An 81869-nucleotide genomic window follows, 5' to 3' on the forward strand; every position below is an offset into this window, starting at 1 on the left:
TGTATACGCGTTACGCACCCGTGCGCCGGTCGTCATCTGGTGCAAGCACCAATGTTACCCCTCGACTTGCATGTGTTAGGCCTGCCGCTAGCGTTCATCCTGAGCCAGGATCAAACTCTTCATCGTTAATTTTTGTGTGTCTATCATATTTAATACAATAAACAACTTTTAACAACTAATAGGAATTTCTAGTACTCAAAATGGTCTATTCTCTTTGTTTGATTCCTACCGTTTCCAGTAGCAATCTTACGCTGTCAATTCAATATGTTTATGAACTTTTTTCTTCTTCTCTAATCTCGTTTCCTCGTTTAGCGGGTGCAAATATAAAACCCTTTTTTTGTTCCCACAATACTTTTTGATTTTTTTTCGGAAAAAAATTTAAACCTTTCCATCTTCCAAAATCTTGCGTATCCATAGGAACTTTTTGCCTCGGAGCCAATGCCCGTTTTGGCGGCTGCAAACATACAACCTTTTTTGTTCTTTAAAAGCTTTTTTTTTAACTTTTTTAATTTTGGTTTCCGACCTTTAATGAACGTCGCCCCACTGCCGATCCTTTACGATCCTGGCCGCTGAGCGCGTGCAAAGATACTCCCCATTTTTACATATCCTAACCTTTTTTTGATATTATTTCCATATTCCTTTTTATACGCTGGAAAACAATACTTTACAAGTGCGCTTTTTTTATGCTTTTTTTCGCCATTGCCTAAAATAATTGCCGAAAGCGCACCAAAATAACCCGCACCCTATTATTAAGGATACTTTTTTATGAAGTACTCTAGTTGCTTTATTTTTAAAAAATCGATCTTAAGATTTATATAACTCTTGTCTTAGAAATAGGGAATAATAAAATTCTTTAGATTTATAAAAAGAAATTCCAAACGATACCAAAGCGAATAGTAAAATCTCTATATGGATAGTTTGGAGCGGAATAAAAATCATACCCTGTGAATGATGAATTAAAATGCTCGGCTTTTAAAAAGATTCTAGTTTGTCGAACTTTTGCATTTATAAAGAAGTCTAAACGGGGAAACTCTCCATATTCTCTTTCGGTTTGTGCATAAAATTCTGCTAATAACGGATTATACGCATTCATATAATACTTTGTGAAATAATTAAGGGTTACTCCTGTTTGTAGAAACATGGCCTTTTTAAATAAATGGCTGGAAAAATACAGGGTACTACGTAATGTAAATTCTGGCACATTTAAGGTACTGTCTTTGTCTTTTACATTTTGATATAATATAGTGTTGTTTAAAGCAAACTTACCCACTTTTATCTCTTTATCTAACTTAACTCTTAAATAGTTTATCGTATTATTATTTTGAAACGCTTGTACCTGGTTACTTGTTGTGTCTTTTTTAAAATAAACATAATCGCTAATTGTAGAATAATCAACCGAAATGTTTGCTATTTTTTTAGATTTTAATTGAAAGGCGAGTTGCTCTGTTTCTATATTATTAAAGTTGTTTCTCCAATTGTAATTCTTATAATCGCTTTGATATAATAATGTATTATAGTTTGGCGCTTTTGAACTGTGGTTTATTGATGCTATTACCGATATATCATCATTAAGTTTAAAAGTTGCTTTTCCTTTTAAGAAATTGCCATCGAAATCGCCAGAAACATTTACGCCTATTTCCCCTTGCAAATCAAAACCTTTATATTGTTTATGATATTTACCGCTCGCTGAGTATATGTCTCCTTTTAATCTATTGGTAATTGTGTCCCCTCTTAATATCACGACTTTATCATAACCATAATTGTAATTGTTGCTAGTTATATTTAATTGTAAATCACCAACAATATTATTACTATAATTTAATTGTACTTGATTATAAAAATTCTCTAATGTAGCTCTGTCTTTAATTCTACTTTTAAATGAATCTCCAAAAAAGCTATTTGAACTCGATTGGTCATATTGATAGTATTTATCTTCAAACGATATAACATGACCTACACTTAGTTTGTTTTTTGATAACGAATCTTTTTTTCGGATAATTTTATAAGTATGTTCTAAATGAAAACGTTTGCCTCTTAATATGCTTTCAGCATTTTCAAAAACAGGCACAAATATTGAACGATCTAGAAACTCTTCATCGGCTTCTTCAAATTTTACAAGATCTTCATCTTTAAGTCCGCCATTTTCTTCGTTTAGTAAATCTTGTGTTACCATATGCCCTCTAACACTGTAACGATTATTCTTTGTTTTATAGTTTGCTGTAAACCTGAAATTACCTGTACTTGTTAGTATGTGTTGATATTTACCTAGTGATCGTAGTCCTTTATATGCTATTGAAAAATTGAATTGTGGAGATGTATTTACAGTAAAGAATGAGTCTGCCAGTTGTCCTTGCTCGAAAGCAGTCTTAAAAAACAACTCTGTAAGTGGTGTTGGTACGTTATAATAATTAATATTTTCAATCTCCATATAATTGAAATGCCTTGCGCGGGCACCAAAACTTGGCATTGTACTTGTACTCTCAAAATTATGAGTTAAGCTGTTATATGTTTGCCCCAGGTTTGAAAATGGTATCAAACCAAAATCATCTCTTCTCAGATAGTTAAATTTATATTCTTTTTGGATGGTTAAAGTGGTATCTACAAAAGTAGTATCGTTCTCATGAGAAATTATTAAATAGTCTTGTATTTTTGCCTTTGGCTTTTTAGAATCTTTAGGAGTGCTTCTTTTTGCCTGACCTCTGTTAATTGTATCCTGCTTTTTAAGAGCCCTTTCTGACTGTCTAATTTTCGAATTAGCAGGTTTTTCCTGTGCGCCTAATTGATTAAAAAAGCAAATTAAAAAAAGGAAAAAAAATAGTTTCTTCATAATAATATATAAACGCTGCAAATGTAAATACAAAATATGATAACGCTAGGATATCAAAAAATTATTTAAATGAAAGTGTTTATTTTATATAAAACATAAATTTAAAAAGCCTAAAATAGTAAATCTACTTTAGGCTTTTTGTTTGTTAATAACTAAGTTTTAGTCTAACCAAACCATAAACCGTATACTCTTATAGCTGGGTTTTCTATACTGGTAAATGTACCAGCACTGTTAGAAAAATTAAATAAAGTAGATGAAAAACCTCCCTCGTTTGTATAAATTAAACCTTCACTGCTATTAAAAAAGTCTATTAACGGCATTACTAATGGCTCAAAAAAGGCTGTATTACCTGCAAGTATCGGGTCGACTCCCGGTCCTGAGATTGGTCCAGTATAATTTAAAAATAATTTTCTATCATTAATAGTTCCTCTTTCAAAACAATAGAAAGCTCTAAATCTCACCTGATCTGCGGTTCTTTCTAATTGCATAAATAAGAATGTATCGCAATTATCACTATTAAAATCAATGACCAGTTGATATTCTCGTACAGTCCAAGCTCCAAAACCTCCTGTATCAAAATTATTGCTTATTTCTTGCAACATGGCATCATGCCCTATACTTGTTAACGGGTTGCTACCCAACCTAGGTCTGTACAAAAAGCCTGTTGGTCCTAATTGTGCTAGACTTTCTATGTCTCTACTTATAAATGCAGGTTCATTACCAAATAGTATTGATGCTGTAGTGTCGTTTACTGTAGAAATGTAGCTTGATGAAGTTTCATCATAAATAAATTCCGTGTATGTTTCACCTTCAAACTCTAGAGCTGGACTAATAATAAGTCCATCTTCTTTAAATGCTATTCCAAAGTTAAACTCTGTAACCGATCCATCATCTAAAGTTATTCTTGGGGACGCATAAAGGTTTTCTGGATTGTAATTTAAATTAAAGTTAGACGTTCCACTCGCATTTTCTATTCTTAATAGTTGAAAAACTGAAGTCGTAGGGGTTGACAATAAATTTTGACGTTGTGCTAAAGACGCCTCGGCTTTAACCACACTTTCTGTTGTAAAATCAGTAAAGCCCGTTGGCTCCAGAATTAAAGTTGCTGTATCTCTGTTTCTAATATCTCTAAATGTAATAACTCCGTTATCATTTGTAAAATATTGAAAAACTGATGACCCTCTAAATCCTGCTAGCCTTGCACCAGAAGTTTCACTTAATTTTTGAATATGATTTCTGGTTGTAAAAACCAATTCTGTAGTTGTACCAGAACGAACTTCATAAGACGATGACTGAATAGCCGTTTCAGAATTAAAATCTGAAGTCATTTGCACCGTACCATTTGCATTAAACTTCATATAAAAAGTAAAACCTCCAAATTCATCATTTTTGGAAAAATATACGCCTTTATACCCTTGGTCTTGAGATAAAAGTAAACTTTGTAATTCACTATTTCTTTGTGCTATTCTTTCTGCTGGAGTTTCTGAAAAAAGTGTTTGATCATCATCATTACTACATGAAAATAGACCAACAAACATTAAACAGATAACCCAATAATTTATATATATCTTTTTCATGTTTTTTAATTTACTAGTTCTTGTGTTGCTGCATCTGTTAAGGCTTGTAACTCATATATATCAATTCCAAAATTGGTTTGATAATACTCTACTACCATAGCCTCTTTTAACCTTATTATTGCTCTAGCTTCAGCGCTAACAATACTACTTACTATAGCATCAAAATCTTCTTTAGAGTTTGTTAGCATCTCGGAAACCATTTCTACAAAATCTTCACCCTCCTGACTTGATGCATATGCTGTTATATAGCCTAACTCTCTGGCTTCAGCATCACTTCTATTAAACCAATTGGAGTTATAGTTTTCAGGATTTATCTGTCCGTAAGCTATATCAATAGGTATATTTTGATTTAAAATATGCCCATATTCATGTTGCACAGTTTTTAACGGTTGTTTGATACTATTAATATCTGTAAAATCTAAAAAATCAATATTAAAAAGTGTAATCTTAGTTCCTGCTTCTGCAATACCTAACGTGATAGTTGGGCTATTTGGATTAAAATTAAACCCTCCTACTAATGTAAATTGCCGTGGTGCAATTTTTTTTATAAAATCTGCACCACCAAGTGTTGTATATGGTTCTATCCATGCTTTTTGCAATGCTTCTGCCACAGGCTTTACACTAGATTCTAATGGTGGATGTAAAATCCTGTCAATATCTGTATCGTTAATATCCCATTTATATAATACTTCTATGTTATATGGTGACACAAAATTACTTCTTAACCAATCGTCTAAATCATTTAATATGGGAGTACTAGTATCTATTTGACTTTCGCCTACACTATCAGATCCATCGCTACATGCTGTAAAGCTTATTGTAGTTATAGAAAGTAGTGCTATAATAAAATATTTTTTCATTGTATTAAAATTTATAATAATCATTATTTCTACCTTGGGTTTTGTTGAATACCAAATGACTGTGCTGCTTCTGGCACTTGTATCGCTCTCCTATTATCATCTTTTGGTAAAAGAAAACTATTACCAAAAAAATCTAAATGCTCAATAGCTATATTGTGTCTTTTAATATCAAACCATCTTAATCCTTCATTATAAAATATTGTTCTTTTTATATCTAGAATAGCACTTACCAATGGATATGATTCACTTGAAATGGTATAAAATGGTGTATACAATGTTGGATTTATACCTTGATAAATAGCCGCTATATCCGCTGCGGTAAATTGATCTGTTGATGGATCATAACCATCTGTTTTTACAGCTAAGGACATATTTATATCTGCTGCTGCATCATCTAACTGTCCTAACATAGCATGTGCCTCAGCTCTATTTAATAAAGCTTCATCTGTAGAAAAAAGGACAAAGGTTACAAAGGGGATCCCAATGCCTGCTGCCTGGTTGGTCACTCTAAAATATTCTTGGTATTTAGGTATAAAATTATTGTCACTTCCCCCTCTAAAGAAAATGCTATAAGACCAACTTTTACCTGTTATATTACCTCTAAATAAATCACTCATTACCCCTGGACTTAACTGATATCTAGCTCTTGCTTCTATTCTATTGTATAATGAATTTCCTGAAACCAATAATAGGTTTGCAGGTTCAAAAGTTGAAGATGTATATAACGCTACTTGTTGATTAAAAGTTAAATTGCTTGAACTTGCAATATTTCTTAATACAGCAATTTCATCACTACCTAATGCTATATTACTATGGTCTATTACTTTTTGCCATTCACCTATGGTTAAATAGAATCGTGAGGCAAATGCATTAGCGGCCTTTTTAGTAAAGTGAAAAGCAGGAATTTCATAGTTATCTTTGATTAATGGCAACCCTTCTTCAATATCTTTTTGTATGTTATCAAATACATTTGCGACATTACCTCTTTCATAATCGCCCAACAATACTGTTTCAGGTTCCGTAATATAAGGGATTCCTAAATCTGTACTTGACGTAGTAGGGTTATAAGCTTTAGAAAAAATACTTACTAACATAAAATGTGCATAGGCTCTACACATTAAAGCTTCTCCTTTTAAAGGATTTAATTCAGTACTTCCTCCTAATTCTTCTATAGAAACTAATGCTTGATTTGCTTGTGCAATGGCTTCATAGGCATCATTCCAATAGTTTGTTGGTGTATCTTCATCAATATCATTTAAATCTCTCCAAAAATACATTTCTTCATTCACCCTAAACTCTACTGTGGCACTAGAACCTTTATCGCCAGCATTATCAGACATTGGCTCTAAAAATGACACATAAGCTCCTTCTGGGTAGGCTCCAACTAATAATTCTTTTATTTTTTCAGCAGAGTCTATAGTTGTTCTGTTATCTGGTGTTTCATCTAAAATATCGTTACATGATGATACTATTAAAAGAACGACAACAGCTTTTATTATATTAAATTTCATATTTCTCATAGTATATATTATTAAAATCCAACATTTAAAGAGAATGCAAATAGTCTAGATATTGGATAAGCGACACCACCAGATCTGAAAAACTCAGGGTCTTGACCACCGAGTTTAGAATCGGAGTAAATTAAAAATGGGTTTGTACTTTGTAAACTCAATCTAAAAGAAGACAATCCTATTTTATCTAAAGTCAATTTATCAAAGCTATAACCTAATGTTATATTTTTCATTCTAACGAAGCCTCCATCAGCCACTCTTGCAGTTGAATAATTATAGGCATTGTATGCTTGTTCTAAATCGGTATCTCCGAAAGATTGCAATACTGCTTTTGAAGGGATTGTTGGTATATTGGTAATATTTTCATCTCCAGGCGCTAACCATCTATTTACAAACTCTCTTGGAAAAACATCTAAATCTGTATATTCTGATCTGTAAGCTGGATTCAATCTAATTTTATTACCTGCCGAAAAAGAGACAAAGAAACTAAAGTCCCAATTTTTATATTTAAACGAATTTGCCAAACCTCCTGAAATATTAGGTTCTGTACCACCTTCATACACTAAATAATCCAATACATCATCTGTATCTTGAAAATCAATTAAAGCATATGGGTCACTTGGATCAAAATCAGGATCATCTGTTAAAAATTGTGGTAACCCCCATTCATTAAGTCCTTCAAATTTAAAAGAAAACAACGATCCTTTTGGAAAGCCAACAGCATTTCCTCTACCGGTACCAGTAATTAAATCAAATACGTTTGCTTGTTGCTTTAGAGAAGTTACTTCTTGATCAAAATGAGAGATATTAAACCCTGTTTTCCAACTAAAATTATCGGTATCAACATTCACAGTATTTAACTGAAATTCAACACCGTTTGTAGTCATTTCTGAGTTGTTACCTAGTTTAAGAGACTCTCCCCCTATACCTGTTGTTCTAATGATATCTATTAAATCTTGACCTTTTCTAAAATAAGCGTCAAAATTCATCATAATCCTATTATTAAAAAATCCAACATCAAGCCCTAAATTTAACTCTAGTGTTTTTTCCCAGGTTAATTCACTATTTTGTAAATCTTCAATATCAATAAAATTCTCACGATCATCGTTATTAAGCCTATCAGTAATTTGATTTCTAAATACCGCTAAATTATTGGTGGCATTATCTGCTAGTAAAGCTACAAGTCCGTAACTTGGCCTGAAAGCCATACTGGAAATAACGTTTGAATTTCTAATAAAATCTTCTTTATCTATATTCCATTTAGCACCAATAGTATACGTTGGTAACCATCTAGTATCTGATGATTTACCAGCTCTATTTGAACCTTCATAATTACCTGTTACGTTTAACACGTATTTTTTATCAAAATCATAAGTAACATTAGCAAAGAATGATACTTCACGCTGTCTTGTTTCCTGAAAAGAGAAATAATCATTTCCTTCTAAAATAGCTTTCTTTAATATATCAGGATCTGTAAACACGGTACCTCCTCTTGAGAATTGATATCCATAACCTGTGTTAGAACTTTGGCTTCTGTCTGTATATCTATACTCTTGACCTCCATAAATTCTAATACCATGTATCTCGTCTTTAAAACGCTTGGTATAATCGAGTGTGTTTCTAAAAGTATACGTTACAAGCGTATTTTTTGTTGTTGTTAAAATGCCTCCAACTGGCAATACGACTCTTGGTCTGGAATTTGGAGCATCTGGATCTGTAAACAAAAAGGTATTTTCATCTTGTACAATGGTTGTTTCATCTGCTCTATAAGCGGCAGCTACATTAGAGTTTTCTGTAGCTGATTGCTCTCCATTTGAAGTTACATACCTGGCAGAACCTAAAAAATTATAGTTTAAGTTATCATTAATTTCGTATTCTGCCTGACCTTGAAACTTTATATCCGATACATTGAGCTCTAAACCATTATTATCAATTTCATTTATAATATTAAAAGGTGCCCAATTATAACGTGAAAATTCTAAATCACCATCATTATCTCTAGGTCTTAATGCTCTACTAGTATTTAAGGCATAACTAAACGGGTTAATATCAAAATCTCTGGTAAAGGAACCAAAAAATGTATCTTCTTCTCTAGCCAGTGTACCAGGGGCTAGTTGATTTCTTATAGACCCTTGCAATTGCGTTGTAACTTTTAATTTATCATTAAAAAGATAATACGTATTTCTTAAGTTACCTGTAATTCTTCTAACCCTATCAGCTATGGTCCAACCACCATCAGTATAATAGCCTAAAGATGCATAAGATGTAGAATTCTCTCCACCTCCTGAATAGCTCAAAGTATGTGTTTGTGTTGGTGTAGTTCTAAATAATGTTTTAAACCAATCTGTATTAGCCAATTCAAATTGCTGTAAAAATCTTGCTCTCGCCTCAGGTGTATTTTGCAATTCATATTGTCCTGTGCTTTCGTCAAAATTATTAATGGCTCTGTACATTATATTGTATATACCTCCAAATCGACCTTGAAATGATGTTGGTAAATCTAAAAAGCCTTTTGCTTCCAATTCTCTATATACAGAAACCGTTTCCTGAGAGTTCAATAAATCGTAGTTCTCGTACCTTGGAATATCTCTTACTGCAAATTCTGCAGCATAATTAAATGTTGGTTTTTGATTCTTTTTTCCTGATTTTGTTGTAATAACTACCACACCATTTAAAGCTCTAGCTCCATATAATGCCGTTGCCGAAGCATCTCTTAAAATTTCGAAACTTTGAATATCTGTAGCATTTAATCCGGCTACAGCAGAACTTAATAAGGTACTAGGGTCTCCAGACACTAAATCGGAAACAGATAAGTTTACTATTTCTTCTTGAATAACGCCATCTATGATCCAAATTGGCTTTGTATCTCCTAAAATAGACGAAGAACCACGAATAGTAATTCTTGGAGCTGCACCAAATGTTCCGGTAACATTCTGAACACTTACACCCGCAGCTCTACCTTCTAGTGCTCTAGATATGTCTGCCACTCCATCAAGCTTGATTTCTTCAGCTTTTATAGTTTGCGAAGCTCCTGTAAACAACTCTCTTCTTACATTTTGATACCCCGTAATTATCACTTCGTCTAAATCTTCTAAATCTTCCTCCATAACTATATCGATAACATTGCTGCTACCCACAGTTACAAATTGTGTTTTCATACCAATAAAACTGACTTTTAGAATATCTCCTTCACTCGCATTAATCGCATAAATACCATTAAAGTCTGTTTGTGCACCTTTAGATGACCCTTCAATTATTATGTTAACACCTGGTAAAGGCAAGCCATCTGTTCCAGTAATTGTTCCTGAGATTTGCTGCTGCAAACTAGACTGCGGATTTACTTCTTTTTTATTTAAAATTACTTGACGCTCATTTATTGAATAACTGAGTCTTTTTTTATTTAAAACTCTATCTAAAACTTTATAAATAGATTTATTTTTAATTTGAATACTACCTATAGCTTTTTTTAATTCGGGTAATACTTCGTCATTGTAAATAAACACGAATTCGCTTTGGTTTTCTATAGATTCAATCATACTCATTAATGTAGCTTCTTTAATTTCTATTCTCAATTTTTTACTTTGAGAATATGAGTTTGAAAAAGAGTAGAGTAAGAATAGTACTAAAAAGACGGTAAGACTCTTCATTACAAATAGAGTTTTATTTCTAAAATCCAAGAGGGAATCATAGAAACGTTGGTTATTTTTCATAAATTTGAATTAGTTTTTAATTAAACATTAGCTGCCCATATAGCAGTTTATTTTAGTCAGAGGATGTTGGCGCATTCTCTGATTTTTTTTACTTCAATACATACTTTTTATCATTTATTATTTCGAATTTAAATTCTGTTGTGGTTGTTAAATTTTCGAGTGTTTGTTCTATCTTATCATTTAAATCTAGTTTTCCGCTTACGTTTACGTTTTTTGCATCAACCCCATTCTCAAAAATTATTTTAACATTATAAAAACGTTCTATTTTCCTAACAATATTTATTATAGACTCGCTTTCAAAATATAAAAGTCCTGAAGTCCATGATGTGTAATTATCTGTATTAACTTCCTTAACGTTTATACTTTCTTTATTTTTATTCCATGAAGCTAATTGCCCTGGTTTTAGAATTGTTTTTTGCGTACTAAATATTTTTTTCTCTGCAACAACTACTTTTCCTTCTGTTAAAACTGTTAAAATATCCGAGTCTATAGGATATGCAGACACATTAAACTTTGTGCCAAGTACTTCTATTGAAATTTGCTCTTCAATAGTTTTTACAACAAATGGTTTCTCTTTATTTGCAGATACCTCAAAAAATGCCTCTCCCGAAAGAAAAACCGTTCTCTCATTAGATGTAAATTTTTTAGGAAATATAAACTTAGTTCCTGCATTAAGATGTACCACTGAACCATCTGATAATATAATTTTACTTCGTTTACCAAAAGGTACAATTAATTTATTAAAAAGTAATATTTTTCCTTCTTTATCTATATCTCCGCTTATTGTGTCTTTTTCATTTAGAACAACACTCCCCTGCTTGGTATATTCAATTAAAGATTTTTTTTCATTAATTAACAACGGCTCTGCTGATCCAAGAATTAATTGAGTATTCGCGTTTACTACAGAATCTAAAGATGTTGTACTAATTGGATCAAAATTGAAATCATTAGCCTTTTTAAAACCTTTATTAACAATAATATTTACTCCTATTAATACAAGTACTAAAACTGCTGCATATTTATATGTTCTTTTAACTAGATTAAATACTTTATTTGGCTTGTTTTTGCTATCAACCTTAACTAAAAGCTTAGTGATTATTTCTTTCTTTTCTATTTCAGATAATTTTATCTCTTCGGGCTTTATGCTTCTTAAAATTTCTTTTAAGGCGTTAATTACTTCTTTTTCTCCTGGGTTTTTAAGAATATAATCTTGCCAAAAACTAGTTGTTTCTGGTGTTGGATCATATACCCAATTTAAAAAAGAATCGTCTTCTATATATTTAGAATATCGTTCCATAATCTTGCTTTTATTTTTTAGAGGGTATCAAGTTTTATTTTTGTGGACACTTTTTATCATCTTTTTTTGAGAAAATTTTAACGATTACTCAAAAACGTAGTAATTATGGGGTGGTTTTTATTAAAAATATTAGAAAATAATTTATGCTTTACCCTAAAACATGCTAGAAATACAATACTAAATGTTAAGGATTATAAGTATAGGAAGAAAATACACTTCTCATTGTAAGTCATATCGAAAAAGCATATCAGGACCAAATGGATTAAGGCATTGAAAACAATAAAATATAGAAATGAGGACAACTTCAACTGAAAATCTGTGATTTCCTCTTAAAAAACTTTCATTTAATTGCCATTAAAAGAGAAAGAACACCTAAATATGTTATACTACTTAAGGTAAGGCTTTTTCGTAGTTTTTTTATAGCCCTATAAACCTGTTTGCGGACTGAGTTATGATTAATATCTGTAATTTCTGAAATCTCGATATAACTGAAGCCTTTGGTAAACCTTAAATATAGAATTTCCTGTTGCTTAGGCGTTAGTTCTTTAATTATTTTTGCAACAAGTTCTTTTTGATGCTTTTCAACTTCTATATCAATGGTTTTGGTTTCAATATTATAATCTGTAAAAAAGGACATACTTTCATCCTCAGGTAAACTACTCTTCTTTCTCTCTTTTTTCAACTCACGAAACATAGTGTGTTTAAGTGCTTTGAACAAATAAAACTTAATATTTCTAGGCATAGAAAGTTGTTTCCTGTGCTCATAGATATCTAAAAAAACATCTTGAATACAATCTTTCACAAAGTTCTTGTTTGAATTTAATTTCATACCATATGAAAACAATGCATCTACATTTGAATTATATATAAATGTAAAAGCAGCTTTGTCTCCTTTTACAAATTCAATCCAAACCCCTTCAAACTCATTTTGTATTTTCTCTTTTACAGCGCTCATTGATTACACAATAAATGGACATATTTTAGATTAGTCTAATCCACATATTTATCGATAAAAAATATTCGTTTTTATTAGCTAAGCTTATCTCTTCTGAAGATTTTTCAGAACTTAACTTTAAACAATTTAACAAAAAATATTTAAAATAAAGAAAGCCAGCTACAACTGCTGGCTTTCTTTTAAATATTTAGTCATCATAAAAGATGAGCTTAGAATATTTATTTTGAGTTAGTCGGTTGCAAACATCTTAATATTATATTAAAAAAACAAAAAAACTCATAAAAAAAGCAAGAAACCACCTCCATCTCTTACTTTTTAAACTATCAAATTCTTAAAATATTTACACATTTAATGAATTATTATTAAAATAAAACCTTAAAAAAGAGTATTTAATAATACGTGCTATTAAATTCATATAAAAACGAATAAATTTATTAGGCATGCATAATAATTAATACGTAAAATTATAAATTTGACAATATTTTCATTTAAATGCTATTAATAAATCATTCCGATTACTCTTTAGAATGTGGTACAGATGAAGCTGGACGTGGATGTTTGGCTGGTCCTGTTACTGCTGCTGCAGTTATTTTACCTAAAGCCTTTGAAAACTCGATATTAAACGACTCAAAACAACTTAGTGAGAGCAAAAGGGATATTTTGAAACCAATTATAGAAGCTCAAGCTTTAACTTTTGGGGTAGCACATGTATTTCAAGAAGAAATTGATAGCATTAATATTTTAAATGCTTCCATTTTAGCTATGCATAAATCTATAGATCTGTTAGCTAAAAAGCCACAATTTATAATTGTTGATGGTAATAAATTTAAACCTTACAATGATGTCCCTTATGAAACTATTATAAAAGGCGATGGAAAATATTTAAGTATTGCAGCTGCATCTGTCTTAGCAAAAACACATCGTGACATATACATGAATACTATTCATGAAGAATATCCAATGTATAATTGGAAACAAAATAAAGGCTACCCTACTAAGGAACATAGAGCTGCAATAAAAAAATACGGGATTACTAAATATCATAGAAAATCGTTTAGGCTTCTGCCCGAACAATTAAAATTAGACATTTTATAAACTTATTTGTCCTATTTATACGTAATATTAATAATAGTGATTTAAACTTTTTCCATTGAAGTGAAAAAGTTTAAATCACTTCAATGAAAAATATGTAGGTTTGTAAAAATTAATTCATTTTATGAGAGCTTTTTGCTATCCCCTACTTCTTATATTATTTTTTAGCTGTTCAAATACTAAAAAAAGTCATTTAGAACTTATTACCTTTATACCGAAAAACACTTCAATAGTTTTAAAAACATCGAATATTGAGGGCTTAAAAAGTAGTGTTAACAACAGTGATTTTCTGCAAAAGATTTCTGAAACAAACTCCTATAAAAATTTAGAAAACACATTAAACAATCTACCCTATTTAAAGTCTACTAGTGATATATTAATTTGCTTTTCAAAAGACTTAAAAGATAGTTTACAATATTCAATAATAACGAAACATCATCAACAATTATTTAAAACAGATTCATTGACAAACTATGTTGAAGAAGTACTTTCATATAAAAACAAAACAATAACAAAATCCTCTTTAAATAATAACACATTCTATAGTACTATTATAGATAGTATCTTTTTTGTTTCTTCATCAAAAAGTATTGTCGATGCCACTTTTAGTAATTCTACAGTAGATACAGAATTAGAAAAAATATACAACATAACCAGTAACGAAAAAACGGTCTCAGCTATTATAAAACCTAATAATACATTTTTAAAATCATTTTTTATTGAAGATTCTATTTCTTTAAAAACATTCACGAATTATATAGCTGCTGATATTGGCATAAATCAAGATGATCTTATTTTTAATGGCATTACAAAAGCCACAGATTCATCTAAAAGTTTAATCAATGTTTTTAAAAGCACCATTCCACAAGAAAATCAAACGCATACTATTACACCTTCTAATAGTGATGGCTTTATGAGTTTTACTTTTAATGACTATAAAATATTTGAAACCAATTTAGCTAAGTTTAATAATAACGATTCCATAACTAACAAGACGACACTTTTTAATGACATTATTGAAGTTGGAGTTATTTATCAAGGTAAAAATCATGCTATCGCATTAAACTCTATCGACGTTATTGCTACCAAAGATGCGCTTTTAAGTGAACAAAATAACATAGATTCTTATAGAGGGGTTGATATTTTTAGTTTTAGTCATCCGCTTCTATTCTCCAAGACATTTACCCCCTTAATATCATTCAATAACGTTAAAAAATACTGTATTCTAGATAATTTTTTCGTGTTTTCTGGCAGTACTGATATACTGCAAAACATTATTGCTAATTATCAAAACAAAACAACGCTGAATAAGAAAACCTATTTTCAAAATATTAAAAAGCATTTAAGCGATGCATCATCATTAATGCATGTAGTAAACCCTGCTTCCTTAAATACTATTTTAAACAAAAGCTTTGAAGAAGACTTAAACTATAAGTTGAATAATTATAACGTATCGGCAATACAATTTATTTACGAAACCAATTTCGCGCATGTAAATGGTATTATAAAAAAGAGTAAATCCAGAGCATCATTAAATTCTATATCTGAAGAGCTAAATATTAAATTAAATACAGATTTATTAACCAACCCCCAATTTGTAAAAAATCATATTACCAAACAGAAAGAGATCGTTGTACAAGACATAAACAATAACCTCCATTTAATTTCTAACAAGGGAAAAATTCTTTGGAAAAAACAAATACAAGGTGCCATATTAGGTCCTATTGAACAAATTGATATTTATAAAAACGGCCGATTGCAACTCGTTTTTGCAACTTCGAATATGGTTTATGTTATTGATAGAAATGGCAATGATGTTGCGCCATTTCCTATGAAGTTCAACAAGGGTATCACGCAACCTTTATCCGTTTTTGATTATGATAAAAATAAAAATTATAGGTTGCTTATAACTCAAGGTAAAAATGTTTTGATGTATAATGTAAAGGGACAAACTGTAAACGGATTTACATTTACATCTGCAAACAATACTATAATTTGCCAGCCTAAGCATTTTAGAATTGGCACTAAAGATTATATTTCATTTAAAACTCAAAATAAACTCTATATTTTAGATAGAACCGGAAAAACCAGAATTACACCAAAAACATCCAGCTCATTCTCCAATCAGCCTATTTACTTATACAATAACAACTTTACAACCACAACCTCAGACGGAAATTTAATAACTATAGACACCAGAGGAAATGCGTCTATTAAAAGTTTAAATTTATCAGAAAAACATCACTTAGAAACAACAAGTAAGACCCTTGTAGTGTTAGATGAAAATAAATTATCTATAAAAAGTAAGACTATAGAACTCGATTATGGTGATTATTCTACTCCTCGTCTATTCTACATTAACGATAAAATTTATGTAGCAATTACAGATAAACAGGCACATAAAATTTACCTCTATGATAGTCAGGCAAAATTATTACCTAACTTTCCTGTATATGGAAACTCTTCAATAACATTAGATAATATTGATAAAGATAGAAATCTTGAATTTGTGAGTAAAGGTGAAAATAGTTCTATCATTTTATATCAGATTAATTAGTTTGTAGTTAAATTCTTAAAGTATTTAGTTATTAATTCATATATAAGCATAAATTCTGTAAAACTTTTGTATATGAAAAACTAATTTTTATCTTTAAGGCAGCTATTAATCAATTATTTACAATAAAAATCTCAAGAAATTTTACACTATTTCTTAAATGGATATTATGTGACAAATGAATATTTAAGAATTAACTGACAATAAGAATTCAGTCCATTGGGTGTACCCCAATTTAATGAATTTAAAATATAACGATAACCAAATCTAAAGTCCCCAGATCTTGAACGTCAAAGCATTTGCTTTGGCGTTCTTTTTTTGTGCTTATTTCTAATTATTTTAATAGTATTGCATACTCAATAGACGATATATGATTTCACGAAAAAATGCTTCAATCTCAAAATTCATTATTCATAAAGTTGGAAATAAGTTTAACGATACTAAAAATGCTTTTTCTGAGAATACAGTCGATTTTGATGAAGCCAGTTATGATTTAATGCTTCCTTTTTTACTCCGTCCTTTTGGTAGTGTGGTACAAAGTTATAGATTTAATCATCATGCCAGTATTTCTTTAAACGAGATTAACAGCTACTGTACACAACTATTTAAAGATGAAGATACTTTTATAGATGTTTCAAAACATATCGTAACCCATTTATTCGAACAATCTACTTCTGCCAATATAAAAACTGGAGATGTTCTAGTGGTTATGTTTGAAGGTATCGAATATCAAGATATGACTACCCATGCTATTGGTATTTTTAAGATAGAAAGCAAGGTTAATTTCTTCCAAACCTATTTAGAGAATAAGACTTACGATGTGTTGGTACAAAAAGGAATAAGCTCTAAAAAAGTAGATAAAGGTTGCTTAATTTTAAATCAAAGTGATACTGAAGGTCATATTATTTTGAGTGTAGATAATAATAGTTATGATGCACAATATTGGATCAATCAGTTTTTAAATATTAAATATGCAGATGATGCTAATAACCACACCCAACAATATATTGAGCTCTGTAAAGAATTCTCAACAGAAGTTTTAAAAACCAGTTATGGCGCACAAGAACATAATAGTTTTTTAGCAAAGACGATTGATTTCTTTAAAGAAAACGACGTTGTAAATGTAGAACGTTTTAAAGAAGACATTTTTGAAGGTGAAAAGCAAATAAGACAATTTGAAGATTATAAAAAGGAATACGAAGGTGAACAAAACTTAGTTATAAGAAACCAATTTGATGTTGCAGAGCGTGTTGTTAATAAAGAAAAGAAAAAGATTAAAACCGATATTAAACTAGATACCAACATACAGATAAAACTAGATATTGATGCTCCGGATGCTTCGGCAGAATATTTAGAACGCGGTTATGATGATGAGAAAAAAATGCATTACTATAAGGTGTTTTTTAATGCTGAGGATTAACCGGATTGTTATTTAAAATTAGTCGGATAAAAAGGAGCGGCAGTTTTAAAATGCAATTCATATATTTAAAGTATAAGTTCGACACTCTAAATAATATTATCTCTAAATTAGAAAAATGACCGTCTTCCCAGTTACAGCTTCTACCATTTCAGCACAAGCATTAGGAGTATTTGCAAAAGAAAAATACAAACTGAATAAAGATTACGAATGTAAACTATTTAGAACTGGAATGAATCACACCTATTTTCTTTCAGATAATGAAACAAAATATGTTCTGAGAGTTTATAGTCATAATTGGAGGTCAAAATCAGAAATTTTTGAAGAAATTAAACTTTTAACATTACTAAAAGAAAATAGCTTAAGTGTTTCTTTTCCAATTCAAGATAAAAACGGACAATTCATTCAAGAAATAAACGCACCCGAAGGCATTCGCTATGTCGTACTTTTTTCATTTGCACAAGGCAATAAAATTAGATTTATGCACCAAGAGACCTGTTTCTCAATTGGAGCACTTATGGCAAAAATTCATAACCTTACCTTAAGCAAAACTATAGACAGAATATATTATAATAAAAAATCACTTTTGGAGCTACCCTATGAACACTTAAAACAATACTTTTCCGAAACATTGCCTGAAATGGAATTTATTAAAAAAATTGGTGAATCTTTTCAAAAAACTGATTTCAGTAATATTCAAAACGGAGTTGTTCATATGGATATTTGGTATGATAATATGAGTGTGGCCAATAAAAAAGAAATTACAATATTTGACTTTGACTTTTGTGGAAATGGCCCACAAGTTTTAGATATTGGTTATTTCTGTAAACAACTGTTTCATATTGAAACCGATAAAAAAGAATACCAACTAAAAGTACAGGCTTTTTTGAATGGTTACCAAAGTATTAAACAATTATCTAAAAAAGAATTGAGATTGATACCTAAAGCTGGAATTGCTGTTTTTATTTTTTATCTTGGTATTCAGTCTCAAAGATTTGATTGGTCAAATATATTTCTATCGGAAAACTATTTAAAAATGTATGTTGGGAGGTTAAAATCTTGGATTGACTACCACAATATTTAAAAAAGCATTACCCTTACGCAACCATTCAGATTTTTCTTCATCTATTAGACACTATTAATATAATGTGGCTCATTATGAAGAAATCTCTTTTATTTGCCATACTTTTATTACTCACCTTTTTTTCATGTAAAAGTGATGACGATTTTAATAATACCTGTAATGTTTCAAACCCGATTGAAAACTTAGAGTGGTTAAGGGAAGCAATTGAAGAGTTAAAACAGTCCAGTTTAGCTCAAACTGGAGAAGTATATGTTTCTCAGACATATTATAAATATAGTACTATATTTATTTTTGGTAATTGCTGTGCAGTTTGTAATAGTGTCATTTCAGTTCATAATTGTGAAGGAAAGATATTAGGCTATATAGGTGACGATACTTTTAAACGTAGTCTGTTAGATAAATCAGTTATAATATGGAAACCAGAAAACTTTATTTGTAACTAAAAAAACTCTGCTTCAAAAAGGTTTGCAAAATGTTTTAGGAGTTTTTCTTTTACCTCATCCATAGAAACTTCTTTCACACCAAGTTCTATATTTAAAGAGGTTACCGCTTTACCACGAATACCGCAAGGTATTATATTGTCAAAGTACCCTAAGTTGGCATTAACATTTAGTGCAAAACCATGCATGGTTACCCAGCGACTTGCACGAACGCCCATAGCACAAATTTTACGTGCAAAAGGTGTCCCTACATCCAACCAGACACCTGTTTCTCCATCGCTACGTTCAGCTTTTAAGCCATATTCAGCAAGAGTTAGAATAATCATTTCTTCTAAAAACCGAAGGTATTTATGTATGTCTGTAAAGAAGTTTTCTAAGTCCAAAATAGGGTAGCCTACTACTTGTCCCGGACCATGATAGGTAATATCCCCACCACGGTTAATTTTATAAAACGTAGCGCCTTTTTCGGTAAGCTGTTCTTCATTTAAAAGTAAATTAGACAAATCGCCACTTTTACCCAAAGTATATACATGCGGGTGCTCCACAAACAAAAAATAATTCTTAGTTTGTAAACCTACTGCTTCCCGCCTGTTTTTAATTTTGGTATCTACAATGGCCTTAAACAACGTTTCCTGGTAATCCCAGATTTGTTTGTAATCTTTAAAACCTAAATCTTGTAGTGCAATTTGTTTATTCAAAATACTAATCCTCTAATACAACATCCACATTTAAAGCTTCCGGGTTTGATAAATATTCCATAAAACCAAACTCTACAGTAAAGCTTTTTCTATCGGCACTAAACAAGGCCTTTTCGTTTGAAACCGATTTGATTGGTTTAGGGAAATGATAGTTTAATTTATACATGGAAGATCCAAACATAACTGCCATCTCCCCCAAACTATCCGTTACCCTTTTATAAGCTTCTTTATCAACTATTTTAGCAACTCGCTTAAATGTTTTTCCATTAAAATCATACTCTAACGTCGTACTCTTATCCAATCCAGGAGATGAAAATGGATTAGCAGGACTATTAGATTGCCCTCCTTTTTTTCCTTTTTCCAGATCACTAAAACTATTCATTGCCTTAAACATATCCTGAAGTTCGCTTACTTCTTTAAAATCTGTAAACATATCAAACTTCATTTCTGAAGTTTTTGGATTCATAATCATATGCATGCTAAATGGCTCTAAATTCTTTAATTTTGTTTGTTCTTCTTCTGATAATTTAGAAATACTATCACGTTTTGCATCAAATAATTCTTTAAAACTAAAGGTTGAATCTATTGCTTCTTCCTGAGTTTCTCCCATTTTATCTCCTGTCATTTGCATGAGTTGAGTACCGTCAAAAGAAAATTCCATTCTACCAGAGCCATCATCATTTATATAAATGTTTTCAGAAAATTGGCAACTGGTAAAACTAATAGAAATAATAAGTACGATAAGTGAGTATAATCTGTTCATTTGATTAAGTTTTGGGTTTTAATTCAAGAAACAAAGATACGCTTTTATCTATTCGGATTGTTAATAATAACTAATGCAGCAATAACACCGGGCACCCAACCGCAAAGCCATAATAAAAAGACAATAAAAATGGAACCACACCCCTTATCAATAACAGCTAAGGGTGGACAAATAATAGACAGTAAAACTCTCCAGAAACTCATACTTTGATTTATTTTAATACTGAGATAACTCAGTTATAGATTGATGATTTAATTATTTGACGCTATCGTTTTTATTTTGTTACAGTTTACGTTAGATATCATTAATAAAAACGCTTTTATCCTGTGCTTCACAGAAAGATTGTAACTAGTAGTTTACAAACAAAGATAACTCCAAAAAAATCGTAAATCAATCATCGTAAATCGTAAATCAAATGATTATCTTTGTGCCTTTAAAATTCACACCGCATTTAGAATATGTCGCAATTATCAGAGCAAGAGCTTGTAAGAAGAGAAAAGTTAGCAAAATTACGTGCATTAGGTATTAATCCATACCCTGCAGATTTATATCCTGTAAACCACACCTCAAAACAGGTAAAAGACCAATTTGAAATTGGTAAACAAGTTGTTATTGCTGGTAGATTAATGATGATAAAAGTACAGGGAAAAGCAAGCTTTGCACAGCTACAAGATGCCGAAGGGAAAATACAGGTATATTTTAATCGTGATGAAATTTGCCCTGGAGAAGACAAAGAAAAATACAACGAAGTTTTTAAAAAACTTATAGATTTTGGTGATTTTATTGGTATTGAAGGCGAATTATTCACAACACAAGTGGGGGAAAAAACAGTTAAAGTCAAAGATTTTACTTTACTGAGTAAAGCTTTAAAACCACTACCATTACCAAAGGAAAAAGATGGTGTAGTTTATGATGCTTTCACAGATCCCGAGCAACGTTACAGACAGCGTTATGCTGATTTGGTAGTGAATTCACATGTAAAAGACGTTTTTGTAAAGCGTACCAAATTGTTTAATGCCATGCGTCAGTTTTTTAATGACTCTGGTTACTTTGAAGTTGAAACCCCCGTATTACAGCCAATACCTGGAGGTGCAGCTGCGCGCCCTTTTATAACGCACCATAACGCTTTAGATATTCCATTATACATGCGAATTGCCAATGAATTATATTTAAAAAGATTAATTGTTGGTGGTTTTGATGGTGTCTATGAGTTTTCTAAAAACTTTAGAAACGAGGGCATGGACAGAACGCATAATCCTGAGTTTACAGCTATGGAAATTTATGTAGCTTATAAAGACTACAACTGGATGATGGATTTTTGTGAGCGTTTATTAGAGCATTGTGCTATTGCCGTGAATGGAACGACTAAAGTCACTTTTGGTGATCATGAAATAGACTTCAAAGCACCGTATGCCCGTGTAACAATGGCTGATTCTATCAAACATTTTACAGGGTTTGACATTACCGGAAAAACTGAAGATGACATTAGACAAGCAGCTAAAGACTTAGGTATTGAAGTAGATAATACTATGGGTAAAGGTAAGTTGATTGACGAAATTTTTGGCGAAAAATGTGAAGGCAACTACATACAACCTACGTATATAACAGACTATCCAAAAGAGATGAGCCCGTTATGTAAAGAACACAGAGAAAACCCTGATTTAACTGAACGTTTTGAGTTAATGGTTTGTGGTAAAGAAATTGCTAACGCCTATTCTGAGCTTAATGATCCTATTGACCAACGCGAACGCTTTGAACACCAACTTAAACTAGCAGCCAAAGGGGACGATGAAGCTACAGAATTTATAGATCATGACTTTTTACGTGCTTTAGAATATGGTATGCCGCCAACATCTGGTATGGGTATTGGTATGGATAGGTTGATTATGTTTTTAACTAATAATCAATCAATACAAGAGGTTTTATTCTTCCCGCAAATGAGACCCGAAAAGAAAGCACCTGCTATTAGCGAAGAAGGAAAAGCACTTTTAGATTTGCTAAAAAAAGCAGAACGTTTTGCTCTTAACGACCTTAAATCACAATCAGGTTTATCTAATAAAAAATGGGATAAAACTATTAAAGAATTAACTAAAAATAGTTTAGCCAAGGTTGAAAAAACTGATGATGGTCTCTTTGTTGAAATGGTTTAATTATTATACCTAATTTATATAAAACAAAAAGCCAGTAATTTTTACATTACTGGCTTTTAACTAACTAATCAACTAACAACTTAAACTAACTAACAACTTAAACTAACTAAAATTTTAACTCACCCTGTATAAGGACAGAAATTTTCAGGCAGGTATTTTTTTGTATCAAAATTTACTTCAACGTCTTCTTCAATTTCAATAAGCACAATAGAATTCCAATCTAAATCGCCTTTTCCCTTTAGAGGATTAAAGTTTTTTGGCAGGAAAATTTTTGTATTAAAACTAAGATCTGCCTCCTCTTCAACTTCGTAAATCTCTATAACACTCCAATCTATGTCATGCAACCCTTTTAAAGGGTTGAAATTTTCTGGCAAATATGCTTTAGTATCAAAACCAATTTCTACTTCCTCATCCATTTTATAAACTTCAATACTACTAACATCTAAATAATGTTCTTCGCATGTTAGTTGCTTTAAACCATCTGTGTTTCCATTGGTAATAGCCGCTGCATTTAACGCAAACAACGAGCTAAAAATAAAGGCTAGTTTTATCATAATTTTTATATATTTTTACATTGCAAAATTGGTGTGTTTTTCGATGATAATTGCTTTGATTTAGAAACTTTTAACACTAATAACTATAGCTTTAACTTTTTTTATGAAAAAGAAGAATAATATGTTAATTTTTTAAGGATTCTAACAGCTAAAAACAACCCTTTAGTTAATTAAACCAAACAATTATCTCTTAGTCTAACCTTAAAATTTTTATAACCTGTTACTATTAAAAATTGTAGCTATATTTATTACTTAAAACAAACCTTTACTTACACTAAATATGATTAAAAAACTTGTAATCTGCATCACCATTATTACGCTTTTTTCTTTTACAATAGCTAACAACTTCAGAGAATTAGTACTAGAAAAACTTCAGAATTATGTAGGTGACTATCCTGAAAAAGTATATGTTCAAACAGACAAACCCTACTATGCTACAGGAGAAGATATTTGGTATACGGCCTATTTAGTTAATGGTATTGATCATAAAAGATCGGATAAAAGTCGTGTTATTTATGTAGAATTAATTAATGACAAAGATAGTATTGTTTCTAAAAAGCAACTGTACACAAATGATATTAGTGTTCCAGGTGACTTCAAAATAAAAAAAGAATGGACTCCGGGAAATTATATGCTTAGAGCGTATACTAATTATATGCGAAATAAAGATGCCGATTACTTTTTTCAGAAACAGATTCCTATTTGGAATTTAGTAGTAAATGATAGTTTAAACGACACGTTAACTGTAGCTGGCTTAGATAAAAACCAAACCCCTTTATTAGAAAAAGAGTTAGTTGAAAAACCAGAAATTAACTTTTATCCGGAGAGTGGTTATTTAATTAACGGGTTAGCTTCTAAAGTAGGAATTAAAGTTAAAGACAAGCAAAATAGACATATAATTGTTAAAGGCGCTATTAAAGATTCTGATGGTATTACAATTTGCCCATTTGAAACTTTTGAATTCGGTTTAGGCTATGCAACCATTACACCTGAAGCGAACAAAAGTTATTATGCCAGCGTAATTATTAACAATCAGGAAATACAATACCCATTACCAAAGGCGCTTCCACAAGGATATCATTTAAGCATTGTAAATAATGGTCATCAAATTATTCTAAAAGCCACTGCCAATGTAGATTTAGGTTTAAAAAACTCCTTTTTGGTAGCACATCAAAGAGGTAAACTCTTTTTTGAAAAACTGGAAACTGAAAATAAAAACACCTATACTATAAAATTAAATACTAGCAGTTTACAAGATGGTGTGGCTAATTTTACTTTATTTGATAATAGCGGAAAACCTGTTTGCGAACGTTTGGTATATATAAACAACCCAGTAAATGACATAAATATTAATGTTAGCAAAAATAAAACAGTATATAAAACCAGAGATAAGGTTACTATACAAATTGATTTAGCTGATAAAAATGGCAATCAGGCTCTTGGAAATTTATCAATGTCAGTAATTGACTTAGATGCTGTTGGACAAAACTCTAAGAGTGAAAATATTAAAACATATCTTTTATTGAATTCCGATTTAAGAGGAAAGATTGAAAATCCCGGTTATTTCTTTGAAAAAGAAAACGACCCAAAAAGACATTATTTATTAGATTTGGTTATGCTTACTCATGGCTGGAGACGTTTTACCTGGAATACTATTTTGTATAACGCTACAGCAGAAAAAGAACACTTTAAACCAGAAACAGGAATTTATATTTCAGGGCGTACTATGGCTTTAAAAGGAGCCAAGCAGTCGTTTTCTGCTGCTACCAGACTTACTTTTATGGGAAGCGATCCTTATCAGGACAAAAAACAATCTAATGCTAACGGGATATTCAAATATGGTCCTTTTGTTTTTAATGATTCCATTCCTACACTTATTGAAGCACGTGTTAAAGATTTTAAATCGGATGACAATAGAAAAAACCGATTTGTTAATATCCTTCTAAATGATGATTTTAATAATAGCCCAAAAGTTTCACGAAATACACTTTTAAAACCAAATGTAAATGACAAGCGTAAAATAACCAATTTTATAAAGCAATCTCAATCCATTACAAAAATAGAAGCTGAATTTGAAGAATCCGCAAGAGTGCTTGATGAAGTCATTATTACAGCACAACGAAAATCGGAACGAGAAAAAAGAAATGCACTATTAAATGAGAGAACCGATTATGGCTTCCCTTCAAACAGAATAGATTTAAATGATTACCCTAATAGTGAATCACTGACTATTTTTGACTTATTAGCTATGGTTCCCGGAGTAACTGTTAATAATGATTCGATCTCTATAAGAAATGGAGGAACTCCTCGTATTTTTTTAGATGGGATACCTGTTCAAATAGTCGATATTTCCCATATAAATGGTAGTGAGATTGAATTTATAGATGTATTAAAAGGAGCAGATGCTGCCTTTTTTAGCAATAGTGGAAATGGTGTTATTGCAATACATTCCAGAACAGGAGCTGGCATTAGAAATATAAACGTTAAACGTAAACCAGGAATTATAGATTTTAAAGCTGTAGGGTTTTATACAGCACGTGAGTTTTATGCTCCAGATCATTTAAACGGTTTTGATGAGGCTATTAAGCAAGATATTAGAACCACTTTACATTGGGAGCCCAAAATAAAACTTACCAGAGATGCTAGTAAGTCTGAAATTTCTTTCTTTACGAGTGATACTCGAAGCAATTATGCTATTAAAATTGAAGGAGTAACTGAAACCGGAATTCCCGTATACCATTTAACAACACTTGAAGTAGATTAAGGTAATAATTTTGCCATTTGACTGTGATAGGCTTTAAAATGATTTAAATTAGTATGTCTCCCGCCTTCAATTTTTATAAACGTTGCTAACGCTTTAGGAGCGGCACTAAAAAGCCTTTTACCAGATTTAAAAGAGATGACAAAATCGTCGGTTCCATGAAATATTGAAATTGGACATTTCACATTGGAGATATACTTAAAACTAGGAAACTTGTATTTTAACATCCCTTTTGTCGGATATATAGGAAACCTATGGTTCGCAACATCTTCAATACTATGGTAAGGAGCTTCTAAGATAAGTTGTTGAGGGCTGTTTTCTGAAGCTAAAAAGGTAGCTATACCTGTTCCAATAGAACGCCCATACAGTATAATATCCGATTCATCATAATGCGCTTTCAAATAATCATAACAATATTGAGCATCATTATAAAACGCTTCTTCGTTTAATACGCCAGTGCTTTTCCCATAACCCCTGTAATCCATAATTAAAACCTCATAACCCTTTTCTATAAAATACCCTGAAATTTTCTCCAAACGAGGTAAATTGCTTCCATTTCCATGGAAGTATAAAATAACTCCTTTAGGGGTTTTTACTTTAAAATGAACAGCATTAATAATCGCGTCTTTTTCAGTTTTAAAAAATAATTCTTCAAAGGGATATGAAAATGTATACGTGTAATCTTGGGGCAACTCCATTTTATAAAACAGCATTTTTTCCTGTGTAAAATATATTAAGGCTCCAACCAGAATATATAAGCTTATTAAAAAAATACCTACTTTTTTAAACCTTCGTATTACTTTTCCTTGACGTATGTTTAACATGTATACTTGTAGTTGATAAATCTATTTCTTCGGGAACTCTATTTAGAATTTCATGAATCATTTTATGATACGATTCAAAGTTATTTAAATTTTTATGTCCGCCACCAATTACTGAATGCAATTTAGTTAACTTCGGGTTTACAAGAGACAATCTAACGCTTGTTTTATAAGGAATAAGCTTATCGTTCGTGCCATGTATAATATGTATTGGGCATTGCACATATTTCAACCATTTATAAGTTGGCAATGGATATTTTAATAAAATAGACAAAGGCATAAAAGGCGCATAACGTGCTGTTACTTTAGTTAAACTGTAATAAGGCGCATCCATAATAAGCATTTTAGGTTGGTTCATCGAAGCTAATTTGGCTGCAAACCCAGAGCCTAAAGACCTCCCGTAAAGTATAATTCTATCTTCGGTTGTGAGCTCTTTTATCTTATCATAAACTTTTTGTAAATCGCGTTTAATAGCTTTTTGTGAGCGTCTCCCTGTGCTTTTTCCAAAACCTCGATAATCGACCATTAAAACATTATAACCATGCCTTGTAAAATCGACGGCAAACTTCCCCCACCCTTTAATACTTTTAGAATTTCCCTTTAAATATAATACAACCCCCTTACTTTCTCCTTTAGGGAAAAAACGAACGCTATTAATTATTGCACCATCTCTTGTTTCTAAATTATACTCCTTAAATGCCTGATTTTCATAATTGAATTGAAAATCTTCAGGAAGCTTTTCAGGTTTAAACAGCATATAGTCTTGTAGGTAATACAAAGCAATACTTATTACAATATAGGCGACGAAAACAAGTATGGTAATGTATAACCAATTAGGCATAGAAGTGGTTTAAGCTTTTTTGATTGAAGTGAAAAATAGTAATTTTATTCCCAAATGAAGGCTTTTTTGAGCTACATAGCATCGCTACGGAGTAATAAAAAGACAAAATGTGGGGATAAAAGGGCATTTTGTAGCCAATTATAAAAAGTTTAAATCACTTCATTGTTAAAAAGCGTTATTATACTAAGATACAATAAATGGAGCTAATTATTCCGAGTCGTCTTTTTCTACGTAATCCTTAATAGATATGTTATCAATTATAACATCATTTAAAACGGTTTCTCCATCCTTAATATAAACTAACGCATGTGTATTATTTGGTAGAGAATCTCGCTGTCTATTCCTCACAGCCACTTCAGCATCATACGCTTTTGTTTCTTCCATATAATAACGATTAAAAGGAAGTTCTATACTTAATTCATTTGAGTAATTTGAATACCATCTTACTTTAGCCTTAATATAATCGTTACTATTATTTGATATTAAAGCTCTATTAATAGTATCAATTTTAGCAAAACCTAGACTGTCTTCAACTAAATAAACGTAAATAACTTCATTTCGTTGCCATAAAGAATCATTTGTTTTATACGTATTTATCTCATAATTAAGGTTTATATATTTACCCTTAAATGGATCTGTAGGATCAACAGGTTGTGTTTTAAACTTATATACCGTTCCTTTTTCTAAAATTGTCTCCTGGTTAAAAATCATTTGAAAAGGAATAAACAACTGTATTAGCACTACAATTATAAATATTATGAATATATGTATTGTTTTCATTTTTGTTTTTTTAGTCTGTATATTTATTAATTAACCCAAAATCGAATGGCGTCCAATAACAACTTTTTAAACCGCTGGTTTTAAATGCGGAATTAACCCAGGTATTGCATGTTTTAAAGCATGAATAACTTCCATTTGCTCTATAAAATTCATCATTATCTGAATACCCTTTACCTTTTAAAATTATTTTTTCACCGCTACCATCTAGTTTAAAAGAGTCCGACAAGTAATGATTCAAAGTTTCCAACTGTACTTTAGTAACATTTACAGCAACCCAATTGGGGTACTTCCTAAAATACTTTGTTAAATGAATTAAAGAGTTGCCTTTAAGAAACAAAGCATCAAAAGCGTTCTTAAAAGTTAAATCGCCCCATGTAGGTGTATTTAAGTAAAAATTTTCGTCTCCCCAACCAAAAGACAAATATTGTGCTTCATCTTCAACATCTAATCCAAGAATTAATCCTTCATCTATTTGATGCACCGGAATAATAACATCCAGATGAACACCATTTGTATTAAGATATATCGTATTTACAGCATGTACATTATCAACGGTTTTATTTACTGTAACGAAAGTTAATAGCAAGGATACAATGATATAACCTGCAGGGATCATTGATAAATACAAAATAGATCTGATTATTTTCTTTAAGGGTTTCATAGTTTTCTTTTTAAGGTCTTTTGTTTTTTCAACATGACATAATTGGTTAAAAAGAAGCCTATTCCGACACCAACAAATAATAACCCTCTTAGTACAAAGCTCATATTTGTGTCAAAAAAACGACAAGCAATTAGTATTGTAACAATTAATAAACCATAATTTAAAACTCCAAAATGAAACGTATCTGCTCCAATTTTCACGGCCATAATTCCTAATGTTAAAATAAGGAGATTTATTAGCACTACAGAGGTTTCCATAGTAACTAAGCTAATCATAAAAAAACCTATGAAAAATAGAAAGGCATATTGAAAAAGGTTAAAATCTCGAATCCATTTTTTTGAATACGAATAAACCACTACGACAAGCGTTAAACAAAAAAGCACTACTGCTATATAAAATGCTTGCGAATTAAAATTCAATCTATTTATATAAATATCTTCCCATAACCATTTAAAACTAGTCAACATTAACATATAAATAGTTCCTAATGAACCTAAAACCAAATAACCATTTCGTCTTAATTTTTGATTATTAAAAAATGGTATCTTACCTATGTTATATAGTAATCCGAATAAAAGCACATAAATTAAAAAACCAAAATTACCATCACCTCTTACAAAAGCGCCCGTTACAATTACAATACTTAAGGGCAGAAGCCAATTTAAAACTGAAGTTATATTATGTGACTTTTTTTGTTTTAATAGTTTATAATAATGTGGTAATAGTGATGCCAATACTATTAAATACAACCAGGGCGTTCTATTTCCTGAGAAATACCCGAAACTACATGCATAGCTTGTTATAAAAATAATTTGTAAAAGGACTAATGCATTCGATCTTAGAAGGTAAATCAATGGCAAGCACAACAAAATCCATGTTAGTAAGTAATCACTTAAATCTCCTGGAATATTGTAAATCTGACTCACTAAAGCCATGCTTGCACCAACTGCGAAAAACAGAAATACGCCTGAGGCCTCTTTCCATGTAGCACTTTTATTCTTTAGAATGGAATACCCTACAACGATTTGTCCAATCACTAAAGGGACAAAAGCAAAAATTGTTTTTACTGTTCTTGAAAAATCATCCCAATTATGAGCTAATATTAATATCATCCCAAGCCCTACCAATGTAGAACCTAATACAGCAAAAACAGTAAACAGCCTATTTGGTGAATCATGCTGTTTTGACCGATAATAGGACACTATTTTCGAGGCTGTGTCTTCGGTTATAACTTGTTCTGCAACAAGCTCGTTTATATCTTTTTGAATTTTTGAATTCATTTTTTTTAATTTAAAAATATTAAAAATACATCTTGAAAAGGGTCTTGGTTAACTACAGTATAATAAAACAAAGCGCCTAACCACCCATGAAATATTCCCATTGCATATATGTTTTTTACTTTTAAATATACATAACCATAAAATAATGCCAAAATGAATGTTCCTATCATGAGCCACATGGATGGAAAATGTACTACAGAAAACAAAACAGCCGTTATAACTATAATTAAACTTTTACTTAGTTTTTTACTATTTAGATCGTTTAAATTCCCAGCAACTAAACCAATAATTAAAAACTGTTGAACACTCCCCCAAATAGGATATGTAATTAAAAGTGGCAAAATATGCCATGTTAGGTTGATTGTATTTTGAAAATACCCTATACCAATAATCAACATAAGCGAAACCATGCTAAAAGGTATCATTAATTTTAATGCCTTCTTAAAATTATCGGTTCTAAAACCCCAATATTTTATAACGCCTTTTTCTATTTTATATCTAAAAAAGATATATAAAAACCATGATATACTTGCAATAACAACAAAAGGCAATCTCCAATTGAGATAATCCATAAAAATAAATTTTCCCAGTGCTGTTATAACAACACCCAAGATCTCAAATAATCCCGTTTTATTAGAAACTGGTCTTTTTAATTTGGTTTCAGAAAATTCTATTAAATCTTTAGTGATATTATGTTTCATTTTTCAGTTTTCTTCTAGTTAATGAACTCGTTTAAACTTTTTGTTTTTAACCGAAAATGAGATGAAATTTATTCAGATGAGGTACTTTTTGCAAAGCATAGCAGAGCTACGTATAAGAAAAGTAACAAAATATGGGTAAATTTCAGCCATTTTTTAGGAAATAGAAAAAGTTTAAACGTATTCTATACTTAAAAACCAAAGTGCTACTATAAAAGACAATATAACTATCGCTAAACCTAACAATAAATACGATTTACAATAGTTTATAGCCACTTTGTTTCTTAGTCTATTACAAAAAACATATAACAGAAGAACCAAGTCTATAGTAAGCATGCTAAATAAAGTAACATTGGAAGCTATGATAAAACTATTAGAAGTTGCCATAGTACTTTGACCTCCTAAAGCTAAGCTTAGTATAACTATTCCAAAAACCAATCCAAGTAGTAACACTAAAGACAGCAAGAAACGACTTGAATTAAGTTTTATTTTTAATATGCTTTGAAATTCTTTTTTTAAAGTATTAATCATTTTCAAAAGGTTTTTAAAACCCCGCAGCGAAACTGCGAGGCTTTGGGTTATCTAACTAACCAACCATCAAAACAACCCTTTATAATTTCTGTTTTGACCAACTAACATATTTAATCTATTTTTCTTCTTCAGTACTTCGGTTAATAAACTGCACATCTCTTGTATTTTTCTGCACTGCAATAGCAGAAAATAGACTTAACAAAAACGACATGCCGTAAAACCCTTTTTCACTTAAAAGCAAATCAGCATTCCATAGCCCTATAACTAGTAGCACAATAGAAGTCACCGTTGTAAACCAACTAATACCATAATAAATTTCTGTAACCGGAATGTCTTCTAATTTATCTCGCACGGCTTTTTGTACAGATATAACTGAGAACAATCCAAAAAGAAGAATTGTAAAATAATAGCCCTTTTCATTTAATAACATCTCTGCATTCCATAAACCAATGCAATATGATGTGATCCCAATTAACAAGGCAGACCAAGATGCTCCTATAAAAGCTGGTGTTGGTTTTTGATCGTAAATCTTCTTCTCTTTTTTGGTTTTTGTTTCTTTTGATTTTTCTTCAACTGAAACTGATGTTTGATAATTCATAATTATTGTTTTAATGATTTGATTACAGGACAAAATTGCAACACTTGCCTAGTACATGAAATACAATGTTTAAATAAAACTGACGATATAATTTCATTAAATGAATCATATTTTACTATATTTATTAATACTTAAACAAAAAAACTGACGATTTAATGAGTAATTTAAATGATATTATATCTACTTTTTCTTCTGAAGACCAACATCGATTTACAACCTATTTATACAAAAAGAATAAACGTAGTGATGCCAAAAACATTCAATTATTCAATTATTTACTAAATGACAATTTAGATTCTAACGAGATTTGTTTAAAACTCTACGGAAGCCTTAAAAAAGATGCCTATCACGCTTTAAGAAAACGCTTATATCAATCCATCATTGATTTTGTTGCAAACAACAGCATTCAAGAAGAAAATTCTATAGATATGCAAATTATTAAGTACATCTTGGCTTCAAGATCATTTCTGTATCATAAGCAATATAAAGTTGCATACAAAGTTTTAGACAAAGCCGAAGTATTAGCCTCAGAACATTACTTATTCCCACTACTTAACGAAATTTATCATACTAAAATTCAATACGCATACACAAACCCTTCTATTTCAATTAATGAACTTATCTCGAAATTTAAGGCAAATCAAAAAAATCATCAACTAGAAGACCAGCTTAACATGGTCTATGCAAAAATTAAATACACATTAAATAATATTTCTTACAAAGGAGACGTTGTCGATTTTCAAACGGTTTTAAATCAAACCTTGCAAGAACACAATATTAGCATTAACGAGTCTATGTCTTTTAAGTCTTTATACCAATTAGCAACAATTGCTAGTATTTCGGCTTTTGTAACTAAAGATTATTTACAAATAGAACCTTTTTTAATAAACACCTACAATATTATAATCACTCATAAAAACAAAGAAAAACAACTCTTCTATAACATTGAAATTATATACCAGATAGCTAACACCTTATTTAGAAACAAGAAATTTAATGAGTCTTTTCACTATTTGGAATCCATGCACAAACACATGCTTTTAAAACAGAAAAAATACTATACCACTTATAAGTTAAAATATAATTTACTGATAGCACTCAACCATAACTATTCAAACAAACAGGACATAGCAATAGAAACATTAGAGCCTTTAATAACCACTAAGCACCCCGATACAGAATCGTTATTAGACATCTATTTGAGTCTTATTATGTTTTATTTTCAAAAAAATGATTTAAAAAAAACGCATACCCTCTTTTCTAAATTTTATCATACAGACCATTGGTACACTGAAAAAGCTGGAAAAGAATGGGTCATAAAAAAGAATTTAATAGAAATTTTACTTCATATAGACCTTAAAAATATTGATTTAGTAGAATCTCGACTTCTTAGTTTTAAAAGGAATTATTATGATTATTTAAAAAGTATTAATCAACAACGTGTTATTACATATTTAGGTTTTGTTGAATCTTATTATAAAACACCGGAAGCTGTTACTTCAACCAAATTTAAAAACGCTGTATCACAATCTTTCGATTGGGTTGACATCCATAAAGAGGACATTTTTGTAATAAGTTTTTATAGCTGGCTGAAAGGTAAAATGAATAATAAAGACCTATACACAACTACTTTAGACTTAATAAAACAGTCTCAGCAAGAATTAACAAATGCATAACAATTCATTTTTTAAACTTTAACTATTTTTATATAATGCTAAAAAGGGGGTTTTTTATTGTTTTTTGTATTTATAATCATTTTGTTGTCGCCCAACGAAAAGATAGCTTATCAATAAAAAATGGCATTGACAATCCCAGCCTTTTAACGACACACCATTTTGGTATTTTTAGTTCCAGAATTAACACGAACTTTAAACTCACTCCTCCAAAAAAACCAGTACTCACTATAAGTTCTACAAGTGGAAACTCTTTCCACCCTTTAGTTGAAGGATACTTTCCAAAAGATCCAAAAGTCCGAGAAGCACAAAGCAAACTTATTTGGTATGATAGGAATTTCAATTTCATTGATCAAGAGATAACTCCTGCCGATTATTTAAGCATTGTTATAGACGCTGTTATTAAAGAATTTAGACTAAGCATAAATATTCCATTAAATAAAAAACACGAATTAGGAGTTACGCTACGATCTTATTTAATAACGAAAGGTAAATACCCGTTTTCACCATTTACCGGCGATGAAAGTATTGAATGGTTTCATAGTAATATCAACGGAGGAGAAGACCCATTCGGAAGGCGTTATTACGGTTTAAACCAAGTTAACTTTAGATATTTTGACAGGAATGGAAACACACTTGAGTTAAATAATAATGATTTTTTTATAGGAGGTATCGAATTAAGTCATTTTTATTATCCAACGTTTTCAACGAGTAAAAATATATTTATTAATTTTGGAAGCCATTTTGGTATTAATACCTCCAAATTTAATTCATCTCTAGACTTTAGTCTTTCCGCTAATGTTATTAAAAGAATTCCGTTTAAAAATAACTACGAGTTTAATATAGGCATTGGAGCAAATGTTTTACGTAAAAACCTCATCGACTTTAAGAAAGTTATCGATTTAGGTAATAATCCTTTTTTGGCAACTGCTGAGGGAAATATCGAAATAACCAAATACACAAAAAAGGGTAATTATAATTCATTAGGCATAAACTACCAACTCCAATCTCGTTATAATAAAAAAGAAGAAAGAAATTACTATAGACTTTTAGGAAACTGGGAAGAAATAAACGGTGGCTGGCATCATGGCGTTGCAACTTTATATAAAGCACAGTCTAATTGGTCTTTTATATATACTTACGGTAGGTCTAACTATAAACTATCTTTATTTTTCAAGGAAGACTTTTTAGTAAATAATGCTCCAGATTTTCAAACTGGTGTTTCTTTAAAAATCCCTGTGTTTAAATAATTAACTTCATTATACCTTTTGTCATTCCTCCTGCTTGTGCTGAACTTGTTTCAGTAAAGCAGAAAGCCACTTGAATATTAGGAATATTAAGTCACTGTTTGACTATTTACTCAAATATATGTCGCTTCATACCTTTTGTTGCATGTATGCATAATACTTTATAGGTTTAATTAAGATGCAAAGTCAATATTGGTTGGCTGTTTATGTTTTTAAGTATTTTTTAACCAGTGTGAATTCCTACTGTAGTTTATCTTGAGTGAAGACGAAAGGTAGGAATGACAAAGAGACATTAATTATTGTTAATATTAGGTTAAAATCAAAACACTTTTTAAACCTTTTAATAAAGGTGTAGTCTAATTTGCAAATAATATAAAAGATATAAAAATGAGAAAATTAATAGTAATTGCTATAGCATTAATATCTATTCAGGCTATAGCGCAAACTGAAAGAAGAGACCGACCTGAAAGAGCACAAAAAATGAGTAATCTTTCTGCCGAAGAAATGGCTACTTTAAGAACAAAAAAAATGACTTTGTTTTTAGACTTAAATGAATCACAACAAAAAGAGATTCATAAAATAAATCTGGAAAATGCGACTTTACACAAAACAATGATGGAAGAACGTAAGACCAGAAAATCAAATGGAACTGCTCAAAGACCTACTAAAGAAGAACGCCTTAAATTGGAAAATGCCAAATTAGACCGTAAAATTGCCATGAAAGCAAAAATGAAAAAGATATTAGACAAAGAACAATATGCCAGATGGGAAAAAGCACAATTAAAAATGGCTAGCAAAAGAAAAGATAAAAAGCGTGGTATGAATAGAAAAAAATAAATTCAGTTTGTTGATTGATTTTAATTTGATTACTTAAAAGGGCATTTCAAAAATTTGAAATGCCCTTTTTCATTTGTTTTTTTTAGTAAGATAAAAACCTTTTGACTTCTCAAAAGGTTTTTGCAACCGAATTCACGGCAGCTATAGTAAAATCCAGATCTTCATAAGTTAAAGCATCCGCAATAAACCATGTTTCGAAAGCACTTGGCGCTATATAAATACCTTCATTTAACATACCATGAAAGAACGCCTTAAATGTATCGTTATTTCCTTTTGCAGACGTTTCAAAATCTACAACTTCCGAATCATCAAAATGAACCGAAATCATAGAACCAACTCTGTTTATAGTATGAACCACATTGTTATCATTTAAAACTTTAGAAATTCCTTTATGTAAATACGCCGTTTTTTCAGCTAAACGATTAAAAATTTCGGAATCATTATTTAATTCATTTAACATCGCTAAACCAGCAGCCATAGCTAAAGGATTACCACTTAAAGTCCCTGCTTGATAAACTGGACCTAATGGCGCTAAATGATTCATGATCTCATTTCTGGCAGCAAATGCTCCAACAGGTAAACCACCTCCAATTACTTTTCCGAAGCAAACAATATCTGCATCAATACCAAACAATTCTTGTGCACCACCTTTTGCTAAACGGAATCCCGTCATAACCTCATCAAAAATCAGTAATACATTATGTGTATCGCACAAACCTCTTAAAGCCTTTAAAAAACCTTCTTTAGGCGGAATACACCCCATATTTCCAGCAACGGGCTCTATAATAATACAAGCCACCTCATCTTCATTCGCTTCAATTAATTGTTTTACATTTTCAATATCATTGTAACGAGCCAATAATGTATCTTTAGCGGTTGCTTTTGTAACTCCGGGGCTATTAGGTGTTCCAAAAGTAATAGCACCGCTACCTGCCTGTATTAAAAACGAGTCACTATGTCCGTGGTAACAGCCCGCAAATTTTATAATTTTATCTTTTCCTGTAAAGCCGCGTGCTAAACGTACCGCACTCATACATGCTTCTGTACCAGAATTTACAAATCGGATTTTATCAATATTAGGCACCATTGAAACTGCTAACTCTGCTATTTGAGTTTCAATTTCTGTTGGCATCCCAAACGATGTTCCTTTTTTTGCCTTTTCTACTACAGCATTTACAACAGGGGCATACGCATGACCTAAAATCATCGGACCCCAAGAATTAATATAATCTATTAATCGGTTATTATCTTCATCATACAGATAAGCTCCTTTTGCTTCTTTTACAAAAATAGGGGTACCTCCAACTGCTTTGAATGCTCTTACCGGCGAATTTACACCTCCTGGTATAACCTTTTCTGCTTCTGCAAATAGCGAGCTACTTCTTTTATAGTTCATAAATTTATGATTGATTACTTATGGTTTTACAACTAACACCTGTCCTATACTTAAGGTTGTATCGCTTAACCCGTTTAATTTTTGAAGGTCATTAACTGTAACATTATACTTCCTTGAAATAGAATATAGCGTATCTCCTTTAGTAACAGTGTATGTAATAGCTTCAGATTCTGAAGTCGTTGGCATTTCAAATGCCTCATGGGAATCACCCAATACGTCCTTATCTAATTTGTACAATTCGTAACGTTCAATAATACTAATTAATTTCTGAGGATATTTTTTATCGGTAGCATAACCTGCCGCTCTTAATTCTCTGGCCCAGCCTTTATAATCTCCTTTTTTTAATTTGAAAAGCTTCGCATAGCGCTTTCTATCTTTCAAGAAGAGCGAATGGTCTCTAAATGAATACTTAGCATCTTTGTATTTTCTAAAACATTCTTGTGCTCTATCATCATCATGATAAATTTTGGCTCCAGTCCAACCATGGCATTTAATGCCAAAATGATTATTGGCTTTTACAGAAAGACGTCCTTTACCAGAACCCGATTCGAGAATCCCTTGAGCTAATGTGATACTTGCTGGGATACCATACAAATCCATTTCATGCTGAGCTATTTCTTGATAAACATCAATGTATTTCTCTGTAGCATTCGCATAGACTTTAGTTGAAGTTTCAGACGTTTTTTTTATTTCTTCTTTATTATCACCTATTACTACGGTAGTTGTATTAGGCTTTTTTGCAACTATTGCTTTTTTAGAACGGCAACTAAAAAGGAAACATCCTAAACATAATATTAACGCTATTTTACTTATTCTTCTATTCAATTATTGGTAAATTTTTATTTTTTAATACTCTATTCATTCCTTTAATACCTTGTAAGCCCCCAGTATGAATTGCTAAAACCTTTGAACCCTTTTTAAAATAACCCTTATTGATTAAATCAAAAATCCCAAATATCATTTTACCTGTATAAACAGGGTCTAAGGGTATTTTATTTAGTTCTTTAAACTCATTGATAAACGCCACCAACTCATCATTTATTTTTGCATACCCGCCAAAATGATAATCGGTTATCAAGTCCCAATTCGTTTTAGTTACAAATTTACTAATATCTTGTTGTAAAAAATCACCTTTTAAGGCTGGAAAACCTAAAACTTGTTGACTGAGTTTTGAACAATTTATAAGTCCAGAAATTGTTCCACCTGTTCCAACGGCACAACATATATAATCAAAAGCCTCGTCTGTTTCTGTTAATATTTCTTCGCAACCCTTAACGGCTAAGGCATTTGTACCTCCCTCTGGTATTAAGTAAAAATCATTAAACGTGTCTTTTAATTTAGCTAAAAAAGCCTCAGATGTTTTATTTCTATATGCCTCTCTGGAAACAAACTTAAACTCCATCCCATTTTGCTTGGCAAAGCTTAAGGTTTCATTTTCTAAGATTTTATGTTCTAACTCCTCACCTCTAATAACACCAATCGTTTTAAAACCCAATAAATTCCCAGCTGAAGCCACAGCTGCTATATGATTAGAAAAAGCACCTCCAAAAGTAAGAAGCGTATTAAATCTTTCTTTTTTTGCTTCTAGAAGGTTGTATTTAAGCTTTCTATATTTATTTCCAGATACAACAGGATGTATCTCATCTTCCCTTTTTATAAACAGCTCGATTTCCTTACTATTAGGTAAATTTATTGGTTGGTTTATACTACGTCCTAGCTTAAACATCATTAACGCGAATATACTTTAAAAACCCCCAAAATGGTCTGTGTTTTAAATAATCTAGATTAAATTCATTAGCATAAGCTTCACGCTCAAAAGAAATATTCCTATAAGCTAAATCCCAATTTTTATATTGAAATAATCGTATTAAAAATTCAATAGCATACACCAAATAAAAAGGAATCACGAACAACTCTGATTGTTGTTTTAAATGAATGCTTTCATGATTAATTAAAACAGTATGTTTTTCTAAATGCTTCGATTTTAAAAACACAAAAGGAAAAATGGTTAAACCCGTGTACCCATTCGGCACTAAATATTTCGAAATTAAAATCATACTTTACAAGAATCAAAAATCAATCCAAATTACATTATCTTTGTTTTAATACAATAAAATGAAAAAAATAATTCCCATAGAGGAAGGTGATTACTACTTAACACCAGAAGGTTACCGCTGTTTTACAGAGCAATATCACTTAAGAAGAGGCTATTGTTGCGAAAGCGGATGCAGACATTGCCCTTACGGATATGATAGAAACAAAGGGTAGCAAATATTTCTACAGCCTTATATGTCAAAGGCTTGGTACGATTATTGATGCTATTACAAATAAAAAACACTTAAAATCAATGATTTTAAGGCTCATTGTTTAATGTAGAACTAAAACAAAAAGGCTATGAAAAAACTATTAAATTTTTTACCACTTTTAGCACTGCTTATTGTGATTACTTCTTGCAGTTCTGTACGCGTTGCTGCAGATTATGATAAGAATGCTAATTTTGGGGAGTACAAAACTTTTGCATTTTTTAAAACAGGTATTGACAAAGCTGAAATTAGCGATTTAGACAAACGAAGAATTCTTCGTGCTATTGAAGCTGAAATGCTAACCAAAGGCTTTACAAAATCTGAAAACCCTGATTTATTAGTAAGCCTTTTTACAAAATCTCAGCAACGTGTAGATGTTTACAATAACTCTTGGGGTTATGGTGGCTGGGGTTGGGGTGGCTTTGGTCCTTGGGGAGCAGGTTTTGGTCCTGGTTGGGGCTGGGGTTGGAATCAACCTAGTGTTTCTACTAGCACACAAGGTGTTTTATACATTGATCTTATCGATTCCAATAAAAAAGAACTGGTTTGGCAAGGTATGGGAACTGGCTATTTAAGCAGAAATATGGAGAAAAAAGAAGCTCGTATTAAAGAGTTTGTAACAGAAATTATGACGAAGTATCCTCCGGTAGTTCAATAATAAAAATAAAGTTGTCATTTTGAGCACAGTCGAAAAATCTCATAATCATTGATGTACAGATGTTTAATTTTTAAGAGATTCTTCGCTTTGCTCTGAATGACATTCTTGAAATAACTTTATTTTTTTATTACATCACTATATCATTCGGCCAAACGTATGGCTCCGGAATATCAGTATCATCAATAAGTTGTCTAATATCAATCTCAATACCTCTACTCATGTCCGTAATAGGAACATCGTTAGGGCCTCCTTCAAAAGGGTTCTCGGTATTCTCTCCAATAGCCTCCATAGTATGAAACACCCACGAAATTAAAGCACTAAAAGGCACAGAAAACCATACAAAATGCCTTGCTATAGTTTCTTGCACTACATGCATTAATGATGTTTGTTCTTCATGTTTGTTTAACACCCCCAAGATTTTCTCACCAAAACTCTCAAACCCCTCCATAATCCCATAAGGAATTAATAAAATAAAAATCCAAACAAACAGATAATTAAGTGTCGCAAATTGCCTTGGATAAGGAAAGTTCTTGATACGCTCACTTTTTCCTTGTAGCGAGTAAAACTCTACCAGCATATTCATCATTTCCATATGCCTAAAGTCTTCTATCAAACCTTCTTTCATTAACTCTTTTAAACGTCGTGATTGGATTCCTAATAATTGAGATGCCTGATTTCCTTTTGCAAAAACCTCTTTATAATCTGCTTCTGTAAGATATGGTCTTATAGCACCTTCCTGATCTTCTACGTCTTCACAAACTCTATATTTTGAAGCTCGGAATTCCCGATTAGACCGCTTGGCTTTAAGATGCATTTCCCACGGTTTATCTTCTCGTAATTGGTAACGTAAAGCTGTTAACCAGGCGACATGCCTGTGCACTAACTCTCGTTTAATTGCTAGCATTTTGGCTTCTGTCCTATCTTCTACAGTATGATCATTATTAATAAAATCCTTTACCATGATTGTCCAGGAGCGTGATGCATTAACAATGCCTCCCCATATTTTTCGAGCTTCCCACAGTCTGTCATAAGATGCATTATTTTTAAAACTCACAACAAACGCAACCGCAGTACCCAATACTCCAAGTGGTAGCCAAGGTACATGTAGCCACTTTAACCCTATTACATCAAATAAAAAAACAGGTATTAAAGCTAAAAATATAAATAAAAAAATGTGTCTTCGAGTCCATTTTAAAACTCCTAACACTGGAAATATGCGTCTTGTGTACATAATTTTTCAGGTTTAATAAAGATATAAAAATACTAAAATATGCTTCTAATCAGAATTATTAAAAACACAAAAAAACCAACGATTATTTAAAGATTTTGTATTTTTACTCAGCAAAACCTTATTCTAATTCAATTATGTCTAACGCTATTGAAACTAACAACATCTTAAATCGTTTACCAAAACACTTAATGCAGTTTATAAAACCGCAAAATTATGACGATTATTCTGCTATAGATCAAGCTGTTTGGCGTTATGTCATGCGCAAAAATGTTAATTTTTTAAGCACTGTAGCACACAAATCCTATCTAGAAGGATTAAATCAAACAGGTATTTCCATTGATAGTATTCCGAATATGTATGGTATGAACAGGATTTTAAAAGACATTGGTTGGGCAGCAGTTGCTGTTGATGGCTTTATACCTCCAAACGCATTCATGGAATTTCAGGCATACAACGTATTGGTTATTGCTAGTGATATTAGACAGTTAGAACACATAGAATACACACCTGCTCCTGATATTATACACGAAGGTGCCGGACACGCTCCTATTATTGCCAATCCAGAATATGCGGAATACTTAAGACGCTTTGGAGAAATTGGCTGTAAAGCTATTTCATCAGCTAAAGACTATGAATTATACGAAGCTGTTAGGCATTTGTCTATTATAAAAGAGGCTCCAAATTCAAGTGAAAGTGATATTGCTACTGCAGAAAAAAAGGTAGAAACCTTACAACAAAATATGGGGGAGCCAAGTGAAATGGCACTTATTAGAAATTTACATTGGTGGACGGTTGAATATGGCTTAATTGGAACTCTAGAAAATCCAAAAATATATGGTGCTGGGCTATTATCTTCCATTGGTGAAAGTGCTTGGTGTATGACTGATGAAGTAGAAAAGCTGCCTTATGATATTAATGCCACCTATAAAGATTTTGATATAACCAAACCTCAACCTCAACTTTTTGTAACGCCAGACTTTGCCAATCTAAGTCTTATTTTAGAAGAATTCGCAAATACTATGTCATTACGTAAAGGGGGGCTTTCTGGGGTTAATAAATTAATAGAATCCAATGCTTTAGGTACTATTGAACTAAGTACTGGATTGCAAATTTCTGGAATATTCACCAATGTTATTGAAAGCAATGGACGTCCAATTTATATTCAAACTAATGGAGAAACAGCTCTAGCTTATCGAGAAAAAGAATTGGTTGGGCATGGCACCAATACCCACAAGAACGGCTTTGGATCTCCTATAGGTAAACTAAAAGGTATTAACTTAGCTATTGAAGACATGAGTCCGCGCGACTTAAGTGCTTATGATATTTATGAAGAACAAAACATCACTTTAGAGTTTGAAGGCGGAATAAAAGTATCTGGTGAAATTATTACTGGTAAGCGCAACCTTCAAGGAAAAATAATACTCATTAGCATAAAAAATTGTACCGTTACGCATAATGAAACAGTATTGTTTCAACCAGAATGGGGTATTTATGATATGGCCATAGGAAAAGAAATTGTTTCTGCATTCTCTGGAATTGCCGATTTAAATAGTTTTGATTTAATTACACATGTTCCTTCCACCAAAACAATTCAAATAAAAAAATCAGACCAACAAATACAATTAGAGGCACTATATCAACAAGTTAGAGATTACAGAGATAATAAAAATAAAACAATTTCCAGAACTAAGGTGCTGGAACAATTAATCGAAAAATATCCTAGCGATTGGTTATTACCTGTAGAACTCTACGAATTAGCAGCCATAGGTAACGAATCTAACCTTTGTGAAAGTATTTTAAATCATTTAGAAACCATAAAACAAAACAGACCAAAAGTTGGTCATTTAATTGATGATGGCTTAGAGATTGTTAGGCAAACAGTGAATGTTTAACTCAAGGTTACCGAAACCGTTTCAAGGTCTTTTTTGTAAATTTACTCAACACTAATTTACCACTTATTTTGGCACGTTCGATTAGTAAAGTATCCCAATGGTCGGTACCTTTCCAAAAAACGGTTTTCATTTCTGCTAAAGCTTCAGGATTATAGGACGCTAGTTTTGTAGCCAAGCTTTCGACAGCTTCGTCAAGTTCTTCTGCTGTTTCAAAAATATCTGCATACAACCCTTTTTCTTTTGCAAATTCTGCTGAGAAAAAAGTTTCAGCATCTATGGTCATTTGAGACATCGCGGGTAATCCTATTTTTCTAGTAACTACTGGTTCTATTACAAAAGGTCCAATACCAATACTTAACTCACTTAGCCTAATAGATGCATATTTTGTAGCCAAACAATAATCTGCTGCTGCTGCTAAACCAACACCCCCACCTACTGTTTTACCTTGAATACGACCAATAATTAATTTTGGGCATTTGCGAATAGCATTTATCACATTTGCAAACCCTGAGAAAAAAAGCGTCCCTGTTTCTGGATTTTCTATAGATATGACTTCATTAAAACTGGCTCCAGCACAAAAGGTTCTATTGCCTCCACTTTTTAACACAATAACATTTATGTCATTATTGCTTCCAGCTTCTGTAATAGTTTTAGCTAATAATGCTAAAACATCACTAGGCATAGAATTTCTATTAGGATGGAAAAACTCTATATATCCAACACGTTTATCTACTCTTAACTTTACGTATGATTCGTCCATATTTAATTGTTATTAAAACAAAAATACAATTCGCAATTTTCTTTTATTTTATAAAAATGTGAAAAAGTACTTATTAATGTTAATTTTTATTTCTCTTAAGAAAACCTCTAGCAATTTTCTATTATTTAAAAGGTAAATTGGATAAATCTACATTACCCCCAGATAATATAACTCCAATCTTCTTGTTCTTAATGCGTTTTTTATCTTTTAAAACAGCTGCAAAAGCAACTGCTGCCGAAGGTTCTATTATAATTTTCATACGCTCCCAAATTAGTTTCATTGCCTTAATAATGTCATCTTCTTCAACTCGTATTATGTCTTCAACATGTTCTTTTATAATTGGAAAATTTCTATCTCCCAAATGAGACCGTAACCCATCGGCTATGGTATTAGATGTTTTATTTTTTTCAATATTTCCAGAAATTAATGATCTGTAAGCATCATCGGCTTCCTTAGGCTCTCCGGCTATAACTTTACATCCATTCGAAAAATGATTTGCCGCTAAAATAGTCCCTGCCAATAAACCACCACCGCCAACAGATGTGAAAATATACCCTAAATCATTATAATCTTCCAATAATTCTATAGCCGCCGTTCCCTGACCATGAATAACGTCATCATTATTAGAAGGATGAATAAAGGCTGCGCCTTTTTCTTTTTGAATTCTTGCTGCTTCTGTTTCCCTGGCATTTATATTAGAATCGCATTCAATAATAATACCACTATAAGCTTTAACTGCATCCTTTTTAACTTGTGGCGAATTCTCCGGCATAACAATGTATGCTTTTACATCTAGGTCTTTACATGCCAATGATAATGCCTGTGCAAAATTTCCTGAAGAATGTGTAACAACGCCTCTGCTTTTTTGTTCATCGGTTAGATTTAAAATAGCATTTACAGCGCCTCGCATTTTAAATGCCCCCATTTTCTGGAAGTTTTCACATTTAAAAAAAATATCAGCTTCACATAATGTATTCAACAATTGTGATGTTAGAACAGGGCTTCTGTGTATATAAGGCTTTATAAGATTATGAATCTTTTGTAAAGTAGGCTTATCCATTACTTATAACTATAATTTTAATCCCTGTAAAGCATCTATTGTAGACACAGGGTTTTCGTTGTATTTTAAAGTCCACCCTAAAGAATTTGTTAGAATATAGAATTTTGAGAGTTCACTTATTAATCTATTTTTAGCATTAGCCTTTAAATCGGAAGCTTCTAACTTTTTATTTAATGACGCTTTAACAATCTTCTTTATATCGTTATAATCTTTAGCTTCAAAAGGGTTAAAAAAGTCCGACTGTATATCATAATACTCTAAATCTGGATTAATTTTTATATCTTCTTTTGGGATACTTAAAATAGTTAGTGTTTTACTGGCTTCATCTACTTCAAATTCAATTTTACTTAAATCATAAGCTATGGTAATCTCTGCATTAACAACAATCAGGGCTTTTTTTTCTGAAGTAAAATAATCTCCAAATACATCTTTAGAGTTCTTATAATTAAACACTTCACTAAAATGGCCTTCTGTTACCACTAACTTTCCAACATTATTAATTTGCTGTTGTATGAGAGCTGAATTTTCTTGAAGCACCGTTCTCTCTTCTACCTTATCTCCACAGTATTTAAAAGAAAACAGAACAACTAAAGTAATGATGACACCGAATAGAATTTTACGCATGCACTAATTTAAAAATAATTCTATAGTATTCTTTACACTTTATCTATAATACCAAATAAACTTCAAAATAACCGATTAAATTCGTTTCTATTTCCTTTAGATGAAATATAATTCAAATTATAACCAATCATTTTGAAATTCTCGTATGGTATAAAACAAAAAAACATCAGTTTCCTTCGACATAAGAAGTCTAACCAATGCATTTTATGTAATATAAACTAACGGGTCAAAAATAATAAACTTGTGTAGAAGCAGTATTAAAAGAAAGTTAAACTAACATTAAAAAAAACACCAACCGCAAATCATTTTACTGATTACAATTGATGTTTTTTATATGAACTGATTAATAGCGTTTTAAATCTACAATTATTAGATTTAGAATTCATAATTTTTCGATAAACCGTTATTAAAAAAGATTAACCGTATAATACTATTTACTCGTCTTATTGAAAAAATCTCGACTCTATATTTTGCTTTTATAATTAAGAATGCAAATTATTTTTTCTTTAAAACCTGTTTTATATTAAGATATATTTTTAAAATAGTATGTGTGGGAATTGAGTTTTAAGTTGCGTTTTCTTAGCTTCTATATTTTGAAGAAAATTTTTATGTGCTTCAGAGTTTGGATTAAATGGTTTGTGCTGTAATCCTTTTTGAATAACATGAATTTTTTCCATGGTGTTATTTGCTTTTGAAGACATCCAAACCTCTTGAAAACGATTCCAAATATAATTAATAGCTGTTGTATTGGGATGAATCATGTCTTCTTTATAAAAGCGATAATCTCGAAGTTCGTCCATCATAATTTCATAGGAAGGAAAATAAAATGATTGATGATTAACGGTTGATGGTTTTTGATTTAAGAACTGATGTATGCCACTTATTAAATGTGCTTTGCTTTGGGTATTTTCAATAAAGCCGTCTTTTATATGACGTACAGGAGATACTGTAAAAATAATTTCTACTTTTGAATTTACACCCCTAATCAAACTCACTATGGTTTCTATTAACGTAGAAACTTCATCAACTGTAAGTAATTCTTTTGTAAACTCTTTTTGAGGAACTTTATGGCAATTTGCGACAATCTCTTTAGTATGTGTAGAACGATATATCCAAGCAGTTCCTAAAGTGATAACTACATGAGTTGATTCTTGAATTTGTTTATTTGCTGATTTGATGTTTTCATTTAAATCATGTAACACAGCTTCTTTGGAGGTATTACTAAATTTTGAATGTGCATCAAAACAATGCCATTGTTCATTATGAAAAAAAACATCTTTTTCTGAATATGTCTTTTTATTTATCACATCAGATATTAAATTTTCAATGGCTTTGGGATGAAATAAAATGCCAAAAGGGTTTTGAGTATTTTTAAATTTAAAATAATCTAACTTCTCTCCTATATTCTCTACAAAGCATGAACCTATTAATAGCATATTAGAACTATAGTCTATTAGGTTTTTAGACTGTTTTTCTAATGGTATTTTGGTTTGTAGTTTCATTGTATATTATCGTAAAGGCACAAAGACGCAAAGTTTGCCCTATTATAAACCATTAACTATTCTGGTTATTCCTGTCTTTATTAAAGGGCTATTAAAATTAATTAGTAATCCAAGTTTTAAGCCTGATAATTTTAGATATGTTAATAATTGCTTCGGGTGAACTGGATGAATTTCCTGTACCGATTTTATCTCAATAATTACTTTATTTTCAACAATTAAATCGGTTCTAAATCCTAAATCCAGTTTTTTATTTTTCCAAATAACCGGTAATTGCTTTTGACGCTCCACTTTAAAACCTTTTTCAGTTAATTCAGAAAACAAAACTTCTTCATAAACAGACTCCAGTAAACCTGGACCTAAATTAACATGGATATGATAACAGCAATCAACTATTTTTGTTGCTAAATAATTCTCAAAAAGCTGTTCTTTTTTCTCCATAAAACTATGCGTCTTTGCAAGGTTAGTTCAAATAATCTTTAGCCTTTATTAATGACTATGTGATGTCTCAATCGTGCCTCATTTCGACATGACAATGAGATTCTATTTGTATTCCGAGCCATTTCGACGAAAGGAGAAATCACATAATCAAGTACAACCCAATTACTATAAAAACCCCTAAACTTCGCGTCTTCGCGCCTTTGCGAGATTAGCTCAAATAATCCTTAGCCTTTATTAATGACTATGTGATGTCTCAATCGTGCCTCATTTCGACATGACAACGAGATTCTATTTGTATTCCGAGCCATTTCGACAAAAGGAGAAATCACATAATCAAGTACAATCCAATTACTATAAAAACCCCTAAACTTTGCGTCTTCGCGCCTTTGCGAGATTAGCTCAAATAATCCTTAGCCTTTATTAATGACTATGTGATGTCTCAATCGTGCCTTATTTCGACATGACAACGAGATTCTATTTGTATTCCGAGCCATTTCGACGAAAGGAGAAATCACATAATCAAGTACAACCCAATTACTATAAAAACCCCTAAACTTCGCGTCTTCGCGCCTTTGCAAGATTAACTCACATACTTTTTAGCTTCTTTTAAAGCCTCATCAATCCCATCTGGATTCTTACCGCCTGCTGTTGCGAAAAATGGTTGTCCACCACCACCGCCTTGAATATATTTCCCAAGTTCTCTAACGACTTGCCCCGCATTTAATGCTCTACTTGCTACCAATTCTTTTGAAATATAACAAGATAATAAGGCCTTTCCATTTTGCTCAGTTCCAAATAACAGGAATAAATTATCAAACTGACTTCCTAATTCAAAAGCAACATCTTTTATTCCACCTGCATCTAAATCTATTTTCTTTGCTAAAAACTGAATACCATTAATCTCTTGTAATTCACTTTTTAATGCTCCTTTTATACTTTTAGCCTTATCTTTTAAGAGCGATTCTATTTGCTTTTTAAGATTCGTATTTTCTTCTTGTAAGTTTTGTAACGCTTTTACAGGCTCTTTTGCATTATTAAGCAAATCTTTCATTTCAAAATAAGCCCGATTATTTTCAAAATAGAAATCTTTAACAGCATCATTGGTGATTGCTTCAATACGGCGGATTCCTGCTGCTACTGCCCCTTCAGATATTATTTTAAAATGCCAAATATCTGCTGTATTTTTTACGTGTGTTCCGCCACAAAGCTCAATAGATTGACCAAAGCGAATAGCCCGAACTGTATCTCCATACTTCTCACCAAATAAACTTATAGCGCCATCTGCAATCGCCTCTTCTTTAGGGATATTTCGTTTTTCTATTAAAGGTAGTTTTCCCGATATTCTAGCGTTCACAAAGTTTTCAACATCACGCAATTCTTCAATAGTTAGTTTTGAAAAATGAGAAAAATCAAAACGTAAATACTTTGAGTGTACTGCACTTCCTTTTTGTTCCACATGTATCCCTAAAACTTCTCTTAAGGCTTGATGCAATAAATGTGTCGCAGTATGGTTACATTCTGTTCTGTAACGTTGCTTTGAGTCTACAACTGCCTTAAACGTTTCTTCGATATGCTTTGGTAAATTTTTAGCAAAATGAATAATGACATTGTTTTCTTTCTTAGTATCTAAAATATAGATAACATCACCATGCGCATCTTCTAGATACCCTTTATCTCCAACTTGCCCGCCTCCTTCTGGGTAGAATGGAGTGATATTAAATACCAATTGATACATTTCCCCGTCTTTTTTAGAAACCACTTTTCTATATCGGGTTAATTTAACATGGGCTTCTAGTGTATCATACCCCACAAACTCTTCCTCTTCATCATCAAATAAAACGGTCCAATCATCCGTTGACATTTCACTAGCGGCACGTGAGCGATTCTTTTGCTTTTGAAGTTCAGCATCAAACCCTTTTTCATCAAGTTTTAATTTTTTTTCACCTAAAATAAGCGCTGTTAAATCTATTGGAAAGCCATAAGTATCATATAACTCGAAAGCTTTTTCTCCTGATATCGTATCCCCTTTCGTTTCTTCAACAATTCTGTTTAGTAATACCAATCCCTGATCTAGGGTTCTTAAAAATGATTGTTCCTCTTCTTTAATAACATTTTCAATAAGTTGTTTTTGAGCCTTCAATTCAGGAAAAGCCTCACCCATTTTCTTACTCAAAATATCAACTAGCCTGTAAATGAATGCTTCTTTTTTCCCAAGGAATGTAAATCCATAGCGCACTGCTCGTCGCAAAATTCTACGAATAACATAACCTGCTCCGTTATTACTAGGTAGTTGTCCGTCTGCTATAGAAAATGCCACAGCTCTAACATGGTCTGCTATAACACGAATAGCTACATCTACTTCTTCCAGCTTACCATACTTCTTTTTAGTAATCGTTTCTATTTCTCTAATTAAAGGTGTAAATACATCTGTATCATAATTAGATTGCACGCCTTGTAATACCATACACAAACGCTCAAAACCCATGCCCGTATCTATATGCTTATCGGGCAGATTCTCTAAACTACCATTTGCTTTTCTGTTATATTGCATGAAAACCAAATTCCAAATTTCTACAACTTGTGGATGGTCTTTATTTATTAAATCTTTTCCTGAAACTTTTGCTTTTTCTTCAGCAGAACGAATATCAACATGTATTTCACTACAAGGCCCGCAAGGTCCTTGTTCTCCCATTTCCCAGAAATTATCCTTTTTATTTCCTTTTAAGATACGGTCTTCTGTAATGTATTGTTTCCAGAAATCATAAGCCTCTGTGTCCATTGGAAGATTATCTGCATCATCACTTCCTTCAAAAACAGTCACATATAGTATCTCTTCATCAATACCATAAACTTCTGTTAATAGCTCCCAAGCCCAAGCTATAGCTTCTTTTTTAAAGTAGTCTCCAAAACTCCAGTTACCAAGCATTTCAAAAAGTGTATGGTGGTAGGTATCATAACCAACTTCTTCTAAATCGTTATGTTTTCCTGAAACACGTAAACATTTTTGAGAATCAGAAATACGGTTATTCTTTGGTTGTGCATTTCCTAAAAAATACTCTTTAAAAGGTGCCATTCCTGAATTTACAAACATTAAGGTTGGATCATCCTTTAAAACCATAGGTGCAGATGGTACTATACTATGTTTCTTCTCTTCAAAAAAATTTAAAAACTTTGACCGTATATCTTGTGACTTCATGTATTCTTAATTAAAAATCTTGTTTCTATTAAGTTACTTTTAATAAAAAACAATTTTTATATTTACTTTCTATTTATTTAAATTTAAGATATCGTAAACATACAATGGAAATAATCGTAAATGATTATGATAATTTTTTTGTAGGTTTGCTCGTTTGCATATTAAATGCAGTAATTACTATGACCTCAATTTAGTTGCAAAAATAGTATAATTTAAGAAATGAGTAAGGTAAAATATTATTACGATTCAGAATCGCTTTCTTACCGAAAAATAGAGCGAAAAAAAAGAACCACTTTTAAGTATGCTTCCTTTTTCTTATTAGGCTGTGCTTTCTTTGCTTTTATCTTTGTTTTTATAGCAAGCCAATATCTTGAATCCCCTAAAGAAAAAGCTATGAAAAGGGAGCTACATAATATGCAGCTGCAATTTGAATTGATTAATAAAAAAATGTCTGAAGCTGAAACTGTTTTAGCAAATATAGAAGATAGAGATAATAATATTTATCGGGTGTACTTTGAAGCCAATCCCATACCTGAAGCACAACGTAAAGCAGGGTTTGGGGGAATTAACAGATATAAAAACCTAGAAGGTTTCGACAATTCTAAATTAATTATAGAAAGTAACAAACGCATAGATATATTACAAAAACAAATTGTAGTGCAATCTAAATCCCTTGATGAAATTGCTGTTCTAGCAGAAGAAAAAGAAAAGATTTTGGTAGCGATACCTGCAATACAACCTGTTAGTAATGAGGACTTAACAAGAATGGCTTCTGGCTACGGTATGCGATCCGACCCTTTTACTAAAGCTAGAAAAATGCACTGGGGTATGGATTTTACTGCACCAAGAGGCACGCCTGTTTATGCTAGCGGTGATGGAAAAGTTGTTCGTGCAGATTCAGGGTCAAGTGGTTACGGAAAACATATACGAATCGATCACGGTTTCGGATATATTAGTTTGTACGCCCATTTGTATAAATATAATGTGAGAAAAAATCAAAAAGTTAAACGTGGTGACATTATTGGTTTTGTAGGTAGTACAGGACGTTCTGAAGCACCTCACTTACACTATGAGATTTTTAAAGATGGTGAGCGTATTAACCCCATAAACTTCTACTACGGTAGTTTGACAGCCGAAGAATTTAACAAGCTATTAGAGCATGCCTCTTTAGAAAATCAATCTCTGGATTAATGTATATAGATTTACCTGAAAAAAGATATTATGGTATTGGTGAAGTCGCCAAAGCATTCAATGTTAATGCATCTTTAATACGTTTTTGGGAAAAAGAATTTGATGCTCTTAAGCCTAAAAAGAATGCTAAAGGCAATCGTAAATTCACTCCTGAAGACATAAAAAATCTTAAACTTATTTATCACTTGGTTAAAGAGCGTGGATTTACTCTTGAAGGTGCTAAAATTCACTTAAAAGAAAGCAAAAAAGACACACTTACTAATTTTGAAATTATAAGCAAACTTGAAGATGTTAAAAATCAACTTATTAAAATAAAACAACACCTTTAAGAATTGACAGCTAGAATTAAAAAATGTATTTAATCATGTAACATTTTTAAAAATTAAGTGTCTCATAAGTAACCATTAACAAATTATATTAAATTAATTTATTATGAAGAAATTTTTACCATGGATCATTATAGGAATTCTTGTAATTGGTCTATATTCTTGGGGAAAAGGATTTAACAATACTGCTGTAAACCTTAATGAAAATGTAAAAGAGGCGTGGGGAAATGTTCAGACATCTTATCAGCGTAGAAATGACCTTATCGGCAATTTAGTAAATACTGTGAAAGGTGCTGCAGATTTTGAAAAAAGCACATTAACTGCTGTTATTGAAGCACGTGCTAAGGCGACTTCTATAAATATAGACCCTTCTAATGTCACACCGGAACAACTAGCAAAATACAACCAAGTTCAAGGAGGTTTAAGTGGTGCTTTAAAAAGTTTGTTGGTAACTGTAGAACGTTACCCCGAATTAAAAGCGAATCAAAATTTCTTAAAATTGCAGGATGAGTTAACCAGTACGGAAAATACCATTCAAACTGCAAGAACACGATACAACGAAAAAATAAAGCCTTATAATGTGCATGTAAACAGCTTCCCAAATTCAATACTTGCCGGTATATTAAATTTTGATGAAAAACCATATTTCGATGCCGAAGTAGGGGCTGATAAACCTGTTAACGTAGAATTTGATTTTAATTAAAAGTACATGTCCAAGATAGAAGATTTCCTTACTAAAAAAGAAGAACAGGAAATCGTAGAAGCCATTAGAATGGCCGAACAAAATACTTCCGGAGAAATCAGGGTTCATATTGAAAAAACATCAAATGGAGATATTTTTAATCGTGCTATGGAAGTATTTCATTATCTAAAAATGGATAATACTAAAGAGCAAAACGGTGTTTTAATTTATGTTGCTGTTGAAGATAAGACCTTTGTTATATATGGAGACAAAGGTATTAATGATGTTGTTCCTGATAATTTTTGGGATAGCACAAAAAACCTTATGCAATCACATTTTAAAAATGGCAGTTTTGAAAAAGGGATCTCCGAAGGTATTTTAAAAGCAGGTGAACAGTTAGAAACTTATTTTCCTTGGAAGCACGGAGATGTTGATGAATTATCTAATGAAATTTCTAAAGGGTAGGTTTAAGCATGCAATTTTCAATCTTCAATCTTCGGTCAATAACAAAAAAGAAAGCTTATATTCTCTCTATAATAATCACACTTATATCGTTTAGCTTTTCTTTTGCTCAATACAATATTCCAGACATTCCTAAAGAGCAAACAAGTGTTTATGACTATATTAATTTACTCACGCCTTCTCAAAATAAAAGTCTAGAACAAAAACTCATAAAATATTCAGATACGACCTCAACACAAATTGTTATCGCAATTATAGCTTCAACCCATGGAGAAAATATTGGGCTATTAGCTCCAAGATGGGGCCATAAATGGGGCGTTGGACAAGCTAAAGAAGATAATGGTGTATTTGTTTTATTAGCTAAAGATGATCGAAAAATCTGGATTTCTCCAGGCTATGGTGTTGAACATAAGCTAACAGCAGGGATTACAGGAGAAATTATAAGAAATGTTATCATTCCAGAATTTAAACGTGGCGATTATCATAGCGGATTAAACAAAGGAGCTGATGCTATCTTTCAAGTTTTAAACGGAGAATATAAAGGGACTCGCAAAAAATCATCAGATAATGGATTCCCTATTGGATTTATTTTCATTCTTATATTTATTTTTATCATCATACTTATTTCTATTTCCAAAAATAGACGTGGCGGTGGTGGTGGAAATAGAGGCAATAGATCTAGAGGCAGTGATATTCTAGAGGCTATCATACTTAGTAATATGGGGCGTGGTAATTATAATCGGGGTTCATCTAGCGGTTGGGGCGGAAGCTCAGGAGGTGGAAGTTTCGGTGGCGGTGGTTTTGGTGGAGGCTTCGGCGGCGGCGGTTTCTCTGGTGGAGGCGCAGGGGGTAGTTGGTAAGTTTACTCTGTGCCAATAAAAAAGTCTCAACCTATAAATGATTGAGACTTCTTTGTTCAATAACCGTCTAAGTTATTTCTGTATTTCAGCTTTAAAAATTGTTTTGAGTTTAGCATTCGGGTTATGCCCCATTTTAGGGTTTACAACTTTACCTTGCTTATTTACCAATACATAATGGGGGATTCCTGAAATATTAAATTTCTCAGTTAAGTAATTCCATTCATCTGCTGATACTCTGTAATGCTCTCCTTTAATATTTGCAATAGCATTTTTCCATGTACCTTCTGGAGATGTTTGGTTTGTGATATATAAAAAAACGACATCATCATTTTTCATAGTTTCTTTAAGTGGTGCAATTCTTTTTATACCAGATTTACAAGGTGCGCACCATGTTGCCCAAAAATCTACATACACAACTTTCCCTTTAAACTTTTTAAGCATTGTATCAAACAGCTCATCTCCTTCTGTTTTATTGACTTGATTAACATTATACCCTCCTTTTGTTTTGTTTTTTTCAATATTGATTTTTGTTTGCTCATTAGTCACAGCTAGATAGTTTGCCAAAAAGGGATTTTTTATTTCGCTTTGAACCTGTGTTAACTCATCATCTGTATACACATTATAATCTTCCAATCTTTTGCTTGCTCTTTGAAACCTTATTACATCATATAGGAACGCATCAGATTTACCAAAAAAAGCTTTAATATTATTATCCCTATCAGAATAGTATTTATCGCTACTCATATCTGAATAGCTCTTTCCATACTTATTATAAAACTGTACTTTCACTTTTCCATACGTTTCATTAAAAACACGTTCTTTTTCATATTCCTCTTTAGTTTTCATGATTTTAACGGCTTCTATCATTTTCATTTCTTCATCAGATAGTATTTCTCCTTTTTCTTTTAAGTACTCAGCCATATTTAAAAGAAAATGACTATGCTTAGGCTTTAAATCATTTTCTTTTAAATAGTCACCATAAGCCTTAGTATTATCTTGGTTCTTTTTATAAAACGCTTGTTCAACTTTGCCATAAGCTTTTCTAAAAAGCTGTTCTTTCTTAATTATTTCAGGTGTTTCTATTTGTTTACTCATTTCTACCATCTCTAATTCTTCTACTGTAAGCTCTTTATTATTTTTTTGTAACCAATCTGCAAATTCTACTAAAGTTGCCCTGGAAGATTGGTTTACTTTAAAAAGGTCAGCATATATTAATCTGTTTACGAAAAAATAATAGCCGTTGGATAGTAGTGCTAATCTATTGTTTATAATATCTTTTGGGATAAAATCATAATAGTCTTCATGAACCTTAAAATCTTTAAAAGGTTTTTTATTTTCGACTGATTTCGCCTTTTCATTTTGACTCTTTAAGCTTCTTCTAAACATTCCATAACCTAAAGCATTTTGGTAGGCTGTTAATTCTATTTGTATGTTCTTAATTTGAAATGCTTTCGCACTTACAAAATGACTACTAGCATATTCTTTTAGAGCTTTTAACTCTTTATCTCTTACATCCAAACATACTTTTTTATAATCTTTGGGGGAAGTGAGACCTATGTTTTTCCTTGTTTTTTGGTGATTAAAATACCTTATAAACTCCAAAGCTTGTAAATCTGAATTTACTTGAGCACAATCTCCCATGAAAAATGATTCTTTTCCATCTATACAATGAAACGTTTCCTTACTTGGTTCTACAAAAACTGAATAAGCGCCATTTGGCATACGTACAAATGTAGACTGCGGATGAGTAATTGGAAACTTTACAGAAAAGCTACCATCATCAGCAATTTTAATTAAATAGGTGTCTTGATGCCCAGAAAAGGCATTATTAACATGCATAGTCCCTGTTTTTTGCTCTGCCCTAGTTGTAAAACCTTTTATAAATCCAGAATATGTTGTTGAATCTAAATTAAATATAGGTTCTGTATATTCAACATTATTAACTAATTTGTAATTAGGATTATTTACTTTCTTTAAACTATAACTTTGTAATTTTTTTCGATTCTCACCAAATTCTACTTTATCATTTTTAAGAAGTTTGGCATACACTGTTTTTATAGTACTTCCATTTTCTAAAACTATTGTGTACTTTTTCCCTTTCGCTTCTATAGACTTATAATTCCAAATATGCTTGTCTATAACGGCTCTTTTCGAATAAAAACCGTAATGCCATTGATTGCTTCCGTCTGTTAACATCCAATTTCCTCTAAGTACTTTTGGTAACCTTAAAACATCTTCGTCTTCATTAATTACTATATCATAAACTTTCCAATCTCCACCTTCATTAGCTTCGCCAAAATCAATTGTTTTAATGTTCTTATCTAATTTTGGAAAATACAGACTGTAAATGTTTTCACCAGATTCTGGAACTGCATTCCATTTTCCTAGTTTCGTTCCCCTAGCTTTGGTTATAAATAACTTATCTCCTCCCTTTAAATCTTGTATGTAAGATTGCTTAGGAATAAAGAAACGGCCACCAGGGTGCATTTTAAGATGAAAATGCAATACTGTTGTTGTATCTAACAATTCTACTTTTGTGATGGTTCCAGGAAGAGAATTAAATCCGTATTCCGGATTTTCAATTACTTTTTGTGCAAATGTGTTAATGCATACGAATCCTAATAGGAAAGTGATGACGATGCTTTTTTTCATGGTTATTGTCAATGGATTGATTTGATTATTAATAGCTCTTGTTATAACGAATGTAAAACATAAATCATATAAAGATTCTTAATTAAATTGTAAAACATTTAAGTTTTATGATAAAACCCCAACAGCTGTTTCTATGACCTTTAAAAATATCTGGTTTGGTATAAAGCCGAAATAATATGATTGACAAATCTGTAAAAGGTTGATTTATTTATAACTCTTGATTTGTAAAATTAGGCAAAAATAGACGCGGTGGTGACAATAGAGGTAATAGAAGTGATCTTTTAGAAGCTATTATTTTAACAAACTCGATTTAATTTTTTTATAAAAAATAATATTAAGTCAATGATTTTTAAGTGTTTGCCATTTCGACAGAGCGAAATATAAGCCTTTCGACTTTAGTTTATGCTGAGCGTAGTCGAAGTACTCAAGATAAACTTTCGAGAAATCTCATAAGGATGGGATTCCTCCTCTATAGCTACGCTATATACGTTCAAGTAAAATATATTTTACTCTCCGTAGCATTCGGAATGACATAGTTTCTTTATTAAAATATTTAAACGACTGACTATCCGTTTTTAACATGTCGAACTCACGTTATTTTAAGTAATGGAATGTGGTAATTACCGCCGAGGATTTTCTGGAGACTTTGGTTATTGTGGTACTAATGAAATCGCAATTATAAACATACCATCTAAAGCTAAAAGTTTGTCAGTAGATACATAATCTATAATAATCTCTTCTGTTGATTTTTAGTTTTTAAATATTTTGATCAAAATATTTTCTAAATCGTCGTTGGCAATATTTTTTTCTATAAGATTACCTTCTGGATCGACCATGAATACAGCAGGAAAGCCTTGCACTCCATATTTTATGACTGCGGAATTCTCTTTAAAAGCATTTTTATCTATAACTTGAGGCCACGTTTGTTGATGTTTTTTAATGACTCCTAACCATTTCTTGGCATTCTTATCTCCATGTATGCCTATAATTTCCAGGCCTTGATCTTTATATTTAGCATACGTTTTCTTTAACTTTGGTATTTTAGCAATACAAGGACCACAGTAATAGGCCCAAAAATCAATAAGTACATATTTGCCTTTAAAGCCTGATAAAGAGATTATTTCTCCACTTGGGTTTTCTAGAGAGAAGTCAGGCGCTTTATCTCCTATTTTCAAACCGACAATAGATGTATACCTTGCCCGTGTTGATTTATATAAAGGAACTTCTTTTAAGCTTTTTAACTCTTCCAAAATGTTGTTAATCTCGGGCACTTCAAAAGATCCATCAAATAGTTTTGGACCATATTCATTTAAAAGTACATGAAGACTTATAACCGACTCTTTATTTTTTAGTGCATATTGCTTTTTGAATTCTTTTTCAAGGCTTAACCAAACTGCTTTTAAACTATCATTTTTAAATTTCTTTTGCTTTATCAAAGCAGAATCAGGTTCTTTACTAAACAACGCATCATAATAATCATTATCTGCTACTTGTAGCTTTTTCTGCAATGTTTTACTGTTTTCAAAAAAGTCTCTGTAGAGTTTAAGATACTCTTTATATTCTGAAGTTTTTGGAGAACCAGCCGCATTATAGTCTAAATTATTAAAAGCAGGTAAACGTACTGGTTTAAAGTCTAAAGGTAGCTCTACACTAAGATTTATATTTTTTGCCTCGTTAAAAAAGTTAAAAGTATATTTTATAGTATCTCCTTCATAAAAAATTATTGAAGCAAATGCTGGGTGCTCTATCTTTCCTTCAAATACAAATTCACCATTTCTCATTTGTGTAGTTTGCGTTTTTTCAGGCCTGCCTCTTTCATCAATTGCTTGATGTAATTCAACTTCAATATTTTTAAAATCATACCTATTAATAGTTCCTTTTATAGAAAACGTATTATCTTCTTTTATTTTATTATCTGACTTGCAACTCATTAAAGTCAAAAAGAAAAATACGGGAATAGTGACTAAGATTATTTTTATTAATTTTCTCAATAGCATATCAATACGAGTTTAAATATCTAAACTATTTAATAGCGTTATAAATTTTTTATCAGAAGGTCTTGGTGCATTGGAGCTAATGATCTCACCTTCTGTTCCAATTAGTATAAATCTAGGGATACCCCCAACATTATAGCTTTTCATAAAATCAGCACTTAAACTCTTATCTGCGAACAGTTGGATACCTGTAAGTGCTTTATCTTTTACAAATTTTTTCCATTTTTCAAAATCCTTTTTACTATCTACTGAAATACTTACAAATTCAATATTTTTATCATGGTATTGTTCTTCTATTTTTTTTAGAGCTGGTATTTCTTGAATACAAGGCAGACACCAAGTTGCCCATATATCTATATATACATATTTCCCTTTTAAGTCATCTAAAGAAGTTGTTCCTTCTTTATAGTTTTCATAGTTCTCAAATTTTGGAGAGGGTTGCCCTGACGCTGTAGTGACAGTTTCGTTATAAATTTCTATAATTTGATTTTTTTTATCCTCATTTGTTGCTATAGAAAGAAAATCGTTCTTTATTACATTCAATTTATCGGCGCTTATAGAAGAACCTAACATGGCGTTCATTGTCATTTTATATGCCACTTCATCCTTAATGTATTTATTAGAAATCGCTTTAATAAGTTTTAATTTTATATTATACAAATCTGTTACACTATCTTTTTTCTTAGCCTCTTTAGCTTTATTAGAAATTTGAGTTAAAACTAATTGTCTGTAACGAGATGTATAATGAAAATCTTCTTCGTTATTTATATCAAGATTAATTATTTCATCTTGGTATTTTTTTGGCAACTGAAAACTTTTGTTATCATCTAATTGCCTATTTTTATAACTATTAAACTCATTAAGTCGCATATAATTTAGTCGTCTTCTTTCTGCTATTTTAAATGCTTTTGGCAGATTAAATTCTTCTAGTTTAGTAACTAAAGCTTGGTATAAATTCTCTATAGCAGTATACGTTTTTTGGGGTTCGACACTCGTCTTATTTTCTTTGCTGTATTTATTAACAATAGTATATTTATGTAATAGGTAATTTGATTCTTTAGCAGTGTTGCCAGAATATTTGATTGCACTCAATAAGTCTTGATTACTAATTTCTACATGTAAATTGGCTCCTGGATACAAATAAATACCAGTCGTACCATTAGAGTTCGCTAATTTATACTCAACTGGTCTTTCCAACTTAATGGTGTCTTTAAAACTACCATCATCTTCAATTTTCAAAGGACCCAATACGTAATCTTTGAACAACAGTAAGTCACCTTCATAATCGATTGTTTTACCAGATAGTATAGCATAATCTACTTTCTCAGCCGGTATATTTGGTTTGCATGATGTTATAAATATTACAACTATCAAAACTAGAATACGTATTATCTTCATAAGATTTTTTTAATGGATAATTGGTGAATAAAAAATTTAAGATTTAGAGACTGTCTGAAAAGTGGTTAATCTTGTCATTCAGAGCAACGCGAAGAATCTTATTTCACTCATAATCAGAGTCATATATTTTAAAGAGATTCTTCATTCCATTCAGAATGACACTTTTTAGACAGCCTCTTTTTTTCAGCTAAATGATATTACAACTATTCCCTAGGGTTTTGGGAAATTTGCCCATTACTGGTTTGAATCACATTTTCACTTAGAGGCACTGCCCAATTAATACTATTAGGCGTAAAGGTTACACTTCCTCTAGTTAATGATATTCCTGCATTTTCAATAGCATTTAAGCGTTTTATATCAAAAAAACGTTCGCCGGTTACATGAAATTCTCGTCTTCTTTCGTCTATAATGTGTGCGATAGCTTCGGCATCGTTTGCAGCAGTCAATATATGACTTCCATTTGCTACAAAAAGTGCATCAAAACGTTTAGAACGAAATTCGTTAACAACCTCCATAGCCTCACTGGCATTACCAGTTCTTGCCAAACATTCCGCCTTAATTAAGAACAGCTTAGGCACAGCAACTCCCATTTCATAAAAGGAAAAGGCTGGAACAAAATATTTCCCTGTGGTGGCATCTTGCCTCACTAAAAGAAACCTTAAATCATTATCAGTATCGCTCATTGCAACTAATTCATCAGAATAATCTGAAAATGTTATATCTTGAAAGGTATTGTTATCAAAAATAGATACTACAGAACTAGCGCCTTTGTACAGTAAACTCTCAGAATTTTCGATAGTAAACGGAAGACTATTAAAAGGTCCCAAATCAGTATTATAATCCAATAGTGTATTATTAAGGCTTAAAGCTTCATCAACATTTAAAAGTGCATCAGCATAATTACCCATGTGCAACTGTACATCTGCTAATAAACCATAAGCACTGCCTTTAGAAGGCCTATCTCTTGTAGTAATAGCCTCTGGCAAAAAAGTGATGGCATCATTTAAATCTTGTAAAATAAGATTATATACCTCGTTAACAGAACTTCTATTTATAGGTACACTATCATCTGAAAACACCTTTAAAATGGGAACTCCAGAACCTGGCTGGTCGGCCTCTGGTAAGCCATAATGAGGTCCATAAATATTAACCAATTGAAAATAACTATAAGCCCTATGTACTTTGGCCTCTCCTATGTATTGCTCTTTTAGAGGATTTGTGGTATCGAGATTTTCTAACACCTCTAAGATATGATTTGCAGTACCTATAGTCATATAATATGAGTTCCATAAATTGTCCGGAATATTAGGTGTATAAAATACAGGCCTTAAATTGTAGATATTAGCTATAAAAACTTCGTCACGTTCACTCTCTGATAACAACAATTTATCCTCTCCAATTTCTATATTATCGCTTATTAAACTTGGGATCGTATTGTTTTGTATAAGGGACAATCTTTGGGCATCACTTAATAAAAGATCAACGTCTTCTAAACTGGTTGCAATAGCATTTCCTCTTGGTTCTATATCTACATAGTCATCGCAAGCTTGCAGATTCAATAATAGGATTCCTAAAATTATATATATTATTTTTTTCATCTTTTTAAAAATTTAAATTTACACCTAGCACTACAGTCACAGGAATCTGAATTCCTGGTCTAAATGCACCTTGAAAATCATCTGTATCTGAAAATTCTGATGTTGAAAACGGTATAGACTCTGGATCCACATCTACATCATTAGCTTTCCAAATTAGCCCCAGATTTCTAGCCTGTAGCGTAAAGTTGACTGCATTTAAACCAACTCTTTTTATAACATCACTATTTAAAGAGTACCCTAGAGTAATGTCTCTTAAACGTACAAAAGCAGCATCTTGGATATTGTAATTAGAGAGTGTGAAGAATTCTTCTCTCTTAAAGCCTCTTTCATCAAAATCTCTTGGTAATGCTGGTATATTGGTTGTTAACTCATCACCTGGTGCTTCCCAAGCATTCGCTACGTCTTTATGAAATATACCAGTTTTATTTGGATACTTTTGTAACAATGATTCTTGAAATACATGTCCGAATTTAAATGAAGCCAAGAATGATAGTGAGAAGTTTTTATACTCAAATGTGTTTCGAAACCCTCCAAAGCCAGGTGCTATAAATGGTTTGGTCTTTACCAAGGCATCTATTGATGGGTAATCTTCTTGATACCCAATAACATCACCATTTTCATTTAATACTTGAGGGTTACCTTGGTCGTCTAAGCCTGCCCATTGGTATCGATACTCGGCACTGATATCTTCACCTATAATTTGCTGCGTACCAAATCTTCCTACGTCTTCAATTAAATCGGTGGGATTTCCTTCATCATTGGATACGAATGATAATACCTTGTTTTTATTATATGATATATTAAAATTGGCATTCCATTTTAACGGAGTATCTCTTAAAATATCTAAGTTTAAACTTAACTCTACACCTTTGTTTGATATAGAACCTTCATTCCTAAATATAGCTCCCGATTGTCCAAAAGTAGGGTTGATATTAAAAGGGCTTAATAAATTTTCGGATAATCGGTCATAAACATCTAATGTTCCTTGTATTCTACTATCAAACAAACCAAAATCCAGTCCTATATTTTTTGTGATGGTTTCTTCAAAAGTAAGGTTAGGGTTTCCAGAACTAGAAATGTTTGCATAATTTTGATTATTTATAAAGTTATTATTTCTAAATGCGATAATCACTGCCGTAGACAAACCTCGTCGTAAATTACCATTTACACCATAAGATCCTCTCAATTTTAAATTATTCACCCAATTTACCTTAAAAAATTGCTCATTGGTAATATTCCATGAACCACCAGCTGCCCACAATAAAGGCTTACTTAGTCTTTTATTGATACCAAATGCTGTTGTTTGATCAATTTTACCCGATAAGCTGATATTATATTTGCTATCATAACTATAGGATACATTACCAAAAGAAGAAATGGCTCTACTTTTCACTTCTGGTTGAAAAGCATTGTTATTACTTATCGTTGAAAAAGGTCGTAAATAATAAAAATCAGTTGGACCAAACACAAGATCAGACGATATAGCCGAAAGTCCTGTTCTATCATTATATCCATAATAAGTACGTCTTGAAAGATCAAATGTGTTTTCTGAAACCTCCATACCAGCTAATGCTGCTACGCTATGTTTTTCAGCAAAAGTTTTATGAAACTTAAGAGATCCTCTTATAATACTATTAATATTATTAGTTACTGAGTTTTCTAAAGTACCTCCATAAGGAAGAGCTCTGGTTACCGTATTGTTACCATTCTCAATTGCACTCAATACATAATTATTATTGTTTATTCTTGTTTCAAATAGACTAACATCTTTATTATTGTTTATCTTATCTGTTACACTATTGTATTGGTACTTTAAGTCTGCAGTCAACCAATCAGTAACTTTATAATTAATCCCTGCTGCTAATCTTAGATTGAAACTTTTAGTCTCATTATCTCGAATACTTTGATCTAGTACGGGGTTATATGAAGGATCATCGAAACCAAGTGCTATAAATTCATCTTGAAATTGTGGATAGAGATTTCTAGTGTTTATAGTGTTTCCGCTACTATCTACCAACTGGTCATAAATTTTTATTGAACTACCACCAGAACTAAGTAGAGATGCCACACCTATACCATTATCATTCGTTTCCGAATTAGTAATGGACGCATCAATTACAACACTTACTTTTCTATTCAATTTTATATCTGTAGTTAGACTTAAATTTAACCTTCGAAATTCATCACCTAAATCTGGTCTATCTTCGTCTACATGTGTTGCTGTGAAACTATATGAAGCGTCGGTAGAGCCACCTCTTATACTTAAAGAGTTCTCACGAATAAACCCTGGACTTAATAAGTATTTTTCAAAATCATCTAATACATTTCTTTCACCCAATTGTGCAAGTCTAGCATCACGTTCTGCCTCAGATATACCACCATTTGGGTTGTAAAAATCTGCCCAAATCTGTTCAAAAGGATCTAACAATGCAAATGTCCTATTTCTATTAAAAGGATTAGGAGATGAAAATACATTGGTAGCTGTATTAAAAAATGAATTCAATTCATATTCATTATTATAAATCTTAATAGTTTCTTCTGCATTTGCAAGTCCTAAACCACTTAAATCTTGTTTTGTACCGATAGTTATATTAGATGAAAATGTAATAGTAGGCTTTACGGCATATTTAAAGCCTCTTTTGGTAGTTATAACCAATACTCCATTAGAAGCTCTAATACCCCATAACGTTGTTGCTGCTGCATCTCTAAGCACATCAATAGTTTCTATGGTTTGTGGATCTATATCGTTTAATGGTCCTTCATAAGGAAATCCATCTAAAACAATTAATGGCTGTCTATTTAGTGAATTTTGGCTTTGAATTTGACCACTTCGACTATCAGCAATATCAAAAGTACTGATTCCTCTTAATACCAATTCAAATTGGCGTTGCCCACCTCCATTAGTCACTGAATTTAGGTTTAGTCCTGGAGACAAACCTTCTAGTCTATCTATTAAGTTTATCGCTTTTTGTCTGTTAATATCCTTTTTTGTGATTTTTGAAGAGGCTGCGGTGGATTGCTCTTGATTGGTTGATGTATAACCGGTTAATACAACCTCATCTAGCTTATTTATGTTTTCTTTAAGTGTAATATTATATTCTTTTTGCTGCTCACTTGTTATTTTTTGAGAAAACTCTTCAAAACCAATAAAAGAAGCATGTAGGATAAGCCCTTTAGAAACTTCGATTTTAAACCTACCATCAAAATCTGTCTGCGTGCCTCTAATCAAAAAATCAGAATCAGAGGAATTAGAATCAGAGGAAACATAAACACTTGCCCCAGCAATAGGGTTTCCTAACGCATCAGATACTGTACCTGTAACCGTAAAGGTATTTTTCTGATAGGCGTCTAATACTCTAGTGTCTTTTCGTTTAACAACTACTGTATTGTTAGCAAACTCATAAGTACAACCAATGGGATTTAAGGCTCTTTTTAAAAGTAAGTTTGATTTAATCTTACCTCTTTTTAATGCTATAGATGGAGCATCTTTAACCATCTCTACGTCATAAACAAACAGATAATCAGTTTGCGCGTTAATGAGTTTAAAAACTTCTTCTAGAGAGATTGTTTTATCCACATCAATGGTTATTTTTTCATTTTGTGAAAACCCTGTTTTAGGATTTAAACTAAACACGATGGTACAAAACAAGAAAACAAATGTCCTCATAATTGTTTTGAGTAGCCACTTATCTAAAAAGAAAGTAGCTTTTTTTAAGTTAAATTTCATAAATTTACGATTGGATTAGTTAGTATTTATTTTAATTAATTCTAAGTATTAGGGATTAAACTTTTACTTTGGTCGGTGCTAGTTTTTTCCCTTTTTATTTTATAACAACTGTTTTATTTTCCACTTCAAAAACAACTCTACCTGTTTTTTCAATATTAATGAGTAACTCCTCTACATTACTCGTTCTTTTTAAAACCCCAGAAAATACAAGATTTCTTTTTGAATCGTTTTCATAAACCACTTCTAAGTCATACCATCTAGAAAGTGTTTCTAGCATATCGTTAAGAGAGGCTTTATCAAAACTAAAAAATCCATTTTTCCAAGCTATTTCATTTGCAATATCGACGGTGTTAATTGTAATACCTTGGTTATTTTGCGTTACAACTGACTGTTGACCTGGTTCTAAAATAGCATTAAAACCATCTTTATTAATAGCTACTTGACCTTCAACAAGTGTTGTAGCAATAAAGTCATCATTTTTATAAGCCTTTATGTTAAATTCTGTTCCCAGAACTTCAATTTCTTGACTTTTTGTTAAAACCTTAAATGCCGATCCTTCATGATTTTTGCTTGAAGACACATCAAAATAGGCTTCACCATATAGCAATTCTACATGTCGAAGAGCTCCTGCAATAAATTGCACAGGATATTTAATTTTGGAATCTGAATTTAGCCAGACCTTTGTTCCATCTGATAATTGCACAAAAAACTCTCCTCCTCTTGGAATCACTAAATAATTGTAAACAATCTCACCGGCATTTTTATCTTTTAGGCTATTATAGGTTATTTCTTTGCCATTACTAACCAAATTTTGAGTTTGATAACTAGAGTTATTTTCTAATAAAACATCTGTACCATCTTCTAAAATCAAAATAGCCTTGTTTGTTCCTGTTGATATGGTATTATTTACTATGATAGATTCAGTGTTGTGACTATCTGAATACGTTGTGTTATTTTTTAAGAAATATACTGTTGTAAGCATCCCTAATAATATAACTGCTGCTGCATACTTGTATATACTTTGAGTTTTTAGCTTATAAAAAAGTGATTTTTCTTTTCTTATTGTAGCTAACAATTGCTCAATTATTTTGTCTGTTTCCGGGTTGTTCATATTATAGTTAATGGCATAGTGTATACTTACATAGTCCTTAAATAACAGCCTGTTTTCTGGAGTTTCAATCCAATCAGAAAGTATATCTAAGTCTTTAGATGTTGCTGAATTCGATATGTATTTAACTATTATATTTTCAATTTCTGAAGTCATTCTTTTAAAGTGATTGTATATTAATTACAAAGCAGAATTTAATTACCCCTACGTTTTGTAAACTTTTTTTTAATTTTATTTTTTATAATATTTACAATATTATTAACACAATTAATTAATGTCTATTTCACATAAAGATAACAAAGCATTTATAGAATATCTTACAAAAGGAAGAGAAGAAGCCTATGTATATTTAGTAACCACATACAATAAACCCCTTTTTATTTATGCTTTAAGCCTTACTAAAGATTCAGCCGATGCCCAAGATATCGTTCAAAATGTATTTTTAACTATTTGGAAATACAGAAAACGTATTAATACCTTTCATTCTATTAAAAATTTTTTATACAAGACTACGTATCATGAATTTATCAATCATTATAATAAAAAGAAAGCTATTTCAAAATTGGAACAAACTTACATAGAAGCTCTTGATGAAACTGTTGATAATGATAACACTGAATCATTAGAACGTAAAATTAAAATTGTAAAGAAAGGTATTAAACAATTGCCTAAAAGATGCAAAGAAACATTCTTATTGAGCAAAAAAGAAGGGCTTACCAATATTGAAATTGCGGAATATATGAATGTTTCTGTAAAAACCGTAGAAGTGCAACTTACAAAAGCGTATCACTTACTACGCAAACTTGTTGGCAACGAACTAAAAAGTATATTATTTTTATTATTTGGTGTACCAGTAAGGGAGTAAGCTAAACTTTTGCATAGCACTACTTTGAGGTTAAAGCTTAATATAAAAACCTATAAATACTATTTTTTTCTCATGTATACACTAATAGGAACCCCGGTAAAATCAAAATGTTCGCGAAGTTTATTTTCTAAGAAACGTTTATAAGGATCTTTTACATATTGCGGTAAATTACAGAAAAAAGCAAACTGTGGTTGCGGCGTTGGCAATTGCATGATGTATTTAATCTTTACAAATTTCGCCTTATAAGCTGGTGGTGGGTAGCTTTCTATAATCGGAAGTAAAACATCATTAAGCTGACTTGTCTTTATTTTTTTAGAACGGTTTTTATAAACTTCAACAGCCGTTTCTATCGCTTTGAAAATACGTTGTTTAGATAATACTGAAATAAATATAATTGGCACATCTATAAAAGGCTCTATTTGTTTTCTGATAGCCTTTTCATATGCTTTCATTGATTTATGGTCTTTCTCTACCAAATCCCATTTGTTAACCAAAATAACAATGCCTTTCCTGTTACGTTCTGCTAACCAAAATATATTTTGAACCTGACCATCAAATCCTCGTGTTGCGTCTAATACTAAAAGACACACATCGGCATGCTCAATAGCTCTAACACTACGCATTACCGAGTAAAACTCTAAATCTTCTTTTACTTTGGCTTTTCTACGTATTCCCGCTGTGTCAACTAAGTTGAACTCAAAACCAAAACGGTTATATTTTGTATCAATAGAATCTCTAGTTGTACCTGCAATATCCGTTACGATGTACCTGTCTTCACCTATCAACGCATTAATAAATGATGATTTTCCAGCATTAGGACGCCCCACCACCGCAAAACGTGGTAACTCTTCTTCTACGACTTCTTCTTTTTCTGGCAAGGCTTCAACTAAAGCATCTAACAAATCACCTGTACCACTTCCATTTATACTAGCAATGTTATAATACTCCCCTAATCCTAACGAATAAAACTCTACTGCATCTTCAGATCGTTTGGCATTATCAACTTTATTAACGACTAAAAATACTGGCTTACTTACTTTTCTAAGTAAATTAGCGACGTCTTCGTCCATACCTGTAACGCCATTTTCAACATCTACCATAAAAATAATAGCATCTGCCTCATCAATGGCTAACTCAACTTGTTTATCAATTTCAGCTTCAAAAACATCATCACTTCCCAATACATAACCACCAGTATCTATGAGAGAAAACTCTTTTCCATTCCAATCACTTTTACCATAATGACGGTCTCTTGTAACACCACTCACTGCATCAACTATAGCTTCTCTTCGTTGAATTAAACGATTAAAAAAAGTTGATTTCCCTACATTTGGTCTTCCTACTATAGCTACTATATTGCTCATAATCTATAAAATGATATACAACAGCCTAAGGCTGATTTATTTATATTCCTCTTTTGAAATATTTTGCAAAAATAGGAAATATAGTCTACTCAAAGTGTTTTTATAAAGATTAAAACTATTTATGTTTTATAGAAAAAAATAGTAATTTACTGTACTTAAAAAACTAAAGACATGCCAATAGATAATGATATTGCTTTAAGACCTCGTTTTAAACTAGAACTTAGTAGAAATAACCAATCTATTTTAGAAGATTTTGAAGTTCTAAAATCTAAGCAATCTGATTTTATTGTTACACGACTGGACAATCATGTCTTCATAAAATTCCCTAAAGAAAGACAGCATTTCTGGTCCCCTCAACTCCATCTGGAAATTGATGAGATTGACAATAATTCTAGTTTACTTCATGGACTATTTGGGCCTAATCCTACAGTTTGGACCATGTTTATGTTTTTTCATTTTATAGTCGCTGGCTTATTTATAGCTTTTGGGATATGGGCTTATACCAATTCGTCTCTAGATAAAAGTTATGCCATACAAGTTAGTTTAATGCTTTTAATGGTAATCATTTGGGTTGTTTTATACTTTGCGGGAAGTATTGGAAAAGCTTCTAGTAAAAACGAAATGCGTGCATTACATGACTTTATGAACCGTGTTATTGAAATTGAAAAAGCACCTCAATCTTAAAAATTGAAGTGCTTAACCAACTAACTATAACATTACTAGGTTTTGTATTTAAGGACGAGGAACGAGGAGGAATCTCATCATGGTGGGATGTCTCGTCGCTCATGCTTCGCTCCGTCGACATGACAAACAGCTATATTTCATTGGATTATATAAGATGTTTTTAATAAAGTTTACGTCGAAACTCACATTATTCAGTTCTTATTAAAGCCCAAATATTATAATAGTATTTAAATTTAATGTTATCCTATTAAGAAGAAAGTATTAGGATTTTCTATTGATTGTAACCAAAACGTTTCAGTTGATTTTGATTGCTTCTCCAATTTTTATTTACTTTAACATAGAGTTCTAAATGGATTTGCTTGCCAAAGAATTTTTCTAAATCTTTTCTAGCCTCTACGCCTACACGTTTTAAAGCACTCCCTTTATGACCAATAATTATCCCTTTTTGAGTATCGCGTTCTACCATTATGACAGAACGTATTCTTATAATGTTTTCTTCCTCTAAAAATTCTTCAGTATCAACTTCAACAGCATAAGGGATTTCTTTTTTATAATGAAGCAGAATTTTTTCTCTTATACTTTCATTTATAAAAAAACGCTCAGGTTTATCTGTTAATTGATCTTTTGGATAAAATGGTGGGGATTTTGGAAGTAATTCTATAATTCTATCAAATACTTCTTTAACCTGAAAGCCTTCAAGTGCAGAAATTGGTATAATCTCAGCATTAGGGACTTTTTCTGCCCAAAGCTGTACTTGAGTTTCTAATTGTTCTTGATTTGACGTATCAATTTTATTTAAAAGTAATAATACAGGAATTTTTGAGCTTGTGATTTTTTTAAAGAATGCTTCATCCTTGAGTGCTTGTTCACCAATTTCTACCATATAAATTAATACATCGGCATCTTCAAAAGCAGATTTAACAAATCCCATCATGGATTCCTGTAACTCGTAAGCCGGTTTTATAATTCCTGGTGTATCACTAAATAATACTTGAAAATCATCACCATTTACAATACCTAAAATCCTATGACGCGTGGTTTGCGCTTTAGATGTTATAATAGACAGCTTCTCTCCTACAAAGGCATTCATCAATGTAGACTTACCTACATTAGGGTTACCAATAATATTTACAAAACCTGCTTTGTGACTCATATATTCTTTATTTTACTCATGCAAAGTTACAATGTTTGAATTTTATCACACTATCAATACTTAAATACTTATAAAACAAAAAACAGGAAGCAGATGCTTCCTGTTTTTTGCCCTAGGCAAAAGCCTCGGAGAATTCTTTTCGATTAAATAATTTTAAATTACTTAACTATTTCTATTAGTTCTACTTCAAATATTAAAGCATCAAACGGTTTAATAACACCTCCCTGACGTGGAAAAGCTCCGTATGCTAAATCTTGTGGAATGAAAAATTTATATTTAGAACCAACTTTCATAAGTTGTAGACCTTCTATCCATCCTGGTATCACTTGGTTAACTCCAAATTCTGATGGTTTACCTCTATCTACAGAACTATCAAATACAGTTCCATCAATTCTGGTTCCATGATAATGCACTTTAACTTTTGATGTTGCTTGTGGGGTTTCTCCACTTCCTTCTTTTAAAACAATATATTGTAAACCACTATCTGTGGTTTCAACACCATCTTTAGATATATTTTCAGCTAAAAACTTTTCGCTTTCTATTTTATTATCTCCAAATTGCTCTTCAGCTTTTTTAAGCGCTTCTTCTTGCTGCTTTTTCATCTCTTCTTGTTGCTTTTTTTGGAAATAAGTTTGAATAGTAACATTAATTTTATCTTGTTCTATTAAAATATTTGTTGAGTCAGCCCCATTTTTAAGCCCTTGAACAAAAAGATCTATATTAACCTCCTCAAAACCTGATCTTACTTGATACCCATTACTTAACCCGATAGCATAACTTACTGAGTCTATTTGTGTTTTTAAAGGTAAATTTGTAACACCACTCTTGTTACATGAAATTGCAAGTAGAGCAATCATTGCTAGATTTAAAAACTTTATTGTCTTCATCTTTTAATTTTTAGTTAATAATGTCGTATTTATAATTTATGATTATAAACATGACATTTAGTTATTTTTCAATTGATGCCAAAAGTAACAAATTTACACGCATAAAAAAAAGAAAAACCTCCCTGAATACAGCAAGGTTTTTTGCCATGTAGAATAAGCAATATTCTTATAATTACTTTCTAACTTCTTTAATAAGCTCAATAGAGAACCCTACCTGCTCTTTTATTTTGGCATAATCAAACTGACCATTAGCATCTTTAGCCATTAATTTAGACCCCATTCCAACACAGGTAACTCCAGCGTTAAACCAAGCTTCCAGGTTCTCTTTTGTTGGAGACACCCCACCGGTTGGCATAATACTTGTCCAGGGTTGTGGTCCTTTAATACCTTTTACAAATTGTGGTCCGTAAATATCTCCAGGGAATAATTTAACAATTTCACAGCCTAATTCTTCTGCTCTGGCTATTTCTGTTAGGGTTCCACAACCGGGAGACCATAAAACTTTTCTCCTATTGCAAGCGATAGCTATATCTTCTCTTAAAACCGGTGTTACAATAAAGTTTGCTCCTAAAGCCATAAACCTAGAGGCTGCCGCAGCATCAGTTACTGAACCAACGCCTAGTACCATACCTGGTAATTCTTTAATTGCATATTTTATTAATTCACCAAAAACTTCATGAGCAAAATCACCTCGGGCTGTAAACTCAAGCAGCCTAGCACCACCATCGTAACAAGCCTTTAATACTTTTTTACTTGCTTCTATATCGCTATTATAAAACAAAGGAACCAACCCTGTGCTTTTCATAATTTCTGCAACTTCTATTCTTGTAAATTGTGCCATATTATGTTTATTTTTTGTTTTGTTGAGGTGTTTAACAAATAAACATCTCAACATATTAATTTATTATCTAGCAACTCTTCCAGAAGCATCACCACCCATAAGTTTTTTTACTTCATCAATGGAAGAAAGGTTAGCATCCCCTTTAATTGTATGTTTCAAACAAGAAGCTGCGACAGCAAAATTTAATGCTTTTTGATCATCTCCTTCATATTCTATCAAACCATAGATTAATCCTCCCATAAAAGAATCTCCTCCTCCTACTCTATCTACAATGTCTGTAATTTGATATTGAGGTGATTCATATAATGTTTCACCATCATATAAAACGCCAGCCCAAGTATTATGTGAAGCTGATATGGATCCTCTTAGCGTAGTGATCACTTTTTTAGCACGCGGGAATTTTTTTAACATTTGATCACAAACCGATAAAAATGCTTCGCCTTTAACGTGTTCTCCTTGAGTTGTTATATCCAATCCTTCAGGTTTAATTCCAAAATGCTTCTCAGCATCCTCTTCATTTCCTAAAATGATATCACAATAAGATGTTAACTCCGTCATTATTTTTTCACGATCCCCTCCATATTTCCAAAGTTTCTGACGGTAATTTAAATCTGTTGAAATAGTTAGACCCAGTTTACTTGCTGCTTTTACTGCTTCTAAACAAACATCGGCAGAACTCTGAGAAATAGCTGGGGTTATCCCTGTCCAGTGAAACCAATCTGCTCCATCAAAAACCTCTTCCCAATTCACCATTCCCGGTTGAATTTCTGCCATAGCAGAATGAGCACGATCATACACTACTTTAGATCCTCTGTTAACGGCTCCCGTTTCTAAAAAATAAATACCCAAGCGGTCTCCGCCCCAAACAATTTTGTCTGTTCCAACACCTCTCTTACGCATTTCCATCATAGCACATTCACCGATATCATTTTTTGGTAAACGTGTTATAAAATCCACAGGAACTCCATAATTTGCTAAAGATACAGCAACGTTAGATTCTCCTCCACCATATATAACATCAAATGATGTTGATTGTGAAAATCTTAAAAATCCATGGGGAGCTAATCTTAACATAATTTCTCCAAAAGTGACTACTTTTTTCATTTTTTCTTATTTAAATGTTTAGTTTATATTAATGCTTAAACGTTTAATCAATTTTTAAAAATAAAACCAAAAATGCACTATATTAAAATTACATTTTTGATTATAAATCTAAAACGCTATATTTGCTTAAACGTTTAAGCAAATATATAAAAAAATTGAACATCAAAAAGAAAACAACCATAAAAGATATTGCTAACGTTTTAAATATTTCTCCTGCTGCTGTTTCTAAGGCTTTGCATGATGACTCTCGTATAAGTGAAAAGACTAAAAGGGCTGTAAAGCAAGTTGCTAAAAACCTAAACTACCAACCAAATCATCTTGCCAGTGCATTACGTAAAGGAAAAAGTCATTTAGTTGGCGTTATAGTTCCTAGAACTAATAGTAATTTTTTTTCTTCTGTGATTCAAAACATCGAAGAGGAATTAGATAAAGAAGGCTACAATATCATCATAACTCAATCTAATGAGTCTTATAAAAAAGAATGCCGCAATATTGACACCCTTTTGTTTACCCAGGTAGACGGTATTATAGCTTCTATGGCCAATGAAACGATTGATTTGGATTATTATGAAAAAATTAAATCTAAGGGTATTCCTTTGATTTTATTCGATCGTGGAGAAAATGATTTAAATGTAGATTATATTGGTATTAATGATTACGAAAGCAGTCATTTGATTGTTGATCATTTAGTACAGCAAGGTTGTAAACGAATTGCTCATATTGGTGGTTATAAACATACACGAATTTTTAATAATAGAATAAGAGGTTATATTGATGCTCTGAAAAAACATAATCTTCCTATCGAAGATGAACTTTTAATTGAAAGCAATCTAACTACTGAAGATGGTAGAAAGAAAATGACTCAGTTATTGGCTTTAAAGAACAGACCAGATGCCGTTTATGCCGCAGGTGATTATGCTGCTTTGGGAGCACAACAAGTGTTAAATGAACAGGATATTAAGATGCCCCATGATATTGCTTTAGTAGGTTTTGGCAATGAACCCTTTACTGCCATGGTTACGCCTTCTATTACAAGTATAAATCAACATAGCACTGAAATTGGAAAGCAGGCAGCTAAAACGTTTTTAGAACACGCTAAAAAAACCACTATTAAACAACAACTGAATAAGATAATACTGGATGCTGAATTAATTGTTAGAGATTCTTCAAACCTTAAGCATATTTAGCCGTATATAATACCACAAAACCTCCAGAAGAGAGGCACTTAGAACCATCTTTTGAACAGGTCATAGGATTATAATATTTGGTACTTATTAAGAAATGACCATCAGGCAAGCCCCGACCCTTCGTAAGAATAAAGAACAAAAGCTTCGAAACTCAGGAGCGTAGTATTGGGTGAGGCATTGAAGCGACGTCGAAGTTTTGTGCTTGGTTCTTCTCGAGCCTAAAGCAAGAGAAGAAATTCCTATCGAAGGGGCGTCTTTTCTTTTGTTACTTTTCTTTGGACGCGCAAAGAAAAGTAAATAATGAATCTTTTTTTAAGATGTGAGTACACCGTAGCTGCTAATAGGCAGACAAATAAATTCTCAAAAAAAGCTTCTCGATACTAAATTCTTCCAGAATTTCGAAGTGACATCTTCGACTCTTAAAACAAAATTCACGTTAATTATTAGCAAACTAATTCGTTTCCATAACCCCCATTAACTCCATAGAATAGTTATCTTTTGCTTGTATATAGGCTACTTTAGGAATAATAGTCGCTCCTACTTTTTTCTTTTCAAAAGAAGCAGTCATACCAAAATCTATCTTTTTAAACTTAAGTTTTGTAGCTCGTTTAATTGTCTGATACAATAGTTGTCTATAAACTTGATGCTCATCAGTATAATTGTAATCCATACCAATAAAAGCTGGTGTATAAGTCGCTCCTAAATTTTTGTAACAAAACATAACACCTACTGGTATATGTGATTTTCCTTTATTAAACTCCTCTTTTAAATAAATTGCTATGAACTCCCAATTTGGATGTTGAGCCATCATTGTAAATAGCTTTTTTGGTAAAGGAAACATGTTTAAAGCGAGATTATGCTTATTTACGTTATTATACAATTCGTAAAATTGGTCTATCTGTGTGTCATTAGGGCTTACATTATGTACAATATTAAAACGTTCTTCATAAGGCAGGATGTCTTTTTTAAAGTGTTTTCTAGAACGTGTGGATAATGACTCAGGGTACTCATCCATGGTCTTCCAATAAAGATCAAGGATTTGACACGAATCTGGCATTACTGTCTTAATAAAGCCTTGTTGATGGAACAATTGACTAAGTTCTTCATCGTTTTCAAAGTCTCTCAACACTAACCAGTTTGAATTAAATTCCAATTCCAGTTCTTCAATTTTATCCAACATCTGTTTCATAGCTAACTTCCAATAAGGATGCGATTTATCTAAATAGACATGTTCGCCTTCTGTGAATGGCGATCCCATTCCCAATACGTTGGAAGTAAGATAATAAGGGTCATTTTTTCGTGTTTCTTCTAATTTGATAGAGACAGAAACTGGTGCAAGCATATCTTCTTTCCAAAGTGCATATGTAAAAAATGTGGCCAATATGGGTATATGCGCTTCATCTCTAATAATAATATAGTGAAAGTCCCAATTATTTTCAGAGCGTTCATTTTTAGTAAAAACGTTTTCAAGAAAAAGTAGACCATCCCAATCAAAAACGCCTTTTTTTCCCATAAGTTTGTTCCATTCTATCTTATCGACATCTTGTATGGTCTTTACATATTGAACACTAAATTCATCAACAATCTTCTTTTTAGGTTTCTCATTTAAAATAGGTAATTTAAAAGCAATTCTTACTTTATCGGGAGTGGTATATGTATCCTCTAAGGCTTTCGGATAATGATAAACCATAGCATCTACTAAACTTTTAATTTCTTCTGCCTGATTATGTCTAGAAATAGTTACCCTAATTCCTGTATTCTTTACGGGTACAGCTGGAAATATTCCTAAATTCACAAAAAAACCTTCTTTCATCAATCTGTTCACAAGATTATACCCGGTAACTGGCATACCTGTACCGATATAGAATACTGGAGAATTGTTTTGTTCAACCAAAGGCAAATCCGTTTTTGATAATAACGTATTGAATAACGTTATACGCTCTAATAATTCATTTTGCAGCATATAAATTTCTGGAGAAAGATGAATATCGGCAGATGCAATTGCTGCTGCAACAGAAGCTGGTTCTAATTGGGCCGAAAAAGTTAAAGGGCCTCCAAAGGTTTTAATTTTATGATATCTTTTTTTATGAGTACATACAGCAACAGCTCCACTAGCTCCAAAAGTTTTACTAAGTGTTCCAAATAACAACACATTCTCTGGTAATTCGTCTAATTTACTAAGCACATAACCCGTTCCGTGTTTACCTGTCCAGCTCATTCCATGAACATCATCCAAATACAGATGCAATTGCGGATACTTATTACATAACTCCATGAGTTCATCTAAAGGCGCAACATCACCATACATGGAATAAACACCATCAGCCATATACCATATCTTCTTGTATTTAGAAGATAATTTTTTGATTTTATCTTCCAACATATCAAGATGACTGTGTCTAATCATCTCAATAGGCACACTTCGTGTTTTAAGCACATTTGCTGCACTTTGTACACTCCAGTGAACTTGATGATCTAAAATAATAGCATCACCATCTTCAACGACACTAGGAATAACCCCAAGATGTCCAAGCGTACTGTTTTTTGTAATAATAATAGGTGCATTGTACAATTGAGTAATCTTCTCTTCTAGCTTAGCATATAAAGGATTTGAAATATAGCTTTTAGAAAGTGGAAATTGCGTTCCATATTTATAAACACCATCCATGGCTGCTTTTTTTAAGCGTTCATCTTGTTCCAACCCCAAGTATCCCGTTGTTCCGAAATGAAAAAGATCTTTTTGTTTTACCCGTATCTTTCTACCCGTAAAACTATCGCCTTCAGCATATAAATGTAATACGCCCTGTTCTTTGGCGTCGGTAAATACTTCATTAACGGTATCGAGGAAATTATTATGCTTAATTTTTGCCATTTTAAATGTATTATGTAATTATTGAATATAAAAAAGGATGGTAAACCTATAGTAATAGGCGGATTTAGATTATAAAATCTACTATGCAAATAGTATAGTCTTTCATAAAGTTAAGAACCTAATCTCATTATTGCTCTAACGATTTAACAAAAAATCCCTTACAGACAAGTTTTTATCCTTTTGAGATAAGTTTCTATTAGGCAAAAAAAAATATTGAGAGCAAATACAGCAAATAAAAAAACCTTAAACTACCTGATAAACAAATGATTATAGAGACATTTAGAAATGCGTTTTTTTGCTCTAGTTAGAAATAAAAATATAAAATACAATTAACTTAAAAGTGTCTTTAAAGATTGAAAAGTACGGTTTTACCCCAGCTAGATTAAAATAATTGTAATTATATTTGTTTTGTCCTAACTTATTTTTGTCCTAATTTGTCTCGCATTATAATAAGACATATCTCACATTTAGAATTAATTAAGAATAGAATAAAACAACATAATTTATGTATATAGATAAGTAAGAATAAAAAATTTGAAAACCCTAAATTTTAAAACAATTTTGATAGACCATATAGAAAATGAGTACGCAAAGTTTTGGATTGAAAAAGACATTCTTCATTTTGTTTACAAAAATGGAATCTCTATAGATCAATCGGTAGCTATGAAAGTCGTAGAAGATAGACTTCTATTGCAACAAGGAAAAACACTTTCAATCCTTTGTGATATGAGAGGTGTTAAAAAAATAAACAAAAGCGCAAGAAATTATTTAGCACTGGAAGGCTCAATTTTAATTAAAGCTGTAGCTTTATTAGTTAATAATCCGTTGTCTAGTACAATATCAGGTTTTTATATTAAAACCAGTAATCCAGCCATCATAACTCAGGTATTTACTGATGAGAAAGAGGCGTTAAAATTCCTAAATAATCAGGTTGACATATAATTATGAACCGTTACAGATTTTACATGCGCTGCTTTTTCAAGTAAAATAATTTTGGGGGGTTCCTGTTTATACGATATTAAACCCCTCTAAATAATATTAAATCAATAAAAACAATGCTAATACATCTATTTAAATTTAATATAAAATTTTTAAAACCTCTCAATCTAAAATAGTATGCCAAACAATGTAAAAGAAAATGAATATGCAAAGTTTTGGATAGAAGAAAACATTCTATATACTATACACAAAAATGGAGTCTCCTTGGACGAAACTGCAGCCATGAAAATTGTAGAAGATAGACTCTCATTGCAACAAGGTAAATCATTTTTAATCTTTACTGATGTAAGAGGTATAAAAAGCACTGATAAAAGTGCGAGAAATTACTTTGCTATGGAAGGTTCTGTCTTGATTAAAGCGGTAGCTTTATTAGTGAACAGCCCATTAGAAAACACCCTGTCCCAATTTTTTATTAAAGCTAATAATCCAGCTTTTATGATTAAAACGTTTACCGAAAAAGAAGATACTTTAGAATTTCTTAATAACTATAATCTTAATTAATATGACCTTATAGAATTTTTGCTCCCTATGTTTTTTAAGTAAAATAATCTTTGATTTTTCTGATTAGACAAAATAATTTCCCCTTGAACATTAAATAAACCTATAAAGTAATATTCATGAACGATGATGAAACTAATAAAGAAAGAATAGAACAAATCCATACCATGCTTATGGAATTTGCCAGTGGGAATTTTGCATACAAAATTGAAAGATCCAACTTGGATGACGATATCGAAGCACTTACTGCATTGGTTAATATGACATTTGAAGAAATAAAAGCTTCTTTTCTTCATCAGGGCTACGTAAATCTAAACGAAACTTACAAACATTTGGTTCAAATGTTCTTTGTTTTAGACTCTAACGATACTATTGTTGCCTTTAATGCGCGTATAAAACAAATGCTACTTTTTGATGATGACGAATTACAAGAAAAAGCATTTTCTACTTTCTTAACACAAGATTCAAAATTAGCATGGAACGGCTTAAAGTCTAAGTTAGCTCTGACCAATCTGGATGCTCATGAGGAATTTATTATGCTATCTTTTAGAACCAAACAAAAGTTAATTTTAACAACAAATTGTCTAGTTAGTAAATTTATTGATCGGGTTAATAAATCGAAGAGAATTGTAGTCACATCTATAGAACTTATTAAAAACAGTACAGAAAGGGAAACTGAATTACGAAAAACTGTAAACTCCAGTAAAAACAAAACAGCCAATCTTACCAATATTACAGGTAAAAGCAAACCATTAAACCTAAGTTTTACTGATATTAGAAAAATCAGAAAAGTACATGATCACATTATAAATAACTTAGACAAACCACTTTCTCCATTAATAGAATTAGCACATACTTTTGGAACCAATGAATACAAGCTAAAGTATGGGTTTAAACAATTATACGGACAAACGGTATTTCGCTTTTTAATAAATGAACGATTAAGAAAAGCCAGTGTATTGATTCAGCATACAGATACTTCTATAAAAGAAGTTGCACATGTAACAGGGTTTATAAGTGCTCCTCACTTTTCTAAAGCTTTCAAGGAAAAATATGGGTATACGCCAAGGGATTTAAGAAAACGATCAAATAATGATGATTCTTTATAACATGAATTAGATTTAACAATGATTTTTGAAAAAAATGGTATCGAAAACCTGTCTGCAGACAGCTCAATGTCATTAAGTTAAGGGAATTTATTCTGTTTTGTCACATTGGGTATTATCAAAATATATTTTATATTGAAGATACCTAACGAAGCTTAACGAAATGCTATTAAAAACTATGGTTTAATAATGTCTTCGACTTTAGTTTATACTGAGCATAGCCGAAGTACTCAGACTGACATTTCAACCTTAACTTAATGACTATTGGCCAACAACCAAGGTGTACCTACAAATATTGACACTGAACAGTAATATAATAATATTAAAGAAAAGCCGCATCGTGATGATATGTTAATAGTATCTATCAGATAGAAACCCCTTTTGAATAGGTCGTTCCCTCCTAAATAAAGGATTATAAGATTTAAAAAAGGGTTTAAGAAATGACCATCAGGCAAGCCTTGACCCTTCGTAAGAGGTTCGAGCGTTAAAGAAACAGTCTGGTAGACTGTTTTAGCGAAGGAGCCAGATCGCGTAAGGGGAAAAGCTTCGAAACCCAGGAGCATAGCATTAGATGGTGCGTTGGCGCGACGTCGAAGTTTTGTGCTTGGTTTTTCTCTTCTCGAGCGTAAGCAAGAGAAGAAATTCCTATCGAAGGGGGCGTCTTTTCTTTTGTTACTTTTCTTTGGACGCGCAAAGAAAAGTAAATAATAAAATAACGTGAGCTCGATATATTAAAAATTAACAATCAGTTGTTTAATTGTTTTAATAAAGAAACTATGTTATTCCGAACGCTACGGAGAGTAAAATATATTTTACTTGAACGTATATAGCGTAGCTATTGAGGAGGAATCCCATCCTTATGAGATTTCTCGTCACTCATGCTTCGCTCTGTCGAAATGACAAACAATTGAAAATCATTTCTTTAATATTATTTTTCTAAAAAGAATTAAATCGAGTTTGTATGTTTAAAGTGTCATTCTAAAACCAGGAGGTATTATTAATTTGTTAGTGCAAAATTAACTTAAATAATACCA

Annotated in this window: 66 protein-coding genes and 1 rRNA gene; 24 read left to right on the plus strand and 43 right to left on the minus strand. The window is 31.6% G+C overall.

From position 1 onward, the window contains the following. The 8 genes from EM932_RS15540 to EM932_RS15575 form a co-directional block, all read right to left on the minus strand. Window positions 1-126 (minus strand): 16S ribosomal RNA (locus EM932_RS15540); the annotation flags it as partial. A 733-nt stretch (window positions 127-859) separates the two neighbouring features. After that, window positions 860-2827 carry a putative porin gene (locus EM932_RS15545; protein WP_135878122.1) on the minus strand — a complete coding sequence of 656 codons (1968 nt, stop codon included), beginning with the start codon at window positions 2825-2827 and terminating at the stop codon, window positions 860-862. A gap of 164 nt (window positions 2828-2991) precedes the next feature. After that, entirely contained in the window at window positions 2992-4404 is a 1413-nt protein-coding gene (locus EM932_RS15550; protein ID WP_135878123.1) for a DUF4302 domain-containing protein, read from the minus strand. A 5-nt stretch (window positions 4405-4409) separates the two neighbouring features. Next, window positions 4410-5264, minus strand: a complete 855-nt coding sequence (locus tag EM932_RS15555; RefSeq protein ID WP_170179820.1) for a zinc-binding metallopeptidase — start codon at window positions 5262-5264, stop codon at window positions 4410-4412. Between the two features lie 29 nt (window positions 5265-5293). Further along, window positions 5294-6775 carry a RagB/SusD family nutrient uptake outer membrane protein gene (locus EM932_RS15560; protein WP_170179821.1) on the minus strand — a complete coding sequence of 494 codons (1482 nt, stop codon included), beginning with the start codon at window positions 6773-6775 and terminating at the stop codon, window positions 5294-5296. 20 nt (window positions 6776-6795) lie between these two features. Further along, window positions 6796-10485 (minus strand): SusC/RagA family TonB-linked outer membrane protein, encoded by a 3690-nt coding sequence (locus EM932_RS15565; RefSeq protein ID WP_246041106.1) that lies wholly within the window; start codon window positions 10483-10485, stop codon window positions 6796-6798. A gap of 88 nt (window positions 10486-10573) precedes the next feature. Further along, entirely contained in the window at window positions 10574-11782 is a 1209-nt protein-coding gene (locus EM932_RS15570) for a FecR family protein (RefSeq protein ID WP_135878127.1), read from the minus strand. Window positions 11783-12122: 340 nt separating this feature from the next. Beyond that, a complete protein-coding gene (locus tag EM932_RS15575; protein WP_135878128.1) occupies window positions 12123-12737 on the minus strand; it encodes an RNA polymerase sigma factor in 615 nt (204 codons plus the stop codon). A gap of 492 nt (window positions 12738-13229) precedes the next feature. Between EM932_RS15575 and EM932_RS15580 the strand changes: the two genes are divergently transcribed. The 5 genes from EM932_RS15580 to EM932_RS15600 all read left to right on the plus strand — a co-directional run bounded on the left by EM932_RS15580 (window position 13230) and on the right by EM932_RS15600 (window position 19327). Further along, window positions 13230-13832 carry a ribonuclease HII gene (locus EM932_RS15580; protein WP_135878129.1) on the plus strand — a complete coding sequence of 201 codons (603 nt, stop codon included), beginning with the start codon at window positions 13230-13232 and terminating at the stop codon, window positions 13830-13832. A gap of 121 nt (window positions 13833-13953) precedes the next feature. Beyond that, window positions 13954-16386, plus strand: a complete 2433-nt coding sequence (locus tag EM932_RS15585) for a ribonuclease HII (protein WP_135878130.1) — start codon at window positions 13954-13956, stop codon at window positions 16384-16386. A gap of 367 nt (window positions 16387-16753) precedes the next feature. Next, the gene (locus EM932_RS15590) at window positions 16754-17803 is read left to right on the plus strand and encodes a nucleoid-associated protein (RefSeq protein ID WP_135878131.1); all 1050 of its coding nucleotides are present in this window, start codon (window positions 16754-16756) and stop codon (window positions 17801-17803) included. A gap of 115 nt (window positions 17804-17918) precedes the next feature. Next, the gene (locus EM932_RS15595; protein ID WP_135878132.1) at window positions 17919-18884 is read left to right on the plus strand and encodes a phosphotransferase; all 966 of its coding nucleotides are present in this window, start codon (window positions 17919-17921) and stop codon (window positions 18882-18884) included. 74 nt (window positions 18885-18958) lie between these two features. Further along, entirely contained in the window at window positions 18959-19327 is a 369-nt protein-coding gene (locus EM932_RS15600; RefSeq protein ID WP_135878133.1) for a hypothetical protein, read from the plus strand. On the opposite strand, the gene lipB is transcribed toward EM932_RS15600, so the two are convergent. From lipB to EM932_RS15615, 3 genes are read right to left on the minus strand one after another with little or no spacing between them, the layout of a single operon-like run. Continuing rightward, complete coding sequence (gene lipB, locus EM932_RS15605; RefSeq protein WP_135878134.1) at window positions 19324-20022, minus strand: lipoyl(octanoyl) transferase LipB; 699 nt, start codon at window positions 20020-20022, stop codon at window positions 19324-19326. The two genes, EM932_RS15600 and lipB, sit on opposite strands and share 4 nt — an antisense overlap. A gap of 4 nt (window positions 20023-20026) precedes the next feature. Further along, the gene (locus EM932_RS15610) at window positions 20027-20785 is read right to left on the minus strand and encodes a hypothetical protein (RefSeq protein ID WP_135878135.1); all 759 of its coding nucleotides are present in this window, start codon (window positions 20783-20785) and stop codon (window positions 20027-20029) included. Window positions 20786-20829: 44 nt separating this feature from the next. Next, on the minus strand, window positions 20830-20988 hold the full coding sequence (locus tag EM932_RS15615) for a YqaE/Pmp3 family membrane protein (protein ID WP_135878136.1): 159 nt from the start codon (window positions 20986-20988) through the stop codon (window positions 20830-20832). A gap of 255 nt (window positions 20989-21243) precedes the next feature. Here EM932_RS15615 and lysS point away from each other — a divergent pair, with 255 nt between their 5' ends. Next, window positions 21244-22935: a lysine--tRNA ligase gene (gene lysS, locus EM932_RS15620; RefSeq protein ID WP_135878137.1), complete on the plus strand. Its 1692-nt coding sequence runs from the start codon at window positions 21244-21246 to the stop codon at window positions 22933-22935. 119 nt (window positions 22936-23054) lie between these two features. Here the strand turns inward: lysS and EM932_RS15625 are convergent, their stop codons facing one another. Next, window positions 23055-23489, minus strand: a complete 435-nt coding sequence (locus tag EM932_RS15625; protein ID WP_135878138.1) for a hypothetical protein — start codon at window positions 23487-23489, stop codon at window positions 23055-23057. A gap of 280 nt (window positions 23490-23769) precedes the next feature. On the opposite strand from EM932_RS15625, the gene EM932_RS15630 reads away from it, so the two are divergent. Then, complete coding sequence (locus EM932_RS15630; RefSeq protein ID WP_135878139.1) at window positions 23770-26253, plus strand: TonB-dependent receptor; 2484 nt, start codon at window positions 23770-23772, stop codon at window positions 26251-26253. On the opposite strand, the gene EM932_RS15635 is transcribed toward EM932_RS15630, so the two are convergent. The 8 genes from EM932_RS15635 to yiaA form a co-directional block, all read right to left on the minus strand. Further along, window positions 26250-27074, minus strand: a complete 825-nt coding sequence (locus EM932_RS15635) for an alpha/beta hydrolase (RefSeq protein ID WP_135878140.1) — start codon at window positions 27072-27074, stop codon at window positions 26250-26252. The two genes, EM932_RS15630 and EM932_RS15635, sit on opposite strands and share 4 nt — an antisense overlap. Then, complete coding sequence (locus tag EM932_RS15640; protein ID WP_135878141.1) at window positions 27034-27912, minus strand: alpha/beta hydrolase; 879 nt, start codon at window positions 27910-27912, stop codon at window positions 27034-27036. Before EM932_RS15640 ends, EM932_RS15635 begins: the two co-directional genes overlap by 41 nt. 207 nt (window positions 27913-28119) lie before the next feature. Next, on the minus strand, window positions 28120-28692 hold the full coding sequence (locus tag EM932_RS15645; RefSeq protein WP_135878142.1) for a GDYXXLXY domain-containing protein: 573 nt from the start codon (window positions 28690-28692) through the stop codon (window positions 28120-28122). A 10-nt stretch (window positions 28693-28702) separates the two neighbouring features. Further along, window positions 28703-29353, minus strand: a complete 651-nt coding sequence (locus tag EM932_RS15650) for a DUF2459 domain-containing protein (protein WP_135878143.1) — start codon at window positions 29351-29353, stop codon at window positions 28703-28705. After that, entirely contained in the window at window positions 29350-30633 is a 1284-nt protein-coding gene (locus EM932_RS15655; RefSeq protein WP_135878144.1) for a DUF2157 domain-containing protein, read from the minus strand. Before EM932_RS15655 ends, EM932_RS15650 begins: the two co-directional genes overlap by 4 nt. A 5-nt stretch (window positions 30634-30638) precedes the next feature. Next, window positions 30639-31334, minus strand: coding sequence for a CPBP family intramembrane glutamic endopeptidase (locus tag EM932_RS15660; RefSeq protein ID WP_135878145.1), 696 nt, complete (start codon window positions 31332-31334; stop codon window positions 30639-30641). Window positions 31335-31505: 171 nt separating this feature from the next. Then, on the minus strand, window positions 31506-31862 hold the full coding sequence (locus EM932_RS15665; protein WP_135878146.1) for a hypothetical protein: 357 nt from the start codon (window positions 31860-31862) through the stop codon (window positions 31506-31508). Between the two features lie 115 nt (window positions 31863-31977). Next, a complete protein-coding gene (gene yiaA / locus EM932_RS15670; protein ID WP_135878147.1) occupies window positions 31978-32460 on the minus strand; it encodes an inner membrane protein YiaA in 483 nt (160 codons plus the stop codon). Between the two features lie 155 nt (window positions 32461-32615). Between yiaA and EM932_RS15675 the strand changes: the two genes are divergently transcribed. From EM932_RS15675 to EM932_RS15685, 3 genes are all read left to right on the plus strand, one after another. Next, window positions 32616-34136 carry a hypothetical protein gene (locus EM932_RS15675; protein WP_135878148.1) on the plus strand — a complete coding sequence of 507 codons (1521 nt, stop codon included), beginning with the start codon at window positions 32616-32618 and terminating at the stop codon, window positions 34134-34136. 35 nt (window positions 34137-34171) lie between these two features. Continuing rightward, entirely contained in the window at window positions 34172-35383 is a 1212-nt protein-coding gene (locus EM932_RS15680) for a hypothetical protein (RefSeq protein ID WP_135878149.1), read from the plus strand. Window positions 35384-35767: 384 nt separating this feature from the next. Further along, on the plus strand, window positions 35768-36217 hold the full coding sequence (locus tag EM932_RS15685) for a hypothetical protein (protein WP_135878150.1): 450 nt from the start codon (window positions 35768-35770) through the stop codon (window positions 36215-36217). A 109-nt stretch (window positions 36218-36326) separates the two neighbouring features. Here the strand turns inward: EM932_RS15685 and hemL are convergent, their stop codons facing one another. The 4 genes from hemL to EM932_RS15705 are packed head-to-tail and all read right to left on the minus strand — an operon-like array spanning window position 36327 to window position 39670. Then, entirely contained in the window at window positions 36327-37613 is a 1287-nt protein-coding gene (gene hemL / locus EM932_RS15690; protein WP_135878151.1) for a glutamate-1-semialdehyde 2,1-aminomutase, read from the minus strand. A gap of 18 nt (window positions 37614-37631) precedes the next feature. Then, a complete protein-coding gene (locus tag EM932_RS15695) occupies window positions 37632-38438 on the minus strand; it encodes a glucosaminidase domain-containing protein (RefSeq protein ID WP_246041107.1) in 807 nt (268 codons plus the stop codon). Further along, on the minus strand, window positions 38431-39342 hold the full coding sequence (locus EM932_RS15700) for a 1-aminocyclopropane-1-carboxylate deaminase/D-cysteine desulfhydrase (protein WP_135878152.1): 912 nt from the start codon (window positions 39340-39342) through the stop codon (window positions 38431-38433). Before EM932_RS15700 ends, EM932_RS15695 begins: the two co-directional genes overlap by 8 nt. After that, entirely contained in the window at window positions 39332-39670 is a 339-nt protein-coding gene (locus EM932_RS15705; RefSeq protein WP_135878153.1) for a hypothetical protein, read from the minus strand. Before EM932_RS15705 ends, EM932_RS15700 begins: the two co-directional genes overlap by 11 nt. 58 nt (window positions 39671-39728) lie before the next feature. Here EM932_RS15705 and EM932_RS20955 point away from each other — a divergent pair, with 58 nt between their 5' ends. Together EM932_RS20955 and EM932_RS15710 are read left to right on the plus strand one after the other, a co-directional pair. Further along, the gene (locus tag EM932_RS20955; protein ID WP_170179822.1) at window positions 39729-39881 is read left to right on the plus strand and encodes a DUF5522 domain-containing protein; all 153 of its coding nucleotides are present in this window, start codon (window positions 39729-39731) and stop codon (window positions 39879-39881) included. A gap of 126 nt (window positions 39882-40007) precedes the next feature. After that, a complete protein-coding gene (locus EM932_RS15710) occupies window positions 40008-40574 on the plus strand; it encodes a DUF4136 domain-containing protein (RefSeq protein ID WP_135878154.1) in 567 nt (188 codons plus the stop codon). A 127-nt stretch (window positions 40575-40701) separates the two neighbouring features. Here the strand turns inward: EM932_RS15710 and EM932_RS15715 are convergent, their stop codons facing one another. After that, entirely contained in the window at window positions 40702-41805 is a 1104-nt protein-coding gene (locus tag EM932_RS15715; RefSeq protein WP_135878155.1) for a bestrophin family protein, read from the minus strand. Window positions 41806-41939: 134 nt separating this feature from the next. Between EM932_RS15715 and EM932_RS15720 the strand changes: the two genes are divergently transcribed. Then, window positions 41940-43697 (plus strand): aromatic amino acid hydroxylase, encoded by a 1758-nt coding sequence (locus EM932_RS15720; RefSeq protein WP_135878156.1) that lies wholly within the window; start codon window positions 41940-41942, stop codon window positions 43695-43697. A 7-nt stretch (window positions 43698-43704) separates the two neighbouring features. Here EM932_RS15720 and EM932_RS15725 read toward each other — a convergent pair whose 3' ends face one another. The 6 genes from EM932_RS15725 to alaS all read right to left on the minus strand — a co-directional run bounded on the left by EM932_RS15725 (window position 43705) and on the right by alaS (window position 51277). Further along, window positions 43705-44457, minus strand: coding sequence for an enoyl-CoA hydratase/isomerase family protein (locus EM932_RS15725; protein WP_135878157.1), 753 nt, complete (start codon window positions 44455-44457; stop codon window positions 43705-43707). A gap of 121 nt (window positions 44458-44578) precedes the next feature. Then, window positions 44579-45517, minus strand: a complete 939-nt coding sequence (locus tag EM932_RS15730) for a pyridoxal-phosphate dependent enzyme (protein WP_135878158.1) — start codon at window positions 45515-45517, stop codon at window positions 44579-44581. Between the two features lie 9 nt (window positions 45518-45526). Next, window positions 45527-46141 carry a DUF4230 domain-containing protein gene (locus EM932_RS15735; protein ID WP_135878159.1) on the minus strand — a complete coding sequence of 205 codons (615 nt, stop codon included), beginning with the start codon at window positions 46139-46141 and terminating at the stop codon, window positions 45527-45529. A 536-nt stretch (window positions 46142-46677) separates the two neighbouring features. Then, on the minus strand, window positions 46678-47643 hold the full coding sequence (locus EM932_RS15740; protein WP_135878160.1) for a GSCFA domain-containing protein: 966 nt from the start codon (window positions 47641-47643) through the stop codon (window positions 46678-46680). A 42-nt stretch (window positions 47644-47685) separates the two neighbouring features. After that, on the minus strand, window positions 47686-48081 hold the full coding sequence (locus EM932_RS15745) for a GxxExxY protein (RefSeq protein ID WP_135878161.1): 396 nt from the start codon (window positions 48079-48081) through the stop codon (window positions 47686-47688). Between the two features lie 580 nt (window positions 48082-48661). Then, window positions 48662-51277, minus strand: a complete 2616-nt coding sequence (gene alaS, locus EM932_RS15750) for an alanine--tRNA ligase (RefSeq protein WP_135878162.1) — start codon at window positions 51275-51277, stop codon at window positions 48662-48664. Window positions 51278-51496: 219 nt separating this feature from the next. Here alaS and EM932_RS15755 point away from each other — a divergent pair, with 219 nt between their 5' ends. The 5 genes from EM932_RS15755 (at window position 51497) to EM932_RS15775 (ending at window position 54798) form a co-directional block, all read left to right on the plus strand. Further along, window positions 51497-52468 carry a M23 family metallopeptidase gene (locus tag EM932_RS15755; protein ID WP_135878163.1) on the plus strand — a complete coding sequence of 324 codons (972 nt, stop codon included), beginning with the start codon at window positions 51497-51499 and terminating at the stop codon, window positions 52466-52468. After that, window positions 52468-52797, plus strand: a complete 330-nt coding sequence (locus EM932_RS15760; protein WP_135878164.1) for a MerR family transcriptional regulator — start codon at window positions 52468-52470, stop codon at window positions 52795-52797. Before EM932_RS15755 ends, EM932_RS15760 begins: the two co-directional genes overlap by 1 nt. Window positions 52798-52900: 103 nt before the next feature. Further along, window positions 52901-53497, plus strand: coding sequence for a LemA family protein (locus tag EM932_RS15765; protein ID WP_135878165.1), 597 nt, complete (start codon window positions 52901-52903; stop codon window positions 53495-53497). Between the two features lie 6 nt (window positions 53498-53503). Next, on the plus strand, window positions 53504-53941 hold the full coding sequence (locus tag EM932_RS15770) for a TPM domain-containing protein (protein ID WP_135878166.1): 438 nt from the start codon (window positions 53504-53506) through the stop codon (window positions 53939-53941). Between the two features lie 8 nt (window positions 53942-53949). Continuing rightward, complete coding sequence (locus EM932_RS15775) at window positions 53950-54798, plus strand: TPM domain-containing protein (protein WP_135878167.1); 849 nt, start codon at window positions 53950-53952, stop codon at window positions 54796-54798. Window positions 54799-54870: 72 nt separating this feature from the next. Here the strand turns inward: EM932_RS15775 and EM932_RS15780 are convergent, their stop codons facing one another. The 6 genes from EM932_RS15780 to EM932_RS15805 form a co-directional block, all read right to left on the minus strand. After that, window positions 54871-57450, minus strand: coding sequence for a TlpA family protein disulfide reductase (locus tag EM932_RS15780; RefSeq protein WP_135878168.1), 2580 nt, complete (start codon window positions 57448-57450; stop codon window positions 54871-54873). A 749-nt stretch (window positions 57451-58199) separates the two neighbouring features. Then, window positions 58200-59381, minus strand: coding sequence for a TlpA disulfide reductase family protein (locus EM932_RS15785; protein ID WP_211344299.1), 1182 nt, complete (start codon window positions 59379-59381; stop codon window positions 58200-58202). A gap of 78 nt (window positions 59382-59459) precedes the next feature. Then, a complete protein-coding gene (locus EM932_RS15790; RefSeq protein WP_135878170.1) occupies window positions 59460-60842 on the minus strand; it encodes a TlpA family protein disulfide reductase in 1383 nt (460 codons plus the stop codon). 203 nt (window positions 60843-61045) lie between these two features. Then, the gene (locus EM932_RS15795; RefSeq protein WP_135878171.1) at window positions 61046-62440 is read right to left on the minus strand and encodes a RagB/SusD family nutrient uptake outer membrane protein; all 1395 of its coding nucleotides are present in this window, start codon (window positions 62438-62440) and stop codon (window positions 61046-61048) included. Window positions 62441-62444: 4 nt separating this feature from the next. Beyond that, the gene (locus tag EM932_RS15800; RefSeq protein ID WP_211344300.1) at window positions 62445-66107 is read right to left on the minus strand and encodes a SusC/RagA family TonB-linked outer membrane protein; all 3663 of its coding nucleotides are present in this window, start codon (window positions 66105-66107) and stop codon (window positions 62445-62447) included. 154 nt (window positions 66108-66261) lie between these two features. Further along, the gene (locus EM932_RS15805) at window positions 66262-67431 is read right to left on the minus strand and encodes a FecR family protein (protein WP_135878173.1); all 1170 of its coding nucleotides are present in this window, start codon (window positions 67429-67431) and stop codon (window positions 66262-66264) included. 118 nt (window positions 67432-67549) lie between these two features. On the opposite strand from EM932_RS15805, the gene EM932_RS15810 reads away from it, so the two are divergent. Then, the gene (locus EM932_RS15810) at window positions 67550-68140 is read left to right on the plus strand and encodes an RNA polymerase sigma factor (protein WP_135878174.1); all 591 of its coding nucleotides are present in this window, start codon (window positions 67550-67552) and stop codon (window positions 68138-68140) included. Window positions 68141-68199: 59 nt separating this feature from the next. Here EM932_RS15810 and der read toward each other — a convergent pair whose 3' ends face one another. After that, a complete protein-coding gene (gene der / locus EM932_RS15815) occupies window positions 68200-69504 on the minus strand; it encodes a ribosome biogenesis GTPase Der (RefSeq protein WP_135878175.1) in 1305 nt (434 codons plus the stop codon). A 171-nt stretch (window positions 69505-69675) separates the two neighbouring features. On the opposite strand from der, the gene EM932_RS15820 reads away from it, so the two are divergent. Continuing rightward, window positions 69676-70188, plus strand: coding sequence for a GTP-binding protein (locus EM932_RS15820; RefSeq protein WP_135878176.1), 513 nt, complete (start codon window positions 69676-69678; stop codon window positions 70186-70188). Between the two features lie 271 nt (window positions 70189-70459). Here EM932_RS15820 and era read toward each other — a convergent pair whose 3' ends face one another. The 4 genes from era to EM932_RS15840 form a co-directional block, all read right to left on the minus strand. Continuing rightward, complete coding sequence (gene era, locus EM932_RS15825) at window positions 70460-71341, minus strand: GTPase Era (RefSeq protein WP_135878177.1); 882 nt, start codon at window positions 71339-71341, stop codon at window positions 70460-70462. A 158-nt stretch (window positions 71342-71499) separates the two neighbouring features. After that, on the minus strand, window positions 71500-72228 hold the full coding sequence (locus EM932_RS15830; protein WP_135878178.1) for an FKBP-type peptidyl-prolyl cis-trans isomerase: 729 nt from the start codon (window positions 72226-72228) through the stop codon (window positions 71500-71502). Between the two features lie 172 nt (window positions 72229-72400). Next, window positions 72401-73069 (minus strand): bifunctional 4-hydroxy-2-oxoglutarate aldolase/2-dehydro-3-deoxy-phosphogluconate aldolase, encoded by a 669-nt coding sequence (locus EM932_RS15835; protein ID WP_135878179.1) that lies wholly within the window; start codon window positions 73067-73069, stop codon window positions 72401-72403. A 63-nt stretch (window positions 73070-73132) separates the two neighbouring features. After that, complete coding sequence (locus EM932_RS15840; RefSeq protein ID WP_135878180.1) at window positions 73133-74173, minus strand: sugar kinase; 1041 nt, start codon at window positions 74171-74173, stop codon at window positions 73133-73135. A 155-nt stretch (window positions 74174-74328) separates the two neighbouring features. Between EM932_RS15840 and EM932_RS15845 the strand changes: the two genes are divergently transcribed. Then, window positions 74329-75360 (plus strand): LacI family DNA-binding transcriptional regulator, encoded by a 1032-nt coding sequence (locus EM932_RS15845; RefSeq protein ID WP_135878181.1) that lies wholly within the window; start codon window positions 74329-74331, stop codon window positions 75358-75360. A 451-nt stretch (window positions 75361-75811) separates the two neighbouring features. Here the strand turns inward: EM932_RS15845 and EM932_RS15850 are convergent, their stop codons facing one another. Beyond that, on the minus strand, window positions 75812-78232 hold the full coding sequence (locus tag EM932_RS15850; RefSeq protein WP_135878182.1) for an aminotransferase class I/II-fold pyridoxal phosphate-dependent enzyme: 2421 nt from the start codon (window positions 78230-78232) through the stop codon (window positions 75812-75814). Between the two features lie 534 nt (window positions 78233-78766). Between EM932_RS15850 and EM932_RS15855 the strand changes: the two genes are divergently transcribed. The 3 genes from EM932_RS15855 (at window position 78767) to EM932_RS15865 (ending at window position 80838) form a co-directional block, all read left to right on the plus strand. Further along, window positions 78767-79174: a DUF7793 family protein gene (locus EM932_RS15855; RefSeq protein WP_246041109.1), complete on the plus strand. Its 408-nt coding sequence runs from the start codon at window positions 78767-78769 to the stop codon at window positions 79172-79174. 174 nt (window positions 79175-79348) lie between these two features. Beyond that, on the plus strand, window positions 79349-79732 hold the full coding sequence (locus tag EM932_RS15860; RefSeq protein ID WP_135878184.1) for a DUF7793 family protein: 384 nt from the start codon (window positions 79349-79351) through the stop codon (window positions 79730-79732). Window positions 79733-79848: 116 nt separating this feature from the next. After that, window positions 79849-80838 (plus strand): helix-turn-helix domain-containing protein, encoded by a 990-nt coding sequence (locus tag EM932_RS15865; protein WP_135878185.1) that lies wholly within the window; start codon window positions 79849-79851, stop codon window positions 80836-80838. Window positions 80839-81869 lie beyond the last annotated feature (1031 nt).

The organism is Flavivirga rizhaonensis (genome assembly GCF_004791695.1).
Taxonomy (GTDB): Bacteria; Bacteroidota; Bacteroidia; order Flavobacteriales; family Flavobacteriaceae; genus Flavivirga; species Flavivirga rizhaonensis.

What these genes read in the sequence shown, in the direction of transcription:
- EM932_RS15545 (WP_135878122.1), bottom strand. Translation starts at nt 2,827, where the DNA reads ATGAAGAAACTATTTTTTTTCCTTTTTTTAATTTGCTTTTTTAATCAA.
- EM932_RS15550 (WP_135878123.1), bottom strand. Translation starts at nt 4,404, where the DNA reads ATGAAAAAGATATATATAAATTATTGGGTTATCTGTTTAATGTTTGTT.
- EM932_RS15555 (WP_170179820.1), bottom strand. Translation starts at nt 5,264, where the DNA reads ATGAAAAAATATTTTATTATAGCACTACTTTCTATAACTACAATAAGC.
- EM932_RS15560 (WP_170179821.1), bottom strand. Translation starts at nt 6,775, where the DNA reads ATGAAATTTAATATAATAAAAGCTGTTGTCGTTCTTTTAATAGTATCA.
- EM932_RS15565 (WP_246041106.1), bottom strand. Translation starts at nt 10,485, where the DNA reads ATGAAAAATAACCAACGTTTCTATGATTCCCTCTTGGATTTTAGAAAT.
- EM932_RS15570 (WP_135878127.1), bottom strand. Translation starts at nt 11,782, where the DNA reads ATGGAACGATATTCTAAATATATAGAAGACGATTCTTTTTTAAATTGG.
- EM932_RS15575 (WP_135878128.1), bottom strand. Translation starts at nt 12,737, where the DNA reads ATGAGCGCTGTAAAAGAGAAAATACAAAATGAGTTTGAAGGGGTTTGG.
- EM932_RS15580 (WP_135878129.1), top strand. Translation starts at nt 13,230, where the DNA reads ATGCTATTAATAAATCATTCCGATTACTCTTTAGAATGTGGTACAGAT.
- EM932_RS15585 (WP_135878130.1), top strand. Translation starts at nt 13,954, where the DNA reads ATGAGAGCTTTTTGCTATCCCCTACTTCTTATATTATTTTTTAGCTGT.
- EM932_RS15590 (WP_135878131.1), top strand. Translation starts at nt 16,754, where the DNA reads ATGATTTCACGAAAAAATGCTTCAATCTCAAAATTCATTATTCATAAA.
- EM932_RS15595 (WP_135878132.1), top strand. Translation starts at nt 17,919, where the DNA reads ATGACCGTCTTCCCAGTTACAGCTTCTACCATTTCAGCACAAGCATTA.
- EM932_RS15600 (WP_135878133.1), top strand. Translation starts at nt 18,959, where the DNA reads ATGAAGAAATCTCTTTTATTTGCCATACTTTTATTACTCACCTTTTTT.
- EM932_RS15610 (WP_135878135.1), bottom strand. Translation starts at nt 20,785, where the DNA reads ATGAACAGATTATACTCACTTATCGTACTTATTATTTCTATTAGTTTT.
- EM932_RS15615 (WP_135878136.1), bottom strand. Translation starts at nt 20,988, where the DNA reads ATGAGTTTCTGGAGAGTTTTACTGTCTATTATTTGTCCACCCTTAGCT.
- lysS (WP_135878137.1), top strand. Translation starts at nt 21,244, where the DNA reads ATGTCGCAATTATCAGAGCAAGAGCTTGTAAGAAGAGAAAAGTTAGCA.
- EM932_RS15625 (WP_135878138.1), bottom strand. Translation starts at nt 23,489, where the DNA reads ATGATAAAACTAGCCTTTATTTTTAGCTCGTTGTTTGCGTTAAATGCA.
- EM932_RS15630 (WP_135878139.1), top strand. Translation starts at nt 23,770, where the DNA reads ATGATTAAAAAACTTGTAATCTGCATCACCATTATTACGCTTTTTTCT.
- EM932_RS15635 (WP_135878140.1), bottom strand. Translation starts at nt 27,074, where the DNA reads ATGTTAAACATACGTCAAGGAAAAGTAATACGAAGGTTTAAAAAAGTA.
- EM932_RS15640 (WP_135878141.1), bottom strand. Translation starts at nt 27,912, where the DNA reads ATGCCTAATTGGTTATACATTACCATACTTGTTTTCGTCGCCTATATT.
- EM932_RS15645 (WP_135878142.1), bottom strand. Translation starts at nt 28,692, where the DNA reads ATGAAAACAATACATATATTCATAATATTTATAATTGTAGTGCTAATA.
- EM932_RS15650 (WP_135878143.1), bottom strand. Translation starts at nt 29,353, where the DNA reads ATGAAACCCTTAAAGAAAATAATCAGATCTATTTTGTATTTATCAATG.
- EM932_RS15655 (WP_135878144.1), bottom strand. Translation starts at nt 30,633, where the DNA reads ATGAATTCAAAAATTCAAAAAGATATAAACGAGCTTGTTGCAGAACAA.
- EM932_RS15660 (WP_135878145.1), bottom strand. Translation starts at nt 31,334, where the DNA reads ATGAAACATAATATCACTAAAGATTTAATAGAATTTTCTGAAACCAAA.
- EM932_RS15665 (WP_135878146.1), bottom strand. Translation starts at nt 31,862, where the DNA reads ATGATTAATACTTTAAAAAAAGAATTTCAAAGCATATTAAAAATAAAA.
- yiaA (WP_135878147.1), bottom strand. Translation starts at nt 32,460, where the DNA reads ATGAATTATCAAACATCAGTTTCAGTTGAAGAAAAATCAAAAGAAACA.
- EM932_RS15675 (WP_135878148.1), top strand. Translation starts at nt 32,616, where the DNA reads ATGAGTAATTTAAATGATATTATATCTACTTTTTCTTCTGAAGACCAA.
- EM932_RS15680 (WP_135878149.1), top strand. Translation starts at nt 34,172, where the DNA reads ATGCTAAAAAGGGGGTTTTTTATTGTTTTTTGTATTTATAATCATTTT.
- EM932_RS15685 (WP_135878150.1), top strand. Translation starts at nt 35,768, where the DNA reads ATGAGAAAATTAATAGTAATTGCTATAGCATTAATATCTATTCAGGCT.
- hemL (WP_135878151.1), bottom strand. Translation starts at nt 37,613, where the DNA reads ATGAACTATAAAAGAAGTAGCTCGCTATTTGCAGAAGCAGAAAAGGTT.
- EM932_RS15700 (WP_135878152.1), bottom strand. Translation starts at nt 39,342, where the DNA reads ATGATGTTTAAGCTAGGACGTAGTATAAACCAACCAATAAATTTACCT.
- EM932_RS15705 (WP_135878153.1), bottom strand. Translation starts at nt 39,670, where the DNA reads ATGATTTTAATTTCGAAATATTTAGTGCCGAATGGGTACACGGGTTTA.
- EM932_RS20955 (WP_170179822.1), top strand. Translation starts at nt 39,729, where the DNA reads ATGAAAAAAATAATTCCCATAGAGGAAGGTGATTACTACTTAACACCA.
- EM932_RS15710 (WP_135878154.1), top strand. Translation starts at nt 40,008, where the DNA reads ATGAAAAAACTATTAAATTTTTTACCACTTTTAGCACTGCTTATTGTG.
- EM932_RS15715 (WP_135878155.1), bottom strand. Translation starts at nt 41,805, where the DNA reads ATGTACACAAGACGCATATTTCCAGTGTTAGGAGTTTTAAAATGGACT.
- EM932_RS15720 (WP_135878156.1), top strand. Translation starts at nt 41,940, where the DNA reads ATGTCTAACGCTATTGAAACTAACAACATCTTAAATCGTTTACCAAAA.
- EM932_RS15725 (WP_135878157.1), bottom strand. Translation starts at nt 44,457, where the DNA reads ATGGACGAATCATACGTAAAGTTAAGAGTAGATAAACGTGTTGGATAT.
- EM932_RS15730 (WP_135878158.1), bottom strand. Translation starts at nt 45,517, where the DNA reads ATGGATAAGCCTACTTTACAAAAGATTCATAATCTTATAAAGCCTTAT.
- EM932_RS15735 (WP_135878159.1), bottom strand. Translation starts at nt 46,141, where the DNA reads ATGCGTAAAATTCTATTCGGTGTCATCATTACTTTAGTTGTTCTGTTT.
- EM932_RS15740 (WP_135878160.1), bottom strand. Translation starts at nt 47,643, where the DNA reads ATGAAACTACAAACCAAAATACCATTAGAAAAACAGTCTAAAAACCTA.
- EM932_RS15745 (WP_135878161.1), bottom strand. Translation starts at nt 48,081, where the DNA reads ATGGAGAAAAAAGAACAGCTTTTTGAGAATTATTTAGCAACAAAAATA.
- alaS (WP_135878162.1), bottom strand. Translation starts at nt 51,277, where the DNA reads ATGAAGTCACAAGATATACGGTCAAAGTTTTTAAATTTTTTTGAAGAG.
- EM932_RS15755 (WP_135878163.1), top strand. Translation starts at nt 51,497, where the DNA reads ATGAGTAAGGTAAAATATTATTACGATTCAGAATCGCTTTCTTACCGA.
- EM932_RS15760 (WP_135878164.1), top strand. Translation starts at nt 52,468, where the DNA reads ATGTATATAGATTTACCTGAAAAAAGATATTATGGTATTGGTGAAGTC.
- EM932_RS15765 (WP_135878165.1), top strand. Translation starts at nt 52,901, where the DNA reads ATGAAGAAATTTTTACCATGGATCATTATAGGAATTCTTGTAATTGGT.
- EM932_RS15770 (WP_135878166.1), top strand. Translation starts at nt 53,504, where the DNA reads ATGTCCAAGATAGAAGATTTCCTTACTAAAAAAGAAGAACAGGAAATC.
- EM932_RS15775 (WP_135878167.1), top strand. Translation starts at nt 53,950, where the DNA reads ATGCAATTTTCAATCTTCAATCTTCGGTCAATAACAAAAAAGAAAGCT.
- EM932_RS15780 (WP_135878168.1), bottom strand. Translation starts at nt 57,450, where the DNA reads ATGAAAAAAAGCATCGTCATCACTTTCCTATTAGGATTCGTATGCATT.
- EM932_RS15785 (WP_211344299.1), bottom strand. Translation starts at nt 59,381, where the DNA reads ATGAGTTGCAAGTCAGATAATAAAATAAAAGAAGATAATACGTTTTCT.
- EM932_RS15790 (WP_135878170.1), bottom strand. Translation starts at nt 60,842, where the DNA reads ATGAAGATAATACGTATTCTAGTTTTGATAGTTGTAATATTTATAACA.
- EM932_RS15795 (WP_135878171.1), bottom strand. Translation starts at nt 62,440, where the DNA reads ATGAAAAAAATAATATATATAATTTTAGGAATCCTATTATTGAATCTG.
- EM932_RS15800 (WP_211344300.1), bottom strand. Translation starts at nt 66,107, where the DNA reads ATGAGGACATTTGTTTTCTTGTTTTGTACCATCGTGTTTAGTTTAAAT.
- EM932_RS15805 (WP_135878173.1), bottom strand. Translation starts at nt 67,431, where the DNA reads ATGACTTCAGAAATTGAAAATATAATAGTTAAATACATATCGAATTCA.
- EM932_RS15810 (WP_135878174.1), top strand. Translation starts at nt 67,550, where the DNA reads ATGTCTATTTCACATAAAGATAACAAAGCATTTATAGAATATCTTACA.
- der (WP_135878175.1), bottom strand. Translation starts at nt 69,504, where the DNA reads ATGAGCAATATAGTAGCTATAGTAGGAAGACCAAATGTAGGGAAATCA.
- EM932_RS15820 (WP_135878176.1), top strand. Translation starts at nt 69,676, where the DNA reads ATGCCAATAGATAATGATATTGCTTTAAGACCTCGTTTTAAACTAGAA.
- era (WP_135878177.1), bottom strand. Translation starts at nt 71,341, where the DNA reads ATGAGTCACAAAGCAGGTTTTGTAAATATTATTGGTAACCCTAATGTA.
- EM932_RS15830 (WP_135878178.1), bottom strand. Translation starts at nt 72,228, where the DNA reads ATGAAGACAATAAAGTTTTTAAATCTAGCAATGATTGCTCTACTTGCA.
- EM932_RS15835 (WP_135878179.1), bottom strand. Translation starts at nt 73,069, where the DNA reads ATGGCACAATTTACAAGAATAGAAGTTGCAGAAATTATGAAAAGCACA.
- EM932_RS15840 (WP_135878180.1), bottom strand. Translation starts at nt 74,173, where the DNA reads ATGAAAAAAGTAGTCACTTTTGGAGAAATTATGTTAAGATTAGCTCCC.
- EM932_RS15850 (WP_135878182.1), bottom strand. Translation starts at nt 78,232, where the DNA reads ATGGCAAAAATTAAGCATAATAATTTCCTCGATACCGTTAATGAAGTA.
- EM932_RS15860 (WP_135878184.1), top strand. Translation starts at nt 79,349, where the DNA reads ATGCCAAACAATGTAAAAGAAAATGAATATGCAAAGTTTTGGATAGAA.
- EM932_RS15865 (WP_135878185.1), top strand. Translation starts at nt 79,849, where the DNA reads ATGAACGATGATGAAACTAATAAAGAAAGAATAGAACAAATCCATACC.